The sequence below is a fragment of the Rhodobacter calidifons genome (assembly GCF_011174775.1).
Taxonomy (GTDB): Bacteria; Pseudomonadota; Alphaproteobacteria; order Rhodobacterales; family Rhodobacteraceae; genus Tabrizicola; species Tabrizicola calidifons.
In genome coordinates this window covers 109180-221922 of sequence record NZ_JAANHS010000007.1, presented here as the reverse complement: position 1 = coordinate 221922, position 112743 = coordinate 109180, and the positions used below count along the sequence as shown (strand labels likewise).

The 112743-nt window shown below is 67.8% G+C and carries 104 protein-coding genes and 1 pseudogene (1 of these 105 only partly in view); 50 read left to right on the top strand and 55 right to left on the bottom strand.

What is annotated here, in order from left to right; translation table 11 throughout:
• Position 1 precedes the first annotated feature (1 nt).
• Positions 2–586 (top strand): lytic transglycosylase domain-containing protein, encoded by a 585-nt coding sequence (locus G8O29_RS11545; RefSeq protein ID WP_166403384.1) that lies wholly within the window; start codon positions 2–4, stop codon positions 584–586.
• Between the two features lie 32 nt (positions 587–618).
• On the opposite strand, the gene G8O29_RS11540 is transcribed toward G8O29_RS11545, so the two are convergent.
• From G8O29_RS11540 to miaA, 6 genes are all read right to left on the bottom strand, one after another.
• On the bottom strand, positions 619–2721 hold the full coding sequence (locus G8O29_RS11540; protein WP_166403383.1) for a dipeptide ABC transporter ATP-binding protein: 2103 nt from the start codon (positions 2719–2721) through the stop codon (positions 619–621).
• 4 nt (positions 2722–2725) lie between these two features.
• Positions 2726–4138 (bottom strand): ABC transporter permease, encoded by a 1413-nt coding sequence (locus tag G8O29_RS11535; protein WP_166403382.1) that lies wholly within the window; start codon positions 4136–4138, stop codon positions 2726–2728.
• 12 nt (positions 4139–4150) lie between these two features.
• Positions 4151–5239 (bottom strand): ABC transporter permease, encoded by a 1089-nt coding sequence (locus tag G8O29_RS11530; RefSeq protein WP_166403381.1) that lies wholly within the window; start codon positions 5237–5239, stop codon positions 4151–4153.
• A gap of 80 nt (positions 5240–5319) precedes the next feature.
• Positions 5320–6954, bottom strand: coding sequence for an ABC transporter substrate-binding protein (locus tag G8O29_RS11525; RefSeq protein WP_242679064.1), 1635 nt, complete (start codon positions 6952–6954; stop codon positions 5320–5322).
• Between the two features lie 224 nt (positions 6955–7178).
• A complete protein-coding gene (locus G8O29_RS11520; RefSeq protein ID WP_166403380.1) occupies positions 7179–7979 on the bottom strand; it encodes an AraC family transcriptional regulator in 801 nt (266 codons plus the stop codon).
• Positions 7980–8152: 173 nt separating this feature from the next.
• Entirely contained in the window at positions 8153–9019 is an 867-nt protein-coding gene (gene miaA / locus G8O29_RS11515; protein WP_367890166.1) for a tRNA (adenosine(37)-N6)-dimethylallyltransferase MiaA, read from the bottom strand.
• A gap of 93 nt (positions 9020–9112) precedes the next feature.
• Between miaA and pyrH the strand changes: the two genes are divergently transcribed.
• From pyrH to lpxB, 12 genes are all read left to right on the top strand, one after another.
• On the top strand, positions 9113–9835 hold the full coding sequence (gene pyrH, locus G8O29_RS11510; protein ID WP_166403378.1) for a UMP kinase: 723 nt from the start codon (positions 9113–9115) through the stop codon (positions 9833–9835).
• 239 nt (positions 9836–10074) lie between these two features.
• Positions 10075–10641 carry a ribosome recycling factor gene (gene frr / locus G8O29_RS11505; RefSeq protein ID WP_166403377.1) on the top strand — a complete coding sequence of 189 codons (567 nt, stop codon included), beginning with the start codon at positions 10075–10077 and terminating at the stop codon, positions 10639–10641.
• 22 nt (positions 10642–10663) lie between these two features.
• Positions 10664–11398 carry a polyprenyl diphosphate synthase gene (gene uppS / locus G8O29_RS11500; protein WP_302848579.1) on the top strand — a complete coding sequence of 245 codons (735 nt, stop codon included), beginning with the start codon at positions 10664–10666 and terminating at the stop codon, positions 11396–11398.
• Entirely contained in the window at positions 11395–12204 is an 810-nt protein-coding gene (locus tag G8O29_RS11495; protein WP_166403376.1) for a phosphatidate cytidylyltransferase, read from the top strand. The genes uppS and G8O29_RS11495 overlap by 4 nt, the downstream gene beginning before the upstream one ends.
• Positions 12205–12208: 4 nt before the next feature.
• Entirely contained in the window at positions 12209–13393 is a 1185-nt protein-coding gene (gene dxr / locus G8O29_RS11490) for a 1-deoxy-D-xylulose-5-phosphate reductoisomerase (protein ID WP_166403375.1), read from the top strand.
• Positions 13393–14721, top strand: coding sequence for an RIP metalloprotease RseP (gene rseP, locus G8O29_RS11485; RefSeq protein ID WP_166403374.1), 1329 nt, complete (start codon positions 13393–13395; stop codon positions 14719–14721). Before dxr ends, rseP begins: the two co-directional genes overlap by 1 nt.
• A 167-nt stretch (positions 14722–14888) precedes the next feature.
• Positions 14889–17228, top strand: a complete 2340-nt coding sequence (bamA, locus tag G8O29_RS11480; protein WP_166403373.1) for an outer membrane protein assembly factor BamA — start codon at positions 14889–14891, stop codon at positions 17226–17228.
• A gap of 77 nt (positions 17229–17305) precedes the next feature.
• Positions 17306–17812, top strand: coding sequence for an OmpH/Skp family outer membrane protein (locus G8O29_RS11475; protein WP_166403372.1), 507 nt, complete (start codon positions 17306–17308; stop codon positions 17810–17812).
• A 99-nt stretch (positions 17813–17911) separates the two neighbouring features.
• Positions 17912–18373 (top strand): 3-hydroxyacyl-ACP dehydratase FabZ, encoded by a 462-nt coding sequence (fabZ, locus tag G8O29_RS11470; protein WP_166403371.1) that lies wholly within the window; start codon positions 17912–17914, stop codon positions 18371–18373.
• Positions 18374–18380: 7 nt separating this feature from the next.
• Positions 18381–19187, top strand: a complete 807-nt coding sequence (lpxA, locus tag G8O29_RS11465) for an acyl-ACP--UDP-N-acetylglucosamine O-acyltransferase (protein WP_166403370.1) — start codon at positions 18381–18383, stop codon at positions 19185–19187.
• 3 nt (positions 19188–19190) lie between these two features.
• Positions 19191–19994, top strand: coding sequence for an LpxI family protein (locus tag G8O29_RS11460; protein ID WP_166403369.1), 804 nt, complete (start codon positions 19191–19193; stop codon positions 19992–19994).
• 88 nt (positions 19995–20082) lie between these two features.
• Positions 20083–21201: a lipid-A-disaccharide synthase gene (gene lpxB / locus G8O29_RS11455; RefSeq protein WP_166403416.1), complete on the top strand. Its 1119-nt coding sequence runs from the start codon at positions 20083–20085 to the stop codon at positions 21199–21201.
• Here the strand turns inward: lpxB and G8O29_RS11450 are convergent.
• Positions 21161–21664 carry a DUF2059 domain-containing protein gene (locus G8O29_RS11450; protein WP_166403368.1) on the bottom strand — a complete coding sequence of 168 codons (504 nt, stop codon included), beginning with the start codon at positions 21662–21664 and terminating at the stop codon, positions 21161–21163. The two genes, lpxB and G8O29_RS11450, sit on opposite strands and share 41 nt — an antisense overlap.
• On the bottom strand, positions 21661–22797 hold the full coding sequence (mnmA, locus tag G8O29_RS11445) for a tRNA 2-thiouridine(34) synthase MnmA (protein ID WP_166403367.1): 1137 nt from the start codon (positions 22795–22797) through the stop codon (positions 21661–21663). The genes G8O29_RS11450 and mnmA overlap by 4 nt, the downstream gene beginning before the upstream one ends.
• A gap of 124 nt (positions 22798–22921) precedes the next feature.
• Here mnmA and sciP point away from each other — a divergent pair, with 124 nt between their 5' ends.
• From sciP to G8O29_RS18710, 5 genes are all read left to right on the top strand, one after another.
• Entirely contained in the window at positions 22922–23200 is a 279-nt protein-coding gene (gene sciP, locus G8O29_RS11440; protein ID WP_166403366.1) for a CtrA inhibitor SciP, read from the top strand.
• 95 nt (positions 23201–23295) lie between these two features.
• Positions 23296–24003 (top strand): response regulator transcription factor CtrA, encoded by a 708-nt coding sequence (ctrA, locus tag G8O29_RS11435; protein ID WP_166403365.1) that lies wholly within the window; start codon positions 23296–23298, stop codon positions 24001–24003.
• A gap of 57 nt (positions 24004–24060) precedes the next feature.
• Positions 24061–26172 (top strand): NAD-dependent DNA ligase LigA, encoded by a 2112-nt coding sequence (gene ligA, locus G8O29_RS11430; protein WP_166403364.1) that lies wholly within the window; start codon positions 24061–24063, stop codon positions 26170–26172.
• Positions 26169–28268 (top strand): ATP-dependent DNA helicase RecG, encoded by a 2100-nt coding sequence (recG, locus tag G8O29_RS11425; protein ID WP_166403363.1) that lies wholly within the window; start codon positions 26169–26171, stop codon positions 28266–28268. Before ligA ends, recG begins: the two co-directional genes overlap by 4 nt.
• Positions 28269–28368: 100 nt before the next feature.
• A complete protein-coding gene (locus G8O29_RS18710; protein WP_302848578.1) occupies positions 28369–28491 on the top strand; it encodes a hypothetical protein in 123 nt (40 codons plus the stop codon).
• A gap of 124 nt (positions 28492–28615) precedes the next feature.
• Here G8O29_RS18710 and G8O29_RS11420 read toward each other — a convergent pair whose 3' ends face one another.
• Positions 28616–29062, bottom strand: coding sequence for an iron-sulfur cluster assembly scaffold protein (locus G8O29_RS11420; RefSeq protein ID WP_166403362.1), 447 nt, complete (start codon positions 29060–29062; stop codon positions 28616–28618).
• Between the two features lie 61 nt (positions 29063–29123).
• Between G8O29_RS11420 and hisI the strand changes: the two genes are divergently transcribed.
• Entirely contained in the window at positions 29124–29501 is a 378-nt protein-coding gene (hisI, locus tag G8O29_RS11415) for a phosphoribosyl-AMP cyclohydrolase (protein WP_166403415.1), read from the top strand.
• A 28-nt stretch (positions 29502–29529) separates the two neighbouring features.
• On the opposite strand, the gene gluQRS is transcribed toward hisI, so the two are convergent.
• From gluQRS to gyrA, 4 genes are all read right to left on the bottom strand, one after another.
• Positions 29530–30375, bottom strand: coding sequence for a tRNA glutamyl-Q(34) synthetase GluQRS (gluQRS, locus tag G8O29_RS11410; RefSeq protein ID WP_166403361.1), 846 nt, complete (start codon positions 30373–30375; stop codon positions 29530–29532).
• 88 nt (positions 30376–30463) lie between these two features.
• Positions 30464–31798 carry a methylenetetrahydrofolate--tRNA-(uracil(54)-C(5))-methyltransferase (FADH(2)-oxidizing) TrmFO gene (gene trmFO / locus G8O29_RS11405; RefSeq protein WP_166403360.1) on the bottom strand — a complete coding sequence of 445 codons (1335 nt, stop codon included), beginning with the start codon at positions 31796–31798 and terminating at the stop codon, positions 30464–30466.
• Positions 31795–32103 carry a hypothetical protein gene (locus G8O29_RS11400; RefSeq protein WP_166403359.1) on the bottom strand — a complete coding sequence of 103 codons (309 nt, stop codon included), beginning with the start codon at positions 32101–32103 and terminating at the stop codon, positions 31795–31797. The genes trmFO and G8O29_RS11400 overlap by 4 nt, the downstream gene beginning before the upstream one ends.
• A complete protein-coding gene (gene gyrA, locus G8O29_RS11395) occupies positions 32090–34807 on the bottom strand; it encodes a DNA gyrase subunit A (RefSeq protein ID WP_166403358.1) in 2718 nt (905 codons plus the stop codon). The genes G8O29_RS11400 and gyrA overlap by 14 nt, the downstream gene beginning before the upstream one ends.
• A gap of 192 nt (positions 34808–34999) precedes the next feature.
• On the opposite strand from gyrA, the gene G8O29_RS11390 reads away from it, so the two are divergent.
• Positions 35000–35269, top strand: a complete 270-nt coding sequence (locus G8O29_RS11390) for an usg protein (RefSeq protein WP_166403357.1) — start codon at positions 35000–35002, stop codon at positions 35267–35269.
• A 74-nt stretch (positions 35270–35343) separates the two neighbouring features.
• Complete coding sequence (locus tag G8O29_RS11385) at positions 35344–36378, top strand: lysine-2,3-aminomutase-like protein (protein WP_166403356.1); 1035 nt, start codon at positions 35344–35346, stop codon at positions 36376–36378.
• A 68-nt stretch (positions 36379–36446) separates the two neighbouring features.
• On the opposite strand, the gene rocF is transcribed toward G8O29_RS11385, so the two are convergent.
• The gene (gene rocF, locus G8O29_RS11380) at positions 36447–37370 is read right to left on the bottom strand and encodes an arginase (RefSeq protein ID WP_166403355.1); all 924 of its coding nucleotides are present in this window, start codon (positions 37368–37370) and stop codon (positions 36447–36449) included.
• 178 nt (positions 37371–37548) lie between these two features.
• On the opposite strand from rocF, the gene G8O29_RS11375 reads away from it, so the two are divergent.
• The 3 genes from G8O29_RS11375 (at position 37549) to G8O29_RS11365 (ending at position 40827) form a co-directional block, all read left to right on the top strand.
• Entirely contained in the window at positions 37549–39519 is a 1971-nt protein-coding gene (locus G8O29_RS11375; RefSeq protein WP_166403354.1) for a heme lyase CcmF/NrfE family subunit, read from the top strand.
• Positions 39516–39989: a cytochrome c-type biogenesis protein gene (locus G8O29_RS11370; protein WP_166403353.1), complete on the top strand. Its 474-nt coding sequence runs from the start codon at positions 39516–39518 to the stop codon at positions 39987–39989. Before G8O29_RS11375 ends, G8O29_RS11370 begins: the two co-directional genes overlap by 4 nt.
• A 67-nt stretch (positions 39990–40056) precedes the next feature.
• Positions 40057–40827 carry an enoyl-CoA hydratase-related protein gene (locus G8O29_RS11365; RefSeq protein WP_166403352.1) on the top strand — a complete coding sequence of 257 codons (771 nt, stop codon included), beginning with the start codon at positions 40057–40059 and terminating at the stop codon, positions 40825–40827.
• Between the two features lie 87 nt (positions 40828–40914).
• Here the strand turns inward: G8O29_RS11365 and ilvN are convergent, their stop codons facing one another.
• From ilvN to G8O29_RS11345, 4 genes are all read right to left on the bottom strand, one after another.
• On the bottom strand, positions 40915–41475 hold the full coding sequence (ilvN, locus tag G8O29_RS11360; RefSeq protein ID WP_166403351.1) for an acetolactate synthase small subunit: 561 nt from the start codon (positions 41473–41475) through the stop codon (positions 40915–40917).
• A 33-nt stretch (positions 41476–41508) separates the two neighbouring features.
• On the bottom strand, positions 41509–42516 hold the full coding sequence (locus G8O29_RS11355) for an acyltransferase family protein (RefSeq protein WP_166403350.1): 1008 nt from the start codon (positions 42514–42516) through the stop codon (positions 41509–41511).
• 31 nt (positions 42517–42547) lie between these two features.
• On the bottom strand, positions 42548–44302 hold the full coding sequence (locus tag G8O29_RS11350; protein WP_166403349.1) for an acetolactate synthase 3 large subunit: 1755 nt from the start codon (positions 44300–44302) through the stop codon (positions 42548–42550).
• Between the two features lie 291 nt (positions 44303–44593).
• On the bottom strand, positions 44594–45508 hold the full coding sequence (locus tag G8O29_RS11345; RefSeq protein ID WP_166403348.1) for a calcium/sodium antiporter: 915 nt from the start codon (positions 45506–45508) through the stop codon (positions 44594–44596).
• Positions 45509–46095: 587 nt separating this feature from the next.
• Between G8O29_RS11345 and G8O29_RS11340 the strand changes: the two genes are divergently transcribed.
• Entirely contained in the window at positions 46096–47202 is a 1107-nt protein-coding gene (locus tag G8O29_RS11340) for a TRAP transporter substrate-binding protein (protein WP_166403347.1), read from the top strand.
• Positions 47203–47259: 57 nt separating this feature from the next.
• Here G8O29_RS11340 and G8O29_RS11335 read toward each other — a convergent pair whose 3' ends face one another.
• The 6 genes and pseudogenes from G8O29_RS11335 to G8O29_RS11310 form a co-directional block, all read right to left on the bottom strand.
• Positions 47260–49125 (bottom strand): TRAP transporter large permease, encoded by a 1866-nt coding sequence (locus tag G8O29_RS11335; protein ID WP_166403346.1) that lies wholly within the window; start codon positions 49123–49125, stop codon positions 47260–47262.
• Positions 49122–49730 (bottom strand): TRAP transporter small permease subunit, encoded by a 609-nt coding sequence (locus G8O29_RS11330; protein ID WP_166403345.1) that lies wholly within the window; start codon positions 49728–49730, stop codon positions 49122–49124. Before G8O29_RS11330 ends, G8O29_RS11335 begins: the two co-directional genes overlap by 4 nt.
• A 116-nt stretch (positions 49731–49846) precedes the next feature.
• Positions 49847–50197, bottom strand: a complete 351-nt coding sequence (locus G8O29_RS11325) for a winged helix-turn-helix transcriptional regulator (protein WP_166403344.1) — start codon at positions 50195–50197, stop codon at positions 49847–49849.
• 161 nt (positions 50198–50358) lie between these two features.
• Positions 50359–50478 (bottom strand): annotated as a pseudogene (locus G8O29_RS18475) (VOC family protein); the annotation flags it as partial.
• Positions 50479–51306, bottom strand: a complete 828-nt coding sequence (locus G8O29_RS11315) for an arginyltransferase (RefSeq protein WP_166403343.1) — start codon at positions 51304–51306, stop codon at positions 50479–50481.
• A gap of 159 nt (positions 51307–51465) precedes the next feature.
• Positions 51466–51957 (bottom strand): DUF2852 domain-containing protein, encoded by a 492-nt coding sequence (locus G8O29_RS11310; RefSeq protein WP_242679062.1) that lies wholly within the window; start codon positions 51955–51957, stop codon positions 51466–51468.
• 229 nt (positions 51958–52186) lie between these two features.
• Here G8O29_RS11310 and G8O29_RS11305 point away from each other — a divergent pair, with 229 nt between their 5' ends.
• Both G8O29_RS11305 and G8O29_RS11300 read left to right on the top strand, forming a co-directional pair.
• Entirely contained in the window at positions 52187–54994 is a 2808-nt protein-coding gene (locus tag G8O29_RS11305; protein ID WP_166403342.1) for a [protein-PII] uridylyltransferase family protein, read from the top strand.
• Positions 54981–55259, top strand: coding sequence for a hypothetical protein (locus G8O29_RS11300; protein ID WP_166403341.1), 279 nt, complete (start codon positions 54981–54983; stop codon positions 55257–55259). The genes G8O29_RS11305 and G8O29_RS11300 overlap by 14 nt, the downstream gene beginning before the upstream one ends.
• Positions 55260–55302: 43 nt before the next feature.
• Here G8O29_RS11300 and G8O29_RS11295 read toward each other — a convergent pair whose 3' ends face one another.
• Both G8O29_RS11295 and edd read right to left on the bottom strand, forming a co-directional pair.
• The gene (locus G8O29_RS11295; RefSeq protein ID WP_166403340.1) at positions 55303–55950 is read right to left on the bottom strand and encodes a bifunctional 4-hydroxy-2-oxoglutarate aldolase/2-dehydro-3-deoxy-phosphogluconate aldolase; all 648 of its coding nucleotides are present in this window, start codon (positions 55948–55950) and stop codon (positions 55303–55305) included.
• A 265-nt stretch (positions 55951–56215) separates the two neighbouring features.
• The gene (gene edd / locus G8O29_RS11290) at positions 56216–58021 is read right to left on the bottom strand and encodes a phosphogluconate dehydratase (RefSeq protein ID WP_166403339.1); all 1806 of its coding nucleotides are present in this window, start codon (positions 58019–58021) and stop codon (positions 56216–56218) included.
• A 246-nt stretch (positions 58022–58267) separates the two neighbouring features.
• Here edd and G8O29_RS11285 point away from each other — a divergent pair, with 246 nt between their 5' ends.
• From G8O29_RS11285 to G8O29_RS11275, 3 genes are all read left to right on the top strand, one after another.
• Positions 58268–58555: a hypothetical protein gene (locus tag G8O29_RS11285; protein ID WP_166403338.1), complete on the top strand. Its 288-nt coding sequence runs from the start codon at positions 58268–58270 to the stop codon at positions 58553–58555.
• A gap of 131 nt (positions 58556–58686) precedes the next feature.
• Positions 58687–59904, top strand: coding sequence for an RSP_2647 family RNA methyltransferase (locus G8O29_RS11280; RefSeq protein ID WP_207623774.1), 1218 nt, complete (start codon positions 58687–58689; stop codon positions 59902–59904).
• A 5-nt stretch (positions 59905–59909) separates the two neighbouring features.
• A complete protein-coding gene (locus tag G8O29_RS11275) occupies positions 59910–60452 on the top strand; it encodes an RSP_2648 family PIN domain-containing protein (protein WP_166403413.1) in 543 nt (180 codons plus the stop codon).
• Here G8O29_RS11275 and pdxA read toward each other — a convergent pair.
• From pdxA to lptF, 5 genes are all read right to left on the bottom strand, one after another.
• A complete protein-coding gene (gene pdxA, locus G8O29_RS11270; protein WP_166403337.1) occupies positions 60449–61402 on the bottom strand; it encodes a 4-hydroxythreonine-4-phosphate dehydrogenase PdxA in 954 nt (317 codons plus the stop codon). The genes G8O29_RS11275 and pdxA overlap by 4 nt on opposite strands.
• On the bottom strand, positions 61399–62601 hold the full coding sequence (locus tag G8O29_RS11265) for a peptidylprolyl isomerase (protein ID WP_166403336.1): 1203 nt from the start codon (positions 62599–62601) through the stop codon (positions 61399–61401). Before G8O29_RS11265 ends, pdxA begins: the two co-directional genes overlap by 4 nt.
• A gap of 71 nt (positions 62602–62672) precedes the next feature.
• Positions 62673–64814, bottom strand: coding sequence for an LPS-assembly protein LptD (locus G8O29_RS11260; protein ID WP_166403335.1), 2142 nt, complete (start codon positions 64812–64814; stop codon positions 62673–62675).
• A 1-nt stretch (position 64815) separates the two neighbouring features.
• Complete coding sequence (lptG, locus tag G8O29_RS11255) at positions 64816–65913, bottom strand: LPS export ABC transporter permease LptG (protein ID WP_166403334.1); 1098 nt, start codon at positions 65911–65913, stop codon at positions 64816–64818.
• Positions 65910–67022, bottom strand: coding sequence for an LPS export ABC transporter permease LptF (gene lptF / locus G8O29_RS11250; protein ID WP_166403333.1), 1113 nt, complete (start codon positions 67020–67022; stop codon positions 65910–65912). The genes lptG and lptF overlap by 4 nt, the downstream gene beginning before the upstream one ends.
• A gap of 150 nt (positions 67023–67172) precedes the next feature.
• On the opposite strand from lptF, the gene G8O29_RS11245 reads away from it, so the two are divergent.
• The gene (locus G8O29_RS11245; protein ID WP_166403332.1) at positions 67173–68642 is read left to right on the top strand and encodes a leucyl aminopeptidase; all 1470 of its coding nucleotides are present in this window, start codon (positions 67173–67175) and stop codon (positions 68640–68642) included.
• Between the two features lie 85 nt (positions 68643–68727).
• On the top strand, positions 68728–69204 hold the full coding sequence (locus G8O29_RS11240) for a DNA polymerase III subunit chi (RefSeq protein WP_166403331.1): 477 nt from the start codon (positions 68728–68730) through the stop codon (positions 69202–69204).
• On the opposite strand, the gene hemB is transcribed toward G8O29_RS11240, so the two are convergent.
• Entirely contained in the window at positions 69205–70206 is a 1002-nt protein-coding gene (gene hemB / locus G8O29_RS11235; protein WP_166403330.1) for a porphobilinogen synthase, read from the bottom strand. It lies immediately after the preceding gene.
• A 125-nt stretch (positions 70207–70331) separates the two neighbouring features.
• Here hemB and G8O29_RS11230 point away from each other — a divergent pair, with 125 nt between their 5' ends.
• Together G8O29_RS11230 and mfd are read left to right on the top strand one after the other, a co-directional pair.
• Positions 70332–70856: a component of SufBCD complex gene (locus G8O29_RS11230; protein WP_166403329.1), complete on the top strand. Its 525-nt coding sequence runs from the start codon at positions 70332–70334 to the stop codon at positions 70854–70856.
• A gap of 19 nt (positions 70857–70875) precedes the next feature.
• Entirely contained in the window at positions 70876–74322 is a 3447-nt protein-coding gene (gene mfd, locus G8O29_RS11225) for a transcription-repair coupling factor (RefSeq protein WP_166403328.1), read from the top strand.
• Positions 74323–74354: 32 nt separating this feature from the next.
• Here mfd and G8O29_RS11220 read toward each other — a convergent pair whose 3' ends face one another.
• Genes G8O29_RS11220 through G8O29_RS11210 form a run of 3 tightly spaced genes read right to left on the bottom strand, consistent with a single transcriptional unit; the run spans position 74355 to position 77700 of the window.
• A complete protein-coding gene (locus tag G8O29_RS11220) occupies positions 74355–75518 on the bottom strand; it encodes a multidrug effflux MFS transporter (RefSeq protein WP_166403411.1) in 1164 nt (387 codons plus the stop codon).
• A gap of 38 nt (positions 75519–75556) precedes the next feature.
• Complete coding sequence (locus tag G8O29_RS11215; protein ID WP_166403327.1) at positions 75557–76210, bottom strand: DsbA family oxidoreductase; 654 nt, start codon at positions 76208–76210, stop codon at positions 75557–75559.
• Positions 76207–77700 carry a class I adenylate-forming enzyme family protein gene (locus G8O29_RS11210; RefSeq protein ID WP_166403326.1) on the bottom strand — a complete coding sequence of 498 codons (1494 nt, stop codon included), beginning with the start codon at positions 77698–77700 and terminating at the stop codon, positions 76207–76209. The genes G8O29_RS11215 and G8O29_RS11210 overlap by 4 nt, the downstream gene beginning before the upstream one ends.
• A gap of 64 nt (positions 77701–77764) precedes the next feature.
• On the opposite strand from G8O29_RS11210, the gene G8O29_RS11205 reads away from it, so the two are divergent.
• Positions 77765–78400 (top strand): helix-turn-helix domain-containing protein, encoded by a 636-nt coding sequence (locus G8O29_RS11205; protein ID WP_166403410.1) that lies wholly within the window; start codon positions 77765–77767, stop codon positions 78398–78400.
• A 30-nt stretch (positions 78401–78430) separates the two neighbouring features.
• Here G8O29_RS11205 and G8O29_RS11200 read toward each other — a convergent pair whose 3' ends face one another.
• Both G8O29_RS11200 and G8O29_RS11195 read right to left on the bottom strand, forming a co-directional pair.
• The gene (locus G8O29_RS11200; RefSeq protein ID WP_166403325.1) at positions 78431–78544 is read right to left on the bottom strand and encodes an entericidin EcnA/B family protein; all 114 of its coding nucleotides are present in this window, start codon (positions 78542–78544) and stop codon (positions 78431–78433) included.
• 24 nt (positions 78545–78568) lie between these two features.
• The gene (locus G8O29_RS11195; RefSeq protein WP_166403324.1) at positions 78569–80389 is read right to left on the bottom strand and encodes an extracellular solute-binding protein; all 1821 of its coding nucleotides are present in this window, start codon (positions 80387–80389) and stop codon (positions 78569–78571) included.
• 258 nt (positions 80390–80647) lie between these two features.
• On the opposite strand from G8O29_RS11195, the gene G8O29_RS11190 reads away from it, so the two are divergent.
• Complete coding sequence (locus tag G8O29_RS11190; protein ID WP_166403323.1) at positions 80648–81421, top strand: 3-hydroxybutyrate dehydrogenase; 774 nt, start codon at positions 80648–80650, stop codon at positions 81419–81421.
• A 61-nt stretch (positions 81422–81482) separates the two neighbouring features.
• A complete protein-coding gene (locus G8O29_RS11185; protein WP_166403322.1) occupies positions 81483–82493 on the top strand; it encodes a patatin-like phospholipase family protein in 1011 nt (336 codons plus the stop codon).
• On the opposite strand, the gene G8O29_RS11180 is transcribed toward G8O29_RS11185, so the two are convergent.
• The 3 genes from G8O29_RS11180 to G8O29_RS11170 form a co-directional block, all read right to left on the bottom strand.
• Positions 82490–83173 carry a DUF502 domain-containing protein gene (locus G8O29_RS11180; protein WP_166403321.1) on the bottom strand — a complete coding sequence of 228 codons (684 nt, stop codon included), beginning with the start codon at positions 83171–83173 and terminating at the stop codon, positions 82490–82492. The two genes, G8O29_RS11185 and G8O29_RS11180, sit on opposite strands and share 4 nt — an antisense overlap.
• 78 nt (positions 83174–83251) lie before the next feature.
• Positions 83252–84166 (bottom strand): pseudouridine-5'-phosphate glycosidase, encoded by a 915-nt coding sequence (locus G8O29_RS11175; protein WP_166403320.1) that lies wholly within the window; start codon positions 84164–84166, stop codon positions 83252–83254.
• Positions 84163–85053: a PfkB family carbohydrate kinase gene (locus tag G8O29_RS11170; protein WP_166403319.1), complete on the bottom strand. Its 891-nt coding sequence runs from the start codon at positions 85051–85053 to the stop codon at positions 84163–84165. Before G8O29_RS11170 ends, G8O29_RS11175 begins: the two co-directional genes overlap by 4 nt.
• Before the next feature lie 187 nt (positions 85054–85240).
• Between G8O29_RS11170 and G8O29_RS11165 the strand changes: the two genes are divergently transcribed.
• The 3 genes from G8O29_RS11165 to tsf all read left to right on the top strand — a co-directional run bounded on the left by G8O29_RS11165 (position 85241) and on the right by tsf (position 87547).
• Entirely contained in the window at positions 85241–85597 is a 357-nt protein-coding gene (locus G8O29_RS11165) for a DUF1330 domain-containing protein (protein ID WP_166403318.1), read from the top strand.
• Between the two features lie 189 nt (positions 85598–85786).
• The gene (gene rpsB, locus G8O29_RS11160) at positions 85787–86563 is read left to right on the top strand and encodes a 30S ribosomal protein S2 (RefSeq protein ID WP_166403317.1); all 777 of its coding nucleotides are present in this window, start codon (positions 85787–85789) and stop codon (positions 86561–86563) included.
• A gap of 75 nt (positions 86564–86638) precedes the next feature.
• The gene (tsf, locus tag G8O29_RS11155) at positions 86639–87547 is read left to right on the top strand and encodes a translation elongation factor Ts (RefSeq protein WP_166403316.1); all 909 of its coding nucleotides are present in this window, start codon (positions 86639–86641) and stop codon (positions 87545–87547) included.
• A 317-nt stretch (positions 87548–87864) separates the two neighbouring features.
• Here tsf and G8O29_RS11150 read toward each other — a convergent pair whose 3' ends face one another.
• The 3 genes from G8O29_RS11150 to ndk form a co-directional block, all read right to left on the bottom strand.
• Positions 87865–88650: a helix-turn-helix transcriptional regulator gene (locus G8O29_RS11150; protein ID WP_166403315.1), complete on the bottom strand. Its 786-nt coding sequence runs from the start codon at positions 88648–88650 to the stop codon at positions 87865–87867.
• Positions 88651–88844: 194 nt separating this feature from the next.
• A complete protein-coding gene (gene rpe, locus G8O29_RS11145) occupies positions 88845–89534 on the bottom strand; it encodes a ribulose-phosphate 3-epimerase (RefSeq protein ID WP_166403409.1) in 690 nt (229 codons plus the stop codon).
• A 175-nt stretch (positions 89535–89709) separates the two neighbouring features.
• Positions 89710–90132 (bottom strand): nucleoside-diphosphate kinase, encoded by a 423-nt coding sequence (gene ndk / locus G8O29_RS11140; protein ID WP_166403314.1) that lies wholly within the window; start codon positions 90130–90132, stop codon positions 89710–89712.
• 124 nt (positions 90133–90256) lie between these two features.
• On the opposite strand from ndk, the gene G8O29_RS11135 reads away from it, so the two are divergent.
• The 3 genes from G8O29_RS11135 (at position 90257) to G8O29_RS11125 (ending at position 93433) form a co-directional block, all read left to right on the top strand.
• Positions 90257–92104 carry an ABC-F family ATP-binding cassette domain-containing protein gene (locus G8O29_RS11135; RefSeq protein WP_166403313.1) on the top strand — a complete coding sequence of 616 codons (1848 nt, stop codon included), beginning with the start codon at positions 90257–90259 and terminating at the stop codon, positions 92102–92104.
• Positions 92105–92187: 83 nt separating this feature from the next.
• Complete coding sequence (locus G8O29_RS11130) at positions 92188–92808, top strand: MarC family protein (protein WP_166403312.1); 621 nt, start codon at positions 92188–92190, stop codon at positions 92806–92808.
• A gap of 52 nt (positions 92809–92860) precedes the next feature.
• Positions 92861–93433, top strand: coding sequence for a retropepsin-like aspartic protease family protein (locus G8O29_RS11125; protein WP_166403311.1), 573 nt, complete (start codon positions 92861–92863; stop codon positions 93431–93433).
• A 107-nt stretch (positions 93434–93540) separates the two neighbouring features.
• Here the strand turns inward: G8O29_RS11125 and G8O29_RS11120 are convergent, their stop codons facing one another.
• The 3 genes from G8O29_RS11120 to guaB form a co-directional block, all read right to left on the bottom strand.
• Positions 93541–95367: an ATP-binding protein gene (locus tag G8O29_RS11120; RefSeq protein ID WP_166403408.1), complete on the bottom strand. Its 1827-nt coding sequence runs from the start codon at positions 95365–95367 to the stop codon at positions 93541–93543.
• 340 nt (positions 95368–95707) lie between these two features.
• Positions 95708–96853, bottom strand: coding sequence for an RsmB/NOP family class I SAM-dependent RNA methyltransferase (locus G8O29_RS11115; protein ID WP_166403310.1), 1146 nt, complete (start codon positions 96851–96853; stop codon positions 95708–95710).
• 9 nt (positions 96854–96862) lie between these two features.
• Positions 96863–98311: an IMP dehydrogenase gene (gene guaB / locus G8O29_RS11110; protein ID WP_166403309.1), complete on the bottom strand. Its 1449-nt coding sequence runs from the start codon at positions 98309–98311 to the stop codon at positions 96863–96865.
• A 133-nt stretch (positions 98312–98444) separates the two neighbouring features.
• On the opposite strand from guaB, the gene G8O29_RS11105 reads away from it, so the two are divergent.
• Positions 98445–99140 (top strand): type 1 glutamine amidotransferase, encoded by a 696-nt coding sequence (locus G8O29_RS11105; RefSeq protein WP_166403308.1) that lies wholly within the window; start codon positions 98445–98447, stop codon positions 99138–99140.
• Here G8O29_RS11105 and G8O29_RS11100 read toward each other — a convergent pair.
• The 3 genes from G8O29_RS11100 to G8O29_RS11090 all read right to left on the bottom strand — a co-directional run bounded on the left by G8O29_RS11100 (position 99137) and on the right by G8O29_RS11090 (position 102000).
• On the bottom strand, positions 99137–100138 hold the full coding sequence (locus G8O29_RS11100) for a TDT family transporter (protein WP_166403307.1): 1002 nt from the start codon (positions 100136–100138) through the stop codon (positions 99137–99139). The two genes, G8O29_RS11105 and G8O29_RS11100, sit on opposite strands and share 4 nt — an antisense overlap.
• Before the next feature lie 218 nt (positions 100139–100356).
• Positions 100357–101151 (bottom strand): phytanoyl-CoA dioxygenase family protein, encoded by a 795-nt coding sequence (locus G8O29_RS11095; RefSeq protein ID WP_166403306.1) that lies wholly within the window; start codon positions 101149–101151, stop codon positions 100357–100359.
• A 42-nt stretch (positions 101152–101193) separates the two neighbouring features.
• Positions 101194–102000 carry a GNAT family N-acetyltransferase gene (locus tag G8O29_RS11090; RefSeq protein WP_166403305.1) on the bottom strand — a complete coding sequence of 269 codons (807 nt, stop codon included), beginning with the start codon at positions 101998–102000 and terminating at the stop codon, positions 101194–101196.
• A 46-nt stretch (positions 102001–102046) separates the two neighbouring features.
• Here G8O29_RS11090 and G8O29_RS18705 point away from each other — a divergent pair, with 46 nt between their 5' ends.
• From G8O29_RS18705 to G8O29_RS11080, 3 genes are all read left to right on the top strand, one after another.
• On the top strand, positions 102047–102172 hold the full coding sequence (locus G8O29_RS18705) for a hypothetical protein (RefSeq protein ID WP_302848577.1): 126 nt from the start codon (positions 102047–102049) through the stop codon (positions 102170–102172).
• A 93-nt stretch (positions 102173–102265) separates the two neighbouring features.
• The gene (locus G8O29_RS11085; protein WP_166403304.1) at positions 102266–103312 is read left to right on the top strand and encodes a LacI family DNA-binding transcriptional regulator; all 1047 of its coding nucleotides are present in this window, start codon (positions 102266–102268) and stop codon (positions 103310–103312) included.
• 66 nt (positions 103313–103378) lie between these two features.
• A complete protein-coding gene (locus G8O29_RS11080) occupies positions 103379–104353 on the top strand; it encodes a glucokinase (protein ID WP_166403303.1) in 975 nt (324 codons plus the stop codon).
• Between the two features lie 18 nt (positions 104354–104371).
• On the opposite strand, the gene G8O29_RS11075 is transcribed toward G8O29_RS11080, so the two are convergent.
• Positions 104372–105031: an alpha/beta hydrolase gene (locus G8O29_RS11075; RefSeq protein ID WP_207623783.1), complete on the bottom strand. Its 660-nt coding sequence runs from the start codon at positions 105029–105031 to the stop codon at positions 104372–104374.
• Positions 105028–105657, bottom strand: a complete 630-nt coding sequence (locus G8O29_RS11070) for a DNA-3-methyladenine glycosylase family protein (protein WP_166403301.1) — start codon at positions 105655–105657, stop codon at positions 105028–105030. The genes G8O29_RS11075 and G8O29_RS11070 overlap by 4 nt, the downstream gene beginning before the upstream one ends.
• Positions 105658–105741: 84 nt before the next feature.
• Here G8O29_RS11070 and G8O29_RS11065 point away from each other — a divergent pair, with 84 nt between their 5' ends.
• Positions 105742–106947, top strand: coding sequence for an MFS transporter (locus G8O29_RS11065; RefSeq protein WP_166403300.1), 1206 nt, complete (start codon positions 105742–105744; stop codon positions 106945–106947).
• 40 nt (positions 106948–106987) lie between these two features.
• Here G8O29_RS11065 and G8O29_RS11060 read toward each other — a convergent pair whose 3' ends face one another.
• The 3 genes from G8O29_RS11060 to cysS form a co-directional block, all read right to left on the bottom strand.
• Entirely contained in the window at positions 106988–107743 is a 756-nt protein-coding gene (locus tag G8O29_RS11060; RefSeq protein WP_166403299.1) for a phytoene/squalene synthase family protein, read from the bottom strand.
• Positions 107740–109374 carry a citramalate synthase gene (cimA, locus tag G8O29_RS11055; RefSeq protein WP_166403298.1) on the bottom strand — a complete coding sequence of 545 codons (1635 nt, stop codon included), beginning with the start codon at positions 109372–109374 and terminating at the stop codon, positions 107740–107742. The genes G8O29_RS11060 and cimA overlap by 4 nt, the downstream gene beginning before the upstream one ends.
• Positions 109375–109540: 166 nt before the next feature.
• Positions 109541–110935: a cysteine--tRNA ligase gene (gene cysS / locus G8O29_RS11050; protein ID WP_166403297.1), complete on the bottom strand. Its 1395-nt coding sequence runs from the start codon at positions 110933–110935 to the stop codon at positions 109541–109543.
• Positions 110936–111113: 178 nt separating this feature from the next.
• Between cysS and G8O29_RS11045 the strand changes: the two genes are divergently transcribed.
• Positions 111114–111482 carry an MmcQ/YjbR family DNA-binding protein gene (locus tag G8O29_RS11045; protein WP_166403296.1) on the top strand — a complete coding sequence of 123 codons (369 nt, stop codon included), beginning with the start codon at positions 111114–111116 and terminating at the stop codon, positions 111480–111482.
• On the opposite strand, the gene G8O29_RS11040 is transcribed toward G8O29_RS11045, so the two are convergent.
• Positions 111463–112083, bottom strand: a complete 621-nt coding sequence (locus G8O29_RS11040; RefSeq protein WP_166403295.1) for a DUF6778 family protein — start codon at positions 112081–112083, stop codon at positions 111463–111465. The two genes, G8O29_RS11045 and G8O29_RS11040, sit on opposite strands and share 20 nt — an antisense overlap.
• Before the next feature lie 152 nt (positions 112084–112235).
• Here G8O29_RS11040 and G8O29_RS11035 point away from each other — a divergent pair, with 152 nt between their 5' ends.
• Positions 112236–112743, top strand: the start of a protein-coding gene (locus G8O29_RS11035) for a pyridoxal phosphate-dependent decarboxylase family protein (RefSeq protein WP_166403294.1). Its footprint extends 905 nt past the window's final position; 508 of the gene's 1413 nt are visible here — the first part of the coding sequence; its start codon is at positions 112236–112238; its stop codon lies beyond the right edge, outside the window.

Sequence of the window (112743 nt, the reverse complement as noted above, 5' to 3'; positions counted from 1 at the left end):
CATGGTCGCCGTTCTGGCGCTGGGCGCGCCGGGTGTGGTGCTGGCCGAAGGTCTGAACATCACCGGCTCGTCCAAGTCGCGCAGCGCGATCTTCAAGTCGCAGTCCGACCTGATCGACCGGAAGCTTTCCAAGCAGTATAGCGGGTCGGTAAAGCTGACGCCGAAGTACAAGAAGGGCGAGGATGTGGCCGAGGCGAGGGGGATCCCGACCTATCGCGGCAGCTACAGGGGCGCCTATCTGGAAGTTGCCAGGATGGCCGCGCGCAAGCATGGCGTGCCAGAGGACCTGTTCCTGCGCCTTGTGCAGCAGGAAAGTGGCTGGAACCCGGTCGCGGTGTCGGTCAAGGGCGCTACCGGCCTTGCGCAGCTGATGCCCGAGACCGCGAAGATCCTGGGCGTGGACATCCATGATGCCGAGCAGAACCTGGAAGGCGGCGCCCGCTATCTGCGGATGATGTTCGACAGGTTCGGCACCTGGGAACTGGCTCTGGCGGCCTACAATGCCGGGCCGGGCGCGGTCGAGCAGCACAAGGGCATCCCGCCCTACGCCGAGACAGAGAATTACGTGAAGGCGATCCTGGGGTAGGACGGGCAGCCTTGCCCATCCCGCGGGCTGCTTCACTCCGCCGCGATCTTGATCACCGGCTCCATCGTCGCCAGCACCTCAGGTGAGAGGTGGCACTTGATATGGTGTCCACCCTCCAGCACCCGAACCGGGGGCACCTCGCGGTCGCAGAGGCCCGCCGGGGTCACCTGGGATTTCCAGCGGCAGCGGGTCTGGAACGGGCAGCCCGGCGGCGGGTTCATCGCCGAGGGGATGTCGCCTTCCAGCACGATGCGCTTGCGGGTGACCTTGGTGTCGGCGATCGGGACGGCGGACAGAAGCGCCTCGGTATAGGGGTGATAAGGCGGCGCGAAGACCTGGTCGGTGGTGCCCATTTCGACCACATGGCCAAGATACATCACCATCACCCGGTCCGACAGGTAGCGCACGATGGACAGGTCGTGGCTGATGAACAGAAGCGTCGTCTTGTTCTCGCGCTGGATGTCCATCAGAAGGTCGGTGACAGCGGCCTGAACGCTGACATCCAGGGCCGAGACGGGTTCGTCGGCCACGACCACCTTCGCGCCCCCGGCAAAGGCGCGCGCGATGCCCACGCGCTGCTTCTGCCCGCCCGAAAGCTGCCGCGGCATCCGGTCGGCGAAGGCGCGGGGCAGTTTCACCAGATCAAGCAGTTCCAGCATGCGCTGATGGCGCTCGGCGTCGGACTTGCCGTAGTTGAAGATCTCCAGTGCCCGGATGATCTGGCGGCCTACGGTCATCGAGGGGTTCAGCGTGTCGAAGGGGTTCTGAAACACCATCTGCACCTGGGACACAGTGTCGGTGTTGCGCTTCTGGATGGGCGTCGATTGCACGTTTTCGTCGAAAAGCATGATGCTGCCGCTGGTCGCCGTCTCCAGCCCCATCAGCACCTTGGCGAAGGTGGACTTGCCGCAGCCGGATTCGCCCACGATGGCCAGGGTCTCGCCCTCGCGCGCCTCGAAGCTGAGCGTTTCGTTCGCCTTCACCACCTTCCTGGCCCCGCCACCGAAAGCCCCGGTCGAGACGGAATAATACTTGCGCAGGTCCTCCATCTTCAGGACGACCTCGCCGATCTTGGCCTTCTCCTTCACCGCGCGCTTGGCGGGGGGCGCGTCCCAGTCGATCTCCTGCCAGCGCAGGCAGCGGCTTTCGTGACGGTCGTCGCCGGGGACGCGGCTCATCGGCACATCGGTCTCATCGCAGCGGCCCTTTTCGAAATAGTCGCAGCGCGGGCCGAAGTTGCAGCCCTTGGGGCGTTCGTGGGGCAGGGGGAAGTTGCCGGGGATGCTGATCAGGGGCCGGGCGTTCTTGTCGGCGCCCGGCAGCGGAATCGACCGGAACAGCGCCTGGGTGTAAGGATGGCGCATCCTGTCGAAGACTTCGGTGACATTGCCGGTTTCGACCGCCTCGCCGGAATACATCACGCAGATCCGGTCGCAGACATCCATCACCAGGCCAAGGTTGTGGCTGATGAACAGCATCGAGGTGCCGTATTTCTTGCCCAGTTCCTTGACCAGATCGACGATCCCGGCCTCGACCGTGACGTCAAGCGCGGTGGTGGGTTCGTCCAGGATCAGCAGCGCCGGCTTGGCCATCAGCGCCATGGCGATGACGATGCGCTGCTGCTGGCCGCCCGAAAGCTGGTGCGGATAGGCGTTGATGATGCGGTCAGGGTCGGGCAGGCGCACGTCGGCCACGATCTGGCGGGCCAGTTTCCAGGCCTCGTCCTTCGCCATGCCGGAATGCAGCATCGGCACCTCGGCCAGCTGCGCGCCGATCTTCATCGCGGGGTTCAGGCTTGCCATCGGCTCCTGGTAGATCATCGCGATCTCGCTGCCCCGGATGTGGCGCAGCTCCTCGTCGTCCATCGTCGCCAGGTCGCGGCCCTTGAACTTCATCGAGCCGGAAACGATGCGCCCGGTCTTGCCCAGTTCCCGCATCACGGCCAGCGCGACGGTGGACTTGCCGCAGCCGGATTCGCCCACGAGGCCCATCGCTTCGCCCGGCATGACCGTGCAGGAGAAATCCATCACCGCCGGGATTTCGCGCAGGCGGGTGAAGAAGGAGATCGAAAGGTGCTCGATCTCCAGGATCGGCTGCGAGGGGTCCCAGGCTGTTTCGGCTGCGGAAGCGGTCATGGCGTCAATCCCTCAGGCTTTCTTCGCGCAACCCGTCGGCCAGCAGGTTCAGGCCCAGGACGAGGCTCATCAGGGCAAGGGCCGGGGTGACGGCTGGGTGGGGGAAGAGGTTCAGAAGCTTGCGACCGTCGTCGATGGTCGAGCCCCAGTCCGGGCTGTCGGGTGACACGCCAAGGCCGAAGAAGCCCAGCGTGCCGAGCAGGATCGTGGTATAGCCGATGCGCAGGCAGAAATCGACAATCAGCGGCCCGCGGGCGTTGGGCAGGATCTCCCACAGCATGATGTACCAGGGACCCTCGCCGCGGGTCTGGCCGGCCGCCACATAGTCGCGCGCCTTGATGTCCATCACCAGACCCCGGACGATGCGGAACACGCCGGGCGAGTTCACGAAGACGACCGAGACGAAGACGTTCAGCATGTTCGGCTGCATCGACCAGATGCCCAGCGGATCCCTGTTGAAGGCCAGGCCCGAATAGGCCCAGAGGCCGATCAGCAGCACCAGTCCGACATAGAGATTCCGCTTCGGTGGGTTGGTGTGGTAGCGGCTGTTGAACAGCACGATCAGGAAGATGATCGGGAAGATGAACAGGAAGGCCGCCAGGACGATCGGGATCCCGGTGTTGCGGATCTCGGGCGTGACCAGCAGGTAGAACAGCAGGATCACCGGGAAGGCCAGCACCAGATTCGCCAGGAACGAGATCACCGTGTCGAGCCTGCCGCCGAAATAGCCCGCCGGCAGGCCCAGCGTGATGCCGACCATGAAGGCGAACAGCGTGGCGGCCGGGGCGATCTTCAGCACCTCGCGCGCACCCATGACCATCCGGCTGAACACGTCGCGCGCCAGGTGGTCTCCGCCCAGAAGATACCAGCCGTAGGCGGTGTCGGGGGCGGCGCTGCCGGGCGGCTTGTTCTTCAGGCCGGACATCTGGGCGAAGGCGTCATGGGTCGCGATCACATCGGCAAAGATCGCGGTGAACACCCAGAACATCACGATGGCAAAGCCGATCATCCCCACCGTGGAGTCGAAAAGCTTGCCATAGAGCCCCAGCTTGCGGCGATAGCGGATCGACAGGACGAAGGTCGCCGCCAGCGCGGCCCAGGCCGGCCAGAAGCGGACGGCCATCGCGCCCAGGATGCCCGCCTCGACCGGCGAGGGCATCACGGCGCCCGCCGCCAGCATGCAGATGATCGCGCCCAGTGCGGCGAAGAAGCTGTAGCGCACGGCAAGGCTGGCAAGCTCACCGGGCGAGCGCGCCGCGGCGGCCGTGCCGTCCGGGCCGGGCAGGCGCGGGGCGTCGAGACCGGCGAGGACGAAAACAAGCCGCGCCGCAAGCGCCAGAGCCAGCGCCAGAAGCGCCACCTGCAACAGCGGCAGCAGGACGGTTCCGGCGGTTCCAGTCCAGGTCAACTGATCCATGCGCGCGCTCCCTCAGGCCAGCCGGATGCGGGGGTTCAGGAAGACATAGCCGATGTCCGAGATCAGCTGCGTCATCAGGACGACGATCACCGCGACGACGGAACAGGCCAGCAGAAGCGGGATGTCGTTGTTGGATGCCGCCTGCACCAGCGTCCAGCCGAAGCCCTTGTAGTTGAACAGGCTTTCCACGATCACCACGCCGTTCAGAAGCCAGGGGAACTGCAGCATGATGACCGTGAAGGGGGCGATCAGAGCGTTTCTCAGCGCGTGCTTCATCACCACGGACCGGAAGGGCACGCCCTTCAGCCGCGCGGTGCGGATGTATTGCTGGGTCATCACCTCGGTCATCGAGGCGCGGGTCATCCGGGCGATGTAGCCGATCCCGTAAAGCGCGATGGTCATCACCGGCAGGGTGAAGTTCCAGAAGGTGATCTTGTCCATCGCCGAGGTGGCCGAGGCCAGGAACAGGGTCTTGTTCGGCTCGATCAGCCCGTAGCTGGCCAGCAGCGGCGAAATCCCGGTCGAGGCGGTGGCGAACAGCGCGACCAGGATCACGCCCGAGACATATTCCGGCGTCGCGGTGGTGGCGATCGAGAAGGTGGACAGCGTCCGGTCGGTCACCGATCCCTCGCGCATCCCCGACAGCACCCCAAGCAGCAGCGAGGTCGGCACCATGACCAGCATCACCGCCAGCATCAGCCAGCCGGTCGCGGCCAGCTTGGCCCCAAGGGAGCCGGCGACCGGGGCCTTGAAGAAGGTCGAATAGCCCCAGTTGCCTTGCAGAAGTCCGCAGTATCTTGGTGCGAGCGCCGGGTCCTGCCCGATCTGAAAGCAGCGTCCGCGCGACTGGCCCTTCTCGTCGGTGTAGGTCCAGCCCGGCACCACGCCCAGCCACTGGCCGTAGCGCAGGAAGATCGAGCCGGAATGTCCGTTCTTCACGATCCAGTCCTGCACCGCCTCGTCGGTCATGCGGACCGAGCCCTCGGTGCGGGCCAGCTTTTCCAGGTTGGGCGGCAGGTTGGTGAGGTAGAAGACCACGAAGGTCAGGGCAATGGCGGTCAGGAGCATGACCCCCAGCCGCCGGAGCACGAACAGTCCCATGCCGGTCCCCTTCTGTTCATTCTTCTTGGGAGGGGCGCGATGATCGCGCCCCTGTCCGAAGATTCAGCCGGTCAGGCCGGTCAGGCCATCGACCACTTGTAATGGTGATGCTCGAACGAGGGGTGATGCTCGAGCCCCGCGAAACCTTCCTTGTGATGGCTGTACAGCGACCGCGAGAACGGGTTGATGATGTAGCCTTCCTCTTGCAGGATCGTGCCCATCTTCGCGGCCAGTTCCCGCCGCTTGTCGGCATCAGCGATGGCAAGCGCCTGCGCCATCAGCGCATCGAATTCGGGGTTGGCCATGCCGGTTTCGTTCCACGAGCCGGTCGAGGTGTAGGCCAGGCTCATGTTCTGCACCGCCAGCGGGCGGTGGTTCCAGGTCGTGGACGAGAAGGGATACTTCTGCCAGTCGTTCCAGAAGGTCGAACCCGGCATGACCGTGTGCTTGATCTTCATGCCCGCATCCTTCAGCTGGGCCTGAACCGCCGCCGTGGTCGCCGCCTCCCAGCCGTCGTCCAGCGAGATCACTTCGAATTCCACGTCCTTCAGTCCTGCGGCTTCCAGGGCCGGCATCAGCCCCGCGGGGTTGATCACCTGCTTCGGAAGCTCCGGATATTCCGGGTGGATCGGGAACATGTGGTGGTTCTCGCCCGTGGCGCCGAGGTTGTTGTAACCCAGTTCCAGCACCACCTTCGGATCGACCGCCAGCTGGATCGCCGAGCGCACGGCCCTGTCCTTGTAGAGGTCCGAAGTCGAGTTCATCCGCACCACGATGGTCGAGGCGGTGACGAGTTCCTCTTTCACCAGACCCATGCCGTCGAGGATGTCGATGAATTCGCCCACCGATTCATAGTTCGCATCCACCTCGTCCGAGGAGAACAGCGCGACCATCGCGGCCGGGTCGGTGCCGAAGTCGATGTAGTGGATCTCGTCCAGCGGCGCGGTGCCGCCCCACCAGGTGTGGTTCGGGGCGCGGACGAGGATCGCGCGCTGGCCGACCGAGACCTCTTGCGGGACGTAAGGCCCGGTGCCGATCGGGTTGGTCGAGGGGTCCTGGCCGTCCTGGAACGAGGAATGCACCACCGCAGCCGGATAGTCGGCCAGGTTCGGCACCACGGCGATGTCCGAGGCGGTCAGGTTCAGCTGGACCGTCATGTCATCGACCTTGACCACCGCGCCGTCGCGCAGCGTCTTGGTTTCGGGATCGACCAGGCCGGGGAAGCGCGAGGCCATCGCGTTGCCCTCGACATTGCCGTCGGTCCAGCGGGCGAAATTGCGCACCACGTCGTCGGCCGTGAAGGGATCGCCGTTGTTCCAGGTAATGCCGGGGCGCACCTTGAGGATGTACTGGGTGGCGTCCTCGTTGGCTTCCCAGCTTTCCAGCAGCCGGCCTTCGAAGCTGCCGTCGTTGTTGTACTGGATCAGATATTCCAGCCAACCGCGATAGATGTTGGCGATCTGCGGCCAGTCGGCCAGGCGCGGGTCCTTGGTGCCCTTCACCTCCATCGCCACGCGGATCTTGCCGCCGACCTTGGCCTCCTGCGCCTGGGCGGGGGCGGGCAGGCCGATCAGGCCATAGGCGGCAGCGGCCGAGACACCCAGCGCAGTCGTGCGGGTAAGGAATTCGCGGCGGCTGAGCTTGCCATCGGCGTGTTCGGTTGCATACATCTGCGCCGCGGGATGCAGTTTGGCGCCGGTCTTCAGGTCTTTCATCTTCGTCTCCCTGCGAGTTTTTTCTTTGGTTGCGGCAGTGCGATCTGTCTCGCCAAGCGTTGCTTTGGCCGCGTCGGCACAGCCCGAACGTCACAGCGCGACACACACCCCCATCAGGCCATTGCGCATCTTTTTCGCCAATCCGTCAACGACTGCTTTCGACAATCCGTAGCACATTCACGACATGGGCAGGTCGAATTCTGACAGATCGTGTCGGAATCCGCTCAACCGGCGCGACGGAAGGCGGTCGGCGATTTGCCGGTGACGTGCTGGAAGGCGCGGGTGAAATAGGCCGGTGAGTTGAAGCCCAGCTGTTCGGCGATCCGGCCCACGGGAATGCGGGTTTCCGCCAGCAGCTTGCGCGCCTCGAAGATGCGGCGGTCCTGCAACAGGGCCGAGGCGGGCCGACCGCAGGCGGCATTGCAGCAGCGGGTCAGATGCGTGGGCGTCACCCCCAGCGCGGCGGCGAAATCGGCGACGTTCATGCCGGTGCGGAAGTTGCGTTCCAGCAGCGCGGTGTAGCGCGCCACCAGGCGGCGGGTCGCATCCTGGCGCGGCGCCTCCAGCGGATCGGCCTTGCGCACCTGACGCTCCAGCCAGACGCCGAGAAGGCCGACATAGGCTTCGGTCGCGCGATCATGGGCCGGCGTGTCGCTTTCCAGTTCCCGCAGGATCGAATCAAGCAGGACGTTCACCTCCTGCTGGGCATGGACCTCGCGGATGCGCAGATGCTGCGGCGTCTTCGGCAGGACGACCTTCGGCTCGCGCCCGAAGAACACGGCGGTGCCAAAGACCTGCGGGCCGGCCTCGAAACCGTGCATGACGCCGGCGGGGATGAAGATCGCATTATGTGCCGTGTAGCCGCGCGTCACCCCCGAGATCGTGATGCGGCCCTGGCCCTTGGTGAACCACAACAGGCAGGGTTCGGACAGCGAACGCATGGCCTCGACCCGCCAGCGACCGCCGGAAGCAAGGCGCGGGATCGCGACAAGGCGCAGTTGCGAGGGCGGAGCGACGATCGGCATTGGTCCAGTTCCCTTGGCAGAGCCGCTGACAGTGGCAGTTAAGCAGGCCTCGGGCGACAACCCAAGCGATTTTCCGGTCACCGGGCCGGACTTGTCCACGGATGTTCCATTTTTCTGTGCAAAAGGCTGTGGATAAGTGGAAAACCGCTGCAACTTTCGCGGGCAAGCCCATGTCAGGGAAGGGAAACCTGCCGCCAGGCGCGCATGTTCGATCTGAACCAGGTGCGCTGGCGTTTGGCATACTGCCGGCTGGCCACAACTGCCGCATCGGCGGCATCGGAGAGTGTCAGCTCACCCCGCAGGTGCGCAATCAGTTCGGCTGCGCCGATGGCCTTGGAGGAGGGCAGGCCCGGGTCCCAGTCGGCGAGGTTGGCACGGGCCTCATTCAAGGCCCCGTCGCGCAACATCTGGTGAAATCGCCGGGCGATGCGGTCGTTCAGCCAGGCGACATCGGGAACCAGGACCAGCGCCTCGGCCCGATCCAGCGGCAGGAGGGGCGCGGGCGTGTCCTGCTGCCAGGAGGCCAGCCCGCGGCCGGTGGCCCGCAGCACCTCCCAGGCGCGCTGGATGCGGGCCGGGTTCCGCCGGTCGATGCGGGCGGCGGTTGCCGCGTCCAGTTCGGACAGCAGCGCAGCGTGACCTTCGGCGGCACGGCGGGCGTCGGCCTCGGCCCGCACGACCGCGGGAATGGCGGGCACCTCGGCCAGCCCCCTGGTCAAGGCGTTGAAGTTCAGCCCCGTGCCGCCGACGATCACCACGGGCTGCGACAGGAGGGGTGCCACGTCGCGCAGCCAGTGGCCGACGGAATAGATTATGTCGCGTGCCACGTGACCATAGAGCGCATGGGGCGCCGCGGCCTCGTCCGCGGGCGAGGGACGGGCGGTCAGGATGCGCCAGTTGGCATAGACCTGAAGCGCGTCGGCGTTCACGATCAGACGGTTGTCGCGCGTGGCAAGCTCCAGCGCCAGGGCCGACTTGCCGCTGGCGGTGGGACCGGCGATCAGCACCGGAGCCTCGCGCGATATGCTGGCGGTCTGCACCTGGAAACCCCGCCCGATCGGCTGTTGAACCTTCCGCGCTTTTGCGACATTTTGCGGCCCAGTCCAAACAAGAAAACGATATGCAGGGGTCCCATGACGGAGACAGCCACCAAATACAGCCGCGTGATGCTGAAGATCAGCGGCGAGGCGCTGATGGGGGACCAGGGCTATGGCCTGCATCCGCCCACCGTGGCCCGCATCGCCGAGGAGGTGAAATCGGTCCGCGACCTGGGCGTCGAGATCTGCATGGTGATCGGCGGCGGCAACATCTTTCGCGGCCTGCAAGGCAGCGCGCAGGGCATGGAGCGGACGACGGCGGATTACATGGGGATGCTGGCCACGGTGATGAACGCGCTGGCCATGCAGTCGGCGCTGGAGGCAATCGGGGTCTTCACCCGCGTCATCAGTGCGATCCCGATGGATCAGGTCTGCGAGCCCTACATCCGCCGCCGCGCGGTGCGGCATCTGGAGAAGAAGCGGGTCTGCATCTTTGCCGCAGGGACCGGCAACCCCTATTTCACCACCGACACGGCGGCGACCCTGCGGGCGTCGGAAATGGCCTGTCAGGCGATCTTCAAGGGGACGAAAGTCGATGGGGTCTATGACAAGGACCCGAAGAAGCATGCCGATGCCAGACGATACGACCATGTGACCTATGACGAGGTGCTGGAGAAGCATCTGGGCGTGATGGACGCGACCGCCATCGCCCTGGCGCGGGACAATGCGCTGCCGATCATCGTCTTCAGCCTGGACGAGCCCGGCGGGTTCCGGGGAATCCTGGCCGGGCAGGGGACCTATACCCGGGTTCAGGACTGACCCCTTGCGAGCGCAGCGTTAATTGGCCATGGCGGGGCGATTTCCGCGGTCTGCCATCCGTCTGGCATCCGTCTGGCATGCGTATGGCACCCGGTCTGGCCTCTGCGCGGTTAACCAAGGCGGGCGGGCGGGCGAAGTTGCGGGCAGGTGCTTTGGCCTATACCGGGCCGCGCAGGCTCTGCTATAGAGCGCGAAATCGCGGGGCGGGCAGCCCGCCGGGGAAGTGAAGGAGCAGCAAGATGGCTCATGAAGAGATCGAGATCGACACCGACGCGCTTCAGCGCCGGATGGATGGCGCGATGGCGGCGCTGAAGACGGAGTTCGCCTCGCTGCGGACGGGACGGGCCTCGGCCGCGATCGTCGAGCCGATCCAGGTCGAAGCCTACGGCCAGATGACGCCGATCAACCAGCTGGGCACGGTGAACGTGCCCGAGCCGCGGATGGTGGTGATCAATGTCTGGGACAAGGCGCTGGTCGGCAAGGTCGAGAAGGCGATCCGCGAAAGCGGCATCGGGATCAACCCGGTGACGGACGGCCCGCTGATCCGCCTGCCGATTCCGGAGCTGAACGAGGAACGTCGCCGCGAATTGACCAAAGTTGCCGCGCATTATGCCGAACAGGCCAAGATTGCGATTCGCAACGTGCGGCGCGACGGAATGGACCAGATCAAGAAGGCCAAGGCGCAGGGCATGAGCGAGGATGACCAGAAATTCTGGTCCGACGCGGTGCAGGAACTGACCGACAAGGCGATCGCCGCGGTTGACAAGGCGCTGGAGGCCAAGCAGGCGGAGATCATGCAGGTCTGACCTGCAGTCGGAGGGGCGGCGATTGTCGAAGGACTTGCAGGTGGAGGCCCCGGCGCGGCCGGTCAACCATCTGGCGATCATCATGGACGGCAACGGCCGCTGGGCCACGAACCGGGGCTGGGCGCGGCTGGTGGGCCACCGCAAGGGCGCCGAACGCGTGCGCGAGATCGTCAAGGCCGCACCCGACCTCGGGATCAAGTGGCTGACGCTCTACGCCTTTTCCACCGAGAACTGGAAGCGGTCCACAGAGGAAGTCCTGGGCCTGATGGCGATCTTCGCCCGCTACATCGAGCGCGAGGCCGACCGGCTGGCCATGGCGGGCGTGCGGATGCGCTTCATCGGCGACCGGACCCGGCTGGACCCCAAGCTGCAACGGCTGATGGCCGGGATCGAGGCGCGGACGGCGGGGCTGGACCGGCTGAACCTGACGGTGGCGGTCAACTACGGCGGGCGGGACGAGATCCTGCGCGCGGTCAAGGCCGTGGCCCAGGCGGCGGCCTCGGGCCTGCTGGACCCGCGGCACCTGACCGAGGCGGCCTTTGCCGAGCGGCTGGATACCGCCTGCCTGCCCGATCCCGACCTGGTGATCCGCACCTCGGGCGAGACCCGGACCTCGAACTTCCTGCCCTGGCAGGCAGCCTATGCCGAATACGAGTTCACCGAGACGCTCTGGCCCGATTTCGGCCCCCAGGAACTTGCGGCGATCGTGCGGCGCTTCTCGAACCGGCAGCGGCGCTTCGGCGGGGTGGTCCGGTGAGCGAGCCGGGGCCGGCGCCTGCCGGCAGATGGGCGGACCTGCGCACGCGCATCCTGTCGGCCATCGTCATGCTGGCGGTGGGGGCGGTCGAGATCTGGCTGGGCGGCACCGCCTTTGCCGCGCTGGTCATCGTGCTGACGGCGGTGATGATCTGGGAACTGGCGACGATGACGGCGCCCCAACGCCGGCGCGCGCCGGTGACCATCGCGGTTCTGGCCGGGGCGGCGCTGATGCTGGCTCTTGTCCTGCGCAGCGAGATCGCGACGCTGTTCCTGATGGTGCCGACGCTGGTGCTGATCCTGACCCCGCGGCGCGACCGCCGGCTTTCCGGCGCCTATGCGCTGGCGATCATGCTGGCGGGTTACGGGCTGGTCGATCTGCGCGAGGCCGGCGGCGACCGGGCGATTCTCTGGGTCGTGGCGGTGGTGATCGTGTCGGACGTGCTGGGCTATTTCGTCGGGCGCCTGGTGGGCGGGCCGAAGTTCTGGCCGGCGCTGAGCCCGAAGAAGACCTGGTCGGGCACGGTGGCGGGCTGGGTCGGCGCGGCGCTGGTCGGTCTGGCCTTCGCCCTGGTCGCGGGGACCAGCTGGCTGATCGTGCCGGTCTCGGCGCTGATGGCCCTGGCCGGACAGCTGGGCGACATCGCCGAAAGCTGGATCAAGCGGCGGGCGGGGGTCAAGGACTCCTCGGTTCTGATTCCGGGCCATGGCGGGGTGCTTGACCGTTTCGACGCGCTGATCGGCGCGGTCAGCTTCGTGCTGCTGCTGGGGCTTTTCGCCCCGGTCACGCGGCTGTTCGGAGGCTGAGCGGATGCGCAGCGTCTCGATCTTCGGCGTCACCGGGTCCATCGGCGAGCAGACCGTCGATCTTCTGATGCGCGCCGGCGGGGCCGAGGCGCACCGTGTGGTGGCACTGACCGGCGGGCGCAACATCGCCCGCCTGGCCGAGACGGCGCGCGCCCTGCGGGCCGAGGTGGCGGTCTGTGCCGACCCCGGGGGCCTGGAGGAGCTGCGCGCGCGGCTGGCGGGATCGGGCGTCGAGGCGGCGGCGGGGGCGGCGGCCATCCTCGAGGCGGCGGACCGCCCGGCCGACTGGATCATGAGTGCGATCGTCGGTGCCGCCGGTCTGGCGCCGGGGTTCCGCGCGCTGCGGCACGCCGGGACCCTGGCCCTGGCCAACAAGGAGAGCCTGGTCACCGCCGGCCCCCTGCTGATGGCCGAGGCCGCCCGGCATGGCGCGCGGATCCTGCCGGTGGACAGCGAACATTCGGCGATCTTCCAGGCGCTGGTCGGCGAGGACATCGCAACGGTGGAACGCATCATCCTGACCGCCTCGGGCGGGGCGCTGCGCGACTGGCCGCTGGAGCGGCTGGCCCAGGCCACGGTGGCCGAGGCGCTGGCGCATCCGAACTGGGCGATGGGGAAACGGATCACCATCGATTCGGCCAGCATGTTCAACAAGGCGCTGGAAGTCATCGAGACGCGGGAATTCTTCGGCGTCGCGCCCGAACAGGTCGAGGTCATCATCCATCCCGAAAGCCTGATCCATTCCATGGTCGGCTACCGCGACGGTGCTATCATGGCGCATATGGGCGCGCCCGACATGCGCCATTCCATCGGCTATGCGCTGAACTGGCCGGAGCGGTCGCATCTGCCGGTCGCGCGGCTGGACCTGGCCGCGATCGGGCAGCTGACCTTCCGGGCACCGGACCTCGCGCGCTATCCGGCGCTGCGGCTGGCGCGCGAGGTGATGGCGCGGCGCGGCCTGGCCGGGGCGGCCTTCAACGCGGCGAAGGAGATCGCGCTGGATCACTTCCTCGCGGGCGGCATCGGATTCATGGACATGGGCCGGGTGGTCGAGGCGACGCTTGCGGCACTCGATCCCGATCTTGGCCGCGAAAACGACAGAATGACCCTTGAGGATGTGCAGGCCGTGGACCATCTGGCACGGCAAAGGGCGGGCGAGATCGCGCGCCGGCAGGCAGGAGAGCGGTGATGGAAGCGATTGTGGCGGCGCTTGGCGGCACGGCCTGGACGGTGGTGTTCTTCGTGATCGCGCTGTCGGTGATCGTCTTCGTGCACGAATACGGCCATTACATCGTCGGCCGCTGGACGGGCATCCATTCCGAGGTCTTCTCGGTGGGCTTCGGCCCGGTCCTGTTCAGCCGCACCGACCGGCGCGGCACGAAATGGCAGGTCGCGGCGATTCCCTTCGGCGGCTATGTGAAGTTCCTGGGCGATGCGGATGCGTCCTCGGTCCGCGCGGGCGATGTCTCCGGCCTGTCGGCGGACGAAAAGCGCCACACGATGGCCGGCGCGCCGCTGTGGGCGCGGGCGGCGACGGTGGCGGCGGGGCCGGTGTTCAACTTCATCCTGACCTTCGTGCTGCTGGCGGGTCTGTCGCTGGCCGTGGGCGTCCCGCGCGAGGAGCCGACGGTGGGCAAGGTCCGGGCCTTCCCCTTCGAGGGCGCCGCGCTGGTCGAGGGCGACGTGATCCTGGCGGTGGAAGGCCAGCCCACGCCGGACTGGGCGACGTTCAACCGGGTGATCGACGCCATCGAGGACAGGGTGGCGCTGCGCTATACCCTGCGGCGTGGCACGGACGAGATCGAGGTCACCGGGCCGCATCCCCGCGCGCCGGTGGTGGGCGAGGTGCAGATCCGCTCGGCCGCGATGGATGCGGGGCTGCGCGCCGGTGACGTGATCCTGAAGGTGGACGGCAGGGACGTGCGCTTCTTCGCCGAACTGCCCGAGATCGTCTCGGCCAGCAAGGGCCGTCCGGTGACCCTGACGGTCTGGCGCGACGGGCGCACCTTCGAGCTGTCGCTGACCCCGCGCATCCGCACGGTGGACGATGGCAACGGCGGCTTCACCGAGCGCTATCTGCTGGGGCTTTATTCGGGGATGTTCTTCGAACCGGCCGTGCGCCGGGTCGGCCCGTGGGAAGCCGTCACCGGCGCGGCGCAGACCATGTGGCTGATGACCACGACCACCTTTTCGGGCCTGTGGCACATGATCCAGGGCGCCATCTCCAGCTGCAACCTCGCGGGCGCGATCGGCATGGCCGAAACCGCGGGCGACGCGGCGCGCAATGGCGCGGTCAGCTTCGTCAGCATGCTGGCCATCCTGTCGCTGGGGGTGGGCATCCTGAACCTCTTCCCGATTCCGGTGCTGGACGGCGGACATCTGGTGTTCCACGCCTATGAGGCCGTCACCCGTCGCAAGCCGTCGGACCGGGCGCTGCGGATTCTGACGACCGTGGGGCTGACGCTGGTCCTGTCGATCATGCTGTTCGGGCTGAGCCGCGATCTCATGTGCCACTGAGGGCCGGACAGGCCGGCCGCTCCGACCCGCGGCCTGGTCTGCGGGCATTGCCCTGCGACCACAACATCTTGCAAAGTTATCCACAGGGACCGCAGGCTTTTGACAAACCTGCGCTTTCCCGCTAGTCAATCCCGAAACAAGAAATTCGGCGAGGATGCACAATGCGGATGACCCAACGCGCAGCCCAGGGACGGACGGCCCGGGCAAGGTCCGGGGCTCGTCTGCTGGCCACGGCGGTTTTCCTCGGCGCCGCAACGGCTTCGCAGCCGTTCCTTCAGCCGGCCCATGCCCAGGTCTATTCCTTTTCGAACGTGACCATCGAAGGCAATGAGCGCGTCGATGCCGCGACGATCCTGAACTATGCCGGAATCAGGCGCGGGCAGGAGCTGTCGGCCGGCGCGCTGAACGACGCCTACCAGCGCATCCTGAACTCGAACCTCTTCGAGACGGTGGAACTCTTGCCGCAGGGTTCGACCCTGGTGATCCGGGTCAGGGAATACCCGATCGTCAACGTCATCTCGATCGAGGGCAACAAGCGGCTGAAGGACGAGAAGCTGGCCGAGCTGATCAAGTCGCAGCCGCGCCGGGTCTATTCCCCCGCCCAGGCCGAGGCCGATGCGGCGGCCATGGCCGAGGCCTACCGGGTGGGCGGGCGTCTGGCCGCGACGGTGACGCCCAAGATCATCCGCCGCAGCGAAAACCGCGTCGATCTGGTGTTCGAGATCACCGAGGGCCGCGTGGTCGAGAACGAGCGGATCAGCTTCGTCGGCAACAAGGCCTTTTCGGACCGCCGGCTGCGCCAGGTGCTGGCGACCAAGCAGGCCGGCCTTCTGCGCACGCTGATCCAGCGCGACACTTTCGTCGCCGAGCGGCTGGAGCTGGACCGCAAGATGCTGACCGACTTCTACCAGTCGCGCGGCTTCATCGATTTCCAGGTGGTCGATGCCAGCGCGGAGCTGAGCCGCGAACGGGACGCGACCTTCGTCACCTTCACCGTGCGCGAGGGGCTGTCCTACAAGATCGGCAAGGTCACGACCGTCTCGGAGGTCGAGGGGCTGGACACGGCCGAGTTCGAGGCGGTGCAGCGCATCCGCACCGGTCAGACCTACAGCCCGCTCTTGATCGACAACAACATCACCCGGATGGAGACGCTGGCGCTGAAGAAGGGCCTGAACTTCATCCGGGTCGAACCGCGCATCACCCGCGACAACCGCAACCAGGCAGTGGACATCGAATTCGCCGTCGTCCGCGGCCAGCGCATCTTCGTCGAGCGGATCGACATCGAGGGCAACACCACCACCCTTGACCAGGTGGTGCGGCGCCAGTTCCGCACGAGCGAAGGCGACCCCTTCAACCCGCGCGAGATCCGTCAGGCCGCCGAGCGCATCCGCGCGCTTGGCTTCTTCTCCGATGCCCAGGTCAACGCCGACCAGGGCTCGGCGCCGGATCAGGTGGTGGTGAACGTCGATGTCGAGGAACAGCCGACCGGCTCGCTGAACTTCGGGGTCAGCTATTCGGTGGCGAACGGCACCGGCTTCAACATCGGCTTTTCCGAGTCGAATTTCCTGGGTCGCGGCCAGCGGCTGTCGTTGTCGATCTCGACCGCGTCCAGCAACCAGAATTCCAGCTTCAGCTTCACCGAGCCGGCCTTCCTGGGCCGGGACATGCGGTTTTCGATCGGGGCCTTCTATCGGACCTCGGAATCCGATTTCTCGGTCTATGACACCCGCAACATCGGCTTCAACACCGGGATCGGCTTTGCCGTGGGTGAGCAATCGACGCTGGATCTGCGGATCGGAGCATCCGAGGACAAGCTGTACAACTATACCGGCGACTCGCCCATCATCATCGCCGAAGAGGCCGAGGGCGCCCGGCGGACCGCCTTTGTGGGCTACACCTACGAGTTCGACAACCGGATCACCGGCCTGAACCCGAAGGGCGGGGTGCTTCTGCGCTTTGGCCAGGACTTCGCGGGGCTGGGCGGCGACAACAGCTATATCAAGACCACCGCGCTTGCCCTGGCCGAGACCAAGGTCCTGAACGAGGAAGTGACCCTGCGCGCCATCGTCGAGGGCGGCGCGATCACCTCGCTCGGCGGCAATGTCACGCGCGTGACCGACCGTTTCTTCGGCAACGGCAAGGTCCGCGGCTTCGAGCCGAACGGCTATGGCCCGCGCGATCTGGGCGCCGCCAATCAGGACGCGCTGGGGGGCAACATGTTCGCCGTGGCGCGCTTCGAGGCCGATTTCCCGCTGGGCCTGCCCGAGGAATACGGCATCTCGGGCGGCGCCTTCTTCGACGTCGGCTCGGTCTGGAGCCTGGACAACACGGCAGGGTTCGGCGGGGCAGAGGTGGATGACGGATTCAACCCGCGCGCCACGGTCGGCCTGTCGCTGTTCTGGACCACGCCGATCGGGCCGCTGCGCTTCAACTTCACCCGGGCGTTGGTGAAGGAAGACTACGACAAGGAACAGACCTTCGACCTGACGGTCCAGACCAGGTTCTGAGCATGACGGTGCGGCACGGACTCCGGCGCCGCGGAAGGGGGCGCCCGGGGCTTCGGACCTGGATCGCCGCGGGCCTGATGCTGCTGGGCGCGGGGGCGATGGCGCAGGACATCCCGGTGCCGGCGCCGATCCTGACGCTGGATCAGGACCGGCTGTTCCTGGAATCCGACTTCGGCAAGGCGGTGATCGCGCGCGAACGGGCCGATACATCGGCGCTGGAGCAGGAGAACCGCCGCATCGAGGCGGAACTCATTGCCGAGGAACAGGCGCTGACCGAGGCCCGGGCGACGCTGAGCGCCGAAGAGTTCTCGGCCCGCGCGGCTGCTTTCGATGCCAAGGTGGAACGGATCCGGGACGAACAGGACGCCAAGGCCCGGCGGCTGACCGAGCGGCGCGACCAGGACCGCAAGGCCTTTCTGGAGGTGGCGGTGCCCGTGCTTGGCGCGCTGCTTGGCGACAGCGGGGCGACGGTGATCCTGGAGAAGAGCCAGGTCATTCTCTCCCTGTCGGCGGTGGACGTGACCGACGAGGCGATCCGCCGGGTCAATGCCGCGCTTGCCTCGCCGCCGCCGGCCGCGCCCTGAACGGCCGCGCGCAGGGCCGCAGCAACTTGTGCCACGGCGCGCGACTTGCTAGCTAGGCCGCAAAGCGTGCGGCCCTTTGGCCGGGGATGGGGTGACAGGATGGAGGCAAGCGCCGTGACACATGCCGATCTGGATCTGATCCAGCGGATCATTCCGCACCGGTACCCCTTCCTCCTGATCGACAAGGTGCGCGACATCGTGCTCAACGAGTCCTGTGTCGGCATCAAGTGCGTCACCCTGAACGAGCCGCAGTTCCAGGGCCATTTCCCCGGCATGCCGATCTTTCCGGGCGTGATGATCATCGAGGCGATGGCGCAGACCTCGGGCGTGCTGGTCGGCCTGTCGATGGATCTGGTGGACCGCAACGCCAAGGTTTTCTTCATGGGCGTGGACGGGGTGAAGTTCCGCCGCAAGGTGGTGCCGGGCGATGTGCTGGAGCTGCATGTCAAGGCGCTGCGCGGCGGGGGCCGGGTCTGGAAGTTCGAGGGCCGTGCCATGGTCGAGGGCGAGCTGGCCTGCGAGGCGACCTTCATGGCGATGTTCGACGTGGCCAGGGCCTGAGCCGGGCATGAGCATCCACCCCACAGCCCGCATCCATCCTTCTGCCCTTGTCGAAAGCGGGGCGGTGCTGGGCGAGGGCTGCGTCATCGGCCCCTTTTCGATCATCGGGCCCGAGGTCGTGCTGGGCGCGCGGGTCACGGTGAAGTCGCATGCCGTCGTCACCGGATGGACAGAGATCGGCGACGATTCGGTGATCTTTCCCTTCGCCACCGTGGGCGAGGTGCCGCAGGACCTGAAATACCAGGGCGAGCATACCCGGCTGGTCGTGGGGCGTCGCTGCCGGATCCGCGAGGGCGCGACGCTGAACACCGGGACCCAGGGCGGCGGCGGGATCACGCGGGTCGGCGATGACGTGCTGATCATGACCGGCGCCCATGTCGGCCACGATGCCCAGATCGGCAACCGGGTGATCCTGGTCAACAACGTGGCCATCGCGGGCCATGTGGTGCTGGGCGACGACGTGATCGTGGGCGGGCTGTCCGGGGTGCATCAATGGGTGCGGATCGGGCAGGGGGCGATCATCGGGGCGGTGACGATGGTGACCAATGACGTGATCCCCTACGGTCTGGTGCAGGCGCCGCGGGGCGAGCTGGACGGGCTGAACCTGGTGGGGCTGAAGCGGCGGGGCGTGGACCGGGCCGGGATCACTGCGCTGCGGGCCGCCTATCAGACCCTGGCGCAGGAGGACGGCAGTTTTGTCGATCGCGCGCGCAAGCTGGCCGAGGAAAGCGACAATCCGCTGGTGCGCGAGATCGCCGAATTCATCCTGTCGAAATCCGACCGCAGCTTCCTGACCCCCAAGGGCGGGCGCTGAGCCATGCGATCCGCGATCATCGCCGGGCGGGGGCGGTTGCCGGCCGAACTGGCCCAGGCGATGGCCGAGCCGCCGCTGGTCGCGGCGCTGGATGGCTTTTCGCCCGAAGGGATCACGGTGGACCTGACATTCCGCGTCGAGCGACTGGTTCCCTTCCTGCGCGCGCTGGAACGGGACGGCGTGGGCCGGGTGGTCTTTGCCGGTGCGGTCAGCCGGCCGCGTCTGGACCCGGCCCTGTTCGACGAGGGCACGGCCGCGCTGGTGCCGCGGCTGATGCAGGCGATGGCGGCGGGGGACGATGCGACGCTGCGGGTGGTGATCGAGCTGTTCGAGGAGTTCGGCTTTGCCGTGGCCGGGGTCGAGGACGTGGCCCCGGCTCTGCTTCCGGGCGCGGGCGTGCTGGCCGGGACGGTCGGCGCGCGCGACGAGGCCGATGCGGCACGGGCCGCCGAGATCGTCGCGGCGCTGGGGGCGGTTGATGTGGGGCAGGGCGCGGTGGTGGCGCAGGGCCTGTGCCTGGGCGTCGAGGCGCTGCCGGGGACCGATGCGCTTCTGGCGCAGGTGGCGGGCATCGGCGCGCTGCGGCCCGATCCGGCGCGGGGGCGGGGCGTCTTCTACAAGGCGGCGAAGCCGGGGCAGGACCGGCGGATCGACCTGCCGACGCTTGGCCCGGATTCCTTGCGCGGTGCGGCGGCGGCGGGTCTTGGCGGCATCGCCTTCCAGGCCGGATCGGTGATCTGCCTCGACCTGCCCGAAATGCGCCGCCTGGCCGGAGAGCTGGGACTGTTCCTGTGGTCGCGGGCATGACCCAAGGGGGCTCATCGCTTGCTTCGCGGCGCTCTTCGCCGGGCACGCCGCAGCGAAGAGCGGTCGCGGACCGGCGATGAGCGGTCCCGTGAAGCTGTTCCTCATCGCGGGCGAGCCCTCGGGCGACCGGCTGGGCGCCGCGCTGATGGCGGGGATGAAATCCCTGACGGCAGTGGAGTTCGCGGGCATCGGCGGACCCATGATGCAAGCCGAGGGGATGGCGAGCCTTTTCCCGATGGAAGAGCTTTCGGTGATGGGCATCGCCGAGGTGCTGCCGAAGTATCTCCACCTGAAGCGGCGCATCCGCGAGGCGGCTGCCGCCGCGCTGGCCTCGGGCGCCGAGGCGCTGGTCACCATCGACAGCCCGGATTTCTGCCTGCGGGTGGCGAAGATCGTCAAGGCCGCGCGGCCCGACATGCGCACCATCCACTATGTCGCGCCGTCGGTCTGGGCCTGGCGGCCGGGGCGGGCGCAGAAGATGGCGCGGGTGATCGATCATGTGCTGGCGCTCTTGCCCTTCGAGCCGCCCTACATGACGGCCGCCGGCATGACCTGCGATTTCGTCGGTCATCCGGTGGTGGCCGAGCCCTTGGCCTCCGAGGTCGAACGGGCCGCCTTTGCGGGCGAGGGACCGCTTCTGCTGGCGCTGCCGGGGTCGCGGCGGGGCGAAGTCACGCGGCTGGCGCCGGTCTTCCGCGAGGTGGTCGGGCGGCTGAAGGCGCGGCATACGGGGCTGCGGGTGGCGGTGCCGACGGTGCGGGGGGTGGCCGGGCTGGTGCGCGAAATGACGGCCTCCTGGCCCGTTGTCCCCACGATCATCGAGGATGCAGCCGCCAAGCGCGGCGCTTTCGCCGCGGCGGATGTGGCGCTGGCGGCCTCGGGCACCGTCTCGCTGGAACTGGCGGCCAACGCCTGCCCCATGGTCATCGCCTATGACATGCACCCGCTGACCCTGTGGCTGATGCGCCGCGCGGCGCTGGTGGACACGGTGACGCTGGTCAATCTGGTCAGCGAAACGCGCGCGGTGCCCGAGTTCATCGGGCCGGACTGCCGCGCCGAGAGGATCGCCCCCGCATTGGAGGCGGTTCTCGCCGCCCCGGCAGCGCAGAAAGCCGCCATGGCGCTGACGATGGAGCGGCTGGGCAAGGGGGGAGAGGCCCCCGGTCTCAGGGCTGCGCGGTCGGTCCTGGCGGCTGTTCGCCGTTGATGACGGCCAGAACCCTGGGCATCAGCCCCTGCATCTGGTCGTTGATCAGCGCCATCATCCCCGGCTGCTGCGCCGCGGTCAGTTGCGGCAGCTTGGCCATCACCGATCGCCCCTCGGGCGTGGCGTAGAAGTCGCGCAGCGCGGTGATCTCGGCCAGGGTCATGATGTCGGCCATGATCTGGGACTGGTCGCGCATCAGGGCGAACATCGGTTCGGTGAAGGTGTCGAGGTAGAGCCGACGGATTTCCCCGATCTGCGCTTCGCTCAGCGTCTGGCCGCCTGTCGCCACCTGTTGCAGGATCGGCTGATACATCGTCTCGATCACCGCCCCCATGTCGAAGGCGGCAAGCGCCAGTTCCACATATTCGCTGGCCGCGGCCACCCGTTCTTCCCGAGTTTCGGACAGGGCGGGGGTGGCCAGGGCCAGCAGGGCGGCCAGAACAAGCGGTCTTACAGGGGTCATCCTTTCCAGATCCAGCCACCGCCGAAGATGCGGCTGCCCTCGGGGGCGTAGAAGACGCAGGCCTGGCCCGGGCTCACGCCATCCTCGGGCGCCAGCAGTTCCACCTCGGCGGTGGTCGGGCCGGTCGGGCGCAGGATCGCCGCGCGGGGCGGACGGGTGGAGCGCACCTTGACGTTCAGCTGCCATTCGGGGCGGCTGTCGAAGGGGGCATCGCCCAGCCAGTTGATCTCGCGCACCGGGACGATGCGGGTCGAAAGCGCCGCCTTGGGGCCGACGATGACGCGGCGCGTGGCAGGATCAAGCCTGACCACATAGAGCGGATCCTCCAGCCCGCCGATCCCCAGGCCCTTGCGCTGGCCGATCGTGTAGTGGATCACGCCGCGATGCTGGCCGAGGACATGTCCGTCCAGATCCACGATCTCGCCCGGATCGGCGGCGCCGGGGCGCAGCTTTTCGATCACGGCGGCATAGTTGCCGTTCGGGACAAAGCAGATGTCCTGGCTGTCGGGCTTGTCCGCAACCGGCAACCCGTATTTCGCCGCCAGCGCCCGGGTTTCGGCCTTCGAGGCCAGATGGCCCAGCGGAAAGCGCAGGTAGTCCAGCTGTTCCGGCGTGGTCGAGAAGAGGAAGTAGGACTGGTCGCGCGCGGGGTCTGCGGCCTGATGCAGTTCCGGCCCGTGATCGCCCATCTTGCGCTGGATGTAGTGGCCGGTGGCCATGCAATCGGCGTCCAGATCCCTGGCGGTGGCCAGAAGATCCTTGAACTTCACCCGCTCGTTGCAGCGGATGCAGGGCACCGGCGTCGCGCCTGCCAGATAGGCATCGGCGAATTCCTCGATCACCGCCTCGCGGAAGCTGTTCTCGTAGTCCAGGACGTAATGCGGAAAGCCCATGGTTTCGGCCACCCGGCGCGCGTCGTGGATGTCGCGGCCCGCGCAGCAGGCCCCCTTCTTCGCCAGCGCGGCGCCATGGTCATACAATTGCAGCGTGACGCCCACGACGTCATAGCCTTCCTCGGCCAGCTGTGCCGCCACGACCGAACTGTCCACACCGCCGGACATGGCCACGACCACCCGCGTCTCGGACGGGGGTTTGGGCAGGCCAAGAGAGTTGAGGGCCAGGTCGCGCGGCATGATGATTGTCCGGGTTCAGGGAATGATGGGGAATATATGAAAATGCTGTGCAGTCTCAATCCCCAGTTTCAGCTTTGATTAAGCCTGTTGCGGCATCTTCGGTCGAAACGGAGAGGGATCGGTGATGTTTCTCAAGCGTGTCGACGGACCCAGACAGGTCACATTGCCCGACGGCAGCATCCTTTCGCGGGCGGATCTGCCGCCGGTGGACACCCGGCGCTGGGTGGCCAGCCGCAAGGCGGTGGTGGTGAAGGCCGTGGTCTTCGGCCTGATCTCCGAACGCGAGGCGCTGGAGCGCTATGCGCTGTCGGAGGAAGAGTTCGCGTTGTGGCGCACTGCCGCGCTGAAACACGGCGAGGACGGGCTGAAAGTCACCTCGATCCGAAAGTATAGACAACTTTAAATGGATTCAATTTCTCCCTCTGGCATAGTAACGCTCGGTTAACCAATTGGCGGCAAGTTCGTTAACGATGAGAACCTGAGCGGAGTGATTGGATCATGCGTATTCTGCTTGTCGAGGATGACCCCACGACCTCGCGCAGCATCGAACTGATGCTGACCCATGCCAACCTGAACGTCTATTGCACCGACATGGGCGAGGACGGGATCGACCTGGCAAAGCTGTACGATTACGACCTTATCCTGCTGGACCTGAACCTGCCGGACATGAGCGGGCACGAGGTCCTGCGCCAGGTGCGCCAGGCCAGGGTGGAAACGCCGATCCTGATCCTGTCGGGCGCGGATGACACGGAAAACAAGCTGAAAGGCTTCGGTTTCGGTGCCGACGACTACCTGACCAAGCCCTTCCACCGCGAGGAACTGGTGGCGCGGATCCATGCCATCATCCGCCGCTCGAAAGGCCACAGCCAGTCGGTGATCCGGACCGGGCGGATCTCGGTGAACCTGGATGCCAAGACCGTGGATGTCGATGGCAAGCCGGTGCATCTGACCGGCAAGGAATATCAGATGCTGGAGCTTCTGTCCCTGCGCAAGGGGACGACGCTGACCAAGGAAATGTTCCTCAACCATCTTTACGGCGGCATGGACGAACCGGAATTGAAGATCATCGATGTCTTCATCTGCAAGCTGCGCAAGAAACTGGCCGAGGCGACGGGTGGCGACAATTACATCGAGACGGTCTGGGGCCGCGGCTATGTGCTGCGCGACCCGGCCGGCGGACAGGCCCGGCTGGCGGCCAGCGCCTGATCTTTACCTTCTCCGGCCCGCCGCCTAACGTCTTCGGGCAGCAAGGGGGCGGGCAGGATGGAGAAGGCGGTCGAAACCCTGACAGAGGCCGAGGCGCGGGCCGAACTGGCACGGTTGGCAAGGGCGATCGCGGCCGCCAACACCGCCTACCACACGCTGGACGCGCCCGAGATCTCGGACGCGGAGTACGATGCGCTGAAACGACGCAATGCCCTGATCGAGGCCCGGTTTCCGCATCTGAAACGGCCGGATTCGCCCTCGGACCAGGTGGGGGGCGCCGTGGCCGAGGGCTTCGGCAAGGTGCGGCACCGGGTCCGCATGCTGTCCCTGGAAAACGCCTTCTCCGCCGAGGATGTGGTGGAATTCGACGACCGCATCCGCCGCTTTCTGGGCCTCGAGGGCACGATCCGCTACACCGCCGAGCCGAAGATCGACGGCCTGTCGCTGTCCCTGCGCTATGAGAGGGGCGTCCTGGTCCAGGCCGCGACCCGCGGCGATGGCGAGACGGGCGAGAACGTCACGGAGAACGCCCGCACCATCGCCGACATTCCGCAGCAGCTGACCGGCGCGCCGGAGGTGCTGGAGGTCCGGGGCGAGGTCTACATGTCGCATGCCGATTTCGCCGCGCTGAATGCCCGCCAGGCGGCCAGCGGCGACAGGAGCTTTGCCAATCCCCGCAACGCCGCCGCGGGATCGCTGCGTCAGCTTGACGCCCGCATCACCGCCGCGCGGCCGCTGCGGTTCTTCGCCTATGGCTGGGGCGAACACTCCGCGCCGCTTGCCGACACCCAGTTCGAGGCGATCCAGCGTCTGAAGGCCCTGGGATTTCCGACCAATCCGCTGACCACGCTCTGCGCGGGACTTGACGAGATGCTGGCCCAGTATCGCCGGATCGAGGCAGAGCGCGCCACGCTGGGCTATGACATCGACGGCGTGGTCTACAAGGTGGATGACCTCGGCCTTCAGGCGCGGCTTGGCTTCCGCTCCTCCACCCCCCGCTGGGCGCTGGCGCACAAGTTCCCCGCCGAGCTGGCCTGGACCGAGCTTCTGGGCATCGACATCCAGGTCGGCCGCACCGGTGCCCTCTCGCCTGTCGCACGCCTGCGGCCCGTCACCGTGGGCGGGGTCGTGGTCAGCAATGCGACCCTGCACAACGAGGATTACATCGCCGGCCGCGACAGCCGGGGCCAGCCGATCCGGGACGGCAAGGACATCCGCATCGGCGACTGGGTGCAGGTCTATCGCGCCGGGGATGTCATCCCCAAGATCGCCGACGTGGATCTTTCCCGCCGCAAGGACGGCGCGCAACCCTTTGTCTTTCCGTCAGAATGTCCCGAGTGTGGCAGCCCCGCCCGCCGCGAGCAGGGCGATTCGGTCCGCCGCTGCACCGGCGGGCTGATCTGCCCGGCGCAGGCCATGGAACGGCTGAAGCATTTCGTCAGCCGCGGCGCCTTCGACATCGAGGGGCTTGGGGCAAAACAGATCGAGATGTTCTTCCGCGACGAGATCCTTCCGGTGAAGACCCCCGCCGACATCTTCACCCTTGCGTCAAGAGACGCGAGCAACCCCTTGCAGAAGCTGAAGAATCGGGAGGGCTTCGGAGAGGTCTCGGCCGCGAAGCTTTTCGCCGCGATCGAGGCGCGCCGGACGATCCCGCTGGACCGGATGATCTTTTCGCTGGGCATCCGCCATGTCGGAGAGGTCGCCGCCGGTCTGCTTGCGCGCCACTACAACAGCTGGGAGGCCTTCGAGGCCGCCGTCACCCGCGCGACACCGGGCTCGCCGGAGTGGGAGGAGCTCACCTCCATCAACGGGGTGGGCACGGTGATGGCGCAGAGCCTGGTCGACGCCTTTGCCAATCCGGCCGAGCGCGCCGCCATCGACGCGCTGGTCGCGCAGCTGACGATCCTGCCGGTCGCGGCGCGGGGTCAGGTCGATTCGCCCATCGCGGGGCTGACGGTGGTCTTCACCGGCACGCTGGAACGGATGACCCGCGCCGAGGCCAAGGCGCGGGCGGAAGCCCTGGGCGCCAAGGTGGCCGGCAGCGTCAGTGCCAGGACCGACCTTCTGGTCGCCGGGCCGGGGGCGGGATCGAAGGCCAAGGAGGCGGAACGCCTTGGCGTCCGGATCATCGACGAGGATGCCTGGCTGGAGCTGATCGGCGGATGAGCCGGGAGGAGCAGTCCCGGCCAGAGGCGCTGTTCCCGCTGTTCGCCGGGTTGGAGACGCTGCCGGGCGTCGGACCAAAGGCTGCGAAGGCGTTCGAGGGCCTGGGCGTGACGCGGCCGAAGGATCTGCTGTACCTGCTGCCGCATTCCGGCATCGACCGCGCGCTGCGCCGGTCGGTGCGCGAGGTCGTCCCCCCGGCAACGCTGACGGTCGAAGTCGAGATCGGCCGGCATGTCCCGCCCCGGCGCAAGGGCGGGCCTTACCGCATCCATGTGCGCGACGCGCGGGTGGAGTTCTGGCTGGTCTATTTCCACGCCCGCGCCGAGGCGCTGGCGCGGCTGCTTCCCACCGGGCAGCGGCGGCTGGTCTCGGGCAAGGTCGAGCTTTTCGACGGCATCGCCCAGATGGTGCACCCCGATCACGTCCTGCGGGTGGAGGAGGCGGGCGAGATCCCGGCCTACGAGCCGGTCTATCCTCTGGCCGCAGGGCTGACGCAGCGGCTGGTCGGCAAGGCGGTGCAGGCCGCGCTGACCCGGCTGCCGGCGGTGGCAGAGTGGATCGACCCGGGCCTTGTGCAGCGCGAGGGCTGGCCCGACTGGCCCGGCGCGCTGGCCCTGGCGCATGGTCCGACCGACGCGGCGGGCCTGGCCTTCACCCATCCGGCGCGCCAGCGCCTTGCCTATGACGAGCTTTTCGCGCATCAGCTGACGCTGTCCATCGCGCGCAGCACCCTGCGCAAGGGCAAGGGGGTGGTGACCGAAGGGGATGGGACCTTGCGTGACAAGGTGTTGAAAAGCCTGCCCTATGCGCCGACAGCTGCCCAGATCCGCGCCTTGCGCGAAATCGCCGCCGACATGGCCCGGCCTCTGCGGATGAACCGGCTGCTGCAAGGCGATGTCGGGGCGGGCAAGACCCTGGTCGCCTTTCAGGCCCTGCTGATCGCGGTCGAGGCCGGGGGGCAGGGCGTGATGATGGCGCCGACCGAGATCCTGGCGCGGCAGCATTTCGAAGGGCTTGCCCCGCTGGCGCGGGCCGCGGGGGTGCGGCTGGAACTGCTGACCGGCCGCGACCGGGGGCCCGAGCGGGCGATGAAGCTGGAGGATCTGGCCATGGGGCGGATCCCGATCCTCGTCGGCACCCATGCCGTGTTCCAGAAGGACGTGGCATTCAAGGACCTGCGGCTGGCGGTTGTGGACGAACAGCATCGTTTCGGTGTCGCGCAACGGATGGAACTGGGGTCGAAAGGCAGGGCGGTGGATGTGCTGGTGATGACCGCCACGCCCATTCCGCGCAGCCTGGCCCTGGCCATGCATGGCGACATGGATGTCTCGGTGCTGGACGAAAAGCCGGCGGGCCGCAAGCCGATCCGCACCGCGATGGTCTCGGCCGAGCGGCTGGACGAGGTGGTCGATCATCTGCGCCGCGCGGTGGCCGAGGGGCGGCAGGCCTATTGGGTCTGCCCGCTGGTCGAGGAATCCGAGGTGGTGGACTATGCCAGCGCCGAGGAACGATTCCGCCATCTGCGCGCAGCGCTTGGCGACCGGGTCGGTCTGGTCCACGGGCAGCTGCCTCCGGCCGAGAAGGACGCCGCAATGGCGCGGTTCGTCGCGGGCGAGACCTCGGTTCTGGTGGCGACGACGGTGATCGAGGTGGGCGTGAACGTGCCGAACGCCACGATCATGGTGATCGAACAGGCGGAAAGCTTCGGCCTGGCGCAGCTGCACCAGCTGCGCGGCCGCGTCGGGCGGGGCGAGGCGGATTCGACCTGCCTCCTGCTCTACCAGCCACCCCTGAACGAGACGGGCCGTCGGCGCCTGACCACGATTCGCGACACCGAGGACGGGTTCCGCATCGCCGAAGAGGATCTGGCGATGCGCGGGGCAGGCGATCTGATCGGGACGGCGCAATCCGGCCTGCCGCGCTTTCGCGTGGCCGACCTGGAGCGGCAGGCGGGTCTGATGGCCCTGGCGCAGAGCGATGCGCGCAAGCTTCTGCTGGACGACCCGGACCTTGCCAGCCCCAGAGGCAAGGCGGCGCGCATGCTTTTGTGGCTGATGGACCAGGACCGCGCGCTGCGGCTGATGAGTGTCGGATGACGCGGGTCTGGTTACGGTCTGTTCACGAATGTTCTTAAAAAGTTCTTTACAGGGCGTCGCGAATGTGAGAACAATCCGGCAACAAGTCATGGAGGCCGCGATGAAAGACGCCGTGAAGACCCTGCTCAGCCACTCCCCCAGGGGCGCGCTGGAAGATCTGGTCGGTGTCGCCTCGCTGTTCGTGATTCTCTTCGCCGTGCTGTCCGTGCCCGGCCTGCATTGAGGGTTCTGCCCCGCGCTCTGTCCCCCAGGGTGGCGGTCCGCCTCGCCTGGCCAACCGTCCATCCAGACGCGCACCTGCCGCCGCCATCCGCCCCCGGATGCGCGGCGGTTTTTTGTCTGCCGCCCTAGGCTGCGGCCTGCGCGGCCTCCATCGCCTCGCACACGGCCTCCAGCGCCAGGAGAATCGAGGCGTGGCGGTTCTTGTAGTCGCGGGCGGGGAGGAGGACTTCGTAGCCGTCGAAGGGGGCGGCCGGCACCGGACCGTCGGCCTTCAGCATCGCGCGAAGCGCGTCCCGGGCGGCCTGGAGTTCGGGCAGGCTGCGGCCGATTGCCACCTGCCCCAGCACCGCCGCAGCGGCCTGACCCAGGGCGCAGGCTTTCACGTCCTGGGCGAATTCGGCGATGCGGCCGTCCTTGACCACCACGTCGGCCGTGACCGTCGAGCCGCAAAGCGGCGAGCGGCGGCGGGCGGTCCCCTGCGGTGCGGGCAGGCGGCCGAGATGGGGGATGTCGGCGGCCAGCCCGAGGATGCGGGCGGAGTAGAGCTTGATGAGGTCGGCGTCGCTGCTCATGGAAATTCCTTCGGTGACCTCGTATGTAGACCCGAAGAAGCTGCCTGCCAAGGAGAAGCCCATGTCCTTCGACCCGGCCACACTAAAGTATGATGCGGCGGGGTTGATCCCCTGCGTGGCGCAGGATGCCGCGTCGGGCGAGGTGCTGATGGTGGCCTGGATGAATGAAGGCGCCGTCAGCCGGACGCTGGAGACCGGGAAGGTGACCTACTGGTCGCGGTCGCGGGGGGAGTTCTGGGTGAAGGGAGAGACCTCGGGCCACCACCAGCGGCTGGTGGAACTGCGGGTGGACTGTGATCGGGACTGCCTGCTGGTGCTGGTGGAACAGGAGGGGCCGGCCTGTCACACGAACCGTCGGTCGTGCTTCTATACGGCGGTCCGGGGTGGGGAGGAGGTCGAGATCCTGCAGCCCGCCGCGCGCGGCGCCCTTGGCGCGTGAAGCGAAATCAAGGGCTTGGCTGCGGGCGTTAAGGATTAGGTAACCCGACCATGCGGCGGATGTCGGCAGGGGTTGCACCTTCGGCCCGGTACTTCGAGAGGGCGCGGGCGTCGTCGCGTTTGGCCAGCCGCTTGCCCTGATCGTCGCGGATCAGGCGGTGGTGGTGGTAGACCGGGGTCGGCAGGCCGAAGAGATGTTGCAGGATCACCTGGACCGGGGTGAAGTCGAACAGGTCCTCGCCGCGGATGACATGGGTGATCCCCTGATCGGCATCGTCGAAGGCCGAGGCGAGGAAATAGGCCACGATGTCCTCGCCCTTGCGCGACAGGACCACATCGCCGATCTGGCGCAGGGCTGCGTCGGGGCCAACCCGATGCTGGCCTGCGTGGGCGGGGCCGGTCTCGGTGAAGCTCAGATCGGCGGCGGCAAGAACCTCCAGGGCGGCGGCAAGGTTCAGGCGCAGGGCGTCGCCGGGTTTGCGGCTGGCCATCGGGCGGCCCCGGCATGTGCCGGGGTAGACGTTGAACGCAATGCCTTCCTGCGGGGCGGCAAGGGCCGCGCGGATGTCGGAGCGGGTGCAGGAGCAGGGGTAGAGAAGTCCTTTGCCGTCAAGGGCTTCGAGGCGGGCGTTGTAGTAAGCTATCTGCGGCGCCTGGTGATGGATCGGGCCATCCCAGTCGAGGCCCAGCCAGGTCAGATCCTCCTGGATCAGGGCATCGTATTCGGGCTTGCAGCGGTCGAGATCGGTATCTTCCATCCGCAGCAGGAAGCGCCCGCCTGCGGCCCGCGCCATGTCATGCGCAAGGATAGCGGAATAGGCATGGCCAAGATGCAGGGGGCCGGTGGGAGACGGGGCGAAGCGGGTTACGAACATGCGACCCCGTCCCGGGCTTGACCCGGGACCTCTCGGGTTTCGGGAGGCCCCGGCTCGGGGGCCGGGGCGGGGTTTCCCCGGAAGGCGTTCAGCCCGACAGCCATGCGGTGAACGCCTGTTTGGCGCGGTCGGTATAGGCCTTGTAGCGGTCGTGGCGGCCTCGACGACCTCCGCGCGCGTCGATGGGGGGAAAGAGGCCGAAGTTCACGTTCATCGGCTGGAAGGTCCTTGCCTCGGCCCCGCCGGTGATGTGGGTGACAAGCGCGCCCATAGCCGTTTCCGGGGGCGGAGGGGGCAGTTCGCGCCCGAGGATCTCTTGCGCCGCCATGCGGCCCGCGAGAAGGCCCATCGCGGCGGATTCGACATAGCCTTCGACCCCGGTGATCTGGCCCGCAAAGCGTATATACGGGCGTGATTTCAGCCGCAGCTGCGCATCCAGCAGCGTGGGCGAATTGATGAAGGTGTTGCGGTGGATGCCGCCCAGACGCGCGAAACTGGCATTCTCCAGACCCGGAATCATTCTGAAAACAGCGGTTTGCGCGCCGTATTTCATCTTGGTCTGGAAGCCGACCATGTTGTGCAGCGTGCCCAGCTTGTTGTCGCGGCGCAACTGGACCACGGCATAGGGTTTCACGTCCGGCCGGTGCGCGTTGGTCAGGCCGACAGGTTTCATCGGCCCGTGGCGCAGCGTTTCGCGTCCGCGTTCGGCCATCACCTCGATGGGCAGGCAGCCGTCGAAATAGCCGGCCGTCTCGCCCTCGTGGAACTCGGTCTTTTCGGCGGCGAGGAGGGCGTCGATGAAGGCCTCGTACTGATCCCGGGTCATCGGGCAGTTGATGTAGGCGCGTCGCTCGTCCTCGGTGTCGCCCTTGTCGTAGCGGCTTTGCAGCCAGGCGACAGACATGTCGATGGTGTCTGTATATACGATGGGCGCGATGGCGTCGAAGAAGGCCAGCGCCTCGGCCCCGGTGGCGGCGCGGATGCTTTCGGCCAGCGCGGGGCTGGTGAGCGGGCCGGTGGCGATGATCCAGTGGCCGGATGAGGGAAGGGCTGTAACTTCTTCATAGCACGTGGAAATCAGAGGATGCGACTTCAGCCTTTCCGTGACGGCCTTGGCGAAGGGATCGCGGTCCACAGCCAGGGCGCCCCCGGCGGGAAGGCGGTGACGGTGTGCCATCTCCATCACCAGGCTGCCCGCCTGACGCATCTCCCAGTGGATCAGACCCACCGCATTGCGTTCGTGATCGTCCGAGCGGAAGGAGTTCGAACAGACCATCTCGGCGAAATCGCCGGTGCGGTGCGCGAAAGTGCCGACCCTGGGGCGCATCTCATGCAGCACCACGGGCACGCCCAGGTTCGCGGCGGCCCAGGCGGCCTCGGACCCCGCCATGCCGCCGCCGATGATGTGAAGGGGTTCGGTCATGGGGCCGATGTAGCGGGGCGGGCGGCGGCGAACAAGGCCCGGCGTTCGGCGTCGATGTCCACGCTGCGGCCAAGCGCGGCGGCCTTGGCGAAGAAGCCCGGGGCCGGGTGGCCAAGGGGCGAAAGCCGCTGGCGGAGGAGGGCGGCGCGGAAGGGCTGACCTGCGGCGGCGTCGGTTTCCATCAGGGTTTCCAGGCGAGCCGTCAGATCGGCCATGCGCAGGCCGAGTTCGCGCGCGAGATCGCCGTAGGTGATGGTCTCGCCCGCGGCCGCGAGGGCGGCGAGACGGAGTTCAAGCTTCGTCATCGCCCTGATCGGCCACGCGGGCCACCGAGACGACCTCCTCGTCCGGGCCGATGGCAAAGATCTTCACGCCACCCGCCGAACGCGAGCGGAAGCTGACCTGATCGACCGGCACGCGGATCGACTGGCCGGTGGAAGTGGCGAGCATGATCTGGTCGGAAAGCTCCACCGGGAAGGAGGCGACGATGCGCCCGCCGCGCGGGCCGGGGGAGATGGCCTTGACGCCCATGCCGCCGCGGCCCCGGACGGGGTAGTCGTGGCTGGACGACAGCTTGCCCGAGCCGCCCTTGGTGACGGTGAGGATCAGGTCCTCGGCCGCGGACATCTCGGCATAGCGTTCGGGGCTAAGCTGGCCTGCGGCAACGGTTTCTTCCTCGTCGTCAGCCTCGTCCTCGGTGATCCCGGCCATCAGGCGGCGCTGTTTCAGATAGGCGGCGCGTTCCTCGGGCGTGGCCTCGAAGTGGCGGATGATCGACATGGAGACCACCTGGTCGCCGGGGGCCAGCTTGATGCCGCGGACGCCGGTGGATTCGCGCGACCGGAACACGCGGATTTCGGTGGTGGAGAAGCGGATGGCGCGGCCGGCTTCCGTCACCAGCATCACGTCGTCGTTCTCGTCGGCGATGGCGGCGTTCACGAGGGAGACACCCTCGGGCAGTTTCATCGCGATCTTGCCGTTGCGCATGACGTTGGTGAAGTCGCTGAGGTCGTTCTGCCGCACGTCGCCGTCGGAGGTGGCGAAGACGATCTGGAGGTTGCCCCAGTCCTCCTCGGGCACGTCCACCGGCATCAGGGCGGCGACGGTGATGCCGTTCTGGATCGGCAGGATGTTGACCAGGGCCTTGCCCTTGGCGGTGCGGCCGGCAAGCGGCAGGCGCCAGGTCTTCAGTTTGTAGACCATGCCATCTGTTGTGAAGAACAGAAGCCAAGTATGCGTATTTGCGACGAAAAGCGTGGTGACCACGTCGTCGTCCTTGGTCTGCATCGACGACAGGCCCTTGCCGCCGCGGTTCTGGGCGCGGAATTCGGCAAGCGGTGTGCGCTTTATGTAGCCGCCCGAGGTGATGGTCACCACCATATCCTCGCGCTCGATCAGATCCTCGTCCTCCATGTCGCCGGACCAGTCGGCGATCTCGGTCCGGCGGGGGACGGCGAAGAGGGCCTTCACCTCGCGGAGTTCATCCGAGATGATGCCCATGATTCGGTCGCGCGAGGACAGGATGTCGAGGTAATCCTTGATCTTCGCCGCCAATTCTTCCAGTTCGTCGGTGACTTCCTTCACGCCCATCGCGGTCAGGCGTTGCAGGCGCAGGTCGAGGATCGCGCGGGCCTGGACTTCGGACAGGTTGTAAGTCCCGTCCTCGTTGATCGTGTGGCTGGGGTCGTCGATCAGGCGTATATACGCGGCGATGTCATGCGCGGGCCAGCGGCGGGTCATCAATCTGTCGCGCGCTTCGGCCGGGTCGGCGGAGGCGCGGATGGTCGCTACAACTTCGTCCACGTTCGAGACGGCAACGGCGAGGCCGCAGAGGATGTGGCTGCGCTCGCGGGCCTTGCGGAGTTCAAAGGCGGTACGGCGGGCGACAACTTCCTCGCGGAAGGTGATGAAATGGCTGAGGAAATCGCGGAGCGTCAATTGTTCGGGCCGGCCGCCGTTCAGCGCCAGCATGTTGCAGCCGAACGAAACCTGCATCGCCGAGAAGCGGAAGAGCTGGTTCAGCACCACATCGGGCGTCGCGTCGCGTTTCAGCTCGATCACCACGCGGACGCCGATCCGGTCGGATTCGTCGGCGATGTTGGCGATGCCCTCGACCCGCTTTTCGCGGACCAGTTCGGCGATCTTCTCGATCATCGTGGCCTTGTTGACCTGATAGGGGATCTCGTCGATGACGATGGCCCAGCGGTCCTTGCGCAACTCCTCGATATGGGTCTTGGCGCGGATGATGACAGAGCCGCGCCCCTCGAGATAGGCCTTGCGCGCGCCGGAGCGGCCGAGGATCACGCCCCCGGTGGGGAAGTCGGGGGCGGGGATGATCTCCATGAGTTGCTCCATGGAGATGTCGGGGTTCTCGATCAGCGCCAGCGTGCCGTCGATCACCTCGCCCAGGTTGTGCGGCGGGATGTTGGTGGCCATGCCGACCGCTATGCCGCCCGCGCCGTTGACCAGCATGTTGGGGAACCGGGCGGGCAGGACGGTGGGTTCCTTGTCCTTGCCGTCGTAGTTGTCCTGGAAATCGACGGTGTCCTTGTCGATGTCGGCCAAGAGGAAAGCGGCGGGCTTGTTCATCCGCACTTCGGTATAGCGCATGGCCGCCGCGTTATCGCCGTCCATCGAGCCGAAATTGCCCTGGCCGTCCAGCAGCGGCAGCGACATGGAGAAAGGCTGCGCCATCCGCACCAGCGCGTCATAGATCGCAGAGTCGCCGTGGGGGTGGTATTTCCCCATCGTGTCGCCCACCGGGCGGGCGGACTTGCGGTAGGGCTTGTCATGGGTATTGCCCGATTCCTGCATGGCGAACAGGATGCGGCGGTGCACCGGCTTCAGCCCGTCGCGCAGGTCGGGGATTGCCCGCGAAACGATCACGCTCATCGCGTAATCGAGATAGGCGGTCTTCATCTCGGCCGCGATATCGACCTGGGGGCCGTGCCAGCTGGGACGCTCCGGGCTTTCTTCTTTCTTTTCAGTATCTTCCGGGGTATCGGCCATGAGGGCGCGCGCCTTCCTTGCGGGATCAAGATGTAGCAGGCGCGACGATACACCATCCCAGCTATGGGGTGCAATGGCGGGTTGCAGTCGTGCTGGCAGCCATCAAGTATGAGTGACAACATTTTGTTTTCATTGATTTTTAATCGCGCCCTGTCATGATTCCGTCATGGACCGCGAGAAAGGAGGATCGGAATGGTCGGACGCGAGACGGAGCTGATGCTGAAGGGCTATGGGCTGACCACGGCCGAGCTGTATTACCGGATGCCGGATTATCGCAATGTTCTCAACAGCTTCATCTGGCAGGAGTATGATCTGGCGCCGGATTACCCGGAGCTTTTCAGGTTCATCGAGTTCTGGCAGGAGAAGATCGAAGGGCCGCTGCATTCGGTGCGTTTCACGCATCGCAAGCTGATCGCGCCGGGCGAATGGCGCAACGTGGTGGGCGAGTTCCGCGTTCACTAGCCCGACGTCCGGGTGATCCCCGGATTGCGAAGGCGGCTTGCGCAGACCCGCGGGTTTCCGTAGGGCCGCGGGTCATGAACAGCCTTGATGCCGCAGAATCTGCCCTGACCACCCTGGACGCGCTGGAGCGCGCGGGGCTGACCCATCCCGCCCAGCGCGCGGCGCTGGATCGCGTCACGGCGAGCTTTCGGGTAAGGGTGACGCCAGAGATGGCCGGGCTGGCTGCACAGGGGGTGCGGGCGCAGTTCGCGCCGGACATCCGCGAGCTGACGATCCTGCCGGAAGAGCTGGCCGACCCGATCGGCGATGCATCCCACGCGCCGGTACCGGGACTGACACACCGCTACGCCGACCGGGCGATCCTGCATGTCACCAAGGCCTGCGAGGTCTATTGCCGCTTCTGTTTTCGCCGCGAAACGGTGGGCGAGGCCGGCCAGCTGGCCGAGGCGGAATTCGCGGCGGTGCTGGACTATCTGGCGGCGACCCCGGCGGTGCGCGAGGTGATCTTCACCGGGGGCGATCCCCTGGTGCTGTCGGCACGGCGGCTGGGGGCGATGCTCGACCGGCTGGAGGCGCTGGGGACGCTGGAGGTGGTGCGGTTCCACACGCGGGTGCCGGTGGTGGCGCCCGACCGGGTGAGCGCGGGGCTGGTTGCGGCGCTGGACCGGGCGCTGCCGGTCTGGATGGTGATCCATGTCAATCACCCCGACGAGATCACGCCCGCCGCCGCCGAGGCGCTGCGGCGGCTGAACCGGGCGGGGGTGCCGCTGCTGTCGCAGACGGTGCTCTTGCGCGGGGTGAATGCCGATGCCGATACACTGGAGGCGCTGTTCCGCAAACTGATCCGGCACCGGGTGAAGCCCTATTATCTGCACCATCCCGATCTGGCGAAGGGGACGGGGCATTTCCGGGTGACGCTGGCAGAGGGGCAAAGGGTCATGGCGGCCCTGCGCGGGCGGCTGAGCGGGATCGCGCAGCCCCTCTATGTGCTGGACATTCCGGGCGGTCACGGCAAGGTGCCGGTGGGGCCGGCCTATCTGCGGCGCGAGGGCGACCACTGGGTGGTGACGGATCCGCAGGGGCGCGAGCACCTCTACCGCGACCTCTGACCGGGCGGCTCATCGCTTCCTGCGGGCGCTTGTCGCCGCGAAGACAGCCGGAACCGGCTGGATGAGCGTCACTTGGCCCGCGTCGGGCGGTCGAAGACCTTTTTCCCCATCAGGCTGCCCACCAGATCGACCATCAGCCGCGCGGTCATGCCGCGGTCGTCGAGGAAGGGGTTCAGCTCCACGAGGTCGAGGCTGGTGACGAGGCCGGATTCGTGCAGCAGTTCCATGACCAGATGCGCCTCGCGGAAGGAGGCGCCGCCGGGGACGGTGGTGCCGACGGCGGGGGCGATCGAGGGGTCGAGGAAATCGACGTCGAGGCTGACGTGCAGCATGCCGCCCTCGCGCCGGACGAGGTCGAGGAATTCGCGCAAGGGGGCGACGAGGCCGCGTTCGTCGATCACGCGCATGTCGTTGATGAAGATGTCGCGTTCCAGCATCGCGGCCTGTTCGGCCGGATCGACCGAGCGGATGCCGAACATGCAGATCCGGTGGGCGGGCACCGGGGCGGGGAAGGGCGGGAAGGCGTCGAACCCGTCGCGCCCGGCGATATAGGCCAGGGGCGTGCCGTGCAGGTTGCCGGAAGTTGTGGTCAGCGGCGTGTGGAAATCGGAATGGGCGTCGAGCCAGAGGAGGAACAGCGGCCGGTCCTGCCGCGCGGCAAAGGCGGCGGCCCCGGCGGCCGAGCCGAGCGCCAGCGAATGGTCGCCGCCCATGACGATGGGAAAGCCGCCTGCGGACAGCGCGTCATCGACGCGGTCCATCAGGATCTCGGCCCAGCCCACGGTTTCGGCCAGGGAATGGACGGCCGGATTGGGGCAGGTGACGGGTTTCAGCGGCGGAAGGGTCAGGTCTCCCCAGTCCTCGACCCCGTGGCCTTCGGCCGAGATCTCGCGGGCGATCCCGGCAACGCGATAGGCGGCGGGGCCCATCAGGCAGCCGGGGCGCCTTTGCCCGGAGTCGATGGGGGCGCCGATCAGGATGGTCTTGGGCATGGGAACCTCCGCTTCCGGCCTCGGGTGTAGCGGGCGGGCCGGGCGGCTGGCAACCGGCAATGCGGCGGGATCGGCGGGTTTGGGCGGGCAGACTGCCGCGAAGGCGCGGCGGAACGGCGCAGGGCTTTCACCCAGCGGCGGGTCGGCCTATGATTGACTGAGCGACAGGAGCTTCCGCATGATCGTCGAACTCGGGCATTTCGCGCTGATCCTGGCCCTGATGGTGGCGCTGGTGCAGTCCAGCCTGCCGCTCTGGGGTGCGCATCGCGGGGATGCGCGGCTGATGGCGCTGGCGGGACCGGCGGCGGGGGTGCAGCTGGTGCTGGTTGCGGCTGCCTTTGCCGCGCTGACCTGGGCCTTTGTCGTGTCGGATTTCTCGCTGGCGGTCGTGGTGTCGAATTCGCATACGCTGAAGCCGATGCTCTACAAGGTTTCGGGCGTCTGGGGGAACCACGAAGGGTCGCTGCTGCTGTGGGTGCTGATCCTGGCGATCTATGGCGCGGCGGTGGCGGCATTCGGCGGCAATCTGCCCGTGCGGCTGAAGGCGCGGGTGCTGGCGGTGCAGGGGCTGATCGGGGTGGCCTTCATGGCCTTTCTGCTGTTCACCTCGAACCCGTTCTGGCGGCTGGCGGTGCCGCCCCTGGACGGGCAGGACCTGAACCCGCTGTTGCAGGACCCCGGCCTCGCCTTCCATCCGCCGTTCCTGTATCTGGGCTATGTCGGGCTGAGCATGGCCTTCAGCTTTGCCGTGGCCGCGCTGATCGAGGGGCGGGTGGATGCCGCCTGGGGGCGCTGGGTCAGGCCCTGGACCCTGGCGGCCTGGATCTTCCTGACCATCGGCATCGCGCTGGGGTCCTGGTGGGCCTATTACGAGCTGGGCTGGGGCGGGTTCTGGTTCTGGGACCCGGTGGAGAATGCCAGCTTCATGCCCTGGCTTCTGGCGGCGGCCTTGCTGCATTCCTCGATCGTGGTGGAAAAGCGCGAAAGCCTGAAGGCCTGGACGATCCTTCTGGCGATCATGGCCTTCGGCTTCAGCCTGATCGGCACCTTCATCGTGCGGTCCGGGGTCATCACCTCGGTCCATGCCTTCGCCAACGACCCGGAACGCGGGGTGTTCATCCTGATGATCTTGGGCTTCTTCACCGGCGGCGCGCTGATGCTGTTCGCCGCCCGCGCCGGAGCGATGGAGGCGCGGGGGGTGTTCAGCCTGGTCAGCCGCGAAAGCGCGCTGGTGGCCAACAACATCCTGCTGGCGGTGTCGGCGTTCGTGGTGTTCATCGGGACAATCTGGCCGCTCGTGGGGTCAATGTTGCTGGGTCGTGACCTTTCGGTGGGCGAGCCCTTCTTCAACGCGGCCTTTTCGCCCTTCATGGTGGCCCTGGCGCTGATCCTGCCGCCCGGGGCGATGCTGGCCTGGAAGCGGGGCTCGCTGGGGCGGAGCCTGCGGTCGCTGATCCCGGTCCTGGTGCTGTCGCTGGCCCTTGGGGCGCTGGCCTTTGCGTTGCAGACCGGGCGGACCGCGCTGGGGCCGATCGGCCTGATGCTGGGCGCCTGGGTCGGCTTCGGCGCGCTGGCCGACCTCTGGGCCCGGACCGGGCGCGAGGGGATCGCGGCGCGTGCCGCGCGGCTGGGCCGGTTGCCGCGCGCGGACTGGGGCAAGGCCACGGCGCATTTCGGGCTGGGGGTCACGATCTTTGCCGTCTCGGCGATGCTGTCCTGGAAGATCGAGGACATCCGTGTCGTGCAGGAGGGCGAGACCTTCCCTCTGGGCCGCTATGAGGTGCGGCTGGACCGGGTGGAGGAGGTGCAGGGGCCGAACTATGTCTCGACCATGGGCACGATGACGGTGACGCGGGGCGGGGCCTTCGTGGCGATCCTCAGGCCCGAGAAACGGTTCTATCCCGTCGCCCAGATGCCGACGACCGAGGCGGCCATCGACTATGGCTTCCTGCGCGACATCTATCTGGTGCTGGGCGACCGGCAGAACAGCGGCGGCTGGGCGGTTAGAAGCTATATCGAGCCCTTCGCCAACTGGCTGTGGGCAGGCTGCATCCTGATGGCGCTTGGCGGCTGCCTCAGCCTGTCGGACCGCCGCTACCGCGTGGCGGCAGGGGTGCGGAAGGTGCCGGCCGGAGTGCCGGCGGAATGAGGCCTGCCGGAACCCTTTGGCGGGCCGGCGGGCCGGCCTGTGCGCTGGCCCTGTTTCTGGCGGCAACGCCGGTGCTGGCGGTGCAGCCCGACGAGATGCTGACGGACCCGGTGCTGGAGGCCCGCGCCCGCGCGATCAGCCGGGACATCCGCTGCCCGGTCTGCCAGGGCGAGACCATCGACGACAGCAATGCGCCGATCAGCCGCGACCTTCGGCTGATCATCCGCGAGCGGCTGGTGGCGGGGGACAGCGATGCCGAGGTTGTCGCCTACATCGTCGAGCGTTTCGGCGAGGGGGTGCTGTTCAACCCGCCGGCGCGGGGCGTGAACCTGATCCTGTGGCTGGCCGGTCCGGCGCTGCTTGTTGCCGGACTGGCCGTCGCCCTGACGGCGGCGCGGCGGCGGGCCCGGCCCGAAGCGAGCCTTTCGGCCGAGGAAGAGGCCAGGCTGCGCGAAATCCTGAAGGAGTGACGCCGCGTCCGGCTTTGGGCCGGGGCTGGCCACCGCTAGACTGGCGCAAAGGCTGGGAGGGCGGGCGATGGCGGAACGGGTGCGGGTCGAGTCTGATGGGGGCGTGCACCGGATCACGCTGAACCGGCCCGAGGTGATGAACGCGCTGGACGGCGCCTTGCGGCGCGCGTTGACAGAGGCCCTGCTGGCGGGACATGGGGCGCGGGTGATCGTGCTGACGGGGGCCGGGCGGGGCTTCTGTTCGGGGCAGGATCTGAGCGATGCTTCAGGTCTGGACGCGGCGGGGTTCGAGGCAACCCTGAACGACGAATATGTGCCGATGATCCGGGCTATCGTGGAGGCTCCGGTCCCGGTCATCGCGGCGGTCAATGGCGTGGCGGCGGGGGCGGGGGCGAACCTGGCGCTGGCCTGCGATCTGGTGGTTGCCTGCGAAAGCGCGGTCTTCATCCAGGCCTTCACCCGGATCGGGCTGATCCCGGATGCGGGCGGGACATCCTTCCTGCCGCGCCGGGTGGGGTTGCAGCGCGCGATGGGGGCGGCGCTTCTGGCCGAGCCGGTCTCCGCGCGGCAGGCCGAAGCCTGGGGAATGATCTGGGAGGCGGTGCCGGACGATCGGTTCGCCGAGGTGGTGGCGGCGCGGGCGGCGCGGCTGGCGGCGGGGCCGACCGGGGCCTATGCGGCGCTGAAACAGGCGATGCGCGGGGCCTTCGATCAGAGCCTGGAGGCGCAACTGGCCGTGGAGGCGCGGTTGCAGGCGGTCTGCGGCGCCTCGGACGACTTCCGCGAGGGCGTGGCGGCGTTTCAGGAAAAGCGTGCCCCGCGGTTCACCGGGGCGTGACGGACCGCTCATCGTCCCCTTCGGGGCTCTTCGCTTGGTCTGGTCCCAGCGAAGAGCGACGGAACGGACGCGATGAGCGGCCCTGCGTCAGACCCCGCGCTTGAGGCCGGCGACGCCGGTGCGGGCGATCTCGATCAGGCCCAGGGGACGCATCAGATCGGCGAAGGCGTCGATCTTTTCCGGCGTGCCGGTCATTTCGAAGACAAAGCTTTCCAGCGTGGAATCGACGACATTGGCGCGGAAGATCTCGGCCAGGCGCAGGGCCTCGATCCGGTGTTCGCCCTTGCCCTTCACCTTGACCAGCGCCAGTTCGCGCTGGACCGAGGGGCCTTCGGCGGTCAGGTCGTGGACGGCGTGGACCGGGACCATGCGCGACAGTTGCGCCTCGATCTGGTCGATCACCGCCGGTGTGCCGCGGGTGACGATGGTGATGCGCGAGCGGTGGCCGGTGTGGTCCACCTCGGCCACGGTCAGGCTGTCGATGTTGTAGCCGCGGCCCGAGAACAGGCCGATCACGCGGGCCAGCACGCCGGGTTCGTTTTCCACGATCACCGCCAGGGTGTGGCTCTCCTCGACCTCGGAATTGGTGGCGCGCAGGTCATAGGCGGAATGGCTGGAAGAGCCCTTCTTGATGTTCAGTGCGGACATGGGTCCTACCTTCGGTTGGATGTTTGCATGGGTCTAGAAGCCGATCCAGGCGGGGCGGCCCACCCGGCGGATGAGGGCGTAGAGGATGAGCGGGCCGATGATCCCGGCCAGGGTTCCGGCGACCATGTGCAGCGCGAGGTCCTGGGTCAGCCGGCCGAGGACGGCGCGGGTTCCGGCAGAGAAGATCGTGTGCGCAAGGTAGATCCCCATCGAGGAGACGCCGAGCCAGGCCAGAAGCCGCGGGGCCGCTGTGACCGGGGCTGCGGTCAGTGCCTGAACCATCACCAGCGCCGCAAGCGACAGCGCGATGCCCAGAAGCTGCGCTGTCATGAGCGTCGGCGGCAGCTGGAAGCTGAGCACTTGCAGGCCCACGAAGGCCAGCACGGCAAGGCCCGGCGCGGCGGCACCCGTCGGGCGCCAGGGCCTCTGGCCAAGGGCGAGGCCGGCAAGGAAGGCCCCGGCATAGGTCAGGGCGCCGTGGGTCCAGGCGTTCAGGCCGACGGGTGTCAGGCTGGAGGCCAGGACGGCCACGGCCGCCAGCAGGGCCCAGGCCGGGGCCGAAAGCGGGCCGGTCACCAGCCGGATCAGGCCGAGGACGGCCAGATGTTGCAGGAAGAGCGCCCAGAGAAACCAGAAATGGTCGCGCGGCGGCAGGGGGAGGAAGGCGAGGCTCTGCCAGCCGCCGACCTGGGTGTTGGCGGCATCTCCGGCGGCCAGACGGGCGGCGGCGAAGAGATAGGTCCACAGGATCAGCGGCCAGATCAGGCGGGTGAACCGGCTGGCCGCGGCCTCGCCCAGCGGACGGCGGAGCGCCCAGGCCTGGAAAGTCATGCCGGACAAGAGGAAGAACAGCGGCATGTGGAAGTTGTAGATCAGCCGGTCGATCAGCCGGAAAAGGTCCGGGTTGCCGATCATGCCCGCCGAGTCCAGCCCGCGCCAGGCGTGGCCGATCACCAGGAGGATGATGCCGATGCCCTTGGCGACGTCCAGCGACAGGTCGCGGGAACCAGGACGGGCAGGGGCCTCGGCGGTCATCGACATGTCGGGCACTGTCTGGCGGGGTCGGTCATCGTCAGACCAGCACCGCCCCCTTCGCGCCGATGACGCCCTGGGTTTCGGCCTCGCCCAGCAGCATCTCGTTGTGCGGCTTGCCCGAGGGGATCATCGGGAAGCAGTTCTCGTGCTTTTCCACCAGGCAGTCGAAGATCACCGGGCCGTCGTAGCGGATCATCTCCATGATCGCGTCGTCGAGGTCGTTCGGATCCTTGCACTGGATGCCCTTGCAGCCGAAAGCCTCGGCCAGCTTCACGAAATCGGGGAGCGCTTCCGACCAGCTGGAGGAATAGCGTTCGCCATGGAGAAGCTCTTGCCACTGGCGGACCATGCCGAGGCGTTCGTTGTTCAGGATGAACTGCTTGACCGGCGCGCGGAACTGCATCGCGGTGCCCATTTCCTGCATGTTCATCAGCCAGGAGGCCTCTCCGGCGACGTTGATGACCAGCGCCTTGGGGTGGGCGATCTGCACGCCGATCGAGGCGGGCAGGCCATAGCCCATGGTGCCGAGGCCACCGGAGGTCATCCAGCGGTTCGGGTCCTCGAAGCCCAGGAACTGCGCGGCCCACATCTGGTGCTGGCCGACCTCGGTGCAGATGTAGCGGTCCATGCCCTTGGTCAGCGCCTCGAGCCGTTCCAGCGCGTATTGCGGCTTGATCGTGGTGGTCGAGGGCTTGTAGGCGAGGCACTTCACCGCGCGCCATTCGTCGATCTGCTTCCACCATTTGGCGAGCCCCCCCTTGTCGGTGCGGCTGCCGCGCGCGCGCCATTGGCGCAGGAGTTCCTCCAGCACCTTCGTCACGTCGCCGACGATCGGCACATCCACATGGATGACCTTGTTGATCGACGAGGGGTCGATGTCGATGTGGGCCTTCCTGGACCGCGGCGAGAAGTCCTTGACGCGGCCGGTGATGCGGTCGTCGAAGCGGGCGCCGATGTTGATCATCAGGTCGCAGCCGTGCATGGCGAGGTTGGCCTCGTAAAGCCCGTGCATCCCCAGCATGCCGATCCAGTTCCTGCCCGAGGCCGGATAGGCGCCAAGGCCCATCAGGGTGGAGGTGACCGGAAAGCCGGTCTCGGCTGCCAGTTCGCGCAGCAGCTGGCTGGCGCGGGGGCCAGAGTTGATGACGCCGCCGCCGGTGTAGAGGATCGGGCGTTCGGCGGTTTCCATCAGCTCGACCAGGCGGGCGATCTGGGCCGGGTCGCCCTCGGTGCGGGGCTGGTAGTGGCTGACGCGGGCCTTTTCGACCGGCGTGTAGTCGGCGGTGGCGAATTGCACGTCCTTGGGAATGTCGATCAGCACCGGGCCGGGGCGGCCGTGGGTGGCGACGTGGAAGGCCTGGTGGATGATGTCGCTGAGTTTCGCGGTGTCCTTTACCAGCCAGTTCATCTTGGTGCAGGGCCGGGTGATGCCGACGGTATCGGCCTCCTGGAAGCCGTCGGTGCCGATCATGAAGGTCGGGACCTGGCCGGTCAGGACCACGATCGGGATCGAATCCATCAGCGCGTCGGTCAGGCCGGTCACGGCGTTGGTGGCCCCGGGGCCGGAGGTGACCAGCGCCACGCCGGGCTTGCCGGTGCTGCGGGCATAGCCTTCGGCCATGTGCACCGCGCCCTGTTCGTGGCGGACCAGGATGTGGCGGATGTCGTTCTGGAGGAACAGCTCGTCATAGATCGGAAGCACGGCACCGCCCGGATAGCCGAAGACGACCTCGACGCCCTGGTCCTTCAGCGCCTGGACCACCATCTTCGCACCGGTCATCTGCTTCGACATTTCCGTCTCCATTCAGCCGCAACAAAAAGCCCCCGAGGTTTCCTTCGGGGGCGCATGGGAACCTGTATGGTCAACCGTCACCGGCCCATGCGCTTCCTTCCTACGATGACAAGAAGTCTGGCCATTCGGACCACCCTTGACGTTTCGGTCGGTAAGGTAGGCGGGGATATGCCGGGCGTCAACGGGATTTGCAATACGAAAATGTCGCGCTGTGCCGCGGATTTTGAACTATTCTTGCGAAGGAACGGCCTGCTGCGCAAGATTTGGAACATCCGGCAGCAGGCCGCCCGTTCAGGCCATCATCCAGAGGTATCCGCCGTAACAGGCCAGCAGGGCCAGACCGACGATGCGGGGCAGGTGGCCTGTGGTCATGACCGCCACCGCAAGACCGACCGAGGTGCCGGCGACCCACCACATGTCGGTGTCGGCAAAGCGCGGTTCGGCCGGGATCGGGGCGATCAGAGCGGTGATCCCGAGGATGGAGAGCAGGTTGAAGATGTTCGAGCCGACGACATTGCCCACGGCGATCTCGGTGTGCTTGCGGTAGGCCGCGATCACGCTGGTGGCCAGTTCCGGCAGCGAGGTGCCGACCGCGACGATGGTCAGGCCGATCACCGCTTCGGGGACGCCGAAGGTCTCGGCGATGATGGTGGCGCTGTCCACCAGAAGGCGCGCGCCGACCACAAGGCCCACAAGTCCCGCGCCGGTCATCGCCCAGGCTTTCCAGGCGGGGCCGAAGCTTTCGGTTCCGGGGTCGGGCGGGTGGCCGCTGCCCGCGACGAAGGCCATGGCGATGAAGGTCAGCAGGCCCGCGACCAGCAGCAGCCCGTCCAGCCGCGAGATGCTGCCGTCCATCAGCATGACCCAGACCGCCGCCGTCGCGGCCAGCATCATGCCGAGGTCGCGCCAGAGCTCGCGTCCGGGCAGGACGAGCGGCGCGATCAGCGCCGAAACGCCCAGAATCAGGAGCACGTTCGCGATGTTGGAGCCGATCACGTTGCCGATGGCGATGCCGGGGCGGTTCGACAGCGCGGCCTGGACCGAGACGATCAGCTCGGGCGCCGAGGTGCCGAAGCCGACGATGGTCAGCCCGATGAGGAGCGGCGAAAGGTGGAAGGCGCGGGCGATGGCCGAGGCGCCGCGCACAAGGAACTCTCCCCCCGCCACAAGGATGACGAGACCGACGACGAACAGCAGATAGGTCACAAGGAGCCCCCGGTTGGTTTCGGGGAACGTTGGGTGGCGGCGCGGGAATGCAAGGGGGCGGGTGCCGATTTCGCCGGGTGCGGTGCGGATTTTGCCGGGGGCAGCCGGCTTCCGTGGCGGCGCGGTATCGGACGACGTTCAGCCTGTTGCCCTTGGGGTCACTGACGCATCCGGCGTGGAAGGTCGGACCATATTCAGGGTGCTTGTCCGGGGGCCTTCGTCGCTGCCGCCATGGGCGAGGGCCGCGTCGAAGACGGCGATTGCGCGCGGAAGATCGCGGGCGCCAGGCGCGACATGGCTGACCATGGAGCGGGCCGTTCGGGGGCCGATGATTCTCCTCCCGGACAAGCACTTGCGCCGACAATCCGGGCATATGGTCGCGACAGGCGGGCATCCCTCCGCCATGATAGCGCCAACAGCATAGCGCAACGGGCACATGTGGCATTCTGGTAAAGTTCTTTTACCAGAAGCGGGCCTCAGGCGCAGATTTGGGTTCTCATCTTGCGCAAGGTTCACTACGGTCTATGTCGCAGAATCCCGAGCCGGGGCCAACGATCCCGGACGGGCCAACAGTGGAGGAGAACTGCATGGATAGACGTTCATTTCTGACGAAGGCTTCTTTGGGCGGCGTGGCCGCTGCGGGGGCTGCAACGCTTGCGGCACCGGCGATTGCCCATGACAGCCCGACCGTGACCTGGCGGGTCACCTCGTCCTTCCCGAAATCGCTGGACACGATCTATGGCGCGGCGGAAGTCATGTCGAAGGCGGTCAGCGACATGACCGATGGCAAGTTCACCCTGCAGGTCTTCCCGGCGGGCGAACTGGTTCCGGGTCTGGAAGCCGCCGATGCCGTGTCGCAAGGCACGGTCGAGGCCTGCCACACGGTGCCCTACTATTACTGGGGCAAGGATCCGGTCTATGCGCTTGGCGCTGCGGTGCCCTTCGGGCTGAACGCGCGGATGATGAACGCCTGGTTCTACCATGGCGGCGGCATCGACATGATGAACGAGTTCTATGCCACGCAGAACCTGATCGCCTTCCCCGCCGGCAACACCGGCGTGCAGATGGCGGGCTGGTACCGCAAGGAGATCAACTCGGTCGCCGATCTTCAGGGCCTGAAGATGCGGATCGGGGGTTTTGCCGGCAAGGTGATCGAGAAGATCGGCGTCGTGCCGCAGCAGATCGCGGGTGGCGACATCTATCCGTCGCTGGAGAAGGGCACCATCGACGCGGCCGAATGGGTCGGGCCCTATGACGACGAGAAGCTCGGCTTCTACAAGGTCGCGCCCTACTACTACTATCCCGGTTGGTGGGAAGGTGGCCCGGCGATCGCCACGATGATCAACCTGGCCAAGTGGAACGAGCTGCCGCCGGCCTATCAGGCGGCGCTGCGGGCGGCCTGTGTCGTGGCCAACACCGACATGCTGTCGAACTACGACTGGAAGAACCCGACGGCGCTGAAATCTCTGGTGGCCAATGGCGCGCAGCTGCGGCCCCTGCCGCAGGACGTGCTTGTGGCGGCCTTCGATGCGGCCGAACAGACCTATGCCGAGGTGTCCGCCACCAACGAGACCTTCAAGAAGATCAAGGAAAGCCAGGACGCATTCCGCCGGGATGCCTACCTGAACGCCCAGATCGCCGAATACAACTACGACGTCTTCATGATGACGCAGCAGCAGGCCGGCAAGCTTTAAGCTTTCTGGCACAGGAAACTGGAAGGCCCCGGAGTAATCCGGGGCCTTTTCCGTTGGTCAGGGGTTGACGACCGGCGCGCCCAGCTGCGGCATGCCCGGCAGGGTGGGAAGGCCTCCGGGCGCCGGGGGGGCGCCGTCGGCCGGCGGGGTTCCGCCCAGATTGGGTGCTCCCAGCGTCGGGGCTCCCAGGGTCGGGGCTACCAGGGTCGGGGCTCCCAGGGTCGGGGCTCCCAGGGTCGGCGCGCCAGGCAGACCTGGCAGTCCGCCGCCCGGCGCGGCGGGCGCCGTCCCCGTGCCGCCCGGCGCCATTGGGGTAAAGCCCGGCACCCTGATCTCGATCGTCGAGGGGTCCACGACCGGACCCTTATAATGCATGACCATCTGCGGGAAGAAGACCACCGCGAAGATCATCAGCACCTGGATGACGATGAAGGGGATTGCGCCCTGGTAGATCTCTCCGGTCCGGATCCCCTCCATCTTCCTGCCGGTGACCTTGTCCAGGTAGGGCACCCGCGCCGCGACGGACCGCAGGTAGAACAGCGCAAAGCCGAAAGGCGGGGTCAGGAACGAGGTCTGAAGGTTGACCCCGATGATGACGCCCAGCCAGATCAGGTCGATCCCCAGCGTCTGGGCGGGCGCGATCAGCAGCGGGATCAGAATGAAGGCGATCTCGAAGAAGTCCAGGAAGAAGCCGAGGACGAAGATGATCAGGTTGACCACGACGAGAAAGCCATACTGGCCTCCCGGCACGGCGGTCAGCAGCTCTTCCACCCAGACATGGCCGTTCACGCCGTAGAAGGTAAGGCTGAACATCCGCGCGCCGATCAGCACGAACAGGACGAAGGCCGAGAGCCGCGTGGTGGCGGCCAGCGCCGAGTGCAGCATCGGAAAGCTGAAACGTCCCTTGGCGAAGGCCAGCATCATCGCGCCGACCGCGCCCATCGCGCCGCCCTCGGTGGGGGTGGCCAGGCCGATGAAGATCGTCCCCAGCACCAGGAAGATCAGCGCCAGCGGCGGGATGAGCACCATGATCACCTGCTGCGCCAGCCGCGACAGGAGGTTGAGGCCCAGGTAGCGGTCGGCCAGCGCATAGAGATAGAGGGTGATCGTCCCGATGGTCGCGCCCAGCACGTCGGCGTTGGAGCCCCAGGCGTCATACCACGTCAGATGCGCGCCGTAGCTGATGGCCAGGCCCGCGACCAGCGCGACCAGCAGCGAGGTCACGCCCCCGCCCAGCGTCCGTGCCTCGGGCGGAAGGGCCGGCACCTTGTGCGGCTGGAAGATCGCCGTCATCGCGACATAGCCCAGATACATGCCGGTCAGCACCAGCCCCGGCACCATCGCGCCGCGATACATGTCGCCGACCGACCGGCCCAGCTGGTCGGCCAGGATGATGAGGACAAGGCTGGGCGGAATGATCTGCGCCAGCGTGCCGCTTGCGGCGATCACCCCGGTTGCCGTGCGCCGGTCATAGCCGTAGCGCAGCATGATCGGCAGCGAGATCAGGCCCATGGCGATGACCGAGGCCGCGACGACCCCGGTGGTGGCCGCCAGAAGCGCGCCTACCAGCACGACGGCGAAGGCCAGGCCGCCGCGGATCGGGCCGAAGAGCTGGCCGATGGTGTCCAGCAGATCCTCGGCCATGCCGCTGCGTTCCAGGATGATCCCCATGAAGGTGAAGAAGGGAATGGCCAGCAGGGTCTCGTTCGAGATGATTCCCCACAATCGCTGCGGCATGGTGCCCAGAAGCGGCCAGCCCAGGGTGATCTCGCCGTTGGAATAGGGGGCCAGCCAGACGCCGATGACAAAGAAGATCAGCCCGTTCGCGGCCAGCGAGAAGGCCACCGGATAGCCCAGCAGCAGAAAGACGACCAGGCTGGCGAAGATGATCGGCGCCATGTTGTGTGCGAGGATCTCGATCATCTGCGCACCTCGCCCGTGTCATGCGCCTGCACTTCGGCCTTCAGCTCTTCCACTTCCTGCAAGGCATGTTCCTGTGCCGAGACGAAGGGATGCGGATCCTCGATCAGCCCGCGCATGACGGCGATCTTCTTGACGATTTCCGACAGGGCCTGCGCCACCAGAAGGACGAAACCCGCCAGCAGGATCGCGCGCGCCGGCCAGATGATCAGGCCGCCGGCGTTCGTCGAGACCTGTCCGGACCGCCAGGCCTGCATCGTGTAGGGCCAGAGATACCAGACCATCAGCGCCGCGAAGGGCAGAAGGAAGAAGATGTGGCCGAAGAGGTCGATCCAGTGCTGCGTGCGGCGCGAGCGGCTGCCGTAGAACACGTCGATGCGGATGTGTTCGTTCTGTTGCAGCGTATAGGCGGCCGCCCCCATGAAGGCCGCCCCGAAGAGATACCATTGCAGCTCCAGCCAGGCGTTGGAGGACAGGTTGAACAGCTTGCGGCTGACCGCATTGCCGGCGCTGACCAGAACGGCCAGCAGGATGAGCCACATGACCACCCTGCCGATCAGTTCCGTCAGCCGGTCGATGCCCCGCGACAGGGCCAGAAGGGCCTGCATGGATGGTTCCTCCCCTGGATCACCCCGGTTGCTCCGGCGGTGCGGTGTTTTGGTAAGATTATCTTACCGATTATTGCAGTTCCGACCCGCAGGTCAAGTCTTTCGGCCCGGTCCCGTCAGCCGAGAGCGGCAGCGCGATCCTTCAATCGCTGGCCGACCTCGGAGATGGCGCGGATGACGGGCATGAATTCCTGTCCAAGCTCGGTCAGCGCGTATTCGACCGTGGGAGGAGAGCCTTGCAGCACGGTCCGGATCAGGATGCCCCGGTCTTCCAGTTCGCGCAAGCGCTGGGTCAGCATCTTGGCCGAGACCAGCGGGATGACGGCGCGCAGTTCCGAGAAGCGGCGCGGACCGGAGGACAGGTTCCAGATGATGTTGGGCGTCCAGGCGCCGCCGATGACGGCCATGCAGTCCGAAAGCGGACAGGTCGGGTGCGGCATGCGGCTCTTGCGGCAGATCCGGGTCATTGCGGGTTTCCTGGCGCGGCTGATCCTGAGATAGCCATCGCAAAGCGTTACCGCAAGTTACCGCGTGGGCCGCCGATTTCCTTGCGGAAATCGGTCCGGAGCCTTGCAGGCTCCGTGCTGCGCCAGATGCCGGGGCGGCGCCACCCGTCCGGGTGCGGCCCGATCAGGCCCCGGCGGTTGCCGAAAGGGTCGCGCCAGACGGCGACCGTGCCATAGGGTTCGTGGCGGGGCGCTTCCTCGAAGGCGACACCGGCGGCCAGCAGGGCGGCATGGTCGCGGGCTTACAGCCGGGTATCGGGCAGGCTGATCCGGGCGACCTGTTCCGCGATCGGATCGACGGACAGGGGATGCAGGTCGGCGGCATGCGAGGACGGGTCGCCCAGGGGCACCCATTCACCGCCCTTGTAGATTTCCAGCGCCGAGAAACCCGCCTTGTAGCCCATCTTGCGGCTGCCGGGCACCCAGTAGCCGAGATAGACATAGGGCAACCCCGCCTCGCGCGCGATCGCGATGTGGTCGAGAATCACATGGGTGCCGAGGCTGAGCCCCGAGAGGTCGGGATCGTAGAAGCTGTAGACCATCGACAGCCCGTCATCGAAGACATCGGTCAGGCAGACCGCGGCCAGTTGTCGCCCGCTGTCTCCGGCGCGCGGGGGGCGGGTGTATTCGATCACGCGGCTCTTGATCGGGGTTTCCTCGATCATCGCGGCGAATTCGAAGATGTCCATGTCGGCCATGCCGCCGTCGGCGTGGCGATGGTCGAGATAGCGGCGGAACAGCGCGAACTGGTCCTCGGTCGCCCAGGGCGATGTGGCGTTGCGCCGCAACTCGGCCGTGCGCTTCAGGATCCGCCGCTGCGTGCGCGAGGGCCGGAAATCCGCCACCCGGATGCGGGCCGAGAGGCAGGCCGAACATTCCGCGCAGGAGGGGCGGTAAAGCACGTTCTGGCTGCGCCGGAAGCCCTGTTTCGACAGGGTGTCGTTCAGCTTCTGCGCATGTTCCCCCTGTAGCGCGGTGAAGAGCTTGCGTTCCATCCGGCCCGGCAGATAGGGGCAGGGCTGGGGCGCGGTCACATAGAACTGCGGCGTCAGGGGCAGGGAATGGCGCATCGGTCTTGGGTCGGGGGACTTCGGGCGGGAGTGGACTGGCGCAGAGCCTAGCAAGCGAATGTGCTTCCGCCAAGCGCCGCCTTGCGGAAAAAGGATCACCCGCCCGTGCGCGGGGCACGGACGGGCCGAGGCGGTTCGGCGAGCCGGCCCTGGTGCCGGTCAGTATTCGCCGGGCCGGACGCCGGTTTCGGGCTTCGTCGCGGCCTCGGTGGCATCCTGTGCGGCCGTGGCGCGGGCGCGGTCTTCCATGAAGCTGTCGAACTCGGTCTTGTCCTTCGAGCTGCGCAGGCGCTGGAGGAAGTCCTCGAAGGCTTCCTGTTCTTCTTCCAGTCGGCGCAGCGCCTGGGCCTTGTAGTCGTCGAAGGCGGAGTTGCCGGTGGGCTGGGACACCCGCTGGCCGTGGCGACCCCAGCTTTGGTCGTGGTGGCGGCGCTGGCCGCAGGAACGTGCGAACATCTGTTTTCCCCAGATCAGATAGGCCAGGATGGCAAGGCCGATGAAGGGGTTGACCAGAAAACCCAGGACCATGAAGGCGATCCAGGCCCATTTCCCCTTGGCATCGAGCCAGGCTTCTCCGCGGCGGAGCGTGTTGCGGAACCCGCCTTGCGGGGCGGTGTCGGAATAGCTGTGCATGGCGGTCTCCAGTTGCATGTGAACGTCTTTCACATGACGGAAGATGGAGTGGATACCACCGCGGCGCAAGAGGTGATGTGAATTATTTTCACATGGTCATTCCCCGGGCGATCTTCCGCCGTTGCGGTGACCGCCGCGAGCCGAACAGATGCGGCTCTGCCGCTTTGCGTGTCCCGGATCGGCCGAGGCGCTGCGGTCACTCTCTCCGGGCATTGACCCCGTGGCGAGGCCGCCGCAAGGTCGCGGCATGAGCCTTGCGTCCCGGATCACCCGCCAGCCCATTCCCTTTGACCCGGCCGCCGCGGCCGACCTGCGCGCCGCACTGTCCGGTTTTGCCCCGGAAGTGATGGAGCTGATGGCCGCCACCGCCGGATGCAGCCCCTACCTGCGCGACCTGATGCTGCGCGAGGGCGACTGGCTGCGCGCGGCGGTCGAGGCGCCCGAAGCAGCGCTGGAGGCCAGTCTTTCGGCGGCCGACGGTCTTGCCGCCGAGGCGCTGCCGCTGGCCCTGCGTCAGGCCAAGCGCCGCGTGGCCCTGCTGGCGGCGCTGTGCGACCTGGGCGGTGTCTGGCCGCTGGAAGCAGTCACCGGCGCGCTGACCCGGCTGGCGGACCGTGCGGTGCATCTGTCGCTGACCACCCTGGTTGCCGAGGAGATCCGGCGCGGCAGGTTGCCGGGCGCCCGCCCGGAGGATGCGGCGACCGCAGGCGGGATGGTGGCGCTGGCCATGGGCAAGATGGGGGCGGGGGAGTTGAACTATTCCTCCGACATCGACCTGATCTGCCTGTTCGACGAGACCCGCTATCCGGGCGAGGAACAGGAGGCGCGGGCCGCGTTCATCAAGGTCACCCGGCGGATGACCTCGATCCTGTCCGAGGTCACCGACGGCTATGTCTTCCGCACCGACCTGCGGCTGCGCCCCGATGCCAGCGTCACGCCGGTCTGCCTGTCGATGGCCGCGGCCGAGGCCTATTACGAGGCCGAGGGCCGGACCTGGGAGCGCGCGGCCTATATCAAGGCGCGGCCCTGCGGCGGGGACCTCGCGGCCGGCGAGCGGTTCCTGAAGGCGCTGACCCCCTTCGTCTGGCGCAAGCACCTGGATTTCGTGGCGATCCAGGATGCCCATGACATGCGCCTGCGGATCCGTGACCACCGGGGCCTGCACGGGCCGATCACGGTCGCGGGGCACGACATGAAGCTTGGGGCGGGGGGCATCCGCGAGATCGAGTTCTTCACCCAGACCCGGCAGCTGATCGCCGGGGGCCGCGATCCGTCGTTGCGGGACCGGACCACGGTGGGCGCTCTGGCGGCGCTGGCCGGCAAGGGCTGGATCCCGCCGGAGGTGGCCGAGGAACTGACCGTGCTGTACCGCGCCCACCGCGAGGTCGAGCACCGGTTGCAGATGGTGAACGATGCCCAGACCCATTCCATGCCGACGACCGCAGAGGGCATCGCCCGCATCGCGGCCTTCTGCGGCCAGGACGAGGCCGCATTCCGCGCGGGGCTTCTGGATCGGCTGAGCCGCACCGACCGGCTGACCGAGGGCTTCTTCTCTCCCGGGGCGGTCGAGGAGGGACCGGAGCTTTCGGACAAGGCGCGAGAGATCACGAGGGCCTGGGAAAGCTATCCCGCGCTGCGGTCAGAGCGCGCCCAGGCCATCTTCCGCCGCTTGCGGCCCCGGTTCCTGAAGGGCCTTTCCCGGGCCGCGAACCCCGACGAGGCGCTGGTGGCACTGGACGGGTTTCTGGCGCGGCTGCCGGCCGGCGTGCAGCTGTTCGCGCTGTTCGAGGCCAACCCGACGCTGATCGACCTGATCATCGACATCGCCGGGTCGGCCCCGGCCCTGGCGCAGTATCTGGCGCGCAATGCGACCGTGCTGGACGGGGTGATCGGCGGCAGCTTCTGGGGCGACTGGCCGGGCGTCGCGGCGCTGCGGGCGGAACTTGCGTCCCGGATCGCTCCGGCGCCGGACTATGAGGCCCGGCTCGATATGGCGCGGCGCTGGATGAAGGAATGGCACTTCCGGATCGGCGTGCATCATCTGCGCGGGCTGATCGACGGGTTCGAGGCCGGCAAGCAGTATGCCGACCTGGCCGAGGCCGTGGTGCAGGGGATCTGGGCCGAGGTCACCGCCGATTTTGCCCGCAGGCATGGGGCGATGCCCGGTCGCGGCGCGGTGGTGATCGGCATGGGCAGCATGGGTGCTGCGCGGCTGAACGCGGGGTCCGACCTCGATCTCATCGTGATCTATGACGCCCAGGGGATCGAGGGGTCCGATGGCCCCCGGCCGTTGGCGACGCGCCCCTATTATGCGCGGCTGACCCAGGCGCTGGTCACCGCGCTGACCGCGCAGATGCCGGAGGGACGGCTGTACGAGGTGGACATGCGCCTGCGCCCTTCCGGCCGGGCCGGGCCGGTGGCGACCAGCCTGCACAGCTTCACCACCTACCAGGAGACCGAGGCCTGGACCTGGGAGCATCTGGCGCTGACCCGCGCCCGGGTTCTGGCCGGAGAGCCGACGCTGGCGTGCGAGGTCGAGGCCTTCCGCCGCGCCCTGCTTGTGCGCAAGGGGCAGGGAGAGCGGGTGAGGTCCGACGTGGCCGAGATGCGCGCGCGCCTGGCAGCGGCGAAACCGGCCCAGGGGGAATGGGACGCCAAGAACGGCCCCGGCAGGATCATGGACATCGAACTGGCCGCCCAGACCCTGGCGCTTCTGTCGGGAAGCCCTGCGCGCAGCGTCGAACGCCAGATCGCCGCGGCGGCCGGGGGGGTGACGGGCAATGCCCGGATCATGCCGGATTCCGACATGCAGGCCCTGGCAACGGGCTACAGGCTGCTGTGGCGATTGCATGCCGCCGCGCGATTGCTGAGCGCAGGCGCGATCGACTGGGAAGCGCTTGGCGAGGGCGGGCGGGCATTCCTGCTGCGCGAGACCGGGGCGGCCGACAGGGCGGAGCTTGCGGCACAGCTGGCGGCGGCCGTCGGCGCGGCGGAGGCCGCCGTGTCCCGTCTGATGGGGCCGGCGCAAGAAGGGGCGGGCGATGGATCTGGCTGAAGCAGACCCGAAGGGACTTGTGCGCGAAAGCTACCGGATCGAGGGGATCACCCCCGGCGAGTGCCGGTCGATCTTCATGGACTGGGCGCTGTCGCTGCCGCTGGGGGCTGCGGTTCCGGAGGCGGCGCGACGGCTGATCGCGGCCTACGGGGAAGCGAATCCGGGCCACCCGATGACAATGGTGCTGCACGAGGCCCTGGCCGCGCCCGACAGCCCGCCGCGCCGGCGGGGCGGGCGGACGGGACGCCAGGGCCTCGGCCCCTGACCGGAATTCTGCGAATTCCGGGACGATTTTCGCAGAAAATCGCTCAGGCGCTACGGGGCAGGGCGGCGGCTTCGCGGGCCAGTGTGGTGATCCCCGCCCAGTCGCCGGCGGCCATCCTCTCTTTCGGCGCGACCCAGCTGCCGCCGACACAGAGGATGTTCTTCAATGCCAGATAGTCCGGCGCGATCTTCAGGCTGATCCCACCCGTCGGGCAGAATCGGACCTGCGGAATGGGCGAGCCGATCGATTTCAGATAGGCCGCGCCTCCGGCCTGTTCGGCGGGAAAGAACTTCTGCACCGTATAACCCCGTTCCAGAAGGGCCATGATCTCGCTCGCCGTCGCCGCGCCCGGCAGGAGCGGCAAGCCCTCCTCCTCGCAGGCCGCGATGATCCTTTCGGTCGCGCCGGGCGAGACCCCGAAGGTCGCGCCCGCCGCCTTGGCCGCCCTGACATCGGCGGGGGTCAGCAGCGTCCCGGCACCCACAACCCCGCCCGGCACCTCGGCCATGGCGCGGATCGCATCAAGTGCGACTGGCGTCCGCAAGGTGACCTCTAGGGCAGGCAGGCCGCCTGCCACAAGGGCCTGGGCCAGGGGTTTGGCATGGGAAAGGTCGTCGATCACCAGAACGGGAACGACCGGCGCAAGGCGGCAGATTTCGGCGGTCTTGGCGGATTGCTGGGCGGGGGTCATGTCGGCTCCTTCAAGTCCCGACCTGGGGCAGGGTGGAGGGTGCAAAGCCTCCGGCGGGGATATTGGCGCAAAGATGAAAGGGAAAGGGCAGGGTGGCTGGCACCCCCGTCCCGGGCCGGCGACCCGACGGAGACGGGGGGCCTTTCACCCCTGGCGGTCATCGGCGTCTCCGCCCGGACCGAAGCGGCATCCTGTCCTTTCAATCCCTTCATCCTTGCCAGAATTTCCCCGCCCCAGGCAGTGAGTGTGCGACCGGGCGCGCCGGTCAGAGAACGAGGGCGCCGCCGGTATCTGCCGGGCCGGCGTGGCGGCGGAAGGCGGCGAAAAGCTCGCGCCCGATGCCATGTTCGTTGGATGACAGGTCGGCGACCACGGGGGCGCGGCGCTCGAAGTCGGGGACGAGGGCGGTCAAGGTGCCCGTCACCGCGTCGAGGCGGATGATGTCACCGTCGCGCAGGCGGGCGAGCGGGCCTCCGGAGGCGGCCTCGGGCGTGACGTGGATTGCCGCGGGGACCTTGCCGCTGGCGCCCGACATCCGGCCATCGGTCACCAGCGCCACCTTGAGGCCGCGGTCCTGAAGTACCGTCAGCGTGGGCGTCAGCGCGTGGAGTTCGGGCATGCCGTTCGCCTTCGGGCCCTGGAAGCGGACCACGACCACCGTGTCCGAGGTGAACTCGCCCGCCTTGAAGGCGGCCTTCACCGCCTCCTGACTGTGGAACACCCGCGCGGGGGCCTCGATCACCTGCCGGTCGGGCGCCACCGCCGAGACCTTTATCACCCCGCGCCCGAGATTGCCGGTCAGCTGCTTCAGGCCGCCCTGCGGTGCGAAGGGGTCAAGGGCGGGGCGGACGATCCTGTCGTTCAGGCTCTGCCGTGGTCCGTCGCGCCAGGTGAGGCGGCCTGCGTCGAGAACCGGCTCTTGCCGATAGGCCGCAAGACCGTCGCCCGCCACGGTCCGGGCGTCGGGATGCAGCAGCCCCGCATCCAGAAGCTGCCCGATCAGGAATTGCAGGCCTCCGGCGGCGTGGAAATGGTTCACATCCGCCAGCCCGTTGGGATAGACCTTGGCCATCAGCGGCACCGCCTCGCTGAGATCGGCGAAGTCCTGGAGGTCGAGCAGGACGCCCGAGGCCCGCGCCATGGCAGGCAGGTGCAGGACGAGGTTCGTGGACCCGCCGGTGGCCATCAGCCCGACGATGCCGTTCACATAGGCGCGTTCGTCCAGGATCTCGCCCACCGGGCGGAAATCGTTGCCAACCGCGGTGATTTCGGCCGCACGCTTGACCGCCTCGGCGGTCAGCGCGTCGCGCAAGGGCGTGCCGGGGTTCACGAAACTGGCGCCGGGCAGGTGCAGGCCCATGACCTCCATCAGCATCTGGTTGGTGTTGGCCGTGCCGTAGAAGGTGCAGGTCCCGGGACCGTGGTAGCTTGCCATCTCGGCGGCCATCAGCTCCTCGCGGCTGGCCTTGCCCTCGGCAAAGGCGTTGCGGACCCGGGACTTCTCGTCGTTAGGAATGCCGCTGGTCATCGGTCCGGCCGGCACGAAGACGGCGGGAATATGCCCGAAGGTCGCCGCCGCCATGACCAGGCCCGGCACGATCTTGTCGCAGACGCCAAGATACAGGGCCGCGTCGAAGCAGTTGTGGCTGAGCGCCACCCCGGCGGCCAGCGCGATCACATCGCGCGAGAAGAGCGACAGCTCCATCCCCGGCTGGCCCTGCGTGACCCCGTCGCACATGGCCGGCACGCCGCCCGCGACCTGGACCGTCACCCCGGCCCTCGCAGCTGCGGCGCGGATCAGGTCGGGATAGCGCTCGAAGGGCTGATGGGCGGACAGCATGTCGTTGTAGGCGGTCACGATCCCGAGATTGGCCACCCGACCCGCGGCAAGGGTCGCCTTGTCCGGGCCCATCGCGGCATAGGCATGGGCCTGGTTGCCGCAGGAGAGATGCGCGCGCACGGGGCCATCCGAAACGGCTTGCCGCAGCCGTTCTAGATAACGCCCGCGACTGTCCGCCGAACGGGCGCGGATGCGGTCGGTCACCTTGGCGATGGTGGGGTGAAGCGACATGGAAAGCTCCGGTCTGAGACGGTTCGGTCTGGTCTGACCATAGCAGAATATGTTAGCGCTAACAACCGCTATTGGACAGTATTTCGCATCATTCCGCACACGTTACGCGGGTTTATGGGTCAGGCACGCTCAATCTGCACAGGATTGCCAGAAAATCAGCAAAATCTTTGCGCGCAGAGGCCCGATTGCGAACAGACCCGCATGACATGCAGAGGCAACACCCCCCGCAACCTGGAGACCCCTGCCATGCAAACGCTGAAAGTGATCGCCGCTGTCGCCGCTTCTCCGATCATCCTGTCGGCCGTCGTGTTCGCCTCGACGTCCGAAACCAGTCTGACCGGCAAACCGGCCGGTGCGCCCAACCGGGCCGAGGTCTTTGCGGCATCGGACTGCGGGGCCGGCGCCTACCGTGTGGCCGAGACCGTGAAGACCTGGCAGGACGCCCTTGCCGCCAAGCGTCTGCACGACGAGGTGCTGGTCCTCGCCGCGGTCGAGACCGGCGCGCACAGCGGCTGCGACACGGCGGCTCGCTGAGGCTGGCCATGGTCTGTCCGGGGCGTCCCCCGTCACGGGGCCGGCCCGGACCATGGAACGCCCTTCCGAAGACCGGGCAAACCGGCTAAGCGGGCGCATCAGCGCAAGCAGCCGGACGGGAAGGGCTTCGGATGACAGAACAGGACGGGATGCCGCGCGGTCTTCCGGTCGTGCGGCTTCGGCCGCGGGCCGAGGCGCGCGCGATCCGGCACGGATTCCCCTGGGTCTATGCTGATGAACTGGTTACGGACCGGCGCACCATGGCGCTGATGCCCGGCGCGCTTGCCGTGCTGGAGGATGGCGAGCGGCGGCCCCTGGGGCTGGTCACGGTCAACACCCGGTCGAAGATCATCGCGCGGATGCTGGACCGGAACCCGGGCGCCAGCCTCGACCAGGCCTGGTTCGAGGCGCGCCTCGCGCGCGCGGCGGCCTTGCGCGAGCGGCTCTTCGATGCGCCCTTCTACCGGCTGGTCCATGCCGAGGCGGACGGCTTGCCCGGCATCGTGATCGACCGCTTCGGCGCGGTCGCGGTGGTCCAGCCCAATGCGGCATGGGCCGAGGCGGCGCTGCCGGTCCTGATCGCTGCGCTGGTTGCCGTGACCGGGGTGCGCACGGTCGTCAAGAACGGCGAGGGCCGGGCGCGCGGGCTGGAGGGGCTGGCCGAGGAGATGGCGGTGGTGCATGGGCCGGCGCCCTTGGGGCCGGTCGAGGTGCCGATGAACGGCGCCATCTACCTGGCCGATCTGTTGGGCGGGCAGAAGACCGGGCTTTTCTTCGACCAGCGCCCGAACCACGCCTTCGCCGCGCGGCTGGCGCGGGGCGGGCGGGTGCTGGATGTGTTCTCGCATGTCGGCGGTTTTGCCCTTGCGGCCCTGGCCGGAGGCGCCGCGCATGCGCTGGCCGTCGATGCCTCGGCCGCGGCGCTGGCGCTGGCGGGGCAGGGGGCGCAGGCCTCGGGGTTCGGCGGCCGTCTGACCACCCGGCAGGGCGATGCCTTCGAAGTGCTGGAGGCCCTGGGCGCGGAAGGCGCGCGGTTCGATCTGGTGATCTGCGACCCGCCGGCCTTCGCGCCCGCGAAACCGGCCCTGGAGGCGGGATTGCGCGCCTATGAGCGGATCGCGCGGCTGGCAGCGCCCCTGGTGGCGCCCGGCGGCTTTCTGGTGCTCTGTTCCTGTTCGCATGCCGCCGACCTTCAGGCCTTCCGCAATGCCTGCGCGCGCGGGATCGGGCGCGGCGGCCGCCGGGGGCAGATCATCCACACCGGCTTTGCCGGGCCCGATCATCCGGTCCTGCCGCAACTGGCGGAAAGCTCATACCTCAAGGCGCTGGTCTTCCGGCTGGACGGTTGAGCCCGATGAAGGCGGTGCTGGACGCCTGCGTGCTGTATCCCACGGTCCTGCGGGAAATCCTCCAGGGCGCAGGGGCTGCGGGCCTGTTCCAGCCCGTCGTCTCCGAGCGCATCCTGCGCGAATGGGTGCTGGCGACGGCGAAGCTGGGCGCCGAGGCGCCGACCATCGCGGCGGGCGAGGCGGCGGCCTTCAGGGCGGCTTTTCCGCGCGGCCTGGTGCGCGATCACCCCGAGATCGAGGCGCGGCTGGTCCTGCCGGACCCCAACGACCGGCATGTCCTGGCCAGCGCCATCGCCAGCGGCGCAGATGCCATCGTGACCTTCAATGCGCAGGATTTTCCCGGCCATGTGCTGGCGGCCGAAGGCATCACCCGGCGCGACCCGGACGGGTTCCTGTGGGAGTTGCAGTCGCGCCATCCCGAAGCAATGGCCGGGATCGTCGAGGCGGTGCGGGCGAAGGCCGAGGCGATCTCGGGCCAGCCGGTCGCCTTGAAGGCGCTGTTGAAGCGCGCCCGGCTGTTTCGGCTGGCGAAGGCGATGGGTGCCTAGGCGCGACGGGCGGCGGCCATGTCCCGCGCCATCCGCAGCGCGGCGATCAGGCTGGAGGGGTCGGCGCGGCCCTGGCCGGCGATGTCGTAGGCGGTGCCGTGATCGGGCGAGGTGCGCACGAAGGGCAGGCCGAGCGTGACATTCACCCCGCCGGCAAAGTCGATGGTCTTGATCGGGATCAGCGCCTGGTCGTGATAAGCGCAGACCGCCACATCATGGCGGGCGCGGGCGGCGGCATGAAACAGCGTGTCGGCGGGCCAGGGGCCGGAGATGGCCATGCCTTCGTTCGCCAGGCGCCGGATCAGCGGGCGGATCATCCGCTCCTCCTCCCAGCCCATCGCCCCGCCCTCGCCGGCATGAGGGTTGAGCCCGGCCACGGCGATCCGGGGGGCGGCCAGCCCGAAATCGCGGACCAGCCCGGCATGCGTGATCCGGATCGTCGCTTCCAGAAGCTCTTCGGTCAGGGCGGCGGGGACTTCGGACAGTGGAATGTGGATCGTGGCGGGCACCACGCGCAGGCCAGGGCAGGCCAGCATCATCACCACGCGATCCACCCCGGCCAGATGCGCCAGATACTCGGTATGGCCCGGAAAGGCGAAACCGGCGCCGTCCTTCAGGGCCTTCTTGTTGATCGGCCCGGTACAGATCGCCGCTGCCTTGCCGGCCCTGACCAGCCGCACCGCGCGGTCTATGGCAGCCACCACCCCGGGCGCATTGGCCGGGTCGGGGCGGCCGGGCGATGCGGGGGCGGCGAAGTCCTGCACCAGCACGGCCAATGGCCCCTCACCCGGCGCCTCGCCCTCGGCCACGGTGCGCCATGAGGTTCCTGGCGGCAGATGGCGGGGATCGCCGATCCAGACGAAACGCGCACCCGAAGCCCAGGCCTTCGCGGCGATCTCGGGGCCGATGCCGGAGGGATCGCCGCAGGTCAGAAGGATCGTATCGCTCACGGTTCGCGGATGATCGCGGCGGAGCGGAGTTCCTCCATGTAGCCCTCGGCCATGCCTTCAAGCTTCTGGTTGATCACCCGCTCGCGGATCTGGTCGCGGGTCGGGGGCGGCTCGACCACCGCCTCGCGGCCGCAAAGCATCAGGAACCGCCGGAAGCCGCCACGGGTGAGCGCGGTCGAGACCTCGCCGGGATCCAGCCGCGCCAGTTCCAGCGCCACGTCGCCCGGCACCTGGTCGAGACCCGACTTGGTGACGGTCAGCCGGTCCTCGGGCAGGCCCCTCGCCTGGGCGTAGAGATCGGTGCAGCTGTCGGCGGCTGCGCGGATCTTCGCGATCTGGGCGGCATCGTCGGGCACCAGAAACTCGGCCCATTCGACGCTGACCGCGATCGGCTCGGCCTTGGTGTCCATGGCCACATCGCGCAAGAGGAACAGCACCACCGCACCCGGGACCGCGATCGGGTCCGAGACCTCGCCGGCATCCAGCGCCAGAAGCTTCCCGGCAATCGCCGCAGGCAGGTTCGCCAGCGGCAGCCAGTCCAGCCGCCCGCCCGCCCCGGCCGAGGGCGCGGCCGAGAAACGCCGTGCAGCTGCGGCAAAGGCAGCCTCGCCCCTGAGCGTGTCGGACAATTCCTGCGCCCGGGCCATGGCGGCGTCCTCCTGCCCCTCGGGGGCGGGGATGACCAGCTCGCTGGCCAGCACCCGCAACGCGCGGGGGCGGGTCGCGGCTTCCAGCGCGCGATCCACGTCAAGCTCGCTGATCGGAACCTGGCCCAGGAAACGCGCCCGCACCGCCTGGCGCCACAGGAGGCCGGCCGAGACGAAATCGCGGAAGGTCTCGGCGGCGATCCCGGCCTTGCCCAGTTCGGCCACGAATTCCTCGGCCGACAGGTTCGCGCGAGAGGCGAATTCGGTCATGCCGCGCATCACCTCGTCGTCCGACAGCTTCAGCCCCAGGCGCTTGGCCTCGGTCTGGCGCAGGCGGTCCTCGATCAGCGCCTTCAGCGCCTCTTCCTCGGGGTTGCCGGGGGCGCGCAGGACGCGCAGGAAGAGGGCGCGCTGCGCGACCTCGTAGTTGGTGATGACCCGGTCGTTGACATACAGCCGGGGCGTGAACAGATCCTGCGCCAGGACCGGAAAGGTCAGGGCCAGGCCAAGGGCGACCGCGGCCGCCTGTCGTTTCAGAACCGAAATCAGCATCGCTTCCGCCGCTCTTCCTCAATCCTGCGGGTCTGGGGCCCGCCCGTACCGCCGTCCCGTTTCCATCGCGCCTATTGCCGGCAACTGCGCGCCGGACCCGCTGTTGCACCGCCGCCGAACCCGATCAGGTCCAGCGACAGTTCGAAATCGGTCGTCGGGTTCACACTAGTCGAGGACGTGAAGCGACGCGAGAGGGAAACATCAAGCCGAACGCATTCGTTCTGGAACCCCAGACCCAGGCCCGCGACGGTGCCGCGGTCGGCCACGAAATCGTAGCGGCCCGAGAAATTGGCGGTCCAGTTCGGGGTCACGCGCCGGCGCGCGTCGAAGGTGATTTCGCGGGTCGGGTCGGGCCGGTTCTCCAGAAGGTCGCGCACCGCCCAGATCAGCGAGGTGGCCAGCGCGGTTTTCGGACCGTTCAGCGCCAGGCGCGCCTCGGCCTTGGTCAGGCTCAGATCGTCGTCCAGCACCAGCCGTCCGGTCAGAGCCAGCCCGTCTGCCAGGGTCAGGTTGGCCGCCGCCAGCCAGTCGGACCGCGCCCCCGCAAATCCCGAGCCCGGGCCGAACTGGCCAAGATCGGCCTTGCGGATCACCCGCCCGAGGGTGACACCCAACGACCAGCCCGCGGGATCGTGCCGGGTCCAGCCGATCCCGATATTGGCCCGGGTGCCGCGTTCCACGGCATCCGATCCGGGGAAGCGGTCCAGCGCGAAGAGGCTGGCCTCGTCGAACTCGACCAGGGCGGAATCCTCGTTGGGGATCGTCTCGGCGGGCTTCGTGGCGTAGATCAGCTGCACCACCGGCTCGATCACATGGGTCGCGCCGCCGCTACCTGCCTTGACCCAGGGCCAGCGCAGCTCCGCACCCGCCGCGGCATGGGTGCGCGTGGTGCTGCCGGCATAGGTCGCGTCATCGGTGATCGTGTAGGCGTCCGCCGTCGCTTCGCCGAGGACGGTGGCCTCGATCCCCGCAGGCAGGACGAAACTGCGCCGCCAGTCGATCCGGGCCGAGATCCGGCCGATGTCGCGGCCATCGGGAATGTCGTCGCTGTCCGGCCCGTCGAAGGGGTCGTTCGAGCTGCGATACTGGTTGTGCGTTTGCAGCCTGAGGCCGCCTTCCCCGCCCAGCGGGCCTAGCGAGAAGCGGCGGTGAAAGGTCAGGTCCGCGACCAGCGAGGGGATCGAACTGTCGCTTTCATCCTCGCGCAGGGTCTGAAAGCTGATGATGCGCGCCGCGATATGTTCGTTGCGCCGGGTGCGCCTGATCTCGATCCGGCTGTCCAGGCGGTCGGCGTTGCCGAGACCGTAATCCAGCATGTAGGCCGGATCGCTCACGGTCTGGCCGTCGAAGGTCAGCATGAACCGCCGGGGCAGGGCGAAAGACCCCTGAAGGCGCAGATAGCCGCGCGTCTCGCCCGGGAACAGCCGGTCGCGCGTGACCGAGCCGGTCGCCTCGATCAGCCCCGTGGCGAAGGCCTGGCGATAGCGCAGGCCCAGGGTCTGCGACTGCCGGGCCGTCAGATAGGGCGTCAGCGTCAGGTCGGCGGATTTCCCGATCACGATGAAATAGGGCAGCCTGATCCCGGTCCCGAGGTCCGAGGTCGTGCGGATGCCGGGCATCAGGAAGCCGGTGGCGCGTTTCAGGGTCGGATCGGGCATCCTGAGGCGCGGGATGTAGAAGACCGGCACCCCGGCCAGCCGGAACTGGGCGCGGTCGAAGTAGATCTGCCGCGCCTCCTCGTCATGCACGACCCGGCGGGCACGGATTTCCCACAGCGGCGTCGGATCGCCTTCGCAGACCTTGCAGGACGAGGCGGCGACGCTTTGCAGCGCCGTGTAGCGCCCCGCGACCCGCACCATGCGGTTGGCGGCCAGTTGCAGCTGCTGGTTCAGCACCAGCCGCGCGCTGGACAGGATGCCTTCGGACAGATCGGCCGCCAGCTCCGCCTGGCTGGCCAGGATCAGGGTCTGGCCGGTTTCCTCGGTCAGCACGATGGGGCCGGAGATCTCCAGCCGGTCGGTCTGCTGGTCGAACACGATCCGGCTGGCCTTCAGACGGCGGCCCTTGAAGAAGACCTCGACATTGCCCTCGGCGATCAGCCGCGTGTCGCCGGTGATCCGCAGGCTGTCCGAGACCAGCGTCGCGCGGTCCTGCGCCAGCGCGGGCAGGGCGAAGGCGGCAAGTGCGGCGAAAAGGATCAGAAGCCGGCGCATCTCAGCCGTCCTCGAGATGCAGAAGCAGGCCCAGCGACAGCATGACGGCTGCGACCGGCGGGCTCCAGGCGGCCAGCGATACCGGGATCTGCCCGCTGTCGCCAAGGGCCTGGGCGAAGTTGCGCAGGAAGTAGAAGCCGAAGCCCGCCAGAAGGGCATAAAGCACCATGCGCCCGGTGCCGCCAAAGCGCACATGGCGCATGGTGAAGCCCGCGGCCACCAGCACCATCGCCGCCATCAGCAGCGGCAGGGCAAGTTCCATCTGGTACCAAAGCTTGTAGGCCCTGGCCGAGAAGCCGGCGCGTTCAAGATCACCGATGTAGCGCGGCAGGTCCCAGAAGCCGATGGCCGAGGGCGTGCCGAAACTGTCGCGGATCCGCTCGGGCGTCAGGTCCGAGGGCAGGGCGACCGGACCGGGATCGACCACCGCCGTCAGTTCCGGGTTCGGGCTGGTCAGGTCCCAGCTCTTGGTGCCGGTCAGCTCCCAGGCGCCTTCCAGCAGCCGGGCGGTCCGGGCTTCGACCCGCTTGCCGGGGGTGCCGTCGAAGCGGAAGCCGACAAAGGTCACGCCGAAAAGCTCGGTCCCGTCCAGGTTAGACCGCGCCGCCTGGATCACGGTCTGGCCGTCCTCGGACCCCTGGCGCAGCCACAGGCCGGTATCGGCGATCGACAGCACCGAACGCCCGCCCTGGCTGAGTTCGGAGCGGCGGTCGTCATAGGCCTTGGACGTGGCCGCGACCAGCGGGTTGAACAGCGCGACCGCGAGCAGTCCAAGAACCACCGACACCAGAAGCGGCGTCATCAGGAAATGCAGCCCCGACCGCCCCGCCGCCCGCACCACCACCAGTTCGGACGACCGCGCAAGCCCCAGGAAATTGGCGATGGCCCCCATCACCATGATCAGCGGCAGGATGCGATACAGCGTTTCGGGCACGCTGAGCAGCGACATCTCGGCCGCCCCCGACAGCCCGATCCCGGCATCGGAAAAGCGGCGCAACTGTTCGATCATGTCAATCAGGAACAGGATGGCGAAGAAGATCAGGAAGACCCGGCCGACCGTCCCCAGAAACCGCCGCGCGATGTAGAGGTTCAGCGTCATGCCGTGGCCCTCTGTCGCCGCGGTCGCTGCGCCTGCCACAAGAGGCCCGCCGCGGTTGCCAGTCCGGCAACCGGCGCCAGGTAGAGCGCGGGCCAGGCCGAAGCCTGCGCGATGGCTGCGCTGCCGGCCCAGGTCCAGACCAGTTGCAGCGCAATCAGAAGCCCGACCGCCAGCGCCATCTGCCGCCACAGACCGAAGCGCGAGAAACTGCCCAGCATCAGCGCGGCAAAGCCGATCAGCGGGGCGGCGACAGCCAGAAGCGGCGCAGCCAGCCGGGAATGGCCCTCTTCCAGCAACTGCGCCAGGCTTGCCCCCGTCGCGGCCTGCGTCTCGGGCCCCGCCTCCAGCAGCAGCCGCGTCGGCACCGCATTCAGCGCGATCCGACCCGCCCCGCCCGCCGGGACGAGCCCGGCGAGATCCAGGGTGAAATCGGCAAAGCGCGTCACCGACAACCGGTCACCCTCGCGGCTGAGCGTCTGGGTCGAACCGTTGACCATCACCAGTTTCGGCGCCGTCTCTCCGCGCACGAGAAAGGCCTTGCGCGCCGAATGGATCGCGCGCTCGCCCGGCGCACGTTCGTCCGCGAGGAACAGGTCCAGAAGCTCGCCGTTCGGGCTGATCTCGCGGATGTAGAGCGTGACGCCAGCGGCGGGATGCATGAACTGCCCCGCGTTCAGGAAGCGCGCGGTGACATTGCGCGAAATCTCGGCGGACCGCTCGCTCAGGATGCGCTGGCTTGCCGGGACCAGCACATTGGTCAGCACAAGTTGCATGACCATCACGGTCAGCCCGAAGTAGAGAACCGGCCGCGCCAGGCGGAAGGCGGAAAAGCCGGTGGCCTGCATCACCACGAGCTCGCTTTCCTGCATCAGCCGGTTGGTCACATAGACTGTCGCGGCGAAGGCGGCCACCGGCAGGACCAGACGGATCGCATTGGGCAGGGTCAGGATCGAGAATTCCAGGAACACCAGCGCCGACTGCCCGTCGCCGATCAGCTGGTCGAACAGCCCGACCGCCCGGTTCACCCAATAGACCGCGACCAGCACCAGGGCAAAAAAGCCAAACAGCGCGAGGAGTTGCGACAAGAGATATCTGTCGAATCTGGACACGCCCGACCCGGCCCCTACTACATCTTGGGCGGACCCTAACGGAATTCCCCGGCGGCGAAAACTGCTATCTGGCCAAGGCGGGCGACGGGCTGTAGCCTCCCGGCAAGCGGCCGCCGAGGCCGGATCTTCACCCTGACGAAAGAGCGCATGATGCCGAAACCCCTGCCGATCCAGTTCCAGGCCACCGATCTTGCGGCCCTTGCCGGCCAGAAGGGCCGCATCGCCGTGCTGAGCGAGCCCGGCCAGCCGGCCAGCCCGGCCTTCCGGCGGCTGGACCGCCTGACGAAGGGCGCGCTTGGCCGGGCGGCGGCGTCAGAGGCCTTTGGCAAGCTCAAGCCGGGCGAGGCGCTGGACCTGGCCTTCCCCCCGGGGATCGCGGCCGAGGCGGTGCAGCTGATCCGCCTGCCGAAGAAGGCCGATCAGGCCCAGGCCCGAAAGGCCGGCGCAGCGGTCGGCAAGACGCATGGCGCGGCGGGCTCTCTGGTCCTGGCCGAGGCACATCCGCGGGCGGCAGACATCGCCTTCGGGCTGGCGCTGCGGGCCTATGAGTTCGATAGCCACAAGACCGGCGAGAAGACGGTGCCCGGTCCGGTCACGCTGATGGCGGCCCGGCCCGAGGCCGTGGCCCGGGCCGCCGCCCCGATGGCGGCGGTGGCCGAAGGCGTGTTCTTCACCCGCGACCTGGTGAACGAACCCGCCAATGTCCTGACCACCCACGATTTCGCCGCGCGCCTTGCGGCGATGCAGGAGCTGGGTCTCGATGTCGAGATCCTGGAGGAAGAGGATCTGACCCGGCTGGGCATGCGGGCGCTGCTGGGGGTGGGGCAGGGCTCGGAAAGCCCCGCGAAGGTGGTGGTGATGCAGTGGCACGGCGGGCCGAAGGGCGAGGCCCCCTTCGCGCTGGTCGGCAAGGGGGTGGTGTTCGACACCGGCGGCATCTCGATCAAGCCGGCGGCGGGCATGGAAGAGATGACGATGGACATGGGCGGGGCCGCGGTGGTCGCGGGCGTGATGCGGACGCTTGCCCTGCGCAAGGCCCGGGCGAATGTGGTGGGGCTGGTGGGCCTGGTCGAGAATATGCCCGACGGGCGCGCGCAGCGGCCCGGCGATGTGGTGCGCTCGATGAAGGGCGACACGATCGAGGTCATCAACACCGACGCCGAGGGCCGGCTGGTTCTGGCCGACGTGATGTGGTACGCGCAGGAACGGTTCAAGCCCAGGGGGATGATCGACCTTGCCACCCTGACCGGGGCGATCATCATCGCGCTCGGGCACGAGAACACCGGGGTCTTCTCGAACAACGACGATCTGTGCAACGCCTTCCTGGCGGCGGCGAAGGCGGAAGGCGAGGGCGCTTGGCGCATGCCGCTGGGCGAGGCCTATGACGCCAAGCTGAAGTCGCGCATCGCCGACATGATGAACGTGGGCGGCCGGGACGGCGGGGCGATCACGGCGGCGCAGTTCCTGCAACGTTTCGTCAAGCCCGAGACGCCCTGGTGCCATCTGGACATCGCCGGGACGGCGCTGCTGAAATCCGACTCCACGCTGGCCCCAAAGGGAGCGACGGGCTGGGGGGTGATGGCGCTGGACCGGCTGATCCGCGACCGGTTCGAGAGGTGAGGCTCCGCGCGCGCGTCCCGCGTCGCTCCTCGCCGGGCGGCGCCTTGGCGAGGAGACGTCTCACACGCACGACGGGCGGACCACGATGGGGACGGTGATGTTCTTCCACCTGATGCAGTCGGCCCCGGCCGACACGCTGGCGGTCAACGCGCCGCGCGCTCTGGCTCAGGGCTGGCGCGTGATGGTGCGCGGCACTGACCCCGCGGCGCTGGACCGGCTGGATCAGGCGCTTTGGCTGAAGGGGGCCGCGGAAGGGTTCCTGCCGCACGGGATCGAGGGGGGGCCGCATGACGCGGACCAGCCGGTGCTTCTGGGCCTCGGGGGGCCGACGAATGGCGCCAGGGTGCTGGCGCTGATCGACGGGGCCGAGGCGACTGATGCAGAGATTGCCGCGATGGAGCGGGTCTGGGTGCTGTTCGACGGCAATGACCCGGATCGTCTGAGCGCCGCGCGCACCCAGTGGAAGGCGATCACCGGCGCCGGCCATGCGGCGCAGTACTGGTCAGAAGAGTCCGGTCGGTGGGAAAAGAAGGCAGAGAAACCCGCGCCGGGCGCGACCTGATCAGCCCTGCCGCAACCGCCGCGCAACCTCGGGCGCGAAATAGGTGAGGATCCCGTCGCAGCCTGCCCGCTTGAACGCCATCAGGCTTTCCAGCATGGCCTTTTCGCCGTCGATCCATCCGTTCTGCGCCGCAGCCCGGATCATCGCATATTCGCCCGAGACCTGATAGGCGAAGGTCGGCGCGCCGAAGGTCTCTTTCACCCGGGCGCAGATGTCGAGATAGGGCATCCCCGGCTTGACCATCACCATGTCGGCGCCTTCGGCCAGATCGCGCGCGACCAGCCGCAGCGCCTCGTCCCGGTTGGCGGGGTTCATCTGATAGGTCTTCTTGTCGCCCTTCAGCGCGCCCGAGGCGCCCACCGCATCGCGGAACGGGCCGTAGAAGGCCGAGGCATATTTGGCGGCATAGGACAGGATCGCCACATCCTTGTGCCCCGCCGCTTCCAGCGCGGCCCGCATCGCGCCGATCCGCCCGTCCATCATGTCCGAGGGACCCAGGATATCCGCCCCCGCCTCGGCCTGGGCCAGGGCCATCCGGACCAGCGCCTCGACGGTTTCGTCGTTCAGGATGATCCCGTCCACCACCAGCCCGTCATGGCCATGCGCGTTGTAGGGATCAAGTGCGACATCCGTCATCACCGCGATGTCGGGCACCTCGGCCTTGATCGCCCGGATCGCCCGGTTGGTCAGGTTCTCGGGGTTCCAGGCCTCTTCGCAGCCGGCTGTCTTCGCCTTCGGATCGGTATAGGGAAAGAGACAGATCGCCGGGATGCCAAGATCCCGGGCCTCGGCCGCGGCCGCGACCACGAGGTCAAGCGAAAGCCGCTCGACCCCCGGCATCGAGACAACGGGTTGACGCTGGTTCTGCCCGTCGCACAGGAAGACCGGCCAGATCAGGTCGCCGGCGGTCAGCACGGTTTCCTGCGTCAGCGCCCGCAGGGCCGGGGTCCGGCGCAGACGGCGCAGGCGCGTCAGAGGATAGGGGGCCTGGACGGGCTGCATGGCTGGCTCCTTCTTCCCGCGGCAAAGCAGGGACTTGCGGCTTCGCCTTCTGCCTGCCATGGAAAGGGTTCGGCCTCAAGTCGGCACTTGGGCCGCTGGCGGTTCGGCGAGGGAGAGCGGACAGAGTGGACGTCTTCGAAACGGCGCTTGAAGTGATCGACCTCCGGTCGTTCTCGAATCTCTGGTACTGGATCATGCTTGCTGTTCTCTGGTCCTCGGTCAGCCACTGGTCGCTGGGTGTGCCGCATGACATGGTGCAGCGCGCGCGCCGCGAAGGCGGGCAGGCGCTTGGCGATGTCGAGGATCTAGTGCGGATCAACGTCAACCGGATCCTGCACATCATGGACACCGGCGCGCTTCTTGTCGTCGGCCTTGTGGCCTTCTGGCTGTCAACGCTTCTGCTTCTGGGGTTCTATTACGGCATCGAGTTCGCCCAGGCGCTGGTGCTGCTTCTGGGGCCCCTGTCGCTGGTCCTCTGGGCCAGCGTGCGCGAATCCCGCCGGATCGCGGCCGGTGCCAACCGCGGCGAGGCGCTCTTGCGGCGGCTGACCGTGCATCGCCGGGTGCTTCAGGTCATCGGCATGGTCTCGATCGCCGTCACCGCCTTCTACGGGACCTGGCAGAACATCCGGGTCTCGATCCTGTACTGAAACCTCGCGGGCCGCGCAGATGACAGCCGAACGCATCCTGATGGGCGGGGCGCCCGAGGGTTTTGACGCCCGGATCCTTCAGCGCGAGCTGGGCCGGGGGCGACCCGTGGTGCATGTCGCGCGCGACGACAAGCGGGCCGAGGCGATGCGGGCTGCCCTTGCCGTGATGGCGCCCGGGATCGCGGTGCTGGACTTCCCGGCCTGGGACTGCCTGCCCTACGACCGGGTCAGCCCCAACCCCGAGATCTCGGCGCGGCGCATGGCGACGCTCGCTGCGCTGGCGGACGGGCTGGCGGGGCCCTTCGTGCTGCTGACCACGCTGAACGCCGCGACGCAGAAGGTTCCGACGCGCGAGGTGGTGCGGGCGGCCTCATTCCGTGCCACGGTGGGCGACAGGGTGGACGAGGCGCGGCTCCGGGGTTTCCTGTCCCGAATGGGCTTCACGCCGGTCTCGACGGTGGCCGAACCGGGCGATTACGCGCTGCGCGGCGGGATCGTGGACATCTTTCCTCCCGGGCGTGGCGGGCCGATCCGGCTGGATTTCTTCGGCGATGTGCTGGACGGCGCGCGGCGGTTCGATCCGGAAACGCAGCGGACCACGGAAAAGCTGAAAACCGTCGCGTTTTCCGCCGTTTCCGAGGTGATCCTCGACGAGGCCGCGATCGCACGGTTCCGGCAGAACTACCGCATCGCCTTCGGTGCAGCGGGGACGGACGATCCGCTTTACGAGGCCGTCAGCGCAGGCCGCAAGCACCAGGGGATGGAGCATTGGCTGCCCTTCTTCCATGAGCGGCTGGAGACGATCTTCGACTACTTGCCGGGCGCTTCGGTGGTGCTGGACGACCAGGTGACGGCCGCACGGCTGGCGCGGTGGGAGGGGATCGCGGACAGCTACGATGCGCGGCACGAGGCCATGGGGGCCAAGGGGCGGATCGATACCGTCTACAAGCCGGTGCCGGCCGAGGAACTTTATCTTGACGACGCAGCCTGGGAACAGGCGATCGCGGGGCACCGGGTGGTGCAGCTGTCGCCCTTGCCGCAGTCGCCGGGGCCCGGTGTCCTGGATGCAGGCGCGCGGGCGGGCCGAAACTTCGCGCCCGAGCGTCAGCAGGAGAAGATCAATCTTTTCGATGCCTTGGCCGAACATGTTCAGGCCCTGGCGCAGACGGCGCAGGTGGTCATCGCCTCGTGGTCCGAGGGCGCGCGCGAGCGGTTGAAGGGACTTCTGGCCGACAACGGCGTGACCGGCGCCAGGGAGATCGCGGATTTCCGCGAGGTGCCCGAGGGGAAGGGTGGGCTGTATCTGGTGGTCTGGCCGCTGGAAGCGGGGTTCGTGGCGCCAGGCCTGGCGGTGATCTCGGAACAGGACGTGCTGGGCGAACGGCTGACCGCAAAGCCGCGCCGGACGCGCAAGGCCGACAACTTCCTGCGCGAGGTGGACACGCTGTCCCCGGGCGATCTTGTGGTGCATGTGGAACACGGCGTGGGCCGCTATCTGGGGATCGAGACGATCACCGCCCTTGGCGCGCCCCATGCCTGCGTGGCGCTGGAATATGCCGAGAACGCAAAGCTTTATCTGCCGGTCGAGAACATCGAACTGCTCAGCCGCTATGGACATGAAGAGGGGCTTCTGGACCGCCTCGGCGGCGGGGCCTGGCAGGCGAAGAAGGCCCGGCTCAAGGAACGAATCAGGGAAATCGCCGACCGGCTGATGCGGGTCGCGGCCGAACGGGCCTTGCGCCATGCCCCGATCCTGGAGGCGCCGCATTCGATCTGGGAGGCCTTCGCCGCCCGCTTCCCCTATCAGGAGACCGACGACCAGCTTGCGGCGATTGCCGATGTGGTGGCGGACCTTCAGAAGGGGTCGCCCATGGACCGCCTCATCGTGGGCGATGTCGGTTTCGGCAAGACCGAGGTCGCGATGCGTGCGGCCTTCGTGGCGGCGCTATCGGGGATGCAGGTGGCGGTGATCTGCCCGACAACGCTGCTGGCCCGACAGCACTATCGCAGCTTTGCCGAGCGGTTCCGAGGATTTCCCATTTCAGTCAAACCCTTGTCCCGCTTTGTTCCAGCGAAGGAGGCCAATGCCACCCGGGCGGCGATGGCGGACGGGTCGGTGGATATCGTGGTCGGCACCCATGCGCTGCTGGCGAAGGGGGTGAGTTTCAAGAAGCTCGGGCTGCTGATCATCGACGAGGAGCAGCACTTCGGGGTTGCCCACAAGGAACGCCTGAAGGAAATGCGGTCGGAGGTCCATGTCCTCACCCTGACCGCGACGCCGATCCCCCGGACCTTGCAGCTGTCCCTGACCGGCGTGCGCGACCTGTCGATCATCGCGACGCCCCCGGTGGACCGGCTGGCGATCCGCACCTACGTTTCCGAATTCGACACGGTCACGATCCGCGAAGCGATTCTGCGCGAACGCTATCGCGGCGGGCAGACGTTCTTCGTCGTGCCCCGTATCGCCGATCTGCCCGAGATCGAGGATTTCCTGAAGACCCACGTCCCCGAGGCGACATATGTCATCGCGCATGGGCAACTGGCGGCGGGTGAGCTGGATGACCGGATGAACCAGTTCTACGACGGCAAGTATGACGTGCTGCTGGCGACGTCGATTGTTGAAAGTGGCCTGGATATTCCTGCGGCGAACACGATGATTGTCCACCGTGCGGATATGTTCGGGCTAAGCCAGCTGTATCAGATCCGGGGCAGGGTGGGGCGGTCGAAGACTCGCGCCTATTGCTATCTGACGACCAAGCCCCGCGCGCCGCTGACGCCGCAGGCGACGAAACGGCTGCGGCTTCTGGGCAGTCTCGACAGCCTGGGCGCGGGGTTCAACCTTGCCAGCCATGACCTCGACCTGCGCGGCGCCGGCAATCTGCTGGGAGAGGAGCAGTCGGGCCATATCCGCGAGGTCGGCTACGAGCTATACCAGCACATGCTGGAGGAAACGATCGCCAAGATTAAATCTGGCGAGTTGCAGGGGCTGACAAGTATCGACGACGACTGGTCGCCGCAGCTGAACCTGGGCGTGCCGGTGATGATCCCCGAGACTTACATCCCGGACCTCGACATCCGGCTGGGGTTGTATCGACGCCTGTCCTCGCTCACGACGAAGGTAGAGCTTGAAGGGTTCGCGGCCGAGCTGATCGACCGCTTCGGGCCGCTGCCGAAGGAGGTGAACACGCTGATGCTGATCGTCCGCATCAAGGCGATGTGCAAGCGGGCAGGGATCGCGCGGCTGGATGCCGGACCGAAGGGGGCGACGGTCCAGTTCCACAACGACAAGTTCGCCAATCCCGCGGGGCTGGTGGATTTCCTGAAGGCGCAAGGCCCGGCGGCGCGGGTGAACGGCAACCGGATCGTGCTTGCCGGCGAGATGAAAACGGAAGCCGACCGGATCAAGGGCGCCTTCAACATCGCCCGCGACCTGGCCGAGGTGGTGCGGGCGGGGCAGAAGGTCTAGGTTCGTCGCCTCGACCCGCTGGTGCGGCCGCCTCAGTCGCGCGGCTCGCCCAGCGCCGTCAGGGACAGGACCAGCGCCAGTCCGATCAGCCCGGCAACGCCGACAAGCAGGGGCAGGACAGTGCCGTTGAAGGCAAGGCCCACCGGGATCGCCAGCAGGACCGACCCCACCGTGGCCAGCGACGAGATGACCGAGGCGGCAAGACCCGCGATATGCCCGACGGGTTCCATGGCAAGCGCATTGAGGTTGCCGATGGTCAGGCCCATCATCGCAAAAAGCCCGATGCACCAGACCAGATGCACGGCAAAGGCCATGTCGCCCGCGACCCGCCCGCTGCCCAGCAGCGCCAGCGCGGCCAGCGTCAGGCCAATCTGGGCCGCATAGGTGCCGCGCACCACGCGGCGCATGCCCAGCGTCATCACGATCCGGCTGTTCAGCAGGCTGCCCGACATCGAAGCCACCGCGATGAGGGCGAACCACAGCGGAAAGCTGTCGGCGCGGCGGTGGACCGTCTCGAAGATCGGCTGGATGGAGGACAGCGTGGCGAACAGCGCGCCCAGCGTGAGGGTCTGCAACAGCGTCGAGACCAGGATGACCGGATGGCGGCCCAACTCGCGCGTGGCCCGGGCGAGGTCGCCCAGATGCAGGCTGCGCCGTGCCTCGGGCGTCAGCGTTTCGGGTTGGCGCAGGCCGAGCCAGAGCATGGTCAGCCCGGAAAAGGCGACATAGGCCAGGAAGATGGCATGCCAGTCGGCCAGGGCGATGATCCCCTGGCCCATCAACGGCGCGATGGCGGGGACGACGGTGAAGATCATCATCACGAAGGACATGATCCTCGCCATCTCGCGCCCCGAGAAGAGATCGCGGATCATCGCGACCGACACGGTGCGGGGGGCGGCCGAACCGATGCCCTGGATCAGCCGCGCGGCCAGCAGCACCTCCAGCGAGGGGGCGACATAGCAGGCCAGGGCCGCCAGCGCGTAAAGGCCCGACCCCGCCATGATGACGCGCTTGCGCCCGAAACGGTCGGAAAGGGGGCCGGCAAACAGGGTGCCAAGCCCCATGCCCAGGACGAAACTGGTCACGACCAGCTGCGCCGCGTTCGGTGCCTCGGGTGTCAGGGTCGCGGCGATGTCGGGCAGCGCGGGCAGCATCGCGTCGATGGAAATGGCGATGGTGGCGAAAAGCATCGCCATCAGCGCCACGAATTCGGTCTGGCTCAGCGGCTTGTCGGTCACCTGGACGGCTCGCGGCTGGCCAGTTCTTCGATCACCTTGCCCCAGATCTCGGGCGGCTGCGCGCCCGAGACCACATGGTGCTGTGCGACAAGGAAGGTCGGGACGGCGGTCACGCCCTTGCGGCGCGCGTCCTGGTCGCGCGCGGCGATGTCCTCGGCATCGGCGTCGGACCGCAAGAGCCGCAGGGTCGCCGCGCGGTCCATCCCGTTCTCGGCTGCGATCTCGGCCAGGGTCGCAAGGTCCCCGATATCGCGGCCTTGCGCCCAATAGGCGCGCATCAGGGCGTCGACCACCTGTTGCTGGACAGCCTCGATCCCGGCCCAATGGATCAGGCGGTGGGCATTCAGCGTGTTGGGCATCCGCTGCGGGAGATCGGGGTCGAGGTCCACCCCGGCGGCGCGGGCCACCTCGCGCAGGCGTTCGTGGATGGCATCGACCCGGGCCTTGCCGCCGAATTTCGCCTCAAGATAGCTGCGCTTTGCCACGCCCTCGGGCGGCATGTCGGGGTTCAGCTGGAAGGGATGCCACTGGATCCGGAACGGGTGGTCAGGGTGCTGCGCCAGCGCCCGGTCGATGTTGGCCTTGCCGACATAGCACCAGGGGCAGACCGGGTCCGAGAAGATGTCCAGCCGGACAGCGGGGCGGGTCATTCGGGTCTCCTGTAACGGGCGCCCAGGCCCTTGCGGATCACCTTGCCGGTGCCGGTGCGGGGCAGGGCGTCGAGGCGCTGGTAGTGCCTTGGCTGCTTCCAGCGGGCAAGGGCCTTTTCCGCGCATTCGCGCAGGGTGGCGAGGGCAATTTCGCAGGGCGCCTCGTAGAACAGCGCCAGGATCGTGGTGCCCGGGGTGGGCTCGACCTGCGTCGCGGCGCAGGCGGTCAGGGGAAGGTCGTGGAAGGCCGCCTCGATCTCGGCGGGCGAGACGCGGAAGCCGCCGGCGTTCAGAAGGTCGTCCCGGCGCCCGAGATGGGTGATGGCGCCGTCGTCCGCCATGACCGCCGCATCGCCGGTCCGGAACCAGGGGCCCTGCGGCGGCGGATGGCCGAGGTAGTGCCGCATCAGGCCGGGGTCGGCCGTGGATACGGCAAGCTCTCCGGCCGTGCCGCGCGGGACCGGATGGCCCGCATCGTCCAGGATCGCGAGATGGCGGCCGGGCTGGGGATAGCCGCTGGTCCCTTCGGGCGCCGGGCGCGCGGGCGAACCCGAAAGGTAGGTCGAGACCTCGGACATGCCAAGCGCCTCGTGCAGGTCGGTGCCGGTGCGGTCGCGCCACTGGCGGCGCAGCGCCGGGGGCAGGCTCTCTCCGGCGGAAAGGCCGTGGCGCAGGCGGGGCAGCGGCGGCAGGTCGGCGCGCAGCAGCTGACGGTAGACGCCCGGGGCGGCGGCAAGGATGCTGGCCCCGGCCCGGGCAAGAAGCGCGGGAAGCTGCGGGGCCGGGGTCCCGGCGGCGGGGATCAGCGCGGTCGCCCCGACCGTCCAGGGATCGAGAAGCCCGGTGCCGAGCGTATAGGTCCAGTTCAGCGCACCCGCATGAAGCAGACGGTCGGCCTCCTCCAGCCCTTCCCAGTGCCGGTGCATGGTCTGGCGGGCCAGGATCGCGCGGTGCGCGTGACTGACGGCCATTGGCGCGCCGGACGTGCCCGAGGTGAAGACGATGTAGGCCTCGCGGTCGGGGTCGCCGAGGTGAAGATCCGCAGGCGGAAGCCGCGACCACCCGGCCAGATCGGGGGGCACAAGCGGGGCAGGGTGGTCGGGCAGGGCAATGCCGGGTTCGGCCACGATGAGCCGTGGCCGGACCAGGGCGGCAAGCCAGGTGATCTCGCCTTGCGTCAGGGCGGCAGAGGTGGGGACCGGGACAAGACCGGCCCAGATCGCACCGAGGTAAAGGATCGGGAAGGCCAGACTGTTGCCCAGGCGAAGAAGAATCCGGTCGCCGGGGGCCAGGCCCATGGCGACCAGCGCGCCGGCGCAGCCCCGCGTCAGGCGCAAGAGTTCGGCGTAGCTGAGGGTTTCGTCACCTTCGGGGTGCAGCAGCGTCAGGGCCGGCTTGTCCAGCACCGAGGCGCGGGCCAGGACATGGCCGGCAAGGTTGAAGGCCGGGGGCGCAACCGGGAACGGCCGGGTGTCGATTTCGGACAGCATCGGCAAGGGGTAGGGGGGCTTGCCGGCAGTTGCAAGCGCGACGGCGCTGATCTATCCCGAAGCCATGGCCCTGACCGATCCGAAAAGCATGATCCGCGTGGCGCGCGAGGCCGGGACCGGCGCCGAGGGCGAGGCCCACGTCGAACCGCTGAACCTTGGCGAAAGGGTCCGCGACCTGCGCCGTTCGCGCGGCTGGACGCTGGAGGAAGCCGCGGTGCGGGCGGGCTTGGCGCGCTCCACGCTGTCGAAGATCGAGAACGGGCAGATGAGCCCGACCTATGATGCGCTGAAGAAGCTGGCCGGGGGGCTGGCGATTTCGGTGCCGCAGCTGTTCACGCCGCCGTCCAGGCCGCAGGTCATGGGGCGGATGGCGGTGACGAAGGGCGGAGAGGGCCAGGCCCAGGCCACCGCGACCTACGAGCACGAGCTTCTGGCCGCCAGCCTGACGAAGAAGCAGATGCTGCCCTACCGCGCCACGATCCGGGCGCGGGACCTGGAGGAGTTCGACGGCTGGGTCCGGCACGACGGCGAGGAGTTCCTGTATGTCCTTACCGGGGTGATCCGGCTTTACACAGAATTCTACGAACCCGTCGACCTGCGCCGGGGCGACAGCGCCTATTACGACGCGGCGATGGGGCACAATGTCATCAGCCTGTCGGAAGACGACGCGACGATCCTCTGGGTGACCTCGCTGGTGTGACGCAGCCGCCGACCGGCAGCGCGGGCGCCCTCAGAAGATCTCTTGCACCTTGCGCGCCCCGGCCGAGACATCCTCGCCCATGCCCGCCACGGTGTTGCAGCCCGCAAGCACCGCCAGTGCAGCCAGAATCAGCAGCTTTTTCATGCCCTTGTCCTACCCTTGCGTTTCCTACTGTTCCGCCTGCCACCAGGTGTCGGGCAGAAAGCCCGTCCAGTCACCATAAAGCGGAATTCTTTCCGGATACCTGAGCTTGGCCGAATAGGCCAGCCGCGAGCGGTCCGAATACCAGATCGGAATCACGTAGCGGCCCGAGGTCAGCACCCGGTCCAGCGCCCTGGTCGCGGCGATGAAGCCTTCGGCATCGGGCGATTCCAGCATCGCGGCGATCATCGCATCGACGGCCGCAGAGTTCACGCCCATCCAGTTCCGCGTGCCCGGCTCGGTCGCGCTGGCCGATCCCCAGTAGAGCAGCTGCTCGTTGCCCGGCGACAGCGACAGCGACCGGATGTAATGGGTCACGTCGAAGTCATAGGCGCTGGTGCGCTCCTTGTACTGCGCATCATCGACCTTGTTCAGCCGCGCGCTGATGCCCAGCGCCTTCAGCGCTTCGATATAGACCTCGGCGACCGAGGCCATCTCGTCCTGGCCGGTGACAAGAAGGATCTCGAAGCTGAAGGGCTCGCCCGCGGCGTTCTTCAGCGCCCCGTCGCTGCCCACGGTCCAGCCGGCCTCTTCCAGCAGGGCGGTCGCGGCGCGGATGTTCCTGCGGTTGGCCTGGGTGCCATCGGACACGGGCAGCGCATAGCCCTCGATCGCCCCGGGCGGCAGATCGGCCCGGAACGGCTCCAGCAGTTCCAGCTCGCGGCCCGTCGCCGGCGTGCCCGGTTCCATCCCCAGGAAGGAATTGCCGAAATAGGACGGGATCCGCGGCAGCAGTCCGCCGTTCAGGGTCTGGTTGATGAATTCGAAGTTGAAGGCCAGGATCAGCGCCTCGCGCACCCGCCAGTCCGCAAACAGCGGCCGGCGGGTGTTCATCGCGAAACCCTCGATCCCCGAAGGCCGGCCATGCGGGATCTCGGCCTTGACGATCTCGCCGGACTGGATGGCGGGGAAGTCGTAGGAGGACAGCCATTTCGCGACATTCGCCTCGCGGTAGGCCGAGAGCTGCCCTGCCTTGAAGGCCTCGAAGGTCGCCTGCGGGTTGGCGAAATAGTCGTAGCGGATCTCGTCGAAGTTCCACAGACCGCGGTTGAAGGGCAGGTCCTTGCCCCACCAGTCGGGATTGCGGCGGTAGGTGACCTGCACGCCCAGTTCCGAACTGGCCAATGTATAGGGCCCCGAGCCGATCGGCACTTCCATCGTGGCCTCGGCGAAATCCTTGCCTTCCCATTGCGCCTTCTTCAGCACCGGGCGCAGGCCCAGGATCAGCGGCAACTCGCGGTCCTCGGTGTTGAAGGTAAAGCGGACAGACCGCTCGCCGGTCTGCTCCATAGAGGCGATCTTCTTCCACGCCGCGGCATAGCGCGGGTTGCCCTCGGTCCCCAGCGTCTCCATCGACCACATCACGTCCGCGACCGTCACGGGCGTGCCGTCCGAGAATCGGGCCTCGGGGCGCAGGGTGAATTCGACGTAGGTGCGGCCCGCGTCGGTATCAATCGATTCGGCCAGCAGACCGTAAAGCGAGAAGGGCTCGTCATAGTTCCGACCCATCAGCGTCTCGACCGTCAGGGTCGAGATCCCCAGAGCCGGGCGGCCCTTGGTCACGAAGGGATTGAAACTGTCGAAGCTGCCCGATTCGCCCCAGCGGTAGCTGCCCACCTTGGGCGCATCGGGGTTGACCTGGGGCAGGGACACAAAATCCGGGGGGAGCGCGGGGTCACCATACATAGCTATGCCATGCATCGGCTCTGCCGATGCGGTTGCGGCAAGAACGGCCAGCACCGCCGACAGTCTGAAACCAAGCAAACCGGCCCTGTTCACCCGTGTCATTCCCCCTCGCTCCCCTCTCCTGCGGTTGTATGTGGCAAGACTAGGACGGAGATTGAATCAATTCAAACTTTTAGCTTGGCCATCGGCAGAGAGGGGACTATAAACACCTTACTGCTCGATAGGTTTCTTGCCTGTATGAAACCTGCCTCAAAGACTGAACGCCGGCCTTGCGCCGGCGTTTTTTTATCTCTCACCCGTGACTTCCGTTCCCCTGCAAGGCATGCCATGCTTTTGCATGTGCAGCATCTGGAGGCTTGGATGACACTTTCGGGCAAGCGGGCGGTGGTCACGGGATCGAACTCCGGAATCGGGCTGGGCGTTGCCGAGGCGCTGGCGGCGGCCGGGGCCGAGGTGATTCTCAACAGCTTCACCGACCGGCCCGAGGACCACGCGCTTGCCGCCGAACTGGGCGCGCGCCATGGCGTCCCGGTGCGCTATATCCCGGCCGACATGTCCAAGGGGGCCGAATGCCGCGCGCTGGTCGAAAAGGCCGGGGGCTGCGACATCCTGGTCAACAACGCCGGCATCCAGTTCGTCTGCGCGGTCGAGGAGTTCCCGGTCGAGAAATGGGACGCGATCCTCGCGATCAACCTGAGCTCGGCCTTCCACACCACGGCGGCGGCCTTGCCGGGGATGCGGGCGAAGGGCTGGGGGCGGATCGTCAACGTGGCCTCGGCGCACGGACTGACGGCCAGCCCGTTCAAGTCGGCCTATGTCGCGGCCAAGCACGGCGTGGTCGGGCTGACCAAGACCGTGGCGCTGGAGGTGGCAGGGCAGGGCATCACCTGCAACGCGATCTGCCCGGGCTATGTGTTGACGCCGCTGGTCGAGGCGCAGATCCCCGAGCAGATGAAGGTCCACAACATGGACCGCGAGACGGTGATCCGCGAGGTGATGCTTCAGCGTCAGCCCTCGCGCCAGTTCGCCACGGTGGAACAGATCGGCGGCACCGCGGTCTATCTGTGCAGCCCGGCGGCGGATCAGGTGACGGGCACCACGATCTCTGTCGATGGCGGCTGGACGGCGCTGTGAGGCGACAAGATCCTTCGAAGGATTTCGCAGATCTTTTCGAAAAGATTTGCAGGGCCCGGACATGAGGCGGGTCAACCTGGCCCTGCAGGGCGGCGGGGCGCATGGCGCCTTCACCTGGGGGGTGCTCGACCGGCTGCTTGAAGAGGACGACCTGGAGATCGCGGGCATCTCCGGCACCTCGGCCGGGGCGCTGAACGGGGCGGCGCTGAAATCCGGCCTGATCTCCGGGGGCAGGGGGGCGGCGCGCAAGCGGCTGGACCGGCTCTGGACCCAGGTCGGCGAGATCGGCGATTTCCGCATGCTGCCCTGGATCGCCCCCTTCCTGCCCGCGATCCGCTTCTGGCAGACCACGACCGCCGCCCTCTTGCCCTTTTCGCCCCAGGCCATCGCGGCGCAGCTTTATTCGCCCTATGTCATGGGCTCCCGCTGGACGAACCCGCTGGAGCCGGTGGTGCGCGACCTGGACTTCACCCAAGTCTGTGCCGCCGAGGGACCTCGGCTTTTCGTCAGCGCGACCAATGTGCGGACCGGCAAGATCAAGGTGTTCCAGGGCCAGGACATCGGCCCCGAGGCCCTGCTGGCCTCGGCCTGCCTGCCCACGGTGTTCCAGGCGGTCGAGATCGGCGGCGAGGCCTACTGGGATGGCGGCTACACCGGCAACCCGGCGCTGTTTCCGCTGTATGAACCGGACCTGCCCGATGACATCCTGGTCGTGTCGATCAACCCGATGCGGCGGGACCAGGTTCCCGACACGCCGCTTGAAATCCAGAACCGGATCAACGAGATCAGCTTCAACGCCAGCCTTCTGGGCGAGCTGCGCGCGATCAACTTCGTCCGGCGCCTGATCGCCGAGGGCCGGATGGAGCGCGGCAGGATGAAGGCTGTCAACGTCCAGCTGATCTCGGATGAGGGGCTGATGAACAGCCTGACCGCCGATTCCAAGCTGGCGCCGACCCCGCTGCTGCTGTCGCGGCTGAAGGCAGCCGGACGGGCGGCGGCCGAACGGTTCCTGACCGGGGGCGGCGCGAAGCCTGGCCTGGAAGGCACGGACCTGAAGGGGCTGCTCGGCTAGGCCGCGCTGTCCTTCGGCAAGGGGTAGACCAGCCCACCCGAGACGATCAGTTTGGCCGCGTCGTCAACGCCCATGTCCATCACGATCAGGTCCTGGGTCCGGACGAACAGCAGCATCCCGCTGGTGAAGGGCGTAAGGCCGACAAAGACGGCCGACATGTCGGGGCCAAGCCTTGCCAGCCGGTCGGCCAGTTCTCCCTTCGGCCGGGTGGACAGGAATCCCAGCGCCCATGAGCCGGGACGGGGAAACTCCACCAGGACGACCTTGTCGAAGCTTTTCTCCTTCTTGTTGAAGAAGGTTTCGGCCACCTGCTTGATGGCCCCGTAGACCGACCGGACCACGGGCATCCGGTCCACCAGTTCCTCGCCCGAACGGATGATCGACCGCCCGATCAGACCCTTGGCCAGCCAGCCGATGATGATGGTGACGACCAGAAAGACCAGCACACCGACCCCGCGGACCGGAAATTCGTAGTCCGGGCCGAACCAGCGCAGGATGACCGCGTTCGGCTGCCAGTAGGCGGGAATCAGGGGCAGGATCCAGCCGTCGATCCAGCCGATCACCGCCCAGACGAAATAGATCGTCAGCCCGATCGGCAGCACGACGACCAGGCCGGTCAGAAAGCTCGCGCGCAGTCCGGCAAGAAAGCCGCGGCGGTTTGTCGTGGTGGGTTCGGTCACGGATGGGTCCCCTTCGCGGCCTATCTAGGGGTTCTGCCGCAGGCTTCGCAAGCATGCCTGTGGAAGATCGCGGGAAATTCAGCCCGGTGCGGCCAGTTCCCGGGCAATCGCGGCGGCAAGGCGGGCATTGTTCAGAACCAGCGCGATGTTGGCCGTCAGCGAGCGGCCCTCGGTCAGGTCGAAGATGCGCTGCAAGAGGAAGGGCGTGACCGCCTTGGCGGCGATGCCCCGGGCTTCGGCCTCGGCCAGCGCGGCCTCGATCTGCGGCATGATCTCGGCGCGAGGGATTTCGGCCTCGATCGGGATCGGGTTCGCGATCAGCTGGCCGCCTGGCAGGCCAAGGCGGCCGCGCAGACGATGGGCGGCGGCGATATCGGCGGGGTGGTCCATCCGCAGGGGCGCGCGCAGGCCCGAACTGCGCGACCAGAAGGCGGGAAAATCGTCCTGGCCGAAGGCGATCACCGGCACGCCCAGGGTTTCCAGCACCTCCAGCGTCTTCGGCAGGTCGAGAATCGCCTTCGCGCCGGCAGCAACCACGCTGACCGCAGTTTCGGCCAGTTCGCGCAGGTCGGCCGAGATGTCGAAGCTGGTCTCTGCACCCCGATGCACCCCGCCGATCCCGCCGGTGGCAAAGACCCCGATGCCCGCCAGATGCGCACAGATCATCGTGGCGGCGACGGTGGTCGCCCCGGTTCCGCCGCTGGCCAGGCAGGCCGCAAGGTCCGCGCGCGACAGCTTGGCCACGCCCTTCGCCTGACCCAGCGCGTCAAGCTGACGGTCGGTCAGCCCGATATGGATCCGGCGGTCCATGATCGCGATGGTCGCGGGAATGGCACCTGCGGCGCGCACCTCGGCCTCTACCCGGCGCGCTGTTTCCACGTTCTGCGGGAATGGCATGCCATGGGTGATGATCGTGCTTTCAAGGGCCACGATCGCCGCGCCAGCGGCACGGGCTTCGGCCACTTCGGGCGAGAAGGTGAGGGGCAGGGTCATGAACCGATATCTCCCGAGACATAGGTTGCGGCGGCGCGCAGCGCCTCGTCCAATGCGGACTGGCGGTCGGCGCCGCGGCGTTCGGCCACCAGATGCGCGGCCATGAAGGTATCGCCCGCCCCGGTGACCCGCGTGACAAGGACCTGCGGCGGCTGGCCCGTGATGACGCCCTGACCTCGGCGTCCCTCGGCGGCAGGCGCGCCGCCGTTGGTCACCAGCACCCGTCCCGCCCCCCGCGCCAGCAGCGCCTGTGCGGCCTCGGCTGCCGTGGCGGCTTCGCTGCGGGCCAGGATGTTGGCCTCTTCGAGGTTGACATAAAGCGTTGCCGAGGGGTGGTTCAGCAACGGCAGCAGCCGGCCCGCCTTGCCCGGGGACGCCGGGGCCACGCGCAGGTCGGCCCGCAGGAACAGCGGCGAGACGGCGATCTCGGCCAGCAGGCCCTCGGTCAGGTTGCCGTCCAGCGCGATGGGCCCGGACCAGGGCGCGACCTCGGTTCCCAGACGGCCATCGGCCAGCGGGCGCAGGATCTTGTCGCCCGCGGCCTCCAGCGAATGGGCATCCGCGATGGCCGCGACCAACCCGTTCGCGCCCTCGATGGCCATGTAGCGGTCGGTGGGCAGGTCGTCGGACCGGTAGACCGTATCCGTCCCCAGCCCCAGCCGGTCGCAGGCGGCAATCAGCTCGTCGCCCTCGGCGTCCCGACCGACGGCGGTAAGCAGGGCAGGGGTCATTCCGAACCGCCGCAGCGTCATCGCGATGTTCATCGCCACGCCCCCCGGCAGGCGGGTGATCCGCCCCGGCACGTCGGAGCCTAGCCGCATCGAGGTGGGCGAGCGGCCGATGATGTCCCACAGGACCGAGCCGATGCAGAGAATGTCAGGCGCCATGCGCGCCTTCTGCCTTGTTCCGACAGGCAGGGTCAACCGCTCTTGCAGCCCGCGTCGGCGCCCGAAGGACCAGCCATGGCGCCGCCCAGGCGGAAAGCGAATTGCTGACAGCTTCACTCGCCTATAGGATGCAGCCGATGTCCGGTCCGAGTGTTGAAACGACGGCATTTCCACGGAGGCCTTGCTGATGTCCGATGTCTTTCCAGGCTGGTATGCGAAGCCGTCCGGGGTGGTCCGTGACCGCCCGAAACGCGGCTACTGGGTGATCGGTGTGCGAATCGTCGATCCGGTGCGCTATTTCAACCTGCTTGAGATCGCCGAGGAGACGATCGACTATCTCGGTGGCCGGATCGTGATCCGCAGCCCGGCGGTGACGGTTCTCAGCGGCTCGCTTCCGCCGCGTCTTCTGGTGGTTGAGTTTCCCAGCCTCGACCGTGCCCGCGAGGCCGTCGACGAGGCCGCCCTGAAGATCGGCGAGGGACTGTTCGACGGTGTGGCGGAATTCGACATGGCCATTGCCGAGGGCTACCACGATTTCGGCTGACGTCGGCCCGGCCGTCCGCGTGTCACGCCGCCCCTTGCGCCAGGGCCGCATCCCGTCTATATGCGCGCCACTTCACAGGTGTCGTCGGGGCCGATGCGGGGAGAAATCCCGTGCGGTCCACCGGTTGCCCCGGATCAGGTCCGGGGTGAAGACGGCGGCGCCGAGGTTCAAACCGGAAAAGGACAAGGCATGGCTCTTCCCGAGTTCACCATGCGTCAGCTCTTGGAAGCTGGCGTTCACTACGGCCACCAGACCGCCCGCTGGAATCCCCGCATGGCGGAATACATCTACGGTGAGCGCAACGGTATCCACATCATCGACCTGACGCAGACCGTTCCGCTGCTGGACCAGGCGCTGAAGGTCGTGCGCGACACCGTCGCCAAGGGCGGCCGCATCCTCTTTGTCGGCACCAAGCGTCAGGCCCAGAAGCCGATCGCCGAAGCCGCCGAGAAATGCGCGCAGTATTACATGAACCACCGCTGGCTCGGCGGCACGCTGACCAACTGGAAGACCGTCTCGCAGTCGATCCAGCGCCTGAAGCAGCTGGACGAAATCCTTGGCGCGGGCGGCGAAGGCCTGACCAAGAAGGAACGCCTGGGCATGGAGCGTGACCAGGCCAAGCTGCAAGCCAGCCTTGGCGGCATCCGCGAGATGGGCGGGGTGCCGGATCTTCTGTTCATCATCGACGTGGGCAAGGAAAACCTGGCCGTGCAGGAGGCCCAGAAGCTGGGCATCCCGGTGGTGGCCGTGGTCGATACCAACTGCTCGCCCAAGGGCGTGACCCATGTCATCCCGGGCAACGACGACGCGGCCCGCGCCATCGCGCTGTACTGTGACCTGATCGCCCGTGCCGCGCTGGACGGCATGTCGGCCCAGATGGGCGCGGCGGGGGTCGATCTTGGCGCGCTGGAAGCGGCCCCGGTGGAGGAAGCGGTCGCCGCGGCCGAAGTCACCGCCGAGGCCTGATCGACTGTCTGCGTCACAAGACTGTCACCCGGCGGACCTAACTCCGCCGGGACATCTCTTTCAAGGAGTGAACCGATGACGATCACCGCTCAGATGGTGAAGGAACTGCGCGAATCGACCGGCGCAGGGATGATGGACGCCAAGAAGGCGCTGACCGAGACGAACGGCGACATGGAAGCCGCCGTCGACTGGCTGCGCACCAAGGGTCTGGCCAAGGCCGCCAAGAAGGCCGACCGCGTCGCCGCCGAGGGTCTGATCGGCGTGGCCGTGACGGACGGCCGGGGTGTTGCCATCGAGATCAACTCGGAAACCGACTTCGTTGCCAAGAACGAGGATTTCCAGGCGCTGGTGCGGGACGTTGCGAACGTCGCGCTGACCACCGGCGATTCGGTCGAGGTGGTGAAGGCCGCGCATCTGAACGGCAAGACGGTCGAGACGGTGATCCAGGAAGCCATCGCCCGCATCGGCGAGAACATGACCTTCCGCCGCCTGCATGTGCTGGAGGGCGACACCGTGGTGTCCTATGTCCACAACGCGGCGGCGCCCGGCATGGGCAAGATCGGCGTCCTGGTGGCGCTGAAGGGCGACAAGGCCAAGGCGGAAGAGATCGGCAAGCAGTTCGCGATGCATATCGCCGCGACCAACCCGCTGTCCTTGTCCGAGGCCACACTGGACCCCGCCGTGGTCGAGCGTGAGCTGGCCGTCCAGACCGCCAAGGCGCTGGAAGAGAACGCCGCCTCGGCCAAGCCGAAGCCCGAAGCCGTGATCCACAACAACATCATCCCCGGCCGGATGAAGAAGTTCCTGGCAGAGAACACGCTGCTGGGCCAGGCCTTCGTCATCAACCCCGACCTGACCGTGGAAGCCGCGGCGAGGGAAGCGGGTGTCGAGATCACCGGCTATGCCCGCGTGGCGGTCGGCGAAGGCATCGAGAAGAAGCAGGAAGACTTCGCTGCCGAAGTCGCCAAGGCGCTTCAGGGCTGAGACCCCGGACAGACAGGGCAGGGGGCCGCTGCGCATGCGCCGGCCCCCTTGCTTTCGGTCCGGTCCGGCGCCTTTCCCGGTTCGCCCTGCGCGACCGTCCGCAAATGCGTGCGGCGCGGTCCTGGGGAAAACCGCGCCGCATAGACTTGCCGCCACCGGGGAAAGAAATGGCAAGCAAGACGTCTTCATGCCGTCCGAAACCAACCTTCGGGACCGGGTGCAACGCGCCGGGTCCGCAATTGGCGCAACCTCGCGGCCATGTGCCCTGCTTTCACATGACCCAGGGTCAGGCGAGTAAGGAAAACCCTACCTTTGCGTCATCGTGCGGCCCGGGCGGTCTCCGGCGCCCGCTGGAAGATCATGTTGAGCAGCGCGCCCTTGGCCACGGCCTGCGCGGTGGTCTCGACGGCCAGCGCCTCGCGGGCGAGCCGCAGGTGCTTTTCGACCATGGCCGGGCTGACCCCCATCAGCAGCGCCACATCCTGCGTCGTCTTGCCGTCGGCCACCCATTCCAGCGCCTCGCGCTGGCGCGGGCTCAGCGCCCGGTGCCGCGACAGCTGGGGCAGGTGCACGATGGTCAGGTGCATCATGTTCGCCACCGCCAGGATCTCTTCGCGCCGCTCGGCAAAGATCGCCTCGACATACCCGAGGCTGACGCCGGGATCCGCGATCAGCCCGATGGCCCCTTTCGACCGCGACAGCACCTCGGGAAAGCTGACCGTGATCCCGGCTACGATCCCCATCGCGATGTTCTGCCGCACCGCCTCGGCCTCTTGCGGCGACAGCCGGCCCGCGGCATAGGCTTCGGCGACCCAGGACCAGGTGCAGATCCCCGCATTGGTCTCGGCCCAGCGGAACAGCGGGGTCTTGGCGTAGAAGCCGCCCTGGAAATAGCGCCTGACGTAATCCGCGTCGCAGGTGGACAGGAACAGCGCGTCGTCCGGATCGCCGATGGTCTTCTGGTGCATGAACCGGGTAAAGCCGTAGTTGACCCGCCCGAAGCCCAGACCGGAAAAATAGCCGGTCGCAAGATCCCAGGCATCGTCGATCCGCGCCGAGGCCGCGATCCGGTTCAGAAGCGGCAGAATCGTGGTGTCAGGCATGGCTGTCTCCCCTGTCGCTCGTGCCGCGCAGGGGTGCTTGACCCTGCGGCAGTCATGACATGAACGCCAGATACGGCAGATTTCCTTGGTTTGTCGAGGTGTTGCCCCGTCAGCGCAGCGTCAATTCGCCCAAGGGGCGAGACCAGTCGCCAAAGCGTGCGGCGTCCGGCGCGGGTTCGGGGCAGGGTGCCGCTTCAGGACAGGGCCGCCTCGGCCGCCGCCCGGATTGCCCGGATGTTCGCCCCATAGGCTGAGGGATGCTCTGCCGAGCCGCCCCTGAACACCGCGGCTCCCGCCACCAGCACGTCGGCCCCGGCCTGCGCAACCCGCGGTGCGGTCGCGGCCGAGATCCCGCCATCGACTTCGACATGGACAGGCCGATCACCGATCATCTGCCGCAGCCGGGCGATCTTGGCCAGCTGGCTTTCGATGAAGCCCTGGCCGCCGAAGCCCGGGTTCACCGTCATCACGCAGACCAGACCCACCAGGTCCAGAAGCTCGGCCACCGCCTCGACCGGGGTTCCGGGATTGATGGCGACGCCCGGCGTTTTACCAAGTGCAGCAATGGCTTGCAGCGTTCTGTGAATGTGCGGCCCGGCTTCGACATGCACCGTGATGTTGTCGGCGCCGGCCTTGGCGAAAGCCTCCAGATAAGGATCGACCGGGGCAATCATCAGATGCACGTCCATCACGCCCGCGATATGCGGCCGCAGCGCCGCACACATCGCCGGGCCGAAGGTCAGGTTTGGCACGAAATGGCCGTCCATCACATCGACATGCACCCAATCCGCGCCTTCGGCTTCAACCGCGCGACATTCGGCCCCGAAATTCGCAAAATCCGCTGCCAGTATGGACGGGGCGATCTTCAGGGTGCGGTCGAACATCGGGCAGGCTCCTTGCAGCGTCAGCGCCTCATATCCCGGCACCAGCGGGGTTTCCAGCGGTCAATACAGTACATAATATTGATTACACGAATAACGGATGCCGACAACCGTGCCCCGCCCTGAAACGGAAACGGCCCGGACATCCGCCCGGGCCGTCCTGCACGTTCGGCCGAACTCAGCCGACGAGTTCGAGGCCCGAGAAGAAGAACGCGATCTCGCGCGCGGCCGAAGCCTCGCTGTCCGAGCCGTGGACCGAGTTCTCTCCCTTGGACAGCGCGAATTCCTTGCGGATCGTGCCCTCGGCCGCCTGGGCCGGATCGGTCGCGCCCATGACTTCCCGGTTCTTCAGGATCGCGCCTTCGCCTTCCAGCACCTGCACCACGACCGGTTCGGAGGCCATGTAGGCCACCAGCTCGCCGTAGAAGCCGCGCTCCTTGTGTTCGGCATAGAAGGCGCCGGCCTGGGCGGGCGTCAGATGGATGCGCTTCGAGGCAATGACGCGCAGCCCCGCCTCTTCGAGCTTGGCGATGATCTTGCCGGTCAGGTTGCGCTTGGTCGCATCGGGTTTGATGATCGACAGGGTACGTTCAACGGCCATGGGGCTCTCCAGGAATTTGCGGCTTTGCGCCGGAATGGGACGCCGGGCTGCTACCACGCCCGCGCCGCGTTGAAAAGGTGCGGCGGCATTGACCTTGGCCAGAGGTTCAGGCACTTCCCCGGCCATGCTGAGGATCGAGGACATCACCTACAAGGTCGAAGGCCGCCCCCTGTTCGAGGGCGCCTCCGCGACGATTCCCACCGGGCACAAGGTGGGCCTCGTGGGCCGCAACGGCGCGGGGAAGACCACGCTCTTCCGGCTGATCCGCGGGGAGCTGGCGCTGGAGGGCGGCTCGATCACCCTGCCCCAGCGCGCCCGGATCGGTGGCGTGGCGCAAGAGGTGCCGTCCTCGGACACTTCGCTTCTCGACACGGTCCTTGCCGCCGACACCGAACGCGCTGCCCTGATGGCCGAGGCGGAAACCGCCCGGGATCCCCACCGGATCGCCGAGATCCAGGCCCGCCTTGCCGACATCGACGCCTGGTCGGCCGAAGGCCGCGCGGCCAGCATTCTCAAGGGCCTGGGCTTTGACGCTGCACAACAACTCATGCCCTGCTCGGCCTTTTCGGGTGGCTGGCGGATGCGGGTGGCGCTGGCGGGTGTCCTCTTTGCCCAGCCCGACTACCTCCTTCTGGACGAGCCGACCAACTACCTCGACCTTGAGGGCGCGCTCTGGCTGGAAAGCTACCTGCAGAAATACCCCCACACCGTCCTCATCATCAGCCACGACCGCGGCCTTCTGAACCGCGCGGTCCAGGGCATCCTGCATCTCGACAACCGCAAGCTCACCTATTGGCAAGGCGGCTACGACCAGTTCGCCCGCCAGATGGCCGAACGCCGCGCGGTCCTGCAAGCCGAGGCGAAGAAGGTCGAGGCGCGGCGGGCGCATCTGCAAAGCTTCGTCGACCGTTTCAAGGCCAAGGCGTCCAAGGCCGTGCAGGCGCAGTCGCGCGTGAAGATGCTGGAGAAGCTGACCCCGATCACCGCACCGGAAGAGGCGAAGAAGGTCGTCTTCACCTTCCCCAAGCCCGAGGAACTCGCCCCCCCGATCATCAACCTCGACGGCGCGGCGGTGGGCTATGGCGGCCCGCCGGTGTTGAAACGGCTGAACCTGCGCATCGACCAGGACGACAGGATCGCGCTCCTGGGCAGGAACGGCGAAGGAAAATCAACACTTTCCAAATTATTGGCTGGCAAACTTCAACCGTGCGCGGGCAAGCTGTCGCGCTCCTCCAAGCTGCGGATCGGCTATTTCGCCCAGCACCAGGTGGATGAGCTGCACCTCGACGAGACGCCCCTCCAGCACGTCATGCGCCTGCGTCCGGCAGAAGCGCAGCCGAAACTGCGCGCGCGGCTCGCGGGCTTCGGGCTGATGGCCGATCAGGCCGACACGGTCGTCGCCCGCCTGTCGGGTGGCCAGAAGGCGCGGCTCTCGCTTCTCCTCGCCACCATCGACGCGCCGCATCTTCTGATCCTCGACGAACCGACCAACCACCTGGACATCGAATCCCGAGAGGCGCTGGTCGACGCCCTGACCGAATACCCCGGCGCGGTGATCCTGGTCAGCCACGACATGCACCTTCTGGGCCTGGTGGCCGACCGGCTCTGGCTGGTCAAGGACGGCGCGGTGACGCCTTATGCCGAGGATCTGGAGGCCTACCGCCGCCAGCTTCTGGCCGGGGACGACGAGGTGAAAGCCCCCGCGCAACCCGTTGTGAAACCGAAGAAAGCCAGCCGGGACGAGATCAGCGCCCTGAAGGCCGAGGTCCGCAGATGCGAGGAGCGGCTGGCCAAGCTGAACGACATGCGCGACAAGCTGGCCAGCAAACTGGCCGACCCGGAGCTCTACCAGGATGCCCGCAAGGGCGAACTCGCCACCTGGAACGCCAAGTATGCCGAGGTGATGCAGGCGCTGGACAAGGCCGAGGCGCTGTGGCTGGACGCGCAAGAGAGACTCGAGGCTGCGGCCTGACTTTCGGACCGGCTTTCCGATCGCGCAGGTTCCGCTTCCCAAACCCGGAACAGCCGGGCTAGCCTTGCGGAAAAGGACCCGCAATGCCCGAAACCGCCTTCCTCATCACCGCCTTTGCCACGCTGTTCGTCGTGATCGACCCGCCGGGCCTGGTGCCGCTGTTCATCGCGCTCACCCGCGGCATGGGGCCGGAACGGCGCCGGGCGATGGCGCGGCGGGCCTGCATCATTGCGGCCTGCCTCCTTCTGCTGTTCGGGCTCGCGGGCGAGGCGATCCTCACCTTCATCGGCGTCTCGATGCCCGCCTTCCGCATCGCGGGCGGGATCCTTCTGTTCCTGACCGCGCTCGACATGCTCTTCGAACGCCGCACCCAGCGGCGCGAGGGGCAGCAGGCGGAGCCCGACCACGACCCTTCGGTCTTTCCGCTGGCGACACCGCTGATTGCCGGGCCCGGCGCCATCGCCACGATGATCCTGCTGGTCGGCCAGGCCGGGCCGGACTGGATCGCGACGATCTGGGTCCTCGGCCTCCTGATCCTGATGATTGCGGTGACCTACGCCTTCCTGCTCGCCTCGCCGCCGCTGGAGCGGTTGCTGGGCCGAACCGGGACCATCGTCATCACCCGGCTCCTGGGGATGCTTCTGGCCGCGCTCTCGGTGCAGTTCGTGATCGACGGTGTCCGGGGCACCGGGTTGATCGGCTGACCTTTCCAGGCGGCCCCCCTGCCCCCATATTCATCCCCAACCGGAGGTGCGGATGGACAGCGAGACACTGGCGCGCGTGGGCTATCTGGCCCTGATCCTGGTCGCCCTCGGCGGCTGGGTCATGGTTGAGTTCCGCCAGCGCATGGGTCAGGCGCTGCGGATGGCGCTGGCCTGGGGGATGATCTTTCTCGGCATGATGGCGGGCTACGGGCTGTGGCGCGACATCCGGCAGGACATCCTGCCGATCCAGTCCGTGCAGGACGGTGCGGTCGAAGTGCCACGGGCCGAAGATGGTCACTATTATCTGACCCTGCGGGTCGAAGGGACCGCGGTGCCCTTCATGGTGGACACCGGGGCCTCCGGGATGGTGCTGTCGGCGCGGGATGCGCGGCGGCTGGGGATCGACCCGGGCAGCCTGACCTATCTTGGTCAGGCCAATACAGCGAATGGCGTCGTCCGCACGGCGCGGGTCACGCTGAAAGACGTCGAACTGGGTCCGTTCCGGAATGACAGTTTCCGTGCCCTCGTCACCGAGGGCGACCTTGACCAGTCGCTCCTCGGGATGGATTACCTTGGCCAGTTCCGCATGGAATTCGCCGGCGGCAAGCTGATCCTGCGACAGTAGTTCCCGGCCGCGACCTGGCCGGTCTTGCCTTGCCGATCCCTTATTCCCAAGGGGGTGGGCGCTGACATTCACCCTTCACGAGCGGCGTTGCGGCGTCTGCCGCGCTCTCAGCCAAGCAGGCTCTGCACCGTGTTCGTCAGGTCGCCCAGCGAGAAGGGCTTCGGCAGGAAGACCGAGTTCGGCACCCGGGCCTGATCCTCGGCCAGCCCGTCGTCGGCATAGCCCGACATGAAGATCACCTTCACCCCCGGCCGGTCCAGATGCGCCCGGCGCACCCAGGCCGGGCCGTCCATGCCCGGCATCACCACATCGGTCACGAAAAGATCGACATGCAACGTCTTGTCCTCAAGCCGCGCCAGCGCCTCCTCGGCGCTGGCTGCCTCCAGCACGGTATAGCCGCGCATGGTCAGCGCCCGCGCGGCAAAGGCGCGGACCGAGGCCTCGTCCTCGACCAGCAGCACCACGCCCTCGCCCTTGCGCGTGGCCACCCGGCGCGGCTCGGCCGGCTTTGCGTCCCCCGCCTCGCCGTCAAAGACCGGGAAATACAGCGAGAAGGTGGTGCCCTTCGCCACCTCGGAATCGACGAAGATGAAGCCGCCGGACTGTTTCATGATGCCATAGGCCATCGACAGGCCAAGCCCGGTGCCCTCGCCGATGCGCTTGGTGGTGAAGAAGGGCTCGAAGATCTGGCGCAGCTGGTGTTCGGGGATGCCGATGCCGCGGTCCACCACCCGGATCACCGTGTAGTCGCCCGCCGGCACCGTGGCGCGGTCGCGCATCAGGGGCTCGGTCAGGGTCACCGGCTCGGTCTCGATCCGGACTTCGCCGCCCTCGGGCATCGCATCGCGGGCATTCACCACGAGGTTGATCAGCACCTGCTCGATCTGCCGCTTGTCCGCCCGGATCCGGCCCAGCGGCCGCCCCCCCTCGCGCGCCAGATGCACCAGCGACAGGTCCACCTTCTCGACCATCAGCCGGTTCAGAAGATGGATCAGGTCGGCCAGCACATCCTCGAGGTCCAGCACTTCGGGGTTGAGCGTCTGCTTGCGCGAGAACGCCAGCAACTGCCCGACCAGCGAAGCGGCGCGGTTGGCGTTCTGCCGGATCTGTTCCAGATCGGCAAAGTCGTTGTCCTCGCGGCCGTGTCGCAGCAGCAGCAGGTCGCAATGGCCCGAGATCGCGGTCAGAAGGTTGTTGAAGTCATGTGCGATACCGCCCGCAAGCTGCCCGATTGCCTGCATTTTCTGGCTTTGCGCGAACTGCGCCTCCAGCGTTTTCAGCCGCGTCGCATCGTTCAGGATCGCCAGCGCGCCCAACCGGCCGCCCTCGACATAGCGGCGCAGCGTGATCTGGAGAAAGCGCTCCTCCTCGCCGCGCAGGCGCAGGACTTCGGACCCGCCGGGATGGCGCCCCGCCGTGACATCGGCCAGCCATTCCGAGACCGGCCGGCCCAGGCCCTCGAACAGGTCGTGGAACATGGCCGACCGGGTGTCGCCGTTCCACATCAGCTCGCGCGCGGCCAGGTTGGCCGACCGCATCACCCCGTCCGGCCCGAAGGTCAGGATCGGGACCGGCACCTCTTCCAGATCGGCGCCGACCGTGACGACCGGCGCCGGTTCGGCCGCCGCTGGCGGGGGCAGATCGGAGTGCAAGGGCAGATCCTCGGCCCGCCAGAAGAACTGCCCCGGACCCGCGCGATGCACCAGAAGGCGCAGCACCGAGGCCCGACCCGGCAGATCCTGCTGCGCCGCGCCTGCGATCTCGGCCTGCTTCTGCAGGCGCAGAAGCAGCTCGCCCGGCGCAAGCACCCGGTCCCCCAGCGCCGCGTGCAGCGAGACGGCATCCTTGCCAAAGCGCGTCTCGGCCGCCTCGTTGCGCAGGATCACCCGCCCCGCCGCATCGGTCAGGAAACAGGCCGCCGGATCGTCGGCCATCAGCAGGAAGGCAAGCTGGCCCCGCCTCTCGTTGCGGGATTGCGTCTGCCATCCGCGCAGCACCAGCCCGAGGGCAAGGCAGAACAGCACCAGCCCGACAAAGCCCGGAAGTGGCGACCCCTCGCGCCAGAACGCGATCCAGGCCAGTACAAGGCCCGATCCGATGCCCGCCAGCACCAGCGGGAAACCTGTCTGCGTCCCTTCCCGAACCTCGACCCCGGTCAATTGCCTGCATACTCCGAAATGCGCTGCCCGCTTCCTGATGCCGACGAAAATCGCCGGAAGGGGTTAAGGCATGATTAACCGATGTGCTGCGCAGGTCTAGGTTGAGTTGCGAAAATCATCTTCTCTGAAAGATTGAAAGGTGAAAACCGTCGCCGCCTTGCAACGGGGTCAGGGACAGCGCGCTTTCGCAGTGAAATGCGGGGTGGCGGTCCAGGAAGGCGCGGGCCTGATCACCATTCTCGCGGCGCAGAAGCGAGCATGTGGCATAGGCAAGCACCCCGCCCGGGCGCAGCATCGGCGCCACGCGGTCCAGGATATGAGCCTGGGTTTCCACAATGCGGTCAAGCCCTTGCGGGGTGAGATTCCACTTGCCTTCCGGGTCGCGCCGCCAGCTGCCCGATCCCGAACAGGGCGCATCGACCAGGATCAGGTCATAGGGCGCCCCGGCCTCGGGCCGGTCGGTCAATGTGACCTGCACCCCCGCCCGCCTGGCCCGTTCGGGCAGGTCCGCCATGCGCCGCGGGTTTGCGTCATGGGCGTATAGCCGCAGCCTTGCCCGGGCCGCCATGGCCAGCGTCTTGCCGCCGCCGCCCGCGCAATGGTCCAGCACCGTCATGCCATCCGCCAGCGGCAGCGCATCGACCACGGCCTGGCTCGAGACATCCTGCAACTCGACCAGCCCCCCGCGATAGGCCGCCGAGGCTTGCAGCCGGCGCGCGTTCCCGGTGATCTCCAGCGCGGTCGGCGACAGGGGATGCGTCCGGGTCGCGATGCCTTCGGCCGCCAGAGCGACCCGGGCGGCCGGCAGGTCGGCCTTGACCAGGTTCACCCGCAGAAAGACCGGCGCGCGGTGGCGCAGGGCTTCGGCGACCGGCCCGAGGTCGGGGCCAAGACTGTCGCGCAGGTCGGGGATCAGCCAGTCCGGCAGGTCCAGCGCCTCGACCGGATCAGGGCTGCGGCCGGTTTCCTCCGGCCCGGGCGGGGCCGGCGCATGGCCTTGACCCGAGAACAGCGCCTCCTGCCCGGCCGCGCGCATCAGGCCCAGGACCAGGCCGCGCCCGCTCAGCCCGCCGCCGATGGCCGCGGCCGAGCTTCTGCGCCGCAGGGCCTCGAACACCAGATCGCGCACCGCCGCCCGGTCGCTCGACCCGGCATAGCGGCTGGCCCGGCCCCAGTTGGTCAGCGCCCTCTCGGCCGGCTCTCCGCCCAGGACCCGGTCAAGGATCGAGATGGCCGCCGAGGCGCGTGCGCCGGGGGTCATCGGACCGGCTCAGCCGACGCGATAGTTCGGGCTTTCCCGGGTGATCTGCACGTCATGGACGTGGCTTTCCTTCAGCCCCGCCCCGGTGATCCGCACGAACCGGCATTTCGTCCGCATCTCGGCCACCGTCGCGCAGCCGGTATAGCCCATGGCCGCCCGCAGGCCGCCGACCATCTGGTGGATCACCGCTGCCGCCGAGCCCTTGTAGGGCACCTGCCCCTCGATCCCTTCCGGGACCAGCTTGTCGCTGGCCGCGTCCTTCTGGAAATAGCGGTCCGCCGAGCCGCGCGCCATCGCGCCAAGGCTGCCCATCCCGCGATAGGCCTTGAAGCTGCGGCCCTGCCACAGGATCACCTCGCCGGGGCTCTCGTCCGTCCCGGCAATCGCGGATCCCACCATCGCGCAAGAGGCCCCTGCGGCAATCGCCTTGGCAAAATCGCCGGAATACTTGATCCCGCCATCGGCGATGATCGGGATATCGCCGGCCGCGCGGGCCGAATCCATGATCGCGGTCAGTTGCGGCACGCCCACCCCCGCGACGATCCGCGTGGTGCAGATCGACCCCGGCCCGATCCCGACCTTCACCGCATCCGCCCCCGCGCCGATCAGCGCCCGCGTCGCCTCGGCCGTGGCCACGTTCCCGGCCACGACCTGCACCGTGTTCGACAGCCGCTTGATCCGCTCCACCGCCTTTGCCACGCCCTCGCTGTGCCCATGCGCCGTGTCGATCACCACCAGGTCCACGCCCGCGTCGATCAGCGCCTGGCTGCGTTCGAACCCCGCATCGCCCACGGTCGAGGCCGCCGCCACCCGCAGCCGCCCCATCTCGTCCTTGCAGGCGTTGGGGTTCAGCACCGACTTCTCGGTATCCTTCAGCGTCAGAAGCCCGGTCAGCTTGCCCTGCCCGTCCGTCACCAGAAGCTTCTCGATCCGCCGCGCCTTCATCAGGCTGATCGCCTCGGCCCGGTCCACCGGCTCGCGCAGCACCGCCAGGTTCTCGCTGGTCATCATCACCCGGACCGGCGTCCTGTCGTCGGACGCAAAGCGCATGTCGCGGTTGGTCACGATGCCCAGCACCCGGCCCGCCTCGTCCACCACCGGAAAGCCGGTGATCGCATAGCGCTCCATCAGCACCTTGGCGTCCGCCAGCGTCTGGTCCGGCGTCAGGGTGATCGGCTGATAGACCACGCCGGACTCGAACCGCTTCACCCGCCGCACTTCCCGCGCCTGCGCCTCGGGGTCGAGGTTGCGGTGGATCACCCCGATCCCGCCTGCCTGCGCCATGGCAATCGCCATCCGGGCCTCGGTCACCGTATCCATCGCCGAGGACAGCAGCGGAATGTTCATCCGGATCGCCCTGGTGACAAAGGTCGAGGTATCCGCTTCCGAGGGCAGGACGCTCGATGCCGCGGGCACCAGAAGCACGTCGTCAAAGGTGAGAGCCTCACGAATCTCCATAGGCGAACCCTCCGGGAGTTGGCGTCGTTTGGCGGTTCCCCTTTTCACGGGGCGCCCGGCTTTGCAAGGCCAATTCTGCCCTTGTCCGCGCCCGGCGACTGTGCAGAGTACCGCCGGAAACAGGGGGCAGGAAATGCGCGTCGCCATTGTCGAGAACACCCGGATCACCCACCACGGTCAGGTCGGCGTGGCGCTGCACGAACAGGCGGCGCTGATCGACCTCTACAAGCCCTGGTCCGGCCAACCCCTGCCCCGCAGCGTCGATGCCGATGCGCTTATCGTCTTCGGCGGCGAACAATCCGCGCGCGACGACCACACCCATCCCTACCTGCCCGACCTCGCGCGGCTGATGGCCGATTACACCGCGATGGACCGCCCGGTGCTGGGCATCTGCCTGGGCAGCCAGGTGCTCGCGCGCGCTTTCGGGGCCGAAAACCGGCTGGGAACCGCGCCGGAATTCGGCTGGGTCGATGTCAGCCTGACGGATGCGGGCCGCGCCGATCCGGTCCTGTCGCAGGTGCCGGATAGCTTCCCGATCTTCCAGTGGCATTCCGACACCTTCACCCTGCCCGAGGGCGCAGTCCACCTTGCCCAGAATCCCGCCGCGCGCCATCAGGCTTTCCGCATCGGTCGCGCTACATACGGCATGCAGTTCCATTTCGAGGCCAGCCGGCCCGTCGTGCGCGATTGGATCGCGTCCTTCCCGGAGGTGATCGACCGTATGCTCCCCGGCTGGATCGCGCGTCACCCGGATCTGGCCGCAACCCGCGGGGCCGAGGCCGATGCGCATGGGCTGGCGCTGGCGCGCGCCTGGGTCGCGTTGATCTAGGCCTCCGCCGCGTTGGTCCGGGCCGCGAGCTGCCCACCGGGCCACAGCTTCAGCACCCGCCAGGCGATCCAGGGATTCGCCACCAGCACGACAACCAGCAACCCCTGCCCCGCCCAGCCAAGCGCGCCGCCATGCAGCATCAGCGCGGTTGCGGCAGCCGAGAGCGGAAAGGTGAAGGCGCTCCACAGGGCCGAAAAGCCGGACACGGCGATCCAGCGCAACGCAGCGAAAAGCGCCAGCGCGATGACCAGCACCAGCCAGGCGAAAACCGAGGCGACCAGATGCAGGCCAAGCAGGTCGGCCGTTATGGCGAACAGGCTCGCCGGCGCCAGGTGGATCGCCAGCATCGGGCGCAACGGCGCCGGGGGGGTGCGGCAGGCCAGTTGCAGAAGGCTCGCCCCCCAGATCCCGATCGCCAGGGGCAAGGTGCCAAACAGCAGAACCCGTGCCAGATCCACCAGGCCAAAGGATGCCGCCGCCGGCGCCGCGACGATGACACCGACGAAGGTCATGTGCCAGCCGGGGTTGACCGCGCGCGCCTCGGGGGGAAGCGTGAGCAGCGTGCGCACGGTCAGGATCGCCAGCGCGGCGTGCAAGACCAGCATGACCGCCAGCAGCCCGACGCCAAGACGCGGCGCGAAAGCGCCGAGATGTCCGGCGGCGACCATGCCTCCCATCGTGCCCGCCGCCAGGGCGGCGCGCGAGGGCATGACCTTAAGATCGTCCTGCAATACGCTGATCCGTAGTGTTAATTTCAGGGTGTAGCTACAAAGGGCAAAGGCCCAGAGTGGCAGGACCAGACCCGCCGCCAGGTCCGCCGCCTCCTGTGGCAGGCCCCAGCGGTCAAGGCCCGGACGCAGCGCCGTCACCAGGCCCATCAGGCCCAGGATCGGTGGAAAGATCGCCGGTGGCGTGCGCGCGAATGCCGGCAGACGCCGGGGCGGAAACTCGGGCGGCGGATACGGCTTCGGACGATAGCGCGCGGGATCCTGGGCCATGCGGGGCTCCTTTGTCGTGGGTCAGACCGCAGACCGCTGTTGCTGTCCAGTGGCCAGGGTGTCGCAGGGATACGGGCGCGCGGCACGGGCTGCAAGCGACCCGGGTGCGGGCCATCCTGACCATCGGGTCCGGAAAACCCTGTCCCTACATCCATATATACGCACGTATATACCGGAGAGGTTTCATCATGCTGCCAGTCATTTGGCGCGGTTTCCTCTCATGCTGCCCTCGGGTGGATCAGGGGAAACCAGTCCTCGCGCAGCCGCTGTCCCGGCTGCATCCCGTGGCCGGGGAACGGCGGCGAGGTCGGTCCCGGCCGTTCGACATAGCGGGCATCGTCGCCCACCAGCCGCAGCGAAAAGGCCCGGCGCCGCGTCGTGGCCAGATTGCCCCGCGCCCCGTGCAGGGTCCGGAAGGTGAAGGCCACCGCATCGCCCGGCGCCATCTCCCATTCCAGGATCCGCATGCCCTCGGCCTCGGGATCGGGGACCGGCATGTAGTCGTCCTGGCCGGGGTAGAAGTTCGTCTCCGATGCCCAGCGGGTCGGCAGGACGTCTCTTTCCCACAGGTGGCTGCCCGCGACGCAGCGCAGCGAGGCTTCGCGCACCGGATCCAGCGGCGACCAGAAGCTGACGGTCTGGCGGCCTTCGACAAAGTAATAGGGCCCGTCGGTGTGCCAGGGCGTGGGCTTGGCAGTGCCCGGCTCCTTCACCAGCACATGGTCGTGGAACAGCTGCACCGTTTCCGACCGCATCAGGCGGGCCGCCACTTCCGCCGCCGCCGACTGGCGGATCACGGCGGCAAACTCCGGCACCCGGGTCCAGTTGCAGTAATCGTCGAAGAAATCGCCCGGCTCGCCGGGTTTCAGCGTCGGCATCTGCTGGGTCGGATGGGCCATGTTGCGCGCCACGCCCGCGCGCAGCATCTCGACCCAGTCGGCCCAGAGCCCCCGGACCAGCACGACCCCGTCGCGCTGATAGGCCTCGACCATCGCTTCCGTCACCGTCACCATGGGCACCTCCCGGCTTTGCGCCACCCTGCCCCGGCGCCCGGCTCAGGGCAAGACCAGCGCCGTCGCGCCCAGCCGGTGCAGCCGCGCCCCGGTGCCCAGCTTGAACCGCGCAAGGCCCGGCGCCCGCTCGGTATCGACCAGACCAAGGTCAAGCCAGCGCAGCCCCTCTGCCCGCAGGGCCTCGGCCGCCCGGGTCAGCATCAGCGCATGGACACCGGCCTGCCGCGCGGCGGCGTCGCCCCAGCCCAGCTGGTAAGTTGCCGATCCATCGTGCACGACGAAACACATCGCGGCTGCCATCTCTCCGGCATGGCGCCACTCCCACAGGCGCAGGCTGGACGGTGGAAGCGCCTCGACGAAGGCCGGGGGCAGACCGCGATAGCCGCGCTGCCGGCGCTGGCTCGCCTCGGCCGCGATCAGCCGCGCCAGGGTCGCCCGGTTTCCGGGGCGCGGTTCGACCCCTGTCCGCTCGGCCGCGCCCAGCCGGTTGCGCCATTTGCCGGTGAGGCCCGCGCGCAGATCCGGCCCAAGCGCCCAGATCGCATGATGCGCCGCACTGACCAGCGGAACCAGCCCGACCCCCCGCACTTCGGTCTCCGGGGTGGCGATGGTCAGCCCCGGCCAGCGCGCCAGCCTTCGCAAGGCCTCACGTCGATCCGCCGATGCCGCGCCCTGTCCTTCGATCCGTACCCGCGAGATCAGCCGCAACCGCCCGCGCTCCAGCATCAGGACCGGCCGCCCCTGCCCGTCCACCCAGCGGATGCGCGCGCCAAAGGCCTGCATGGCCGCCGCATAGGGCGCGCTTTGCTGGAAGGGCAGAAATCCGACGAATTCTTCGCAGTTCTCCATCCGGCCTTAATGGAACCGAAACCTTTCCCGAGGGTTAATCAACTCCATGCAACGTGTCTCGCTGAAACGAACCCCTGCCCCGACGCCCCGGCTGACGCTCTGGGTGCCCGTGGTGCTGGCCAGCGGCCTGTGCCTGTTCTGGCTTGGTCTGCTGGCGCTGATCCAAATGTAGGCGTGCGCCGCCTTATGCTTTGACGCATGTTCGGCCAGTGGCTAAGGTCTGCGCCGTCCAGACCGCCCAAACCGCATCGAGTGCCCCGCCACGATGAACCTGAAGGATCTTGCCCAGAAGCTCGGCCTTTCGCCGACCACCGTGTCGCGGGCGCTGAACGGCTATCCCGAGGTGAACGAGGCCACGCGCGAACGGGTGATCCAGGCCGCAAGGGACTATGACTATCACCCGAACACCCGCGCGATCCGCCTTGCCACCGGTCGCGCCATGGCCGTCGGCCATGTCATCGCCATCACCAACCAGCACGAGATCGTGAACCCCGTCTTTGCCGATTTCATCGCCGGCGCGGGCGAGACCTACAGCCGCAACGACTATGACATGCTGCTCTGCGTCGTCCCGGACGAGGAAGAGGCGCGGACCTACCGGGCGATGAAGGTGAAGGGCAATGTCGATGGGGTGATCGTGCACGGTCCCCGCCAGAACGACCCCCGCATCCCGCTTCTGCGCGAGATCGGCCTGCCCTTCGTCGTCCATGGCCGCGCAACGGGGACGGCCGAACCCTATTCCTGGCTGGACGTGAACAACCGACGCGCCATCCAGCAGGCGACCGAGCATCTGCTTGACCTCGGGCATCGCCGCATCGCGCTGGTCAACGGGCTGGAGTTCATGGATTTCGCCATCCGCCGCCGCCGCGGCTATCTGGATGCGCTGGCCGCGCGGCAGATCGCGCCCGATCCCGCGCTGATGACCTCGGGCGAGATGACCGAACTTGCCGGCTTCCGCGCCGCCAGTGCCATGCTGGCCCTGCCCGATCCGCCGACCGCCTTCGTCGCGTCGTCCATGCTGTCGGGCATGGGCATCCGGCGCGCGGTCGAGGGGCTGGGGCTGAAAATGGGAAGCGACGTTTCGATCGTCATCTTCGACGACGAGTTGAGCTATCTCAGGAACGGCGACGACCGGCCGATCTTCACCGCCATGCGATCCTCGGTGCGCCAGGCCGGGCGGCTGGTAGCCGAGATGCTCTTGTCCCGGATCGCCAATCCCGGGGCGGGCGAGATGGAACAGATGCTCGAGGCCGAACTGGTCCAGGGCATGTCCAGCGGCCCTGCTCCGGTGCGACAGGCATCCGAACCGCTTTGAATCCACTGGCGCGCGGCACGCTTTCCGCCTATCACGCAGCTGACAGTCGAACCACGGACCCGCCCGATGAGCCTTGCGATCCTTGCCGATATCGGTGGCACGAACACCCGGGTGGCGCTGGCCGAGGGCGCGAGCGTGCGCATCGACTCCATCCGCCGCTATTCGAACGCCGAATACCGGGCGCGCGGCCAGGACATCGCCCATGTCCTGCGGGACTATCTCGCGGCCACGGGCGCGCAGGTCAGCGGCGTCTGCGTGGCTGCCGCGGGGCCGGTGCAGGATGGTGTCGCCACGATGACCAACCTCGACTGGGTGATGGATGCCGAAAAGCTGGCGGGCGCGACCGGGGCCGCGCGCGTGGCGATCCTGAACGACCTCCAGGCCCAGGGCCAGGCGCTGGGGCACATCCCCGCCGCCAATCTGCGCACGGTCATTCCGGGGCCGGTCAAGGCCGGCGGCGCGATGCTGGTGGTGGGCCTTGGCACCGGGGTCAACGCAGCACCCGTGCATCCCGGCCCGCATGGCCGGGTCGTGCCGCCCTCGGAATGCGGCCATGTGAACATGCCGGTGCGCACCGAAGAGGACGTCCAGCTTGCCCGTTTCGTGCAGGCGCGGCTGCGGGCTCAGGGCGAAGTCCCCCATGCCGGGGTCGAGGAAGTGCTGGCGGGCCGCGGGCTGGCCAACCTGCACGCCTTTGCCGCCCAGGCAGCGGGCCACCTGGCCGAGCTGACCTCGGCCCAGGTCCTGGCCGCGCTCGAGACAGGCGACCCGATTGCAACCCATGCCGCCCGCCTGTATATACACATCCTCGGCCAGATGCTGGGCGACCTGGCGCTGATCCATCTGCCCTATGGCGGCATCTTCCTGATCGGCGGCATGTCCCGGGCGATGGCGCCCTATTTCGATGGTTTCGGCCTGCAAGCCGCGTTCCGCGAGGCGCGGCGGGTGGATCTGCTGCTGAAGGACTTCTCGGTCACCGTGGTCGAGGACGACTATGCCGCCCTGACCGGCTGTGCGGCCTATCTGCACAATTCCGCGTAAGACTTTGGTCTGAAAGGCCTATCCCAGAACCTGCCTGATGAATTGCAGCGCCGCGCCCAGACCATCGGGCGCAATGCCATGCCCGGTGCCCTGCATCACATGGCCATAGGTCCGGAACCCCGCCGCCACCAGCGCATCGCCTGCCCTGGCCATGTCGCCGAACGGCACCACCGCATCCTGGTCGCCGTGGATCAACAGCACCGGCGGCCTGACTCGCGTCTCTTCGGCCAGCGCCTCGGGCCGCAGCAGCCTGCCCGAGATCGCCACCACCCCGGCCACCGCCTGATCCCGGCGCGGGGCGACATGCAGGCTCATCATCGCGCCCTGGCTGAAGCCGACCAGCACCATCCGGTCCGCCGTCAGCCCCTCTTCGGCCAGCCGTTCATCAAGAAACGCGTTCAAGTCCTTGACCGATCTGGCCATTCCAGCCTCCGCCGCCTCCTCCGAGGACCCGTCAAGCCAGGGGATCGGAAACCACTGATACCCGAAGCCCCCGCCGATGCAGCGGTCCGGCGCATCCGGAGCCACGAAGGCGGCATCCGGCAGATGCGGGGCCAGCACATCGGCCAGACCCAGCAGATCGGCCCCGTCGGCGCCATAGCCATGCAGGAAGACGATCAGCGACCGCGCCTTGCCCCGCGCCACACCCTTCCGGCCGAACCGCAATTCCCGCATCAGATCACCCCGTCCCGTTCCCTGGCCACGCGGTAGTAGGCCCAAAGAATGCGCGCCGCAACCGACCGCCAGGGCGACCAGGCCTCGGCCATACCCCGCAGCGCCTTGTCCGAGGGCCGCGCCTCCAGCCCGAACAGCAGCCGCGTGGCCTCCTGCAAGGCCAGATCGCCCGGCGCAAAGACATCGGCCCGCCCCAAGGCGAACATCGCGTAGATCTCGGCCGTCCAGACCCCGATCCCCGGCACCGCGACCAGCGTCCGCACCACCTCGGCATCAGGCAGATCGCGCAGGGCGTCGAAATCAATCCCTGCCTGCGCCAGCGCCCGCCCATAGCGCACCTTCTGCCGGCTCAGTCCCGCCGCCCGCAGATCCGCGTCCGTCGCCGCCGCCATCGCCTCGGGATCGGTCAGCCCCAGCGCCTCCAGCCGCCCCCAGATCGCCCGCGCGCTCGCCACCGAGACCTGCTGGCCGACGATGGCGCGCAGAAGGGAGGCAAAGCCGTCGGGCTCGCGGCGCAAGGGCAAGGGGCCGACCAGCGGCAGGGCGCGGGCAAAGGCTGGCTCCCGGACGGCAAGCCAGGCCGCGCCTTCGGCGACGCAGTCCGGCGAATGCACGATCCGTCCCACCATGGCGCATCTTTGCCCGGACATCCCCGCCGAAGGCAAGCCCGCTTTCCGCTTGCTCCCGCCCACGGGCAGTTCTACCGATAGGCCATGAGCGCCGACTTCACCGCCCGCCGCAACGTGTTCGTCCTTGTCGCTGCCCAGGCGGTGCTGGGGGCGCAGCTGCCGATGATCTTCACCATCGCCGGACTTGCAGGGTCCAGTCTTGCACCCAATGCCTGCTGGGCGACCTTGCCGATCACGATGATGGTCATCGGCTCGATGCTGACCGCGACGCCCCTGTCGCTGCTGATGCAACGCCATGGTCGGCGGGCCGGCTTCTTCTTCGGCGCCGGCGGCGGCGCCATGGGCGCGGCGATCGGCGCCTGGGGCCTGTCCACCGGCAGCTTCCTCGCCTTCTGCCTCGGCGCGCTGGTGTCCGGCACCTACATGTCGGCGAACGGCTTCTACCGCTTTGCCGCCACCGACACCGCCTCGGAGGGTTTCCGCCCCAAGGCGATCAGCTGGGTCATGGCGGGGGGGCTGTTGTCGGCCGTCGTCGGCCCGCAACTGGTGAAGGTGACGGCGGATGCGATGGCCGTCACCTTCCTCGGCTCCTACCTCGCGGTGATCGCGCTGAACCTCGTGGGCTCGCTGCTGTTCCTCGCGCTGGACATCCCGAAGCCCGACTCACCGGCCCAGGGCAGCCCGGCCGGCCGCTCGCGCAGCGAACTGGTCCGCAATCCGGTGATCCTGGTGGCGATGATCTGCGCCACCGTGTCCTACGCGCTGATGAACCTGGTGATGACCTCCTCGCCGCTGGCGGTCGTCGGCTGCGGGTTCGAGACCGGGGACGCGGCGAATGTGGTGACGGCGCATGTGCTGGCGATGTATGCGCCCTCGTTCGTCACCGGCCACCTGATCGCGCGTTTCGGCACCGAACGGATCATCGCGCTGGGGCTGACCATGCTTGCCGCCTCCGGCGCCGTGGCGATGGCCGGGGTCCAGCTGGAGAACTTCTTCGTCGCCCTGATCCTCTTGGGGATCGGCTGGAATTTCGGCTTCATCGGCGCCACGACCCTGCTGACCTCGGCGCAGCGCCCCGAGGAACGCGGCCGCCTCCAGGGCCTGAACGACCTGGTGGTGTTCGGCGGGGTGACGCTGGCCTCGTTTTCTTCGGGCGGGCTGATGAACTGCTCGGGCGGGTCGGTGCAGGCGGGCTGGCAGATGGTGAACCTGGCGATGCTGCCCTTCCTGGTGCTGGCGGGCGGGGCGCTGATCTGGCTGTGGCTGCGCCCGCAGGAAAGCCGGGCCTGACAGCCGCGACGAGGCGACGCAGTCGCACGAGGAGCCGCCGCTACCAGCGCCCGGTGAAGGCCTGGCGCAACAGCCGCCAGCGCTGGCGGAACGGGGACAGCTCCAGGGGCGCGCTTCCCCCCGCAAGTGCCTGCCGCAACAGCGGTTCCGTCTGCCAGCCCGCCAGAAGCGCCGGCGCCACATCCTTCGGCACCAGACGGCGGGCCTGACGGGCGACAGCCAGCCGCTCCAGCCCGAGCCTGGCCAGCTCGTGCGTCGTCAGACCTTCCGGCATGGGCTGGCGCCCCCGCGCTTCCAGCGCCGGCACCGCGCGCAGATACAGCGCCGCGGCCGTCGCCCAGCCATAGGCGCGCACCGCATGTTCCGCGCCTTCGGGTGCGCCAAGGGCGCGGGCGGCCAGCCACATCAGCCCGGCCCCGGTATCGTCGAGATAGGCCGCAAGCCCCGCCGCATCCGCATGCGGCTCGCGGTAGATGTCCCAGCGGCGGGCCGCGATCAGGCGGTCCAGCACCTCCACCGGCAGGCCGAAATCGCGGATCAGATCGTGCAGCGGCCGGGCGACCTCATGCGCGCGGGCCGCCCCCGAGGCGGCGCTTTGCACCACGTCGCGCCACCATTGCAGGCGCATCTCGGCAATCAGCGGCTCCTGCGTCACCCAGGGGGCGCGGGCGACCTCGAGGTTGAAGGCATACAGCGGGAAAAGCTGCGCCCGCACCTCGACCGGAGCGGCCATCACCGCGCGGAAGCGATCTGGATCGCCGCGCGCGACCAGGTCCGCACAGGCGTCGATACTCACGCCGCGGCCCCCCGCGGCTGGCCGAAATCGCGGATCAGCTTCCACTGGATCGCATCCAGCAGCGCCTCGAAACTGGCGTCGATGATGTTGGCGCTGACGCCCACGGTGGACCAGCGGTGGCCCTGCCCGTCCTCGCTGTCGATGATGACCCGCGTGACCGCCTCGGTCCCGCCATTGGTGATCCTCACCTTGAAGTCCACCAGCTTCATGTCGTCGATGCAGGCCTGATAGGGCCCCAGGTCCTTTGCCAGCGCCTTGGCCAGCGCATTCACCGGGCCGCGATCGTGGCCGTCCTCGTCCATGCTGTCCGACACCGACATCATCTTGCGCTCGCCGATCTTGACCACCACCACGGCCTCGGAAAGCGAGATCATCCGGTCGTACCTGTTCTTCCGCCGCTCCACCGTGACCCGATAGCGCTTGACCTCGAAGAACTCCGGGCAGAGCCCCAGCTCGCGCCGCGCCACCAGCTCGAAACTGGCCTGCGCGCCGTCATAGGCATAGCCCTGATCCTCACGCGCCTTGACGGTCTCGATGATCCGGCCCAGACGGGGGTCCTTCGGATCGATCTCGATCCCCGCCGCCGCCAACCGCGCGCGCAGGTTGGACTGCCCGGCCTGGTTCGACATCGGGATGATGCGCTCGTTGCCGACCAGCGCGGGGTCGATATGTTCGTAGGTCGAGGGGTCCTTCAGGATGGCACTCGCATGCAGCCCCGCCTTGTGCGCGAAGGCCGAGGCCCCGACGTAAGGCGCCGACCGCAGCGGCACGCGGTTCAGGATGTCGTCCAGCATCCGGCTGGTCTTCAGCAGGCCGCGCAGCGCCTCGTGCGAGACCCCTGTCTCGAACCGGCTGGCATAGGGTTCCTTCAGAAGCAGCGTCGGGATCAGCGTCGTCAGGTTCGCATTGCCGCAGCGTTCCCCCAGCCCGTTCAGCGTGCCCTGGATCTGCCGGGCGCCGGCCTCCACCGCCGCCAGCGAGTTGGCGACGGCGTTTCCGGTGTCGTCGTGGCAATGGATGCCCAACCGCGCGCCGGGGACGCCCGCCGCGATCACCTCTGCCGTAACGCGGCCGACCTCGGCAGGCAGCGTGCCGCCGTTGGTGTCGCACAGCACGATCCAGCGGGCACCCGCGTCCAGCGCGGCCCGCAGGCAGGACAGCGCGTAGTCGGGGTTGGCGCGGTAGCCGTCGAAGAAATGTTCGGCATCGAACAGCGCCTCGCGGCCATTCGCGACCAGATGGCGGATCGAGGCGGCGATGGCCTCGCGGTTTTCCTCCAGCGTCACGCCAAGCGCGGTGGTGACGTGGAAGTCATGCGTCTTGCCGACCAGACAGACGGCCGGCGTGCACGCGTTCAGGACGGCGGCGAGGACGTCGTCGTTCTCGGCCGACCGGCCGACGCGGCGGGTCATGCCGAAGGCGGTGAGGGTCGCGCGCGTCGGCGGGGGGCTTGCGAAGAACTCGCTGTCGGTGGGGTTCGCGCCGGGCCAGCCGCCCTCGATGTAATCGACGCCCAGCGCATCCAGCGCCCGGGCGATCTGCGCCTTCTCGGCGGTGGAAAACTGCACACCCTGCGTCTGCTGCCCGTCGCGCAGCGTGGTGTCGAAAAGGTAAAGGCGTTCGCGGGTCATCCGGATGCTCCTGAACCCCCGCTCCGGACCTGATCCGGGAGCCCGCCCCGGACCTGATCCGGGAGCCCGCCCCGGACCTGATCCGGAAGCCCGCCCCGGACTTGATCCGGGGCCTCGTGTGTCCTGGAGAGGTCCCGGGTCAGGCCCGGGACGGGTATCCCTCGGGTCACTGGAGTGCCTCCAGCTTGGCGGGGTCGAAACCGGGGCCGGGGACCAGCTCCACGCCCGCCTTCGACATGCGCACTTCCACCCCGGCCGCGATCAGCGCTGCCTTGAAGGCATCGACGGCGGAAAAATCCTTCGTGGCCATCGCGGCGCTGCGCAGGTGCGCCAGATGGTCGCCGTGCGCGGACAGATCGACCTTCGGCCCCGCCGCCCAGTCGCCCATGCCGTCCGCCAGCAGACCCAGGAGGGCTGCCGAGGCCTTCAGCCCCGCCCAATCCCCCTCGCCCGCCGCTGCGTGCAGCGCGGCCAGCGCCCCGGCGGTGTTAAGATCATCGCCCAGCGCCTCGATCACCCCCGGCAGCGGTGCGGTTGCCGCGACCCCGGCTGTCGCCGCGCGCCATTTGCGCAAGGTCGCCTCGGCCTGCCGCGCCTTTTCCGCCGTCCAGTCCATCGGGCTGCGGTAATGCGTCATCAGGAAGACCAACCGGATCACCTCGCCAGGGATCCCCTGATCCAGCAAATCCCGCACGGTGAAGAAGTTGCCCAGAGACTTGGACATCTTCTTGCCCTCGACCTGCAACATCTCGTTGTGCAGCCAGTAATGCGCGAAATCACCGTGCGGGTGGGCGCAGGCGGATTGGGCGATCTCGTTCTCGTGGTGCGGGAATTGCAGGTCCAGCCCGCCGCCGTGGATGTCGAAGCTCTCGCCCAGCAGCTCATGCGCCATGGCGCTGCATTCGATGTGCCAGCCCGGCCGCCCCCGGCCCCAGGGGCTGTCCCAGCCCGGCTCCTGCCCCGAGGACGGCTTCCACAGCACGAAATCCAGCGGGTCTTCCTTGAAGGGCGCCACCTCCACCCGGGCGCCCGCGATCATGTCGTCCACGCTGCGCCCCGACAGCCTGCCGTAATCCTTGTAGCTGCGCACGCGGAACAGCACATGGCCCTCTGCCGCATAGGCGTGACCGGAGGCAATGAGACCCTCGATCATCCCGATCATCTGGCCGATGAACGCGGTCGCGCGCGGCTCGTGCGTCGGGCGCAGGGCCCCCAGGGCGTCCATGTCGGCGTGATACCAGGCGATGGTCTCCTCGGTCCGCTGGCGGATCAGCTCCTCCAGCGTGCCGGGGGCGCCCGCCTGCTGGCGCCGCAGCGCCTCGGCGTTGATCTTGTCGTCCACGTCGGTGAAGTTGCGCACATAGGTCACATGCTCGGCCCCGTAGACGTGCCGCAGCAGGCGGAACAGGGTGTCGAACACCACCACCGGCCGGGCATTGCCCAGATGCGCGCGGTCATAGACCGTGGGGCCGCAGACATACATCCGCACATTCGACGGGTCGATCGGCCGGAACTCTTCCTTCTTCCGGGTCTTCGAATTGGTCAGGCGGATCGTCACCATGTCAGTCCCTTTGGCACGCGGCATCCCGCGCGGGGTGGCTGTTCAATCCGAAGGGGGAATGACGAAGCGCCCGCGCGACCGAAGTCAGCGGGTAATGCAGCAGATGCGGATGTTGCGCAATGTCGTCATGGGTGGGACAATTACATCGGAACCCGCCAGCCGCCAAGGGAAATCCGCCATGCAGGACCGCGCCTTCGTCAACGCCTTCTGCGCCGGGTTTCCGGGGGCAAGGGTCAGCCAGCCCTTCGGCCCCGACCACGACTGCTGGAAGGTGGGCGGCAAGATGTTCGCCATCATCGGCCAGTCGGGCGACGGCGTCTCGGTCAAGACCGACCATGTTGAAACAGCCCGCCTCTTGATCGAGACGGGCCGGGCCATCCGCGCGCCTTACCTGCACGCCTCCTGGGCGCGGATCCCCTTCGGCCGGGTGGCGGACGACGAACTGCGCGAGCGCATCGCCACCTCCTACGCGCTGATCCGGGCCGGGCTGCCGAAGAAGGTGCAGGCCGCGCTGGACCAAGGCGCCGTCAGTTCCCCTGACGGCTGAATTCGCCCCGGTTGTCGGGACCCAGCGCCAGCCAGCCCGCCACCGTCGCCGCGACATGGTTCGAGATCATCGACTTCTGCGTGATGCCCTTGCGCCGCGCCTCGCGCATCCGCTCGCCGGACCAGGCGGGGGTCTCGGCCCGGATCTGGGTGGGCGGCACCAGAACCTCGCCGGTGCGGGCATCGGTGACCTGGGCGGTGAAGTTCACGTTGTGCACCCCCCAGTCGGAATTGGCCCGCTCGGCCTCGAAGGTCAGGGCATGGAACCGGGTGACGGTCACGCTGATGACGACGGGCCGCGATCCGCGCAGACCCTGCGCCCCGCGCAGCACCGCACCCTCGATGATCTTGCCCACCTGGACATGGCGGTCCCCCATGGGGTCCTCGCGCCAGACGATATCGGCATTGGGCAATAGCGACTTCGCCTCGGACACCTTCAGGCTGCGGGGCACATCGACCCGCACCTCGGCCAGGCGCCAGTTGCGCGTCACCTCGGGCGACAGGCGCTGATAATCGGTCTTGAACGTGCCGCCCCCGCCGACACAGGCAGACAGGGTCAGGGCGGACAGGCCCAGCAAAGCGGCGCGACGGGACAGGAACATGGGAACCTCATGACGTATCGGGTGTCAGTCTTGCGACAGAGTCCTTAATGTCAGGTAATGGCCGGAAAAAGGAGCCTCTGTGTCGGGAACGCGGTCGCCCCTTGCCGTTTCGGCGGCAAGATGCCCATTTGCGGCGAAAAGGAGGGGCGGAGATGGACCACGAGGCGCTGAGGATCTGGTCGAAGCGGGCGGCGGACTGGGCGGCGGATTACCACGCCTCCCTGCGCGACCGCCCGGTGCGCGCGCCGCTGGACCCGGGCGCGGTGGCCCGGAAGCTGCCCCCCTCTCCGCCCGAGACGGCCGAGCCGATGGAGAGGATCTGGGCCGATTTCCAGGCGATCGTGCCGGACGGCATGACCCATTGGCAGCATCCCCGCTTCTTCGCCTATTTCCCCGCCAATGCCGCGCCCGCCTCGATGCTGGCCGAACAGCTGGTCAATGCCATGGCCTGCAACGCGCTGATCTGGCAGACCTCTCCCGCCGCGACCGAGATCGAGCAGGTGATGGTGGACTGGCTGCGCCAGGCCCTGGGCCTGCCGGAAGGCTTTGTCGGCACCATCCACGATTCGGCCACCAATGCCACGCTTTCGGCGGTGCTGACGATGCGCGAAAGGGCCCTCGGCTGGCGCGGGCTGGACGAGGGGCTGTCGGGCGCGCCCG

Bases quoted from the DNA above. Each gene is read 5' to 3' on its own strand.
- G8O29_RS11545 (WP_166403384.1), top strand. From the start codon at position 2: ATGGTCGCCGTTCTGGCGCTGGGCGCGCCGGGTGTGGTGCTGGCCGAA.
- G8O29_RS11540 (WP_166403383.1), bottom strand. From the start codon at position 2,721: ATGACCGCTTCCGCAGCCGAAACAGCCTGGGACCCCTCGCAGCCGATC.
- G8O29_RS11535 (WP_166403382.1), bottom strand. From the start codon at position 4,138: ATGGATCAGTTGACCTGGACTGGAACCGCCGGAACCGTCCTGCTGCCG.
- G8O29_RS11530 (WP_166403381.1), bottom strand. From the start codon at position 5,239: ATGGGACTGTTCGTGCTCCGGCGGCTGGGGGTCATGCTCCTGACCGCC.
- G8O29_RS11525 (WP_242679064.1), bottom strand. From the start codon at position 6,954: ATGAAAGACCTGAAGACCGGCGCCAAACTGCATCCCGCGGCGCAGATG.
- G8O29_RS11520 (WP_166403380.1), bottom strand. From the start codon at position 7,979: ATGCCGATCGTCGCTCCGCCCTCGCAACTGCGCCTTGTCGCGATCCCG.
- pyrH (WP_166403378.1), top strand. From the start codon at position 9,113: ATGACGGAGACAGCCACCAAATACAGCCGCGTGATGCTGAAGATCAGC.
- frr (WP_166403377.1), top strand. From the start codon at position 10,075: ATGGCTCATGAAGAGATCGAGATCGACACCGACGCGCTTCAGCGCCGG.
- dxr (WP_166403375.1), top strand. From the start codon at position 12,209: ATGCGCAGCGTCTCGATCTTCGGCGTCACCGGGTCCATCGGCGAGCAG.
- rseP (WP_166403374.1), top strand. From the start codon at position 13,393: ATGGAAGCGATTGTGGCGGCGCTTGGCGGCACGGCCTGGACGGTGGTG.
- bamA (WP_166403373.1), top strand. From the start codon at position 14,889: ATGACCCAACGCGCAGCCCAGGGACGGACGGCCCGGGCAAGGTCCGGG.
- G8O29_RS11475 (WP_166403372.1), top strand. From the start codon at position 17,306: ATGCTGCTGGGCGCGGGGGCGATGGCGCAGGACATCCCGGTGCCGGCG.
- fabZ (WP_166403371.1), top strand. From the start codon at position 17,912: ATGGAGGCAAGCGCCGTGACACATGCCGATCTGGATCTGATCCAGCGG.
- lpxA (WP_166403370.1), top strand. From the start codon at position 18,381: ATGAGCATCCACCCCACAGCCCGCATCCATCCTTCTGCCCTTGTCGAA.
- G8O29_RS11460 (WP_166403369.1), top strand. From the start codon at position 19,191: ATGCGATCCGCGATCATCGCCGGGCGGGGGCGGTTGCCGGCCGAACTG.
- G8O29_RS11450 (WP_166403368.1), bottom strand. From the start codon at position 21,664: ATGACCCCTGTAAGACCGCTTGTTCTGGCCGCCCTGCTGGCCCTGGCC.
- mnmA (WP_166403367.1), bottom strand. From the start codon at position 22,797: ATGCCGCGCGACCTGGCCCTCAACTCTCTTGGCCTGCCCAAACCCCCG.
- sciP (WP_166403366.1), top strand. From the start codon at position 22,922: ATGTTTCTCAAGCGTGTCGACGGACCCAGACAGGTCACATTGCCCGAC.
- ctrA (WP_166403365.1), top strand. From the start codon at position 23,296: ATGCGTATTCTGCTTGTCGAGGATGACCCCACGACCTCGCGCAGCATC.
- ligA (WP_166403364.1), top strand. From the start codon at position 24,061: ATGGAGAAGGCGGTCGAAACCCTGACAGAGGCCGAGGCGCGGGCCGAA.
- recG (WP_166403363.1), top strand. From the start codon at position 26,169: ATGAGCCGGGAGGAGCAGTCCCGGCCAGAGGCGCTGTTCCCGCTGTTC.
- G8O29_RS18710 (WP_302848578.1), top strand. From the start codon at position 28,369: ATGAAAGACGCCGTGAAGACCCTGCTCAGCCACTCCCCCAGGGGCGCG.
- G8O29_RS11420 (WP_166403362.1), bottom strand. From the start codon at position 29,062: ATGAGCAGCGACGCCGACCTCATCAAGCTCTACTCCGCCCGCATCCTC.
- hisI (WP_166403415.1), top strand. From the start codon at position 29,124: ATGTCCTTCGACCCGGCCACACTAAAGTATGATGCGGCGGGGTTGATC.
- gluQRS (WP_166403361.1), bottom strand. From the start codon at position 30,375: ATGTTCGTAACCCGCTTCGCCCCGTCTCCCACCGGCCCCCTGCATCTT.
- trmFO (WP_166403360.1), bottom strand. From the start codon at position 31,798: ATGACCGAACCCCTTCACATCATCGGCGGCGGCATGGCGGGGTCCGAG.
- G8O29_RS11400 (WP_166403359.1), bottom strand. From the start codon at position 32,103: ATGACGAAGCTTGAACTCCGTCTCGCCGCCCTCGCGGCCGCGGGCGAG.
- gyrA (WP_166403358.1), bottom strand. From the start codon at position 34,807: ATGGCCGATACCCCGGAAGATACTGAAAAGAAAGAAGAAAGCCCGGAG.
- G8O29_RS11390 (WP_166403357.1), top strand. From the start codon at position 35,000: ATGGTCGGACGCGAGACGGAGCTGATGCTGAAGGGCTATGGGCTGACC.
- G8O29_RS11385 (WP_166403356.1), top strand. From the start codon at position 35,344: ATGAACAGCCTTGATGCCGCAGAATCTGCCCTGACCACCCTGGACGCG.
- rocF (WP_166403355.1), bottom strand. From the start codon at position 37,370: ATGCCCAAGACCATCCTGATCGGCGCCCCCATCGACTCCGGGCAAAGG.
- G8O29_RS11375 (WP_166403354.1), top strand. From the start codon at position 37,549: ATGATCGTCGAACTCGGGCATTTCGCGCTGATCCTGGCCCTGATGGTG.
- G8O29_RS11370 (WP_166403353.1), top strand. From the start codon at position 39,516: ATGAGGCCTGCCGGAACCCTTTGGCGGGCCGGCGGGCCGGCCTGTGCG.
- G8O29_RS11365 (WP_166403352.1), top strand. From the start codon at position 40,057: ATGGCGGAACGGGTGCGGGTCGAGTCTGATGGGGGCGTGCACCGGATC.
- ilvN (WP_166403351.1), bottom strand. From the start codon at position 41,475: ATGTCCGCACTGAACATCAAGAAGGGCTCTTCCAGCCATTCCGCCTAT.
- G8O29_RS11355 (WP_166403350.1), bottom strand. From the start codon at position 42,516: ATGTCGATGACCGCCGAGGCCCCTGCCCGTCCTGGTTCCCGCGACCTG.
- G8O29_RS11350 (WP_166403349.1), bottom strand. From the start codon at position 44,302: ATGTCGAAGCAGATGACCGGTGCGAAGATGGTGGTCCAGGCGCTGAAG.
- G8O29_RS11340 (WP_166403347.1), top strand. From the start codon at position 46,096: ATGGATAGACGTTCATTTCTGACGAAGGCTTCTTTGGGCGGCGTGGCC.
- G8O29_RS11335 (WP_166403346.1), bottom strand. From the start codon at position 49,125: ATGATCGAGATCCTCGCACACAACATGGCGCCGATCATCTTCGCCAGC.
- G8O29_RS11330 (WP_166403345.1), bottom strand. From the start codon at position 49,730: ATGCAGGCCCTTCTGGCCCTGTCGCGGGGCATCGACCGGCTGACGGAA.
- G8O29_RS11325 (WP_166403344.1), bottom strand. From the start codon at position 50,197: ATGACCCGGATCTGCCGCAAGAGCCGCATGCCGCACCCGACCTGTCCG.
- G8O29_RS11315 (WP_166403343.1), bottom strand. From the start codon at position 51,306: ATGCGCCATTCCCTGCCCCTGACGCCGCAGTTCTATGTGACCGCGCCC.
- G8O29_RS11310 (WP_242679062.1), bottom strand. From the start codon at position 51,957: ATGCAACTGGAGACCGCCATGCACAGCTATTCCGACACCGCCCCGCAA.
- G8O29_RS11305 (WP_166403342.1), top strand. From the start codon at position 52,187: ATGAGCCTTGCGTCCCGGATCACCCGCCAGCCCATTCCCTTTGACCCG.
- G8O29_RS11300 (WP_166403341.1), top strand. From the start codon at position 54,981: ATGGATCTGGCTGAAGCAGACCCGAAGGGACTTGTGCGCGAAAGCTAC.
- G8O29_RS11295 (WP_166403340.1), bottom strand. From the start codon at position 55,950: ATGACCCCCGCCCAGCAATCCGCCAAGACCGCCGAAATCTGCCGCCTT.
- edd (WP_166403339.1), bottom strand. From the start codon at position 58,021: ATGTCGCTTCACCCCACCATCGCCAAGGTGACCGACCGCATCCGCGCC.
- G8O29_RS11285 (WP_166403338.1), top strand. From the start codon at position 58,268: ATGCAAACGCTGAAAGTGATCGCCGCTGTCGCCGCTTCTCCGATCATC.
- G8O29_RS11280 (WP_207623774.1), top strand. From the start codon at position 58,687: ATGACAGAACAGGACGGGATGCCGCGCGGTCTTCCGGTCGTGCGGCTT.
- G8O29_RS11275 (WP_166403413.1), top strand. From the start codon at position 59,910: ATGAAGGCGGTGCTGGACGCCTGCGTGCTGTATCCCACGGTCCTGCGG.
- G8O29_RS11265 (WP_166403336.1), bottom strand. From the start codon at position 62,601: ATGCTGATTTCGGTTCTGAAACGACAGGCGGCCGCGGTCGCCCTTGGC.
- G8O29_RS11260 (WP_166403335.1), bottom strand. From the start codon at position 64,814: ATGCGCCGGCTTCTGATCCTTTTCGCCGCACTTGCCGCCTTCGCCCTG.
- lptG (WP_166403334.1), bottom strand. From the start codon at position 65,913: ATGACGCTGAACCTCTACATCGCGCGGCGGTTTCTGGGGACGGTCGGC.
- G8O29_RS11245 (WP_166403332.1), top strand. From the start codon at position 67,173: ATGCCGAAACCCCTGCCGATCCAGTTCCAGGCCACCGATCTTGCGGCC.
- G8O29_RS11240 (WP_166403331.1), top strand. From the start codon at position 68,728: ATGGGGACGGTGATGTTCTTCCACCTGATGCAGTCGGCCCCGGCCGAC.
- hemB (WP_166403330.1), bottom strand. From the start codon at position 70,206: ATGCAGCCCGTCCAGGCCCCCTATCCTCTGACGCGCCTGCGCCGTCTG.
- mfd (WP_166403328.1), top strand. From the start codon at position 70,876: ATGACAGCCGAACGCATCCTGATGGGCGGGGCGCCCGAGGGTTTTGAC.
- G8O29_RS11220 (WP_166403411.1), bottom strand. From the start codon at position 75,518: ATGGCGATGCTTTTCGCCACCATCGCCATTTCCATCGACGCGATGCTG.
- G8O29_RS11215 (WP_166403327.1), bottom strand. From the start codon at position 76,210: ATGACCCGCCCCGCTGTCCGGCTGGACATCTTCTCGGACCCGGTCTGC.
- G8O29_RS11210 (WP_166403326.1), bottom strand. From the start codon at position 77,700: ATGCTGTCCGAAATCGACACCCGGCCGTTCCCGGTTGCGCCCCCGGCC.
- G8O29_RS11205 (WP_166403410.1), top strand. From the start codon at position 77,765: ATGGCCCTGACCGATCCGAAAAGCATGATCCGCGTGGCGCGCGAGGCC.
- G8O29_RS11200 (WP_166403325.1), bottom strand. From the start codon at position 78,544: ATGAAAAAGCTGCTGATTCTGGCTGCACTGGCGGTGCTTGCGGGCTGC.
- G8O29_RS11195 (WP_166403324.1), bottom strand. From the start codon at position 80,389: ATGACACGGGTGAACAGGGCCGGTTTGCTTGGTTTCAGACTGTCGGCG.
- G8O29_RS11190 (WP_166403323.1), top strand. From the start codon at position 80,648: ATGACACTTTCGGGCAAGCGGGCGGTGGTCACGGGATCGAACTCCGGA.
- G8O29_RS11185 (WP_166403322.1), top strand. From the start codon at position 81,483: ATGAGGCGGGTCAACCTGGCCCTGCAGGGCGGCGGGGCGCATGGCGCC.
- G8O29_RS11175 (WP_166403320.1), bottom strand. From the start codon at position 84,166: ATGACCCTGCCCCTCACCTTCTCGCCCGAAGTGGCCGAAGCCCGTGCC.
- G8O29_RS11170 (WP_166403319.1), bottom strand. From the start codon at position 85,053: ATGGCGCCTGACATTCTCTGCATCGGCTCGGTCCTGTGGGACATCATC.
- G8O29_RS11165 (WP_166403318.1), top strand. From the start codon at position 85,241: ATGTCCGATGTCTTTCCAGGCTGGTATGCGAAGCCGTCCGGGGTGGTC.
- rpsB (WP_166403317.1), top strand. From the start codon at position 85,787: ATGGCTCTTCCCGAGTTCACCATGCGTCAGCTCTTGGAAGCTGGCGTT.
- tsf (WP_166403316.1), top strand. From the start codon at position 86,639: ATGACGATCACCGCTCAGATGGTGAAGGAACTGCGCGAATCGACCGGC.
- G8O29_RS11150 (WP_166403315.1), bottom strand. From the start codon at position 88,650: ATGCCTGACACCACGATTCTGCCGCTTCTGAACCGGATCGCGGCCTCG.
- rpe (WP_166403409.1), bottom strand. From the start codon at position 89,534: ATGTTCGACCGCACCCTGAAGATCGCCCCGTCCATACTGGCAGCGGAT.
- ndk (WP_166403314.1), bottom strand. From the start codon at position 90,132: ATGGCCGTTGAACGTACCCTGTCGATCATCAAACCCGATGCGACCAAG.
- G8O29_RS11135 (WP_166403313.1), top strand. From the start codon at position 90,257: ATGCTGAGGATCGAGGACATCACCTACAAGGTCGAAGGCCGCCCCCTG.
- G8O29_RS11130 (WP_166403312.1), top strand. From the start codon at position 92,188: ATGCCCGAAACCGCCTTCCTCATCACCGCCTTTGCCACGCTGTTCGTC.
- G8O29_RS11125 (WP_166403311.1), top strand. From the start codon at position 92,861: ATGGACAGCGAGACACTGGCGCGCGTGGGCTATCTGGCCCTGATCCTG.
- G8O29_RS11120 (WP_166403408.1), bottom strand. From the start codon at position 95,367: ATGGCCGACGATCCGGCGGCCTGTTTCCTGACCGATGCGGCGGGGCGG.
- G8O29_RS11115 (WP_166403310.1), bottom strand. From the start codon at position 96,853: ATGACCCCCGGCGCACGCGCCTCGGCGGCCATCTCGATCCTTGACCGG.
- guaB (WP_166403309.1), bottom strand. From the start codon at position 98,311: ATGGAGATTCGTGAGGCTCTCACCTTTGACGACGTGCTTCTGGTGCCC.
- G8O29_RS11105 (WP_166403308.1), top strand. From the start codon at position 98,445: ATGCGCGTCGCCATTGTCGAGAACACCCGGATCACCCACCACGGTCAG.
- G8O29_RS11100 (WP_166403307.1), bottom strand. From the start codon at position 100,138: ATGGCCCAGGATCCCGCGCGCTATCGTCCGAAGCCGTATCCGCCGCCC.
- G8O29_RS11095 (WP_166403306.1), bottom strand. From the start codon at position 101,151: ATGGTGACGGTGACGGAAGCGATGGTCGAGGCCTATCAGCGCGACGGG.
- G8O29_RS11090 (WP_166403305.1), bottom strand. From the start codon at position 102,000: ATGGAGAACTGCGAAGAATTCGTCGGATTTCTGCCCTTCCAGCAAAGC.
- G8O29_RS18705 (WP_302848577.1), top strand. From the start codon at position 102,047: ATGCAACGTGTCTCGCTGAAACGAACCCCTGCCCCGACGCCCCGGCTG.
- G8O29_RS11085 (WP_166403304.1), top strand. From the start codon at position 102,266: ATGAACCTGAAGGATCTTGCCCAGAAGCTCGGCCTTTCGCCGACCACC.
- G8O29_RS11080 (WP_166403303.1), top strand. From the start codon at position 103,379: ATGAGCCTTGCGATCCTTGCCGATATCGGTGGCACGAACACCCGGGTG.
- G8O29_RS11070 (WP_166403301.1), bottom strand. From the start codon at position 105,657: ATGGTGGGACGGATCGTGCATTCGCCGGACTGCGTCGCCGAAGGCGCG.
- G8O29_RS11065 (WP_166403300.1), top strand. From the start codon at position 105,742: ATGAGCGCCGACTTCACCGCCCGCCGCAACGTGTTCGTCCTTGTCGCT.
- cimA (WP_166403298.1), bottom strand. From the start codon at position 109,374: ATGACCCGCGAACGCCTTTACCTTTTCGACACCACGCTGCGCGACGGG.
- cysS (WP_166403297.1), bottom strand. From the start codon at position 110,935: ATGGTGACGATCCGCCTGACCAATTCGAAGACCCGGAAGAAGGAAGAG.
- G8O29_RS11045 (WP_166403296.1), top strand. From the start codon at position 111,114: ATGCAGGACCGCGCCTTCGTCAACGCCTTCTGCGCCGGGTTTCCGGGG.
- G8O29_RS11040 (WP_166403295.1), bottom strand. From the start codon at position 112,083: ATGTTCCTGTCCCGTCGCGCCGCTTTGCTGGGCCTGTCCGCCCTGACC.